The organism is Marinobacter shengliensis (genome assembly GCF_003007715.1).
Lineage (GTDB): Bacteria > Pseudomonadota > Gammaproteobacteria > Pseudomonadales > Oleiphilaceae > Marinobacter > Marinobacter shengliensis.
This window is the reverse complement of sequence record NZ_PXNO01000003.1, coordinates 1-95287: the sequence shown is the minus strand read 5'-3', so window position 1 is coordinate 95287 and position 95287 is coordinate 1. Positions and strand designations below refer to the sequence as shown.

Genomic DNA, 95287 nt, shown 5'->3' with positions numbered 1-95287 from the left:
TGTCTAAAGCAAAGTTTGAGCGTAACAAGCCGCACGTAAACGTGGGCACCATTGGTCACGTTGACCATGGTAAGACCACTCTGACAGCCGCCCTGACTCGTGTATGTCACGAAGTATGGGGTACTGGTGAGAGCCGTGCTTTCGATCAGATCGATAACGCACCGGAAGAGCGTGCGCGTGGTATCACCATCGCGACCTCTCACGTTGAGTACGATTCTCCGACCCGTCACTACGCACACGTAGACTGCCCGGGCCACGCGGATTATGTTAAGAACATGATCACCGGTGCTGCCCAGATGGACGGCGCTATCCTGGTTTGCTCCGCAGCTGACGGCCCCATGCCGCAGACTCGTGAGCACATCCTGCTGTCCCGTCAGGTTGGTGTACCGTTCATCGTTGTGTTCCTGAACAAAGCGGACATGGTAGACGATGAAGAGCTGCTTGAGCTGGTAGAGATGGAAGTTCGTGACCTGCTGAGCCAGTACGACTTCCCGGGTGACGACACTCCGATCATCACCGGTTCTGCGCTGATGGCTCTGGAAGGTAAAGACGACAACGAGATGGGTACTACCGCTGTTAAGAAGCTGGTAGAAGCCCTGGACGACTACATCCCTGAGCCGGAGCGTGCGATTGATCAGCCGTTCCTGATGCCGATCGAGGACGTATTCTCCATCTCTGGTCGTGGTACCGTTGTTACCGGTCGTGTAGAGCGTGGCATCATCAAAGTAGGTGACGAAGTGGAAATCGTGGGTATCCGCGACACCACCAAGACCACCTGTACTGGTGTTGAGATGTTCCGCAAGCTGCTGGACGAAGGTCGTGCCGGTGAGAACGTAGGTGTTCTGCTGCGTGGTACCAAGCGTGACGACGTTGAGCGTGGTCAGGTTCTGTGTGTACCGGGCTCCATCAAGCCGCACACCAAGTTCGAGTGTGAAGTGTACGTACTGTCCAAAGAAGAAGGTGGTCGTCATACTCCGTTCTTCAAGGGCTACCGTCCGCAGTTCTACTTCCGGACTACTGATGTAACCGGTTCTTGTGAACTGCCGGAAGGCGTTGAAATGGTAATGCCGGGTGACAACGTGAAAATGACTGTTACCCTGATCGCTCCGATCGCCATGGAAGATGGTCTGCGCTTCGCGATTCGCGAAGGCGGCCGTACCGTTGGTGCCGGCGTGGTCTCCAAGATCATCGAGTAATCTGCTCGTTTGATCAGGAAAAAGGGGCTGACTGGTTCAGCCCCTTTTTCTGTTTAAGTCGCAAAGTCTGCCTGACCTCCGTCAATATCAATGATGTTGACAGGGTTGGGTATTATGCATACAATGCGGCTCCTTTTTTTGAAGGTCGGCTAACTAGTAGCTGCTACGAGTGGAGTTTGGTGCATCATGCAAAGCCAAAAGATTCGAATCCGGTTGAAGGCGTTTGATTATCGCCTGATCGACCAGTCCACGCAGGAGATCGTCGATACCGCCAAGCGGACCGGCGCTCAGGTGCGTGGTCCTATTCCTCTGCCGACGCGCAAGGAAAAGTACACGGTATTGATCTCTCCGCACGTCAATAAAGACGCGCGTGATCAGTATGAAATTCGTACCCACAAGCGTTTGCTCGACATTGTTGAGCCGACGGAGAAGACAGTGGATGCTCTGATGAAACTGGACCTGGCAGCAGGTGTAGACGTTCAGATCAGCCTCGGCTAATACCGCCCGGTATTAGTCTGTGTAACTGTCACAGGCCATAGAGGGTGCAAGCCCCGTACACTTAAGAGGTGAAACATGGCAATTGGTGTTGTCGGTCGTAAGGCCGGTATGACCCGTATTTTTACGGACGAGGGGCAGGCATTGCCCGTAACGGTAATCGAGGTTGAGCCCAACCGCATTACCCAACTGAAAACTCTCGAAAACGACGGCTACCGCGCTGTGCAGGTAACCGTAGGTTCTCGTCGTGCCTCCCGCGTGAGCAAGGCTGCTGCTGGTCACTTTGCGAAAGCAGGTGTTGAAGCTGGTCGTGGCGTGTGGGAATTTCGTCTGGCTGATGGCGAAGGTGAAGACCTCGCTGCAGGCGGCGAGCTGACAGTCTCTGTGTTTGAAGACGGTCAGGTGGTTGATGCCACTGGTCAGTCCAAAGGTAAGGGCTTCCAGGGTGGTGTCAAGCGCTGGAACTTCTCCATGCAGGACGCTACTCACGGTAACTCCCTGTCTCATCGTGCTCCGGGTTCTATTGGTCAGAACCAGACTCCGGGCAAGGTATTCAAGGGTAAAAAGATGGCCGGTCAGATGGGTAACGCGCAGGTCACTGTGCAGAACCTGAAAATCGTCCGTGTCGATGCCGAGCGCAACCTGCTGCTGGTAAGTGGTGCCGTACCTGGTGCGACTGGCGGCGACGTTGTCATCAAGCCTGCAGTTAAAGCCTGAGGAGCGGTGCGATGGAATTGACAATTACTGGTAGCGGCAAGGGGATTTCTGTTTCCGACGCTGCGTTTGCCAAAGATTTTAATGAAGCACTGGTGCACCAGGTGGTAACTGCCTACATGGCAGCTGGCCGTCAGGGTACCAAGGCTCAGAAAACACGTTCCGAAGTCAGTGGCGGTGGCAAGAAGCCGTGGCGTCAGAAGGGCACCGGTCGCGCTCGTGCGGGCACCATTCGTAGCCCGATCTGGCGTTCAGGCGGCGTAACTTTTGCGGCCAAGCCCCGTGATTTCGAACAGAAAGTTAACCGCAAGATGTATCGTGCGGCTATGTGTTCCATTCTTTCCGAGCTGGTCCGTCAGGAGCGTCTGGTGGTTGTTGACGATATGAACGTTGACAGTCCCAAGACCAAGGCGTTCACCGCCAAGCTGAAGGATCTGGGCGTATCTAACGCTCTGATTCTTTCCGATAGCGTTGAGCAGAACCTGCACCTGGCTTCCCGCAACATTCCTCACGTGGATGTTCGCGACGTGGCAGGTCTGGATCCGGTCAGCCTGGTTGCCTACGAGAACGTTGTGGTAACTGTTCCCGCTCTGAAGAAGATCGAGGAGATGCTGGGATGAATCAGGAACGTATTTATAAGGTCCTGCTGGGGCCGCACGTATCAGAGAAAGCGTCTCTGGCAGCCGAGCGTGGTCAGGTGGTATTCCGTGTAGCACCAGACGCCACCAAGCCGGAGATCAAGAAAGCCGTTGAGCAGCTGTTCAACGTCACCGTCGAAGGTGTTCAGGTTCTGAACCGTAAGGGTAAGCTCAAGCGCACTATCCGCGGGTTCGGCAAGCGTAATGACATTCGTAAGGCTTACGTCAAGCTGGCAGAAGGTCAGGACATCGATTTTCTGGATGTGGAATAAGGTAAAGGGGTCGTAATATGCCGATCGTCAAAACCAAGCCAACATCTGCCGGACGCCGTCACGTTGTAAAACTTTACAACCCGGATCTGCACAAAGGACGTCCTTACGAGCCGTTGGTAGAAACTAAGAGTAAGTCAGGTGGTCGTAACAACGCTGGCCGCATTACTACTCGTCACATTGGTGGTGGCCACAAGCAGCACTACCGTGTAATTGATTTCAAGCGGACCAAAGATGGTATCCCGGCGGTTATTGAACGCCTGGAATATGATCCTAACCGCTCTGCGCACATCGCGCTGCTGAAGTACTCCGATGGCGAGCGTCGCTACATCATCGCTCCCAAAGGTATGAAGGCAGGTGATCCTGTGCGGTCCGGCGTCGACGCGCCGATTAAGGTGGGCTCCACTCTGCCGCTCCGGAACATTCCGGTTGGTTCTGTGATCCACTGCGTCGAACTCAAGCCTGGCAAAGGTGCCCAGCTGGCTCGCTCCGCGGGCGCATCCGTACAGCTGGTAGCTCGGGAAGGGGCTTATGCCACTATCCGCCTGCGTTCAGGTGAAATGCGTAAGGTGCTTGTAGATTGCCGTGCAACGCTGGGTGAAGTGTCCAACAGCGAGCACAGCCTCAAGCAGCTTGGTAAAGCGGGTGCATCACGTTGGCGCGGTAAACGTCCAACAGTACGTGGTGTTGCTATGAACCCAGTTGACCACCCACATGGTGGTGGTGAAGGGCGTACCTCTGGCGGGCGTCACCCGGTTACTCCGTGGGGTGTTCCGACCAAAGGGCATAAGACTCGTAAGAACAAACGTACTGACAAGATGATAGTACGTCGTCGTTCAGCCAAGTAAACGACTACATAGAGGTAAATGCTGTGCCACGTTCTTTGAAGAAAGGTCCTTTTATAGACCTGCATCTGTTGAAGAAGGTCGAGGCAGCTCTGGAAACAAGTGACAAGCGGCCGATCAAAACCTGGTCCCGCCGGTCAACAATCTTTCCGGAGATGGTAGGCCTGACCATTGCAGTCCACAACGGCAAGCAGCACGTGCCGGTTTATGTCACCGAAGATATGGTCGGACATAAACTGGGTGAGTTCGCGGCAACGCGTACTTATCGTGGTCATGCGGCCGACAAGAAAGCTAAACGCTGATTGTGAGGTAATAGAAATGGAAGTAGCAGCCAAGTACAAGGGCGCTCGCCTCTCAGCTCAGAAAGCACGTCTTGTTGCCGACCAGGTACGCGGCAAGGCTGTTGAGGACGCCCTGAACATTCTGACTTTCAGCCCTAAGAAGGCAGCGGTTGTGATCAAGAAAGCTCTTGAATCCGCCATTGCCAACGCTGAGCACAACGAAGGTCTGGACGTAGATGATCTGCGGGTTTCCACTGTCATGGTGGATGAGGGCCCAACGCTCAAGCGAATCAAAGCTCGAGCCAAGGGGCGCGCTGACCGTATTTTCAAGCGCACCTGTCATATCACCGTCAAGGTCGCCGACAAGTAGGAGATGCTCAGATGGGTCATAAAGTAAATCCAACCGGCATGCGCCTGGGTGTGATCAAAGAGCACAACTCAGTGTGGTATGCCGACAAGAAGGACTACGCGAAGAATCTGCTGAATGATATTCAGGTTCGCGAGTTCCTGGACAAGCGTCTGGTTAAGGCGTCTGTCAGCAAGATCGTGATCGAGCGCCCTGCTCAGAACGCCCGGATCACGATCCATACCGCCCGCCCCGGTATTGTTATCGGTAAGAAGGGTGAAGATGTTGACCGTCTGCGTCGCGAAGTCAGCGACATGATGGGTGTGCCTGTGCACATCAACATCGAAGAAGTCCGCAAGCCGGACCTGGATGCCCGCCTGGTAGCGCAAAACGTTGCCGGTCAGCTGGAGCGTCGTGTGATGTTCCGTCGCGCTATGAAGCGTGCGGTTCAGAACGCCATGCGTCAGGGTGCCAAGGGTATCAAGATTCAGGTTGGCGGTCGTCTTGGGGGTGCTGAAATCGCACGTTCCGAGTGGTATCGCGAAGGTCGTGTACCTCTGCACACATTACGTGCAGATATTGATTATGCAACCTATGAAGCGCACACCACTTACGGCGTTATCGGCGTAAAGGTATGGATCTTCAAAGGTGAGATTCTTGGTGGTATGGAGCAGGTCCGTGCTGACAAGAAAGCCTCTGGGAAGAAAGGTTCTAAGTAAAGGGGCACTCTTATGCTGCAACCAAAACGCACCAAATTCCGCAAGGTAATGAAAGGCCGTAACACCGGTCTTGCTCACCGCGCCAACAAGGTGAGCTTCGGTGAATACGGATTGAAAGCGACCAGTCGCGGGCGTATAACTGCGCGCCAGATTGAGGCGGCACGTCGTACTATGACACGTCGTATCAAGCGGGGCGGTAAGATCTGGATCCGGGTTTTCCCGGACAAGCCGATCACCGGTAAGCCGCTTGAAGTACGGATGGGTAAAGGTAAAGGTTCTGTCGAGTATTGGGTGGCTGAAATTCAGCCAGGCCGTATGTTGTATGAGATGGAAGGTGTTTCCGAGGAAATCGCTCGTGAGGCCTTCACTCTTGCAGCGGCCAAACTGCCGGTACAGACCACCTTTGTAACGAGGACGGTGATGTGATGAATGCAACAGAGCTGCGTGAAAAGTCAGTCGAGGAGCTGAACAAAGAGCTGATCGACCTCCTGAAGGAGCAGTTCAACCTGCGCATGCGCAAAGCGACAGGTCAGCTGAATCAGTCTCACCTCCTCGGCAAGGTGAAGCGCGATATCGCTCGCGTTAAAACGGTATTGAATGAAAAGGCAGGACAGTGACATGACCGAAGCTACCCAAACTGCCAGAACTCTGAGCGGCAAGGTCGTGAGCAACAAGATGGATAAGTCCATCGTGGTCCTGGTTGAGCGTCAGGTGAAACATCCTCTGTACGGCAAGTACATGAAGCGCTCGACCAAGATCCATGCGCACGATGAAAGCAATCAGTGCAACATCGGCGACATCGTAACCATTCAGGAAACCCGCCCGGTCTCCAAGACCAAAAGCTGGGCCCTGGTGGAAGTCACCGAACGCGCGTCCAAGGTGTAATTCGCCCGGAGAACAACCATGATTCAGACTCAAACAATGCTTGAAGTCGCGGATAACAGTGGTGCACGTCAGGTTATGTGCATCAAGGTCCTGGGCGGATCTCACCGGCGTTATGCGAGCGTTGGGGATATCATCAAGGTAACCGTTAAGGAAGCCATCCCCCGCGGTAAGGTGAAGAAAGGCCAGGTCCTCAAGGCTGTTGTAGTACGTACCCGTAAGGGTGTGCGTCGTCCGGACGGTTCATTGATCCGTTTTGACGGTAACGCGGCGGTACTTCTGAACAATCAGGACGCTCCCATTGGTACCCGTATCTTCGGACCGGTTACCCGTGAACTGCGTAACGAGAAGTTCATGAAGATTATCTCACTGGCACCCGAAGTACTTTAAAGGACCAGAGGCCGGTTATGAAAAAGATCAAACGAGATGACGAAGTAATCGTCACCACGGGGAAAGACAAAGGCAAACGTGGTAAAGTCCTGAAGGTTCAGGACGACGGCCGTGTGATTGTTTCTGGCATCAATATGATGAAGAAGCACACCAAGCCGAACCCGATGCTCGGCACCCCGGGTGGTATCGTCGAAAAAGAAGCGCCTATCCAGGCTTCCAACGTGGCTATTTTTAATCCGCAGACCGGCAAAGCCGATCGTGTTGGCTTCCAGACCAAGGAAGACGGCAGCAAAGTGCGGATCTTCAAGTCCACGAACGAAGCTGTCGATAACCAGTAAGCGGTGGTGGTTACGATGCTTAACATGAAAGAGCAGTACACTAAGGAAGTGGTACCCGCCCTGCAGAAAGAGTTCGGTTACAAGAACGTTATGCAGGTGCCGCGTATCGAGAAAATCACCCTGAACATGGGTGTTGGCGAAGCGGTTGGTGACAAAAAGCTGATTGAAAACGCTGTGGCGGATCTTGAGCGTCTGGCGGGTCAAAAGGCGGTTGTTACCAAGGCACGCAAATCCGTAGCGGGTTTCAAAATCCGTGAAGGTTGGCCGATTGGCTGTAAGGTGACCCTGCGCGGTGAGCGTATGTGGGATTTCTTTGATCGCCTGGTGCACATTGCGGTTCCCCGCATTCGTGACTTCCGCGGTCTGAACCCGAAATCCTTCGACGGTCGCGGTAACTACAGCATGGGTGTTCGTGAGCAGATCATCTTCCCTGAGATCGAGTACGACAAAGTCGACAAGATCCGCGGGCTGGATATCACCATCACCACCACTGCCGGTACCGACGACGAAGGTCGCGAACTGTTGAAAGCCTTTGGCTTTCCGTTCAAGAAATAAGGAACGAGTGACATGGCGAAGGTTTCAATGAAAAACCGTGAGCTCAAGCGCGAAAAGACTGTGGCTAAATTCGCAGCCAAGCGCGCCGAGCTCAAGGCGATTATCAAAAACCCGAATACCAGCGAAGAAGATCGTTGGAACGCACAAATGAAGCTGCAACAGCTGCCTCGTGATGCGAGTCCCTCACGTCTTCGGAATCGTTGCCAGGTGACTGGTCGTCCCCACGGCGTTCTGCGCAAGTTCGAACTGTCACGGATCAAACTCCGTGAGTACGGCATGCGCGGTGACGTTCCGGGCCTGACCAAGGCAAGCTGGTAAGATAGGTCGCCTGACTTCGGTCAGGTGCCTGTTGGTAAGCGGTGCGGCACGCCGCTGCACAACTAAAAAGATCAGGAGCCTCATACTAATGAGTATGCAAGACACGCTTGCGGATATGTTTACCCGTATCCGTAATGCCCAGATGGCATCGAAAGCTGATGTGACGATGCCGTCTTCAAAAATGAAGGTCTCCGTGGCCCAGGTCCTTAAGGACGAAGGCTACGTAGCAGATTTTTCTGTTTCAGCTGACGCGAAGCCCGAGCTGACCATCACTCTGAAATACTTCGGCGGCAAGCCGGTTATCGAAGAGATCAAGCGGGTCAGCCGTCCGAGTCTGCGCCAGTACAAAGGCGCTGGGGAGCTGCCGAAGGTTTCCGGCGGTCTGGGAGTCGCGATTGTCTCAACGTCCAAGGGCGTTATGACAGACCGCGCCGCACGTGCTGCAGGCGTGGGTGGCGAAGTCATCTGCACCGTATTCTAGGAGATACACATGTCCAGGGTTGCCAATAATCCTGTCGTGCTGCCTTCCGGTGTTGAGGTTAAGCTGAACGGACAGGAAATTAATGTGAAGGGCTCCAAGGGAGCTCTCCAATTCACCATTCACCAAGCGGTTGAAGTGAAGCAGGAAGAGGGTTCTCTTCGCTTTGCGGCCCGCGATGGTGCGAAACAGTCCCGCGCTCTTGCTGGTACTACTCGTGCGCTGGTTAACAACATGGTTACCGGCGTATCCACAGGCTGGGAGCGCAAGCTGCAGCTGACGGGCGTAGGTTATCGTGCGCAGGCGCAAGGTAAGAAGCTCAATCTGACACTGGGTTTTTCTCACCCGGTTGAGTATGAGCTGCCCGAGGGTGTTACCGCTGAAACTCCGTCCAATACGGAAGTTGTGATTCGCGGTATCGACAAGCAACAGGTTGGCCAGGTCGCTGCTGAAATCCGCGCGTTCCGTCCGCCCGAGCCTTATAAGGGCAAGGGTGTTCGTTATGCGGATGAGCAGGTCAGACGCAAAGAAGCCAAGAAGAAATAAGGCGGGACTATGAGCGCGAATAACGAAAGATTGCGTCGCGCACGCAAAGTGCGCATGAAGATCCGTGAACTGGGTACCGACCGTCTGTGCGTTCATCGCACGCCGCGTCATATGTACGCCCAGGTTACGACTGCAGATGGCAGCAAAGTGCTGGCCACTGCCTCCACGTTGGATAAGGAACTGCGCCAGGGTGCAACCGGTAACGTGGACGCTGCCAAGAAGGTCGGTCAGCTGATTGCTGAGCGTGCCAAGGCAGCAGGCATTGAGAAGGTCGCTTTTGACCGCTCAGGTTACCGTTATCACGGTCGTGTACAGGCTCTGGCCGACGCAGCCCGTGAAGCTGGCTTGCAATTCTAAGAGGTGGAGAAGATGAGCGTTAACGAACAGAAGGCGCCTGAGCTCCAGGAAAAGCTGGTTCAGGTCAATCGTGTCGCCAAGGTAGTTAAAGGCGGCCGTATTTTTGCCTTCACCGCACTGACTGTAGTGGGTGATGGCAAAGGACGCGTTGGTTTCGGTCGTGGTAAGGCCCGGGAAGTCCCGGTTGCCATCCAGAAGGCGATGGAAGCTGCTCGCAAGAACATGGTAGACGTGGCCCTTGACGGCACCACCCTGCAGTACGCAGTTCGTGCCCAGCACGGTGGCTCCAAAGTGTTCATGCAGCCTGCATCCGAAGGTACCGGTATTATTGCCGGTGGTGCGATGCGTGCGGTACTGGAAGTGGCTGGCGTACACAACGTACTGTCCAAGTGCTACGGCTCTACCAACCCGGTGAACGTTGTACGTTCTACCATCAAGGGTCTGCAGGCCATGAAGGCGCCTGAAGATATTGCAGCCAAGCGCGGTAAATCCGTCGAAGATATTCTGGGTTGAAGTCATGGCGAACGCAAAAACGATCAAAGTAACTCTGACCCGCAGCCCGATCGGCTGTCAGCCCAAGCACAAGCTGTGTGTGAAAGGCCTGGGTCTTCGTAAAATCGGTCATACCGTTGAAGTGGAAGATACACCTTCTATTCGCGGCATGATCAACCGGGTTAACTACCTGGTACAGGTTGAGGAGAACTAAGATGCGTCTGAACGAACTTGCTCCGGAACCTGGTTCACGTCCTTCCGCCAAGCGTGTTGGTCGTGGTATCGGTAGCGGTCTGGGTAAAACTGGTGGTCGCGGTCATAAAGGTCTGAAATCCCGTTCCGGTGGCTCTGTAGCGCCTGGTTTCGAGGGTGGTCAGCAGCCTTTGGCCCGTCGTCTGCCAAAGTTTGGTTTCACTTCCCGCCAGCAGCGCTATGTTGCCGAAATTCGCCTGAACGAGCTGGCGAAGGTTGAAGGCGACGTGGTCGATCTGGCTGCACTGAAGAAGGCTGACATCATTCGCGAAGAAATTCGCGAAGCCAAGGTTATGCTGTCCGGTGAGCTGGATCGCGCTGTAACCGTTAAAGGGCTACGTGTCACCAAAGGCGCACGCGAGGCAATCATTGCCGCGGGTGGGAAAGTCGAAGACTAAGACGAGTCGAGGACTAAATGGCCAAGACAGCATCATTGCCTGCGGGCGCCGGAAAGGGATTTGCAGAGCTGCGTTCGCGGCTCTGGTTCGTGTTTCTGGCGTTGTTGGTGTACCGGATCGGTGCCCACATTCCCGTTCCAGGCATCAACCCGGACCGGTTGGCGGCACTGTTTGATCAGAACCAGGGAACCATCCTGAGTTTGTTCAACATGTTTTCCGGTGGTGCGCTTGAGCGCATGAGTATCTTCGCACTCGGTATCATGCCGTACATTTCGGCTTCTATTATCATGCAGCTCATGACTGCGGTCAGTCCGCAGCTTGAGCAGCTGAAGAAGGAAGGCGAGGCGGGTCGTCGCAAGATCAGCCAGTATACGCGGTATGGTACGGTTGTCCTGGCCCTGGTTCAGGGCTTTGGTATTTCTGTAGGGTTGGCCTCTCAGGGCGTCACCTTCAACGACAGCTTCAGCTTCCACTTTGTGGCAGTGGTGTCTTTCGTGTGTGGTGCCGTCTTCATGATGTGGCTCGGTGAGCAGATCACCGAGCGTGGCGTTGGCAACGGTATATCACTGCTGATTTTCGCAGGGATTGTCGCCGGCTTGCCGGGCGCCATCGGTCAGACTCTGGAGCAGGCCCGTAACGGTGAAATGAGCCTGCTGGTAGTGCTCGGTATTGGTGTGTTGGCGATCGCGGTGGTTGGCTTCGTGGTGTTCATGGAGCGGGGCCAGCGGCGGTTAACCATCAATTATGCCAAACGGCAGCAGGGCCGCCGGGTGTTTGCCCAGCAGTCCAGTCATTTGCCGCTGAAGGTCAATATGGCCGGTGTTATTCCGCCGATCTTTGCCTCGTCGATTCTGTTGTTCCCGGCCTCCTTGGGCCAGTGGTTCGGGCAGGGTGAGGGCATGGAATGGTTGAGTGACATTTCTCAGGCATTGGCTCCGAGCCAGCCGTTGTATATCATCCTGTTCGCAGCAGCAGTGGTCTTCTTCTGCTTCTTCTATACAGCACTGATGTACAACCCGAAGGAAGTTGCGGATAACCTCAAGCGTTCCGGCGCGTTCATCCCGGGCATTCGCCCAGGAGAGCAGACTGCCAAGTACATCGATGGTGTACTGACCCGTCTGACGTTGTTCGGGGCTATGTATATTGCAGCAGTGTCCTTGTTCCCTCAGTTCCTGATGGTGGCAGGTAATGTACCTTTCTATCTTGGTGGTACCTCACTGCTGATTGTTGTAGTCGTGGTGATGGATTTCATGGCTCAGGTTCAGTCGCACCTGATGTCGCATCAGTATGAATCGCTGATGAAGAAGTCCAATCTCAAGGGCTATGGTCGGAACGGCTGACACAGCCGTTCCCCTTGAAAACTGGAGTCGACAATGAAAGTACGCGCTTCGGTAAAGAAAATTTGCCGTAACTGCAAAGTAATTCGTCGCAATGGCTCGGTTCGAGTCATCTGCACGGAGCCTCGTCACAAGCAGCGCCAGGGCTGATTTCCAAGAAATCGCTCTGACATTGTAAAAGGGGTTCGGAATAGTAGCGCTTGACTCGCGAGCGGGTCAGGCGCTATTATTTCGCGCCCTTTTTGTGGCGGAAAATTCACACAGCAAAGCTTTGAACGCGGAGTAATTTGGATGGCACGTATAGCCGGTGTCAATATACCCGATCACAAACATGCTGTTATCTCGCTCACCTACATCTTTGGTGTTGGCAAGACAACAGCCCAGAAGCTTTGCGATGCAACCGGCGTTAAGCCGGACGTCAAGGTCAAAGACCTGAGCGACGAGCAGCTTGAAGCACTTCGTACCGAAGTGGGCAAGTTCACCGTCGAAGGCGATCTGCGTCGTGAAGTACAGATGAACATCAAGCGTTTGAAGGATCTCGGTTGCTTCCGTGGTCTGCGTCATCGTCATGGACTTCCGGTCCGTGGCCAGCGCACCAAGACCAACGCCCGCACCCGTAAAGGTCCTCGCAAACCTATTCGTAAGTAACAGGTAGGCAAACATGGCAAAGCCAGGTACACGTACCCGTAAAAAGGTGAAAAAGACGGTTGTTGATGGCGTCGCGCACATTCACGCGTCCTTCAACAACACCATCGTGACCATTTCGGACCGTCAGGGCAACGTCCTGTCCTGGGCCACCTCAGGTGGTTCCGGTTTCCGCGGCTCACGTAAGAGTACACCTTTTGCTGCGCAGGTAGCAGCTGAAAGAGCCGGTAATGCGGCTGCTGAATACGGCCTTAAAAACCTGGACGTAGAGGTTAAGGGTCCTGGGCCCGGACGTGAATCTGCAGTTCGCGCGCTGAATGCGTGTGGCTACAAGATCACCAACATCACTGATGTGACGCCGATTCCCCATAACGGCTGTCGTCCGCCCAAGAAGCGCCGCGTCTAACACAGGAGACAGTGAAATATGGCTCGTTATATAGGCCCGAAGTGCAAGCTGTCTCGTCGTGAAGGGACAGATCTTTTTCTGAAGAGCGGCGTACGCGCGCTCGATTCGAAGTGCAACATCGAGACTCCGCCGGGTATGCACGGCGCGCGTCGCGGTCGTCTGTCCGAGTACGGCGTACAGCTTCGTGAAAAACAGAAAGTCCGTCGTATCTACGGCGTACTTGAGAAGCAATTCCGCAACTACTACAAAGAGGCCGCTCGCCTGAAGGGTGCAACCGGTGAAAACCTGCTGCAACTTCTGGAAGGTCGTCTGGATAACGTTGTGTATCGCATGGGCTTTGGTTCTACCCGTGCAGAAGCCCGTCAGCTCGTCTCTCACAAGGCGATCCTGGTGAACGATAAGCCGGTCAACGTGCCGTCCTATCAAGTCAAGCCGGGCGACGTTGTGAGTGTGCGTGAGAAGGCCAAAAACCAGCTGCGCGTTAAAGGTGCACTGGATCTGGCTGGTAGCCGCGCACCGGTAAGCTGGGTAGAGGTTGACGCCAACAAGATGTCCGGCGTTTACAAGTCAGTACCTGAGCGTACTGAACTGCCGGCCGACATCAACGAGAACCTCATCGTCGAGCTTTACTCCAAGTAAAGCCCAGTTAGCAACGATAGCAGATAGGGGCGTCTATGCAGCGTTCAGTACATGAGTTATTGACACCTCGTACCATTGACGTGAAAGAATCCAGCGCCACGCGCGCCAAGGTGACACTGGAGCCGCTTGAGCGCGGTTTCGGTCATACCCTGGGTAGCGCACTGCGTCGCATTCTCTTGTCTTCGATGCCGGGCTGCGCCGTGACTGAAGCACAGATCGACGGTGTCCTGCACGAGTACAGCGCCATTGAGGGTGTCCAGGAGGACGTCATCGAGATTCTTCTGAATCTCAAGGGCGTCGCCGTAAAGATGAACGGCCGTGACGATGCTGAGCTGACGCTCAGCAAGAAGGGCCCGGGTGTAGTGACCGCCGGCGATATCAAGCTGGACCACGATGTGGAAATCGCTAACCCCGAGCACGTGATCTGTCACCTGAGCGAGAACGGCGAAGTCAACATGCGTTTGCGTGTTGCCCGCGGTCGCGGCTATGAGCCGGCTGATCAGCGTGGTCTGGACGAGGATGAAACTCGTGCCATCGGACGTTTGCAGCTTGATGCTACGTTCAGCCCGGTTCGCCGAGTGGCGTATGCCGTCGAAAGCGCACGGGTTGAGCAGCGTACAGATCTGGACAAGCTTGTTATTGATCTGGAGACAAATGGCACCATCGATCCGGAAGAAGCGATTCGCCGGGCGGCCACGATTCTCCAGCAGCAGCTGGCTGTGTTTGTAGATTTCGATCATGAGAAAGAGCCAGAGCGTGTAGAAGAAGAGGAAGAAATCGATCCGATTCTGCTGCGCCCGGTTGATGATCTGGAATTGACTGTGCGTTCAGCTAACTGCTTGAAGGCAGAAAACATTTACTATATCGGCGATCTTATCCAGCGCACCGAAGTGGAGCTGCTGAAGACGCCTAACCTTGGCAAAAAGTCGCTGACCGAGATCAAGGACGTTCTTGCGTCCCGTGGTTTGTCTCTGGGCATGCGTCTTGATAACTGGCCGCCGGCAAGCCTTCGTGGTGATGACCGGGTTCTGGGCGGTTGATCGCCGATTAGTTTAAGGTAAGGAATCAGAGCAATGCGTCATCGTAAGAGTGGTCGTAAGTTCAGCAGGACCAGTGCGCATCGCAAGGCCATGTTCCGTAACATGACTGCGTCACTGGTTGAACATGAGCTGATCAAGACAACGCTGCCGAAAGCCAAAGAGCTTCGTCGTGTAGCTGAGCCGTTGATCACGCTCGCAAAGAATGATTCGGTTGCAAATCGTCGTCTGGCGTTCTCACGCCTGCGTAGCGATGCTGCGGTAGCCAAGCTGTTCAATGAGCTGGGCCCCCGTTATAGCGAGCGTCCGGGTGGTTATCTTCGTATTCTGAAGTGCGGTTTCCGTGCTGGCGACAATGCCCCTATGGCATTCGTTGAGCTGGTTGGCCGTCCTCTGGACATCGAGGCTGAAGAAGTGGACGAAGGCGAAGAGTAAAATCTTCGCTCTAGTTCAAAAAAAAACCGGGTTCCGAAAGGTTCCCGGTTTTTTTTGTGGTGAAAACCTACTTGAGCATAGGCTTCAGATAACGCCCGGTATGGGATGCCGGATTGTCCGCTACCTCCTCCGGTGTTCCCTCAGCAATAATCTGCCCGCCGCCAGAACCACCCTCTGGTCCCAGGTCGACAATCCAGTCAGCCGTTTTGATCACATCCAGGTTGTGTTCGATGACCACGATGGTGTTGCCGTGATCCCTCAGGCGTTCAAGGACGTTCAATAGCTGCTGTATGTCGTAAAAGTGCAAACCCGTGGTGGGTTCGTCGAGGATGTACAGAGTTTTGCCGGTGTCGCGCTTGGACAGTTCCTTGGCCAGTTTTACCCGCTGGGCCTCACCACCCGATAGGGTAACTGCACTCTGTCCAAGACGGATGTAGGACAAGCCCACGTCCATGAGGGTTTGCAGTTTTCTGGCGATAAAGGGTACGGCGTCGAAGAACTCTCGCCCTTCCTCAACGGTCATCTCAAGCACTTCGTTGATGTTCTTGCCCTTGTAGCGGACTTCCAGGGTTTCGCGGTTGTAGCGCTTGCCTTTGCAGATGTCGCAGGGCACGTAGACGTCCGGCAGGAAGTGCATTTCCACTTTAATTACGCCGTCACCCTGGCAGGCTTCACAGCGTCCGCCTTTGACGTTGAAGGAGAATCGGCCGGGCTTGTAGCCGCGAGACCGTGCTTCCTGGGTGCCGGCAAAGAGCTCACGGATGGGGGTGAACAGGCCGGTGTATGTCGCCGGATTCGACCGGGGGGTGCGCCCGATCGGACTTTGATCAATGTCGATAACCTTATCGAGGTGATCCAGGCCCTTGAGGTTTTTATAGGGGGCATGGTTCAGGCTGGTGGCCTTGTTTAGCTTGGCCGCAGCCACCGGGTACAGGGTGCTGTTAATGAGGGTGGATTTACCGGAGCCGGAGACCCCGGTTACGCACGTCATGACCCCCAGTGGCAGCGTTAGCGTGACGTCCTGAAGGTTGTTGCCTGTGGCGCCGGACAGGACCAGGTGTTTGCCGTTGCCCTTGTTGCGGGTTGCTGGCACGGCAATTTCTTTCTCTCCGCTCAGGTATTGGCCAGTCATCGATGCCGGGTTGACGATAATCTCTTCAGGGGTGCCGCGAGCAACGATTTCACCACCGTGTACGCCGGCACCAGGGCCAATATCGATGACATAATCGGCAGCACGGATGGCGTCTTCGTCGTGTTCAACGACAATCACGGTGTTGCCGAGGTCCCGCAGGTGGGTGAGGGTGGCCAGCAGGCGGTCGTTGTCCCGCTGGTGCAGGCCGATGGACGGTTCGTCCAGGATGTACATGACACCCACCAGCCCGGCGCCAATCTGGCTGGCCAGGCGAATCCGCTGTGCCTCACCGCCCGAGAGGGTGTCTGCGCTGCGTTCCAGCGTCAGGTACTCAAGGCCGACATTGACCAGGAACTGTAAGCGTTCCCGCACTTCCTTGAGGATTTTTTCGGCGATTTCACCTTTACGGCCAGGCAGAGTCAGCTCGCTGAAGTAGCGGTGAGCGTCGCCTACCGGCAGGTGAGTGATTTCAGGTAGTGTCCGTTCCTCGATAAAGACATTGCGGGCGCCGCGGCGAAGCCGGGTGCCACCGCAGTCTTTGCAAGGCTGGGTGCTCAGGTTGCGGGCCAGTTCTTCGCGCATGCTTTGGGAGTCTGTCTCCCGGTAGCGGCGTTCCAGGTTCGGGATGATGCCCTCAAAGGGGTGGGCTCTCTCCATGATCTGGCCACGGGAATTGACGTACCGGAAGCTGATGTCTTCATTGCCAGAGCCATAGAGCAGTGCTCGCTGAAACGGTTCTGGCAAGTCTTCCCACGGCGTTTCCAGGTCGATGTCATAATGCTCGGCCACGCTGGTCAGCATCTGGAAGTAATAGACCGCGCGCCGGTCCCAGCCCTTGATCGCGCCGGAGGCCAGCGTGGCTTCCGGATTCTGGATAACTTTTTCGGCATCAAAGAACTGGCGCACTCCCAGACCATCACAGGTGGGGCATGCGCCGGCTGGGTTGTTGAAGGAGAAGAGCTTGGGTTCGAGTTCGCTCAGTGAATACCCGCATTGGGTACAGGCATAGCGTGCCGAGAATGTCTGTTCTTCGCCGTCTCCGGTCATTGGGGCGACCAGCGCGATGCCATCGGCCAACTCAAGGGCGGTTTCGAAACTTTCCGCCAATCGCTGTTCCAGGCCCTCTTTGACCTTGAAGCGGTCTACCACGACATCAATCTGGTGTTTGCGTTTCTTGTCCAGCGCCGGAACATCATCGATGTCATAAACCGTGCCGTCGACCCTAAGGCGGATGAAGCCCTGGCTGCGCATGGTATCAATCACCTGGAGGTGCTCGCCTTTTCGGTCCCTGATCACCGGCGCCAGGATCATCAGTTTGCTGCCTTCAGGCATCGCCAGGATCTGATCGACCATCTGGCTCACGGTCTGGGCCTCCAGCGGCTGACCGTGGTCCGGGCAGCGGGGTTCGCCGGACCGGGCAAAAAGCAGTCGCAGGTAGTCGTAGATTTCAGTGATGGTGCCAACGGTTGAGCGGGGATTATGGGATGTGGACTTCTGTTCAATGGAAATGGCGGGTGACAGGCCTTCGATGTGATCAACATCGGGTTTTTCCATCATCGACAGGAATTGCCGCGCGTAGGTGGACAAAGACTCTACATACCGGCGCTGCCCTTCGGCGTAGAGGGTGTCGAAGGCCAGTGAGGATTTTCCTGAACCTGACAGCCCGGTGATGACAATGAGTTTGTCTCTTGGCATATCCAGGTCGATGTTCTTCAGGTTGTGCGTGCGTGCGCCTTTGATCTGGATATGGTCCATAACACCTCGCTTGGGTAAAACCACCATTATATCGTTTTCGGTAGCCCCCGGCGAAACTGGTGTTGTGCCGCCTGGGGTACGCTGTCTTGGGTAGTCCCTCACCCGGGGCGCATCTGGTACAATGCGCCGCTTGCAGCCATTAGCTGCCTTCCCAATTTTTTCAATCCGGCACGGGTAAGCATGAACGCGCTTGAAAAACGCTCTGTTACGGCTTTGGCCTCGGTGTACGCAATGCGTATGCTTGGCCTGTTCATGGTCATGCCGGTGTTCGTGTTGCTCGGTAGTGATCTGCAGGGCGCAACGCCTGCGCTCATTGGTTTGGCGATTGGGGCCTATGGTCTCAGTCAGGCCCTGTTGCAGATTCCGTTCGGCTTGTTGTCTGACCGGGTTGGCCGCAAGCGGATGATCTATATCGGGCTAGTGCTGTTCGCCGCTGGCAGCCTGCTGGCAGCCTCCACCGACTCCATATACGTTGTGATTGCCGGACGGGTTCTTCAGGGGGCAGGAGCCATTGCCAGCGTGTTAATGGCCTTGTTAAGCGACCTTACCCGCGAGGAGGAGCGCACCAAGGCAATGGCTATGGTGGGCATTTCCATTGGTCTGTCGTTCTCGGTATCACTGGTGGTTGGGCCCCTGCTGGGCTCGGTCTGGGGATTGTCCGGCATTTTCTATGCAACGGCCGCCATGGCCGTGGCGGCCTTGTTCATCGTGGCCAAAGTGGTGCCAACACCCCATGCCCACAGAATCAGCGCGGATACCCATCCCGCGAGGGAGATGGTCGGGCGGGTGCTGCGGGACGGTCGCCTACTGCGGCTGGACTTCGGTATCTTCATCCTCCATTTTGCCCTGACAGCGCTGTTTCTGGTGTTTCCCACCATGCTTCAGGATCAGTTGGGGCTGGCCAGCGTTTCCCATTGGTGGTTCTACCTTACGGTGATGGTGACATCCTTCTTCGCCATGGTGCCGTTTATCATCATTGGTGAGAAAAAGCGGGTGATGAAACCGGTGCTTTGCGGTGCCATCGCCCTGCTTTCGCTGGCAACGGCCGCACTGACCGGTGTGGAGAAGAGTCTCTGGCTGGCCTGGGGCGTACTGTTCTTCTTCTTTATGGCGTTTAACCTTCTGGAAGCGAGCCTGCCCTCATTGATCAGCAAAGAAGCTCCGGCCGCCAGTAAGGGGACCGCTATGGGGGTTTACTCGACGTCGCAGTTTTTTGGTGCGTTTCTCGGCGGTGCCCTGGGCGGTTACTTGCTACAATCTGCCGGCCTGGAAGGGGTTCTCTGGTTAATGGCCGGTGGTTTGGCTGCCTGGTTTCTGGTAGCACTGACGATGCCGGCGCCGAATTACACCACGAGCTTTGTGGTTGAGTTGGAGCAGGTGCTGCCTGCCGGTTTTGATGAGATTGATGAGACATTGCGCCGCCTGCCCGGTGTGCAGGACGTGGTGATTGTGGAAGATGCGGCAACCGCTTACTTAAAAGTGGACCGTCAGCATTTTCATGAAGATCAGCTTGCGCACTTTGAATTTGTGCGGCAGGGTAAAGGTTCTTAAACAAAGGATGCGTGCATGGACCGCACGTGTTCCGGAAAATCGATCAGGAGCAGAAGATGGCACGAGGCATTAACAAGGTAATTCTCATTGGTAATCTGGGCCAGGATCCGGATACCCGCTATACCCCGAATGGCAACGCGGTTGTGAATCTCAACCTGGCTACCGATGAAAGTTACAAGGATCGCCAGACTGGCCAGATGGTACCGAGAACCGAATGGCATCGGGTTGTGCTGTTCGGCAAGGTGGCGGAAGTGGCCGGCCAGTACCTGCGTAAAGGTTCCAAGGTGTATATCGAAGGTCGCCTGCAAACCCGCAAGTGGCAGAATAAAGAAGGGCAGGACGTATACACCACCGAGATTGTGGTAGACATCAACGGCCAGATGCAGATGCTCGACAGCCGCGGTGGCGAAGGTGGCATGAACCAGGGAGCTCCCCAGGGCCGGCCGCAGCAGCAACCCCAATCTCAGTATAATGCTCCGCCCCAGCAGCAGGGTGGCCAGGCGCAGCAGCCGTCCGGGGGTTACAACCCTCAGGGTCAGCAGCAGGCCGGTGGCATGCCGGAACCGATTGATGATTTTGATGACGACATTCCGTTCTGAATGTGATCCAGCTCATCGACAATCAAAAAGCCCGTGCTCTGCGCGGGTTTTTTTGTTAACGAGTTGCAAAATCTCCGTGAAATCAGTCGGTGAAACGTAGAGTTACGTTCACTTTCTCAACTATCATGTAAGCCTGTGTTAAAAGTGCTGATAATTTAAACACCTTGTGCACGCCGGCCGGCAGCAGAGCTGTGGCCACGACCTGGGAATCCATGATCCTGAATCTTGTTACGACTCTACAAAAACTGATCCACCGCAAGCCTTCGGGACAGCCTGTCTGTCTTGAGGTGCGCCCGGATGGCATTGCCTGGGCCAGAGCCGCTGCTTCGCCCGGGCAGTCGCTGGGCTTTGTTGAGTGTGTTTCTGCACAACGGCACGACACGCTCAGCAAGCTGGTGGACGACCAGGGCTGGGCTGGTGTGCCTGCGGTTCTGGTCCTGCCCATTGATCAATATCAGGTGTTTCAAGTTGAGCGTCCGGAGGGTGTTGAGGACAGTGAGCTGGCCGATGCGCTCAAATGGAAGCTCAAGGACTTCCTCGATTTCAGCCCGGCCGACGCCGTGTCGGATGTGTTTGCATTTCCGGAAGACGCGTCCCGTGGGCGTGGCCCGCTGGTGAACGTTGTTGCAGCCCGCAAATCTCTGGTTCGCGAGCTTATTGGTCTGGTAGCGGATGCAGGCCTTGAGCTGGATCGAATCGATATTGCCGAGCTGGCCTTGCGAAATCTGGCGGCCCGCCTGGATCAGTCGAATAGGGGGGTGGCTCTGGTTCATCTTCGTGACCGCTATGGCCAGATGGTCATATGCCAGGGCGATACCCTGTATCTCTCCCGCCGCCTTGAGCTGTCTTATGATGATCTGCGGGACGCCTCCAGCCAGGAGGGTGCTGTGCAATCCCTGGCGCTGGAGATCCAGCGTTCCATGGACTATTTCGAGAGCCAGCTCGGCCAGGTGCCACCGTCGACCATCCAACTGGTGGCCCGGGATTCGGTATTACCGTTGAACTCCATGCTCTCATCTTACATGGCGGCCGGTATCGAGGTGCCTGAGTGGAGCCAGTTTGGCTTGTCTGGCGCGCTTGATAGCCGATGCCTGCCCGCCTGGAGTGCGGCGCTTGGCCTGGGGAGTCAGGCATGATCAGGCAACAGGTGAACCTGTATACCCCGGAACTTCGCCCTACAAGGCAGCGGCTGCATGCCGGTACGGCCGGAGCTTTGGTTGGGATCGTATTGCTGATACTCGTGGCCGTCATGGCTTTTGGCCGCTGGCACAATCAGACGCTGGAGCAGCAGGTAGAGCGGCTGGAACAGCAGAACCGGAATCTGGAAACGGCGGTTGCCACCATGGCCGACCAGGTGCAGGCCAGGCAACCAGATCCTGAGCTGGAAGCCTCGCTGGCGCGGATCACTGAGACAATTGCTCGCAGGCAGCGTCTGCTCGAACGGGTGGAAGGCCTGGCAACCCACAACCACGGTGGTTTTTCCGGGCGGCTTTCGGCCCTGGCGCGCCAGGTTCCTGAGGACCTGTGGCTGACAGCCGTGCGCTTGCAATCGCTTCCCTCGGCCATGCGTTTGGAGGGCAGAACCCGGGCGGCGGAACTGGTGCCCAGCTACCTTGCGCGCCTGGGTGACGAGCCGGTGTTTGTTGGTGAAACCTTTGGCGATTTCCGGTTGCAGCGGCCAGACGACGAAGCTGATCATCAGTGGGTGGAATTTCGTGTTGCAACACAACCGGGAGAGGCGTCGGGGCGATGAGTAAATTGACAGATTCCCTGGCCACCACTGCGCAGTGGTACAACGACCGCCCGATCCGTGAGCGGGTTTTGATCGTCGTGACTGCCTGTGTGCTCATGTTCGTCCTGGGCTGGGAGTTGTTGGTTACCCCAGTGGAAACCCGGCAGCAGCAACTCAATAACCGAGTGCAGGCACTAACGGCTACGCAGAACAGCTTGCTTAGCCAACAGGAAACCCTCAACAGCCAGTTGGCCGGTGACCCTTCGGAGGCATTGCGCCAGCGACTGGCTTCCCGGCAAAGCCGCCTGGAGCGGCTGGATCAGGAAATTACCGAGACTACCGGGCAGCTGATCGCACCGAGGGACATGGTCACGCTGTTACGGGACATGCTCTCAGCTCAACAGGGCTTGCAGTTGGAATCCATGACATTGCGCACGCCAACACCGGTTTATGACGGTGCCCAGCCAGAGGTGGGTAATCGGCAAGCTGCAGAGCCCTTGCTCTATGCCCACGACGTGGAGCTGACCATCCGTGGTGGTTATCTCGATGTGTTGGCGTATCTACAGCGGCTCGAAACCATGGATGAGCGTCTGGGGTGGATACAGCTGGACTATCAGGCCGGTGCCTGGCCCAAGGGTGAAGCGACCATCCGTGTGCGCACCCTGAGCCTTGATGCCGCCTGGCTGGGAGTTTGAGATGGCACATCCTTTGTTCAGATATTTGATGATGACGTTGGTGTCACTTGGGTCGCTCCAGGCCTATGCCTTGCAAGACCCGACCCGACCTCCCGGTGCTGACTCGCAGCCGGTGGTGGCATCGCCGGCCCGGGAGATTCGGCTGGGCTCGATCCTCCTGGGCAAGGAGCGGAGGATTGCCGTCATTGAGGGGGTAGCCCTGACAGAGGGCGACAGCCACGACAACATACGTGTGCGCCGTATCTTCAAGGATCGGGTAGAAGTAACCGATCGCGGCCAACCCAGAACCCTGTATCCGGAACCGCTCCCGCAGGTGCGGAGAACACCATGACAGACAGTCGGACCATGATGACAACACTCAGACCTCTCGCAGCTGCCATGCTCTCACTAACGCTGGTTGCCTGCGCCAATAACCCGCTGATGCGGACGTCTGCCGCCACATCAACAGACGTTGCTGATCAGATTGACCAGGCGCTGGCCGAAGCAGAGCGACAAACCCCTGTCTCGGGCGCCGCAGCCGCTGATCCTGCTCCTGCATCGGCCGCGGATATCAGCAGTCAGTTGCTGCCGCCCCTGTCCAGCGCGCAGGAGCAAGACGAGCGGTTTGATGTGAATGCTCGCGGCGTTCCAGCCTCCAGCTTCTTTGAAGCGCTGGTGGAGGGTACCCGCTATAACGTGGTGGTCCATCCGGGCGTTACGACACCGGTTGATCTGCGCCTGAGCGATGTCACCGTCCCGGAAGTCATGGAGATTGCTGCGGATTTATACGGTCTGGATATCCAGCGTAATGGCCGGCTGTTTCGGGTGGCGGAAGACCGGATACAGACAAGACTTTTCCCCATTGACTACCTGCATTTCAAACGCCGAGGTGGCTCAGAAACCCGTGTCAGTTCGGGCCAGGTCAGCAGCGCCCGGGGCAGTGGCAACGGTGCTTCCAACTCAAACTCCAATTCCAATACCGGTAATGAAACCCGAAACCTGGTGGGCACCACCATCTCGACCGATACCGAGTCTGACTTCTGGCGGGATATTCGCCAGACGGTGGCTATGATCGTGGGTAATGATGGCCAGGTAGTGGTTAACGCTGGCGCGGGCCTGGTGATGGTCCGGGCGGGCGCTGATGATTTGCGGATGGTGGAGGATTACCTGCGCCGGACAGAGCTGATCATGCAGCGTCAGGTTGTTCTGGAAGCGAAAATACTGGAGGTTACTCTGAACGAGGGCTATCAGCAGGGCATCAACTGGGCTGACGTCCAGAGCTCCGCCGGTCGTGCCGATTATTTCACGGCCCAGTCGCTGGCGGGTCAGCCGATCCGCACCCCGGATATTGGCGGGCTGTTCTCCGCCACGGTGAGCGCCGGCGATTTCACTGGTCTGATCCAGCTGTTGGGCCAGCAAGGCAATGTTCAGATTCTTTCCAGCCCGCGCATCTCCACCATCAACAACCAGAAAGCCGTCATCAAGGTAGGTACCGACGAGTTCTTTGTCACCGATATTGATTTCAATGATAACAACTCGGCGGTGACGGCCACTGACAGAACCTCCACCTCGGTGGAGTTGACGCCGTTCTTCTCCGGCATTTCCCTGGACGTTACCCCGCAGATTTCCGACAGCGGCGCGATAACGCTGCACGTGCACCCGTCTGTCAGCGAAGTGAATGACCAGGAAAAGGTCATCACCATTGGTGAGCGGGATGTCACCCTGCCGCTGGCGCGCAGCACGGTACGTGAGACCGACAGCGTGATTCGGGCAGAAAGTGGGCAGATCGTGGTGATCGGTGGTTTGATTCAGGATACCAGTGAAGACACCACCTCGGCCGTACCCTTCTTCAGTGATATTCCGCTGGTGGGGGAATTGTTCAAGCAGCGCCGCTTCGAATCCCGCAAGAGCGAACTCGTCATCCTGATACGGCCCATGGTGGCCAACGCTGGCCAAATGCAGGCGGATGTGCAGGCCAGCCGGGAGCGGATGAACGTGCTCAGAGATCTGCTGAACTCGGCAGAGTCGGTCAAGCCCCAGGCGGAGACGGCCCCCCGCTGATGTACGAAAGCCATTTTGGACTGCAGGAAGCACCGTTCGCATTGACGCCAAACACCCGATATTTCCTCCGGGCGCCCAGTCATGCCGATGCGTTGGAGCTGTTATTGGTGGCGTTGCAGCAACGGGAAGGCTTTATCAAGGTGACTGGCGAGGTGGGCACCGGAAAGACCCTGCTCTGCCGCTTGCTGCTCAACGAACTGGACAAGACCGCCTGCACGGCTTACATACCCAATCCGAACCTGCCGCCGGAGACCCTCTATGAGGCGGTTGCCGAGGAACTGGGTGTCGACGTGGCCGGGTGTAGTAACGGCCACCAGATTCTCAAGGCGCTGAACCAGCGATTGATTGCCCTGGCCATGGAACAAAGCCCGGCGGTACTGGTGATTGATGAAGCCCAGGCCATGCCCGAAGAAACCATTGAGGCTCTGCGGTTGCTGACCAACCTGGAAACCGAAAGCACCCGGTTGTTGCAGATTGTGCTGTTTGGCCAGCCGGAGCTGGATACCATCCTGGCGAAGGACAGCCTGCGCCAGTTGCGCCAGAGAATCACCTTTCAGACCCGATTGCAGCCACTGGGTCAGGAATCCGTGGGCCAGTACCTGCGGCATCGCCTGGCCCGGGCCGGCTATAACGGAGCGGACATTTTTGCCCCGGCAGCATTAAAGGTCATCTGGCGTTCATCCGGCGGTATCCCCCGGCTGGTCAATGTCCTGGCCCATAAGTCCATGCTGGCGGCCTGGGGGCGGGGAGACCGGCAGGTGGCCAGAAAGCACGCTCTGCAAGCCGTGAAAGACACAGAGAGCGCCCGCCCCGTTAGCTGGTTCCGGAGGTGGGGATGAGCTTGTTGAATGATGCCCTGAGGGCAGCAGAGGAACGGCAGAATCCGCCCCGTGTGGCCGGCACTTACACTGGCCAGCCTGTGGCCCGGGATTCGACGGCGTCCGGGACGCCGATTGCCATTGTTTTGATGGTGGCACTGGCGTTGATGGGTGGCGTAGGTGCCTGGTGGATGCTGTCAGGTAGTTCTGAAGAGCAGTCCGTTGTCGCCGATAGCGCCAAGGTTTCGGCAGCCCCGGAATCACAAGAGATCACGGAGACAGCCGCCCTGCCAGAGGTCATCGTCGAACCGGTCCCTGTTGAGCCTGCTTCTGAAACCGAGGTGTCGGCGCCTGATAGTGCATCCATTGCTAAGGTCGTGATGGTAACCGAGCCCACGCCGGAACAAACCGGGCCCGCCAATGTGGAGCCCGCGGCAGACCAGAACGAGCCCGAGGTTATCCAGGTGGCGCAAGCGCAGCCACCTAGCCCTGAGCGGGAGGTGAACACTGCGAATCGTGCGCCGGAAGCATCGGTAAAGCAGCAACGGGAAACGCCGGAAGCCGTCGACCTGCGCACCAGTCGTGAACTGGCCGGGTTGCTGGCAACCGGTCGCAATGGTGAGGCAGAGCGTGCACTGACGGAACTGACCACCCTTCAAACGGCTCCCCGAAGCCGGGAGATCTTTGCTCGGGAGATGCTGGTTCTGGATAGGCCCGGGCGTGCCCTGGAATGGCTTCCGGACTCTGTGACCAACGAACATGCCAGCCTGAGATTGCTGAAAGCCCGCGCCCAACTGGCACTGGGCGATTTGAACCTGGCGATCGCTACGTTGCAGGCCCGGGTGCCCCCGGTGGCTGAACAGGTGGAATATCGCATTACCCTGGCCACCTTGTTGCAGCAGGCCGGCGCAGCCGATGAATCCGCTGGCCACTGGTCGGAGTTAATTGCTCACGATGACAGCCAGGGCGCCTGGTGGCTGGGGCTGGCCATTGCGCTGGAAACCGGTGGGCGCAATCGAAGTGCGCTGCAGGCCTATACCCAGGCTGCGGCCATGCCCGGAATGTCTGCTTCACTGGCGGACTACGCGCGGCAACGCATATCAGTTTTGCAGGCGGAATCATGAGTACGGAACCGAAAAAGAAAATCCGCATAGGCGACCTGCTGGTTCAGAATAATGTCATCACTGAACAGCAGTTGATGACCGCCCTGCGGGAGCAGAAAAGCACCGGACGCAAGCTTGGCCGAACGCTCATCGAGCTGGGCTATGTCGACGAGGACAACCTGCTCAACATCCTGTCCCGCCAGTTGGACGTGCCCTTTGTTCAGCTGCGCCATTACCAGTTCAATAACGAACTCGTGAAGAAACTGCCGGAAGCCATGGCGCGTAGGTTCCGGGCCATTGTGCTGGCGGAACAGGGCGGAGAGCTGCTGGTGGGCATGGCGGACCCGCTGGATATTTTTGCCTACGACGAACTAGTGCGGGTGCTCAAGCAGCCCATCAAACAGGCGGTGGTGCGGGAGAGCGAACTGCTCAACACCCTTGATCTGGTCTACCGCCGCACCGATGAAATAGCCTCCCTGGCGGAAGAGCTGGAAGACGAACTGGGTGATGACGCTTTCGACCTGGCCGACCTGTCCGCCGAATCCGAAAGCGCCGACGCCCCGGTGGTCAAACTGCTGCAGACCCTGTTCGAAGATGCCGTACAGGCCAGAAGCTCGGATATCCATATCGAGCCCGACGAGACCGTCGTGCGCATTCGCCAGCGGGTGGATGGTGTACTGCAAGAACAGGTGATGAAAGAAAAGCGCGTAAATGCAGCGCTTGTTCTGCGCCTGAAGCTGATGGCCGGGCTCAACATTTCCGAGAAGCGCCTGCCCCAGGATGGCCGCTTTAACGTGCGGGTGAAAGGCCGCAGCATTGATGTGCGGGTATCCACCATGCCGGTTCAGTACGGCGAATCGGTGGTAATGCGTTTGCTGGATCAGAGCCAGGGCACTCTGGATCTGGAAAGCACCGGCATGCCGCTACACCTGCTGGACCGCTTCCGCAAACTGATCAAAAAGCCCCATGGCATGATTCTGGTCACCGGCCCCACCGGTAGTGGTAAAACCACCACCCTCTACGGTGCCCTGACCGAACTGAACAAGGCGGAAGTGAAGATCATCACCGCCGAAGACCCGGTGGAATACCGATTGCCGCGCATCACCCAGGTACAGGTAAACCCGAAAATCGGGCTGGAGTTCGCCACGGTGTTGCGCTCCGCCCTGCGGCAAGACCCAGACATCATCCTCGTGGGCGAGATGCGTGACCACGAAACCGTGGAAATCGGCCTGCGCGCCGCCATGACCGGGCACCTGGTGCTGTCGACCCTGCACACCAACGATTCCATCAGCAGTGCCATGCGTTTGATCGACATGGGCGCCGAGCCGTTCCTGGTGGCCAGCTCCCTACTGGGCGTGGTGGCCCAGCGCCTGGTGCGCCGAGTGTGCGATAACTGTAAGGAAACCTACCAGCCTTCTGAGCAGGAACTGGTGTGGCTGCAGTCCTTCGACCTGGACCCACTGGATATCGAGGCCGGCTTCGTGCACGGCCGTGGCTGCTACCAATGCAGTAATACCGGTTACAAGGGCCGGGTGGGCGTGTACGAAATGCTGGAAATGAACGAAGACATGCTGGATGCCCTGCGCAGAAAGGACGTGTCCGACTTTACCCGGGCTGCCCGCAAGAGCCCATTGTTCCGACCGCTTGGCCAGTGCGCTATGAACTATGCCCTGCAGGGCGTGACCTCTTTACAGGAGGTTGCACGGGTGGCGGCCACTACAGAAGGTGCATTGCTGGAAGGTGACGATCTGGCAGCCGACGGCGCCATAGGGGTAGATGACTGATGCAGTTCAGCTACCGGGGTAAAGACAACCGTGGTGTTGTCCAGCAAGGTTCACTGACCGCCGCCAATGTGGATGCGGCGGCCAGTGAACTGATGCGCCGCGGTATTACCCCGCTGGCCATTCAGGAACAGGTGCAAACGCAATCCGGCATGGACCGGGTAAACAACCTGGCCATCTTCCGCAAAAAAGTAACGCTGGATGAACTGATTGTGTTCTGCCGGCAAATGCACGCGCTCACCAAAGCGGGCATCCCGCTGATCCGCACCATGCGCGGGTTGGCGGAAACCTCCCGTTCACCGGTGCTGGCGGAGGTACTGGAAGATATCACCAATCGCCTCGAAGGCGGTAACACCATGGCCACGGCCATGCAGGCGCACCCGAAAGTATTCTCCGACCTGTTCATCGCCATGATCCACGTGGGCGAAAATACGGGCATGCTGGATGACGCGTTCAAGCGCCTGTCGGAAATCCTGGAACTGGAACGGGACACCAAACGCCGGGTAAAACAGGCCCTGCGTTACCCCACCTTTGTGGTGGTGGCCCTGCTGGCGGCCCTGATGGTGGTGAACTTTCTGGTTATTCCCAGGTTTGCCTCGGTGTTCAGCCGCATGGGGGCCGACTTGCCCTTCCTTACCCAGGTCTTGGTCGGCACGTCTAATTTTCTGCTCAATTACTGGTATGTGATGTTGTTTGGTTTCGCCGCTGCCGGTGTGCTCGTGCGCCAGTGGAAGCAGACAGAACAGGGGCGGGAAATCTGGGACCGCTACAAACTGAAGCTCCCGATTATCGGCCCCCTGCTGGAGCTGATTACCCTCAGCCGGTTTGCCCGGAACTTCGCCACCATGTTGAAAGCTGGTATGCCGGTGACCCACGCCTTGACCGTGGTCGCCGATGCCACAGACAACGCCTGGATAGCGCACCACATCAAGGATATGCGCCTGGGCATCGAGCGCGGCGAAAGCCTGCTGCGCACCGCACGCGCCAGCGAAATGTTCACCCCGCTGATTTTGCAGATGATTGCCGTGGGCGAGGAAACCGGCTCGGTGGATGACATGCTCAACAACGTGGCGGATTTCTACGACGAAGACGTGGACTACGGCCTGAAACGGCTGGCGGAATCCATAGAGCCGATTCTGATTGTGGCCATGGGCATCCTGGTACTGATATTGGCGCTGGGCGTGTTCCTGCCCATATGGGACCTGGGAGCCGCCGCCATGGGGCGCGGCTAGTGCGCGAGCCGCTCTGGTCTGCCGCCAGTGGGCTGGCCAACGCCCGGCGCATGCGGCTGTTTGTTGCCCTGCTGGTACTGTTCACCCTCTGGTGGGTGTTACTGGGCAAGTTGGAAGGCGAGCTGCAGCGGGCGGAACAACAGAGCGTGAACATGGTGTTGAGCCAATTACGGGCGGCACTGGTGGTGAAAGGGGCCGAAACCATGCTGAGCCGGCAGGGCAGCCTGGAAGAACTGGAAGGGCGTAACCCCTTCGACTGGCTGGATCACCAATGGCCCATGTACTCGGGCGAATGTAGCGATGGGGAACCGAAGCAAGGTGGCTGGTGCTTTCGTCCCGGACAACAAAATGAAACAGGCGAAGATGGCAAGGGTTGGTTAATTTATAACCCAAAGCAGCCGATAACCATTGAAGGGCGGCTCGCAGAACCCGACGACCCCTTCGCCTGGAGAGTGATAACCGAATTTGCAAACCGCAGCAGGAACAACGTGCGGGTGCAAGCACAGCGGCCAACCGGCCTGAAACTGGCACCGGTGCCGTTGACAGAAACCACAGTGAGCGGGCAGGACGCCAGCCGCTGACGGGATAACACGACAGATCACAGGCAAGAGGCGACGAATGATGCGGTACAACAGCAGGCAAAAACAGAAGGGGTTCACCCTGATCGAGCTGGTGGTGGTGATTGCCATCCTGGCGATACTGGCGGCCTTCGCGCTGCCCAGGTTTGCGCAGCTTTCGGAGCAGGCGCATCAGGCGAGTATCAAGGGTACCGCTGGTGCGTTGAGCGCGGGTGTGTCGCTTGTTAAAGCGCAGTGGACCGTCAACGGGTTGACCACTGCCGTCGCCGCAGTGGAAGGATTTGGCAATGACGACGTCGCCGCTACCGACGATGGTTGGCCCGACCCTGCGGCCAGTGGTGGTTGTGCCGCGCTGTGGAACAGGCTTCTGCAGTCTAACGCTCCCCGTGTAGCTGCTGCAGGTGCTGCGGATAACACCACCGAATACCAGGCAACGGCTCCGTCAGCTGGAGTCTGCAATTACGAGTATCTGCCAGATGGTCAGGAAAGTTTCATTGAGTACAACTCGAATACCGGTGAAGTTATCACCGACATCAACTAAGAAAACTGAGATCCAGGAGAAGTGACTATGATGACGATGCAAAAATTCACACCGAAGCGTGAGCAAGGTTTCACCCTGATCGAACTGGTTATGGTGATTGTGATTCTGGGTATTCTGGCGGCGTTTGCTTTGCCGCGGTTTGCGGATTTGGGCGGGGATGCCCGGGTCAGCACTGTACAGGGGGCAGCAGGCGCAATTCGTTCAGCAAACTCTATCGTCCGCTCTGCCTGTCTTGCTCGCCAAGGGTGTGATCCAGCTGCAGCCACAGGTAATGTCCAGCTTGATGGGGCTAGTGTTGATACCGTGTTCGGATACCCCGCAGCGACCCAGGCCGGTATTTTAGACGCTGCCCAGATTAACGCCGATGACTATACGGTGGTCCCAGGGAATCCAATTATCGTTCGCGCAAATGGTGCGGCGACTCCCGCTAACTGTCAGGTTTCCTTTACCGCAGCAGCAGATGCTGATACTGCGCCGGTCATTACGGTAGACGTAACTGACTGTTAATCGAGCGGGGGGGATGGTTATTGAGGGCAAGCCGTTGCCCTCAGCTTTCATATCAAAAAGTGGTTAACTAACCCGACTTCAATAGGGGTTATGGAGGGGGCATGAGGACCGTGAGTGCTACTTGGGCCTCGGGATTTACCCTGGTGGAATTACTGATGGTCATTATCCTTATCGGCGTACTTTCCGCCTTGGGAGTCGGCCTGTTCGCCAGAAGCTCAGCCTTTGCCCCCTTATTGGCCACCCAACAACTAGCCTCCGCCACGCTGCTTGCCCAACAAGCAGCGCTGGCGGGCAACCCCTCTACTTCTGTAACCATCCGCCAAACCTCGAATGCTTTTGAGTTCGAGGCGGCGGATTCCCTGTTTTCCATCCGCCGTGAGGGCGCCAGTGTGGCGTATCAGGTAGCCGGTCAATCCGGGCTCACTCCGATTCCTGGCGGCGGGTTTACCATCAACTTTGACCGAATGGGGCGCCTGGCGGCACCGTTCAGCGGTCAAAGTCTCCAATTCCAGATCTCAGGAGACAGTGACTTTACCCTGTGTCTGAGCTCCCTTGGCGCCGTGTATCAGGGGCCTTGTTCATGAGGTCTTGCCGGCGCCCCGGTGTTCGCCAGCAGGGCGCGACCTTGGTGGAGCTGGTGATGACCATTGTCATTATCAGTATTGCCATCGCCGGCGTTGTTGGTGCCTTTGCCTTGATCACCGGCCGAAGCGCTGATCCCTTGAATCAGACCCGTGCGGTGGCATTGTCGCAACTCTACATGGACGAAATCCTCTCCAAATCCTTTGCCCATGATTCCCCTGTGGGCGGCGGAGCGGTGGATGCCGGCGACGCGGATTGCAACAACCTTGGGCCGGATGGCGAAACACGGCGTACCTTCAACGATGTGGACGATTATCACACCCTGAATAACGCGCCGCCCGAGAACAGCGAGGAGGAATCGTTATCGGGCTACAACAATTTTCAGGTGTCTATTTCGGTGGCCTGTGCCGGCACCGAAGTGGGCCTGAGCAATCATGAAGCCAAACGCATCGATATTACCGTTACCGATCCCTCCGGGAACACCTACCTGTTCAGCGCCTACCGGGGGAATTTCTGATGCGCCGGCAACAGGGGTTCACCCTGGTCGAGCTGGTGATGGTCATCGTGCTGTTGGGCATTGTGGCCACCATCTCGGTGCAGTTTGTTGCCCTGTCCACTCGTGGTGCGCTGGACGTAAGCGAACGGCAACAGCGCGCGCTGCAAGGCGTGGTGATCAGTGAGCAAATCACCCGGGAGGTGCGCGAAGCGTTTCCCCTGTCCGTTCGCGAGAACGGCGAATGTCTGGAATGGCTGCCGGTAATCGCCGGCACCGGCTATGAATCCCTGACAACAGGCCCAGGCTTTGATGAAGTGAGCATAGTACCCTTCGGCCGAGCAGTCCCCGCCGGTGCCCGGCTGGTGGTGTACGGCTACGGCTCGGCCCAGTCCAATCTCTACGGCACCTCCAATCCTGGGCCGGTTTCACCGGCCATTAATGCGGTCGCGGATAGTGATACAACCATTGAACTGTCCGCCAGTCATCGTTTTCGCGAGCGCTCACCGGAAAAACGCGTTTACGCCATCACTAGCCCGGTCAGTGTCTGTCAGGTTGGGCAATGGCTTTATCGATTCAGCGGGTACTCTCCAGGCTCTACTCAGCCTTCTGCTGCTGCCCTGAACGGAGCCGGTGGAACTCGGGAGGTTATGAGTGCCAACCTGGTCGGCGGTTCGTTCAATCTAAAAGTAACGCCACCCTCGTTGCAACGGGCGGCGGTTGTGAATTTTGAATTTGAGTTGGCAAACCTGAATGGTGACGAGACCACTCGAATGAGCCAGGAGGTGCAAATTCGCAATGTACCCTGAGCAATCGATTCACAATCAGGCCGGTGCCGGTTTGCCGGTCGCACTGTTTGTTATCACCGTGCTGGCGCTGCTGGTCATCGGGATGGCTCAGTTGCAACAAAGTTCCAGCAACGCTGTAAGTCTGCAAATCCAGTCTCAGCGTGCCTTTTTCTCCGCAGAAAGCGGTGCTCAGCTCGCGGTTGCTGACGTCCTCTATGGAGGGCGGTCCTGTCCGGCTTCCTGGGTGCTGAATTTCACCGAGGCATCCCTTTCAAGCTGCTCGGCGTTGCTGGCTTGTTCCGCAGAGGATCCATCCGGGGGTACGGGGGGCAGCGGCGGGGACACGCTCTACACAATCACGAGCAGGGGTGTCTGTGGTTCAGGCGCGGATGCCGCGGAACGAGTCCTGGAGGTTAGAGTACGATGAGGTCCCCCCACTTCTCCTGGGCCATGCTGGCAGTACTCTTCGTGTTGTTCATGGCAGCGCCGCCAGCTTGGGCGGCCCAATGTTCTGATGTGTTCGGTGCTCCCAGTGGTGTCAACAGCAACCTGCAGGCTTCCGGAAATACCTTGGACCTTTCGGGGGTGCCCTGGGCCAACAATCCATGGCCAGTATCAGGCACGACACTGGCCGCCGGAGACTATTATTTCGGTAGTGCGAACCTTGGTAATGGGTACCAATTGAATGTCGCAGACGGTGCCCAGGTAAGGATTTTTATCAATGGTTCGCAAGCCTTTGGGAATAACATTGCAATCAATGCGGGCGGTGATCCGGGCCAGTTGTTATTGGTGACCAGAGGTAGCCTGACCTTGGGGAACAACGCCCAGGTCAATGGGCTACTCTACGCCGCCGGGTCGATCAGCGTTGGCAATAATGCTGTGATCACGGGTGGCCTGGCAGCCGGTGGCGGCATCAGCACCGGCAATACCGGCCCGGTGGCAGACTACAGCGGCATTGAGCAGGGCTTGTTGGCCGGACTGTGTGCCAGACGTGTGGAGCTTTCCGCCAATGGTGACAGTGTTGGACCGGTTGCAGTGGAAGTTGGGAACGCTGTGTCCCTGGCTGTCAGGGGGGAGGGGTGTTCAGACGTTGAGTCTACCTTTAACCAGAGGTGGAATGATCGGTGGTTGGTTAACGGTGTATTGGTCCAGTCATCCACTAGTACACCGACATTATGCGAGCGTTCACCGGTAACTCAAACGGTCACATTTGATCAACCGGGTGATTACATGGTGCGGTTTGAATCTCGCTATCAGAACTGCTTTCTGTTTTTCTGCGGAGGCGAACAGCCGTTTGGCGAGGATGAGATACTGATCAGGGTTACAGACCCAAATGACGGCCTGACCTGTTTTGTCGATGACTTCGACGGCGGAAGCCTATCTGCGGACGATTGGGTTACTTCTGTGGCCAGTGGAAGCTTCACCCCCTCGGTCGTCAACAATCGATTAAGAATGACCCAAGCCGTCAGTAATCAGTCGACAGCAGCGACGCTGCAGCGAGAGATCCCGGGCGCAGACAATCTGGTGATTCTCGAGTTCGACTATTTTGCTTACGGTGGCAGTGGTGCAGACGGGCTGGCGATTGTGTTGTCAGATTCTGCAATAACGCCGCAGCCAGGCAGCTTCGGTGGTTCACTGGGGTATGCCCAGCGAGATAATGGCGACCCCGGGTTTGCAGGCGGTTGGCTCGGGATAGGGCTGGATGAGTTTGGTAACTTCTCCAATCCCACCGAGGGGCGGCAGGGAGGACCTGGTTCCCGTGCAGACGCCGTTGCCATTCGCGGCGCCTATCAGGGCAATTATCGTTACCTGAGAGGCACCAACACGCTTTCGCCGGGCATTGATCAGGCCGGTACTAACCCCACGGCCCAGCGCTATCGAATCACCGTTGATTCCAGGCTGGCGGGCCAGGCCATCGTGTCGGTAGAGCGGGATACTTCCGGAAGTGGTAACAATTTTCAGACGCTGATTGCTCCGTTCAATGCGCTGGCGGAGCCCGGCCAGCCTGCGGTGCCGGAGAATTTCCTGCTCTCCTTGACGGGTTCCACTGGTGGCTCCACCAACATCCATGAGCTTGGAAACATTGAACTGTGCGCCTTAAAGTTGAATCCCGTAGGGCAACAGGTAGACCATTTCGAGATCATTCATGACGGCGTTGCACTGACGTGCCAACCCGAGACAGTACAGATTCGAGCATGCGGCAACGCCGATTGCTCTGAGCTATTTACCGACCCAGTACAGGCGACGCTGGCCCCCGCCAACGGTTGGCAAGGTGGAAACGTGGTGTCGTTGGTAAATGGCTTCGGGGAGGCGACGTTGCAGAACACGTCGCCCGGAACCGTGAGGCTTGATGTTGTTGGCTCAAATCCTTCAACACGCCCCCAGGCCGTGACACTATGCCAGATAGGCGGATCCTTGTCGGCGTCAAATTGCGACCTGCCCTTCTTTGAATCGGGCCTGGCGTTTGACCTTCCCGATCTGATTTCACACCGCCCCTCCGGCCCTGTTCAAGTGCGGGCGGTCCGTCAGGATGATGCCACTCAGCAATGTGTGCCGGCGTTTGCAAACCAAACCAAAGCCGTGGATTTTTGGTCCGACTATGTAGACCCTGGTCCGGGTGGTCGTGAAGTCAGTCGAGAAGTTTCTGTGAATGGAGCGTCGGTCGGCATCGACGCTTCCACACCCGTCGGGATCGAATTGGCATTTGATGATGATGGTATTGCGGAGATCGATTTGGTCTACCCGGACGCAGGGCAGATGCAGCTCAACGCGCTGTATCGGGGCAGCGAAGCAACTGAGGATGCCGGCCTGCTGATGCCTGGCGCGGACAGCTTTGTGAGCGTGCCCGCCGGTTTTTGTGTTTCCACGGCAGTGTCCTGTTCCCAGGGTGATGAGACCTGCCCGCTGTTCCGCAGGGCAGGGGAATCCTTTGACCTGAGCATTACCGCAGCAGGTTGGCAGAGTGACACAGATGTGGATTTCTGTGCTGGTAATCCGGTCACGCCAAACTTCGAACTACCGGGCATTCCTTTACAGGTGGAGTTGGTGGCCCCTGCCGGTGGCGAGACCGGTGTGGTTTCTCCTGGTAGTTACGATCATGCTCGAGCCGTTGATGCGCAAACCACGGTAGCTGTAGATCAGTCCGAAGTGGGTGTATTCCGCTTTCTCACAAGCCCCGCGCCCGGCGCTTATCTGGGGCGGGATCTGCCACAGGGCCGGAGTGCTCCGGTCGGGCGCTTCTATCCTGACCGCTTCCGGGTCACGGTGGACCCAGGCGCCTTTGAAGCGGAGTGCGGGGCAGGGCAGTTCACTTACACGGGACAACTGTTCGGTTGGTTGATGGCGCCCACCGCGCTGCTTGAGCCGTTGTCTGTACAGGGCGGGCGAACCCGAAACTACACGTTCGACGGCTTCAGGCGCCTATCGGTGGCCGGCGTCTCAACACTTGTTCCCATCGAGGACCTTGCTGCAACCGATGCCAATGGCGACCTGATGGCGTTTTCTGTCACTCAGGAGGCGGCCGCACTCAGCGTACAGGAACCCGGACTTATGTTGTTCTCGTTCAACCCGAACGATCAGTTCGAGTATCCGAAGAGCCCGGTCACGCGGGTAGAGGCATTCTTGCCGCAGTTAGAATTTACCGTCACATCGGTTCAGGATACCGACGGCGTTCAGGCGGAGGCGGCCCCCTATGACTTCGAACCGGAGGCCTCTTTTGAGATCCGCTACGGCCGGCTGATCATGGAGAACGTTTACGGCCCGGAAACGGTGGAGGCCTTGTTCATGCCGTTCAGGGTGGAGTCTTTTGAGGGCGGGCGGTTTGTTACCCATGATGCGGACGGTTGCACCACATGGACAACGACCAATATTGATTCGGCCGAAACTCACCATGTGCTGCTGGCGGATTCCGGGGTTTTCGACCAGGGCACAGCCGGGCCATTGCGCCTGGAACCTGTTGGTACCCAGGGCACCGATCTGGTGACCTGGGATGTACCGGAGTGGCTGGAAGACGATTGGAACAACGACGGGGTGCTAACAGACCCTTCCGCTACCGCCACGTTTGGCGTCTACCGGGGCAACGACCGCATCATCTACTGGCGGGAAGTGCCCGCTAACTGAGCCTCCGGCATAATCAATAGATGCGTATGCTGCCGGTCATTCCTGCCTTCTGATGACCGGCTACCGGGCAGATCAGGTCGTTGAACTCTCCGGTTTGTACCGGCACAAACCACCAGTCCGCCTTGTGGCCTGGAAACACCTCAATTTCATGGATGTGCCCTTTGATTTCGGCTGTGCGCTGGCCGTCGGGTGCGTAGGTTTGCGCCTTGCGGGTAAACACCGAGCGTGCCAAGCCCTTGGAGGAAAAATAGTGTGGCTGGGGGCTGTTGTTGGTCAGCACCAGCCGGTAGAGCTTACTAGTCTCAAATTCGAGGTGTGATGGGCTGAATCGCATCTCACCCTCGGTCGTGCCCAGTTCGACTTCCACTACGATGGGCGTTTGTCTGGTCAGGTCGCCTTCACTGTGAGCCTGAAAGGGCAGTGTGATGCCAGCCACCAGTATTGTTATCCAGAATTTCATCGTGTTGTTCTCCTCATCCACTCGTCTCGACAGTATCAGCGGACAAGTCGGGATACCTAGCGTCTTTCCGTAGTACAACCAAAGTTGGGGAAGTGGCGACCAAAGGGCGGTTCAGGCGGGCCTGGCATTGTGTCAGGCTCAGGTTGAATCAGTGCCATTTGCGCGGGATTGGGTGAAGTGATGTCTGAGTGGTTGAGTCCGTTGGTGGAAATGGGTGTGTTGACGCCCGGGTTGGTGGAATTGCTGGGTATTGGCGGGCCTGTGGTGGCGATCTTGTTGGTATTCTCCATGGTTGCCGTCACGTTGATTGTTGGCAAATCCCTGCAGTTGTTTTTGACCACCTGGCAATCCAAAACAAAAGTTTCGGACAGTCTGTCTTTGTGGCGGGACGGCCAAGTGCGTGACGCCCACAGTCTCTTGATGACCTGCCAGCAGCCGGTTCCGGCGTTGGTGGCCAGTGCCATGGCTTCGGTGATGCGCCATGGTGACTCACCACTGGTTCGGGAGGAGCTGGCCCGCCAGGCGTCCCGGCACTTGGCGTCGCTCAAGAGCTATCTGAAGCCGCTGGAAGTCATTGCCACATTAAGCCCATTGCTGGGCCTTCTGGGTACGGTAATGGGGATGATTTTGGCGTTCCAGCAGATGGAAGCAGCGGGTAACCAGGTGGACCCGTCGGTGCTGTCGGGAGGGATCTGGCAGGCCCTGCTGACCACGGCTGCGGGCCTGATTGTGGCCATTCCCGTGGTCATGTTGCACAGCTACCTTGAGCGTAAAACGGACCGCTTGGTGGATGAGATGGAAGATGCGCTGACAGCGGTGTTTACCGGACCCTTGGTTGGCAATACTTCCGGCGCGGTGAATGTGTCTGAGGCGGCGGCTAATCCTCTTAACGCCAGTGATGAGCGGCGGGGCCATGCAGCTTGATCGCCCCGCGGCACCCTCCCGAAAGCTGATTGGTCTGACACCACTGATTGATGTGGTGTTCATTCTGCTGCTGTTTTTCATGGTCACCTCCTCGTTTATCCAGTGGCAAAGTCTCGACTTGATGGTGTCGACAGGCGAGGGCTCAGAGGTCTCCGGTGAGCCACCTTTGATGCTGGGCATGACGCCGGATGGCCGACCAATCCTGCCGGATGAGCCGCTCGTGTTTCTGGATGACAGGCAGCTGAGTGATCTGCTCGCTGGAGGTAACAAGTCCGTGATCCTCATACCCCATCCAGCGAGTTCAATACAACAGGTGGTCTGGTTACTCGATCAGGTAGGGGGATTGGGGGCAGCCAGAGTCTCGGTGAACACTGGGGCGGCAGAATGAAAATCAAACGTGGCAGCGCTCCGGCGGCCAGTAATGACGATCATCTGATACCGCTGATCAACGTGGTCTTTCTGATGCTGATCTTCTTCATGCTGGCCGGTCAGATTCGGGCGTCTGATGGTTTGCCGTTTGTTCCCCCTGCCATGGACTCCGGCGGACCGGAGGTGTCAGCGCAGGCCGAGATTCTGATGACGGAAGGTGGTGAGGTTTTTCTCAATGGCACCCCGGTCCAGCACGACGAGCTCTCGCGGGCATTGGCGGATGGCTGGGGTGTGGATGGAGCGGCGCGCTCCCAATCCCAGGTGCTGGTCAAGATTGATCAGGCGTTAACGGCAGAGCAATGGCAGCCGGTGTTGGCCTGGGTGTCGGAAGCTGGGTTTGAATCGGTGCACCTGTCCACGCGGCGGAGCCCGTGATGGGGTTGAAGCGTCGGTATCTGTTTGCGGGTGCGCTCTGTGCACTGGCGTTTCATGCCGGAGCCTTTCTGATCGTGCAGGGTGTATTGGTGCAACAGCCGGTGCCGGATGTGGCCGCAGATGAAGGGACCGATGGTGTTTTTGTGACGCTGGCGAGAGCTGACATGTCGCCTGCTGAAAGTCCTTCTGACACTGATCCAGAGCCGGTACAGGCCACCCCGAAAGAGGAGCCCCAGAAGAAGCCTGATTCCTTGCAGGCCCCCATGCCCGCGCCGTCGCCAGAAACAAAGCCAGAACCCCTGCCAGAACCAGAGCCCAAGCCACAGCCAACGCCAGAGCCGGAGCCTGTCGAGCCGGTATCGACAACGTCAGAACCCGATATGGATGTAGAGGAGCAGGAGGTGCCTGAAACCAGTGGCGCCGACCCGGCACCCACCGCAGAGCCTAACTTAGCCCCCGTCGAAGATGCCTCGGCAACCCCCGCCACACAGGCAGATACCGGTGGTGTGGTGAACGATGAAGCCCGTTATCTGCAAGCGTTACTGGGCCACCTGAACCGCTATAAACGTTACCCCGATTCTGCCCGCCGCATGCGTCGGGAAGGTGTGGTCGAGGTGACCTTTACGGTTAACCGGCAAGGCCAGGTGGCAGACGCCCGGGTGGTAAAGAGTGCGGGCTTTCGCCCTCTGGATGACGAGGTGCGGGAAATGTTGTCCAGGGCTGTACCGTTACCCGGAGTACCGGCGGATTATGGCCGGCCCGAGTTGACGGTGACCTTGCCCGTCGCCTTTTCCCTGCGGTAACGCCTGGCTTTAACGGGAAAATGTCCCGACCCAAAGTAGGCCTCCTCAGGTTCCATCGTTCAGTTCTCCCGAATCGCTACCCACTCTAAGGTTACCCCAACAGCAATAAAAACCTGTGCTAAGGGGAATACGATGAGTTTGATGTTGAAACCAATAATCCGCGCGGTGCGTTTCGTCGTTCTGGCTTCCGTTCCGGGCATTGTGATGGCCCAGCAGACAAGCGAGGCAGTGTATCTGCCAGCACTGGATGTGCGTAGCCTGGTGCCCACGTCTGTTGAAGGCATGCCGGGTGCCGCGAGTGTGCTGACCCGTGACCAGATCGATGTGTATAAGCCCTACACCCTGCATGATGCCCTGGACTTTGTGCCGGGCGTGCGCACCATTGATGATGATGTCCTCGGCCGGCGCTCCGGTATTGGTGTTCGCGGTGCACCGCCGCGCCGTTCCCGTAAGGTGCTCTTGCTCGAAGACGGCACGCCGATCAACAACAGTGCATACCTCGATTCCGGTGCGCATTACACCCCGCCGCTGGAACGCCTGGAGCGTGTTGAGGTTTACAAGGGCGCCGGGCAGATTGTCCACGGCCCTCTGAACAACCACGGCATCGTCAATTTCCGTAACCTGAAACCTACCCCGGTGCCGGAAACCGTCATCGAAATGGGCGTGGGCAACCAGGACACCATCCAGCAGCATATTCACCATCGCCGCACTGAAGGCGATGTCGGCATGGTGTTCTCCTACACCGGCAAGCGTGCTGACGGAACCTTTGATGTGGAAGAGCATCAGTACGACGATTTCTATACTGGCTTGGAATGGCAGGTTAATGAACGCAACCAGCTGGCGGCGTCTGTGACCTACTTGCGTGAGCGCAGCGATGGTTACGACGAGGCGAACCTTTCTCTGCAGGAGTATCGTGAGGCGCCCCGCAACAAGAGCCGTTTCGATGAGGGGCGCGAAGATAACAACATTTCGGTGAACTACCTGAAGTACGACCTGACCCATAACCTGCAGGTTACGGACGATGTCAGCGTGTCCAGTAAAGTCTTCTTTACAGACCTGGACCGCCCGCGTTTCCAGACTCGCGGCACGGCACCTGCAGACGGCGGCGTGATGGAAGGCCGGGATCGCCGTTATGAGAACCTTGGGCTGGAGAGCCGACTGGAGTGGGCCAACATTGAAGCGCTTGGGCTGACCCATCGTATCCAGACCGGCGTACGCTACGAAAACCATAACTTTGAGGATCGCCGTCCTGTTGGCCTGCCGGGGGAGAAACTGGATGAGGGCAACCGCGGCCGTTTGTTTGCCGTCTCTGGCGAGGATGGCTACACCCGTGACGGGCGCCTGGTGGAATATGATGCCGAGGCGGTTTCCGGATATATCCAGAACAGCATGAGCTTTGGTGACTGGACGGTGACCCCGGGCCTTCGTTATGAAACCTACAACCAATACAAAGACACGGTGTTTCGCCCTGGTAGCAGTGACGAAGGTGTTCGGGAAAAGGATTCCAACGCATTGTTCCTGCCCGGTATAAGTCTGCTTTACACAGGGTTTGCACAGTCAGAGATCTACGCCGGCATTCATCGCGGTTATGCGCCTGCCTCGGCTCGCTCGGATGAGTTTCCGCTCACCCCGGAAACCGGCGTGAATAGCCAGTTGGGTATCCGTACCAGTGCGATCAAAGGTGTCAGCCTGGATGCAGCTGTGTTCCACAATCGCATCAAGGACACGTTGATTCGTGATGATGTGGACGAATTCGGTGATGCGTTGTTTGTAAACGCAGCGGATTCTCGCATTATCGGCGTCGATGTCGGCGCCAGAATCGATTCCTCTGCCTTCTACCTGGCGGATTACAACCTGTTCGCCGAAGCTGCGCTGAACTACACCGATGCCCGCTTCACCACCGGCCCCCTGGACGATAATCACGTGCCAGAAATCCCGACCCTGGCAGGCAGCTTCACCGTTGGGATGGATCACATGGCCGGCTGGCACTTGAGCGCCACTGTCAGCCATCTGGGGTCCTTCTACAGTGATATCGAAAATACCCGTGAGCTGACCTCTGACGGCGAGGCGGGCAAGGTGCCGAGCCGTACCCTGTTCTCGGCACGGGCAAGCTACAAGTTGCCGACCACTACGGATGCAACCTTGTGGGTTCAGGGGCGCAACCTGTCAGACAAGCTGTATATCTCGGATGTGCAGGACGGCATCCGCCCCGGCGCCCCCAGAACCGTGGTTGCTGGCGCAACAGTGAGGTTTTGATATGACCCTCGGTTAGTCATATCGCTTGGCCGGGTTTCTTTCCTTTTCCCGGCATTTTTCTTCCGATGCTCCGGTTGCTCTGCGGCCGGAGCTTTTTTGTGTCAGGGGGGAACAAACGCCCGAGAGGGTTGTGATAATCTTGGCTGGCGAATACTAACAACAAAAGAGTCCGAGATGAAAATTCTGATTGCGGATGATCATGCGGTGGTGCGACAGGGTTATGTCAGCCTGTTATCGATGGCCCTGGAACCCTGTGAAATTATGGAGGCGGCATCTGGGGAGGAAGCCTGCGACTTCAGCAGAAGGCATCAGCCGGATCTGATCATCATGGACGTAGGGTTGCCGGGCATCAGCGGCATAGAAGCGGCTGCCAGAATTCTGGAAGATCAGAAAGACGCGCGTATCCTGTTTTTCAGCATGTACAACGAAGTTCCCATCGTTAAGCGCGCCCTTCAGGTGGGCGCCATGGGTTACATCACCAAGTCCTGCGAGACCGACACCCTGATCAAGGCAGTTCAGCGAGTTGCCGAGGGTGAAATTTTTGTTGAATACGATCTGATCATGAAATCGTCTTTCAATGATCAGGCGTCTGAGTCCTCAAAACTGCAGCAGTTGACGCGCCGCCAGTTTGAAGTGTTTTCTATGCTGGCTCGCGGGTTAAGCAATGATGAAATTGCCCATGCCCTGGCAATCGAAAAGAAAACCGTGGCCAATACGGTGACTGCCATCAAGAGCAGCCTTGGAATCGAGTCGATGGCGAAGCTGGTCTTCTTCGCCATTGATGCGGGGCTGGTTCAAATCTGCATGCAGCCAGCGGCGTCCGTCGCCCAGGATTGACGGCAGCTTAGTCTTCCGCGTCTTCAGCAGAATCGATTTTCAGTTCGTTAATCTTCCGGGTCAGCGTATTCCTGCCCCAGCCAAGCAGCACGGACGCATCCCGGCGGCGCCCGCCGGTGTGCTTCAGGGCCACCTCAATCATAATCTTCTCGAACTCCGGTACGGCGGTGTCCAGGATCGATTTCTTGCCGCGCTTCAGTTCCTGCTCTGCCCAGTTTCTCAGGCCTTCCTGCCAGGTCTGGCCAGTGGCGCTGTGCTCGCTTTCCGCCTGGTGCAACAGCTCAGGCGGCAAGTCATCCACGTGAATCTCTCGCCCGCTTGCCATCACAGTCAGCCAGCGGCAGGTGTTTTCCAGCTGGCGGACGTTGCCGGGCCAGGGCAGGGTGGTCAGGTACTCTTCGGCATCCGGGCGCAACAGCTTCGGCTCCACCGCCAGTTCCTTGGCGGCCCGTTTCAGGAAGTGCTGCATCAGGCGGGGAATATCTTCCCGCCGTTCCGCCAGCTTGGGCAGGTGCACGCGGATAACGTTCAGGCGGTGGAATAAATCTTCCCGGAAGCTACCTGCCTGCACCAGTTTTTCCAGGTCTTGATGAGTGGCGGCGATGATACGCACATCCACTTTAATCGGGGTGGTGCCGCCTACCCGATAGAATTCACCATCGGCCAATACTCGCAGCAGACGGGTCTGGGTGTCGGCTGGCATATCACCGATTTCATCCAGAAACAGGGTGCCGCCGTTTGCTTGCTCAAACCGCCCCTGGCGGGCTGCGCCGGCGCCGGTGAAGGCGCCCTTTTCATGGCCGAACAGTTCAGATTCAATCAAATCCTTGGGGATAGCGGCCATGTTCAGGGCGATGAACGGGTTGCGGGCCCGGGGGCTGTGGTTGTGCAGGGCCTGAGCGACGAGTTCCTTACCGGTGCCGCTTTCTCCGTTGATCAATACCGTGATGTTGGAGTGAGACAGGCGGCCGATGGCCCTGAACACCTCCTGCATGGCCGGAGCTTCACCGATGATCTCGGTATTGCGCTGGGCGCTGTCGGCCTGGGGTTCGCTGGCAGCCCGTTTTTCATGACTGTGGGCCACGGCGCGTTTCACCAGGGCCACGGCATCGTCTACATCAAAGGGCTTGGGCAGGTATTCGAAGGCACCGGTCTGATAACTGGTAACCGCACTTTCCAGGTCCGAATGGGCAGTCATGATGATCACCGGCACATCCGGATGCTTGTCGACAATCTGCGAGAGCAGGGTGATGCCGTCTACTCCGGGCATGCGGATATCGCTGACGATGGCATCGGGTTGCTCGTGTTCCAGCCGCATCATAATGCTTTCGCCACTGTCGAAAACTCGCGGCTGCATACCGGCCTGGTTCAGGGCGCGTTCCAGCACCCAGCGAATGCTTTTGTCGTCGTCGATGATCCAGACGTTTGCCGGTTGGCTCATTGGTTGTCCTCCAGAGGCAGGAAGATAATGAAATCGGTTCTTCCGGGCTCGCTCTCACACTCCACCAGCCCTCGGTGCTGGCCGATGATGCTTTGGGTAATAGAAAGGCCAAGGCCGGTTCCTGAGGCCCGGCCACTGATCATGGGATAAAAGATGTTCTGCAGAAGATCCGCCGGAATACCCGGGCCGTTATCGATGATGTCGGCGCGGCACACCAGCCGGTGACGACGATGGCCTATGGTGAACTGGCGCAGCGCACGGGTACGGAAAGTGATGGTCGGCGGTACATCGGAAGGACTTGCACCTTCGTTCTCGAAGGCCGCCTCCATGGCGTTACGGGCGATGTTCAGGAATGCCTGGATCAGTTGTTCTTTGTCTCCGGGGAACTCGGGAATGCTGGGGTCGTAATCCCGTTTCAGCCGGACGCGGCCCCTGCTTTCGGCTTCCACCAAGGTACGTACCCGCTCCAGAACCTCGTGGATGTTGGTGGGCGCGATTTTCAGTGCCTTGTTGGGGCCGAGCATACGATCGACCAGGCTGCGCAGACGGTCTGCCTCGTCGATGATTACCCGGGTGTATTCGCGTTGGTCTTCGTCGTTCAGTTCCCGGTCAAGCAGTTGAGCTGCGCCACGAATGCCGCCCAATGGGTTCTTGATTTCGTGGGCCATGCCGCGAACCAGGATCCGGGTGGTCTCCTGTTGGGAGATAATGTCTTCTTCGCGGCTGATGCGCATCAGCCGGTCCCGGGGCTGGATCTCGATCAACAGCTCCATGGGTTCAAGGCTGATGGGTGTCACCGAATAGTCCACCGTCAGCCTTGAGCCGCTCAGTAAAGCGAACTCTGCTTCTCGCCGGGTGTAGGATTGGCCATTGCCTGCTGCCGCATACAGGGTTTTCAGAGCGTCCGCAGAATCGAGCAGAACGTCTTTCAGGGGCAGGCCCTGGCTACGGGTCATGCTGGTTTCAAAAAGACTTTCGGCGGCGGGGTTCAGGTAACGGATGGTCAGGTCGTTTCCCAGCACCAGAACGGCCGTGGTCAGGCTGTCCAGAATGCTCTTATAACCGCTTCCCAGCGAGATGGATGGTTGGAACGACATGCTTGGTTTCCGTTTTAAACTCATGGTGGTTACCCCGGTTTTGCAAAAAACGAACCAGTTTTGCCTGCTGAGATACGACGATGGTCTAAGTACGGGCACAGCAGGGCCCGGAGGGCATCCGGGTGCTGTAGGTTGGTGCAGATGGGGAGCTTGTCGCTACAGGCAGCCGGGGTTTTGCCCCTTCGCTGCCCAAAGTATGGCTTTATCGTGGTGCGGTTGCACTAAAGTAGTGCGTAAATATCAGTTAAGGCGCGATGGTCGGTGAATGGTAAAGGTGATTGGCTGGCCGCTTTTTACCTGTATGCCATCGCTATCTACGATGTGAACGCCCGCTTGATGGGTGCCTCGGTCAATATTGCGGACGGTGATGGAGCCTGAGGTGCTTTGGCCAACTGGCTGGCCGTCCAGGGTAACCTCATAGCGATGACCGCGCCGCAGGCTCGGGGTGCTGCGCACTTCAAAGGTGACGTCGCCGTTGCCACTGTGGAAGGCCTGATCGTTCTCAGGGGAGACCAGGGACAGGCTCTCATAGGCTGCGCCTTCGCGCTCCACTTCCTCAAGCAACTGTTCGGTTTCTCTCACCGCGTCAGGCTTTGGCAGTGTGATGGTGGTTACCGGTTTAACCTCGATTTCTTCCCCGCCCTGCATGGGCTCGTCCGAGAAGGTTACATTGCCCTGGGCATCCACATGGCGGTAAACCTCTGCGTGGGCGGATGCGGTGGCCAGCAGTAACAAGCCGGTTGCGAGCGTGAGCGGTGCTTTCATGACAATAACCTGCGGTAGTGAACTGTCTCGATTATCGGCGGCGGGTGCAGGCATTTCAACGCCGGAGGGCGATCCCTTGGTTACATATCGTTAAGGGCGCGGGGTGTTTGGCGGGATTTGAGAAAAACGGCACAAAAAAAGCCCCGCACGGGGCGGGGCTTTCAGGCTTAAATGCCATGCACCTTATTGGTGCATTGCATTAGCAGGAGTAGTAAAGCTGGAACTCAACCGGGTGAGTGGTCATGTTCAGCTTCTCAACTTCACCGCGTTTCAGGTCAATGTAGCCTGCGATCATGTCTTCGGTGAACACGCCGCCACGGGTCAGGAACTCGTGGTCTGCTTCCAGGCAGTCCAGGGCTTCAGACAGTGTTTCTGCAACCTTCGGAATGTTCAGGGCCTCTTCCTTCGGCAGGTCATACAGATCCTTGTCCATAGCATCGCCAGGGTGAATCTTGTTCTGGATGCCGTCCAGGCCGGCCATCATCAGGGCAGCGAAGGCCAGGTATGGGTTGGCGGACGGATCCGGGAAACGCACCTCAATACGACGGGCTTTCGGGCTGTTCACGTAAGGGATGCGGATGGACGCTGAACGGTTACGGGCAGAGTAAGCCAGCATAACCGGCGCTTCGAAGCCTGGAACCAGACGCTTGTAGGAGTTGGTGGAGCTGTTTGTAAAGGCGTTGATAGCCTTGGCGTGCTTGATCACACCGCCGATGTAGTACAGGGCGGTTTCGCTCAGACCCGCATAGCTGTCGCCGGCGAACAGGTTCTTGCCGTCTTTGCTCAGGGACATGTGTACGTGCATGCCAGAGCCGTTGTCACCAACCACCGGCTTGGGCATGAAGGTGGCGGTTTTGCCGTAGGCGTGGGCCACGTTGTGTACGCAGTACTTCAGGATCTGAACTTCGTCAGCCTTGCGGGTCAGGGTATTGGCGCCAACGCCGATTTCACACTGGCCAGCGGTACCCACTTCGTGGTGGTGTACTTCAATTTCCAGACCCATGGATTCCATGGCGGCACACATGGCGCCACGCAGGTCGTGCAGGCTGTCGACCGGTGGAACCGGGAAATAGCCGCCTTTCACGCCTGGGCGGTGGCCGATGTTGTTGCGATCGAAGTCTTCGCCGGAAACCCAGGCAGCTTCTTCAGAGTGAATGTGGTAAGACGCGCCTTGCATGTCCACATTCCATTTAACGGAGTCGAACACGAAGAACTCGGGCTCCGGGCCAAACAGCGCGCCATCGGCGATGCCGGTGGACTTCAGGTATTCTTCGGCACGACGGGCAACAGAGCGGGGATCGCGCTCATAACCCTGCATGGTAGACGGCTCTACAATGTTGCAGGTGATGTTGACAGTGGTTTCTTCGGTGAACGGATCCAGTACGGCGGTCTCGTCGTCCGGCATCAGGATCATGTCGGATTCGTTGATACCTTTCCAGCCAGCAATAGAGGAGCCGTCAAACATTTTGCCGTCAGCAAAGAAATCTTCATCGGCTTCGGTGGCGGGCAGGGTGACGTGCTGCTCTTTTCCGCGGCTGTCGGTGAAGCGCAGGTCAATCCATTTCACTTCGTGTTCTTTGATCAAATCAATCGTCTTGGACATTGTGCATGCTCCGTAGTGATGTCGTGTTCGTTATGCCGGATCGTTCAGCGGGCTGAAGCCCGATCTTTTTCAGGTCAGGGCAGCTTAACAGAAGCTGTTGGCTCTTACCTTTCAATTACGGCTGCACAAGGATAAGCAAGGGGCTTGCCAGTTTTTCGGTTTTGCGCCAGAACAGCGCAGCGGCAAGGCTTTGGGGCGATTCTGGCGCACCGGAGTGCAGCTTACAGGCATTGGTTGCACTGAATGTGTGCACTTTATTGGTGCATTGATTCTTATCCTGCCTGATAACGGTGCATTAGCCGATTGGTTACATATTAGGCACTATTCTTCATATTATCGACATGGACTTTTCTATATACTGCTCGCCGCTAAATTCTGCAGGATACCCGTTGTGATTGATAAGCTTAGAAACGTTGCCATTATTGCCCACGTTGACCACGGTAAAACCACCCTGGTTGACCAATTGTTGCGCCAGTCTGGAACTCTGGACCGTAAAGAGCTCGAAAACGAGCGCGTTATGGACTCTAACGACCAGGAAAAAGAGCGTGGCATCACCATTCTGGCGAAAAATACCGCGCTGAAATGGAAAGACTACGACATCAACATCGTGGACACCCCGGGGCACGCGGATTTTGGTGGCGAAGTTGAGCGAGTCATGAGCATGGTAGACAGTGTGCTGTTGGTGGTGGATTCCATTGATGGCCCGATGCCGCAGACCCGTTTTGTAACCCAGAAGGCGTTTGCCGCTGGCCTGCGCCCGATCGTGGTGGTTAACAAGATTGACCGCCCCGGCGCGCGCCCGGACTGGGTGGTGGATCAGGTATTTGACCTGTTCGATAACCTTGGTGCCACCGACGAGCAGTTGGACTTCCCGATTGTTTACGCCAGTGCCCTGAACGGCATTGCCGGCATGGAGCATGAAAACCTGGACGACAACATGGATGCCGTATTCCAGGCGATTGTCGACCATGTGCCCGCGCCTTCCGTAGATCTGGACGGCCCGTTCCAGATGCAGATTTCCCAGTTGGACTACAACAGCTTCCTGGGCGTGATCGGTATCGGCCGCATTATGCGTGGCAAGGTCAGAACCAACACTCCGGTGGTGGCTGTCGGTGCCGATGGCAAGAAGCGTAATGGTCGTATCCTGAAAATCATGGGCCACTCCGGTCTGCAGCGTGTGGAAGTTGAAGAAGCGCAGGCTGGCGACATTGTGTGCGTGAGTGGTCTGGATCAGCTGTACATCTCTGATACCTTATGCGATCCCGCCAATGTTGAGGCACTGCCGGCGCTGACCGTTGACGAACCCACGGTATCCATGACCTTCCAGGTCAACGATTCACCGTTTGCTGGCAAAGAAGGCAAGTACGTGACCAGCCGTAACATCAAGGAACGTCTGGAAAAAGAACTGCTGCACAACGTGGCGCTACGGGTAGAAGAAGGGGACTCTGCCGACAAGTTCAAGGTCTCCGGCCGGGGTGAGCTGCACCTGTCCGTATTGATCGAGAACATGCGCCGTGAGAACTTCGAGTTGGCCGTGGGCCGCCCGGAGGTTGTGATCAAGGAGATCGATGGCGTCAAGCAAGAGCCTTACGAGAACGTGATCATCGACATTGAAGAGCAGCACCAGGGTTCCATTATGGAACAGATGGGACTGCGCAAGGGCGACATGACCAACATGATCCCGGATGGCAAGGGTCGTATCCGCCTGGAATACACCATTCCCGCCCGTGGCCTGATTGGTTTCCGGAATACCTTCCTGACCATGACATCGGGCACCGGTATTCTGACGTCTACCTTCAGCCACTACGGCCCGATCAAACTGGGTGACGTAACCAGCCGCCAGAATGGTGTGATTGTCTCCATGGCCACGGGCACAGCGCTGACCTACTCGCTGGAAACCCTGCAGAGCCGTGGCAAGCTGTTCCTCGACCCGGGCCAGGAGATCTATGAAGGCCAGCTGTGTGGTATCCACAGCCGCGACAACGACCTGGTGGTTAACCCCACCAAGGGCAAGAAGCTGGACAACATGCGTGCCTCTGGTAAAGACGAAGTGATCGGCCTGGTACCGCCCATCAAGTTCACCCTGGAGCAGGCGCTGGAGTTCATTGATGACGACGAACTGGTAGAGGTAACGCCCAAGTCGATCCGTCTGCGCAAGAAACTGCTGACCGAGAACGAGCGTAAGCGCGCCGGTAAGAAGTAAGATTAGAATTGAATGGCCAGGGACGGCCATTGCTTTCTCCCCTTAAATCTCAGCTAGACTACCGTTATCCCTAAACGGAGTTCGTCATGCTGAGCCTGTATCCTGAAATCCAGCCCTACGCTCGTCACCACCTCGCGGTGGAAGAGCCCCATGAGCTTTACCTGGAAGAGTCCGGCAACCCGGAGGGTATTCCTGTGTTAGTGGTGCATGGGGGGCCAGGTGGTGGCTGTGAGGATAATCACCGGCGATATTTTGATGCTGAACGCTTCCGGATCATTCTGATGGACCAGCGCGGGGCAGGGCGATCCACCCCGCTTGCGGAACTGGAAGGCAATAGCACAGACAAGCTGGTGGAGGACATGGAAACCGTTCGCCAGTTTCTGGGTATTGATCGCTGGCTGCTGTTTGGCGGCAGCTGGGGCTCCACCCTCAGCCTGGTGTATGCTCAGGCTTACCCGGAGCGGGTCTCTGGGTTGGTACTCCGTGGCATTTTTCTGTGCCGGCCCAAAGATATCCAATGGTTCTATCAGGAAGGCGCCAGCCGCGTGTTCCCGGACTACTGGCAGGATTTCGTGTCACCCATCCCCGACGTGGAGCGTGATGATCTGGTGTCGGCCTATTACCGCAGGCTGACCAGCCCCAACGAGCTTGAGCAGATTCAGGCAGCTAAGGCCTGGTCAGTCTGGGAAGGGCGTTGCGCTACCTTGCATCCCAACCCTCGGGTTGTTGAACGCTTCGCTCACCCACATGTTGCGATTGCTTTGGCAAGGATTGAATGCCATTACTTTGTGAACCAGGCGTTTTTAGTGCCAGACCAGATCGTGCGAAATGCTGCGCGGCTTTCCGGAATACCCGGTGTGATCGTCCATGGCCGCTACGATATGGTGTGTCCGCTGGATAACGCCCTGGCGCTCAGTCTGGCCTGGCCAGAAGCAGGCCTACGTATTATCCGCGATGCGGGGCATTCCGCGTCTGAACCTGCCATTGTCGATGCACTGATTCGGGCCGTTGAGGATGTGGTGTCACAATCTGACTCGCCCGCCGGGTGACTGGATTATCTTTTCTTGATCTGAGGGGTTGCGGCCGGTGTTGCGCGCCGATACACTCTCGACGTTTCTGATTTTTAACCCTCGAAGTTGTTGCTCAAGGGATTGAATGAAAGGACTTATCCAGCGAGTATCGGAAGCCAGCGTAACGGTTGACGGCCGGAAAATTGCCAGCATTGGCAAGGGGCTTTTGTTACTGCTGGGCGTTGAAAGGGACGACTCACCGAGTGAGGCAAAGGAGCTGTGCCGAAAAATTCTTTCCTACCGGGTTTTTCCGGACGAGCAAGGCCGTATGAACATTAACGTTCAGGATGCGGGCGGCTCCATCCTTGTTGTTCCCCAGTTTACGCTTGCGGCCGACACCAGTTCAGGCACCCGGGCGGGCTTTTCACTGGCTGCTGCACCGGAGCTGGCTGTTTCGTTGTATCGCGAGTTCCTGATCAGTGCCCGTAACCAAATGGGGTGCGAGCGCGTGGAAGAAGGGGAGTTTGGAGCGGATATGAAAGTCGCGCTTATCAATGACGGGCCAGTCACCTTTTTGCTGGAGGTTGCGCAGAAACGTTAATGCCCCGAAATGTTGCGCGTACCCTCTGTGTGCGCGTTTCTGGTGCCGCAATGTCGGGCATATGATTTGACGAAGATGTTGTGAAACGGCTTGGCATGGTTTAACTGTATGTTTTAGATTGGAAAAACCTGTTCTGGCCTCGAATTTGAGTGATCTGCATATCGGAAAGCTGGCAAACTTTTGGGCATAAAGGGTTGCCTTGCAGGCACCAAAAAGGCTAAAAACCGGTTGTTAAAAATTTGCAAAAATACATTCATTGTATTAAAACAGGGTCATCACTAAGAGCTTTAAGAAAAGCTGTTAAGTGGTTGAGATGTAAGGCTCAGCTTGATGGCTTGAGTCATATAAAAAGAAAAAATGTCGTGTCCCGCAGGATATAAATGGGAGGCGATCAGGAGTCCGGCAAGCGCAGCCCAGGCTGTTTTTGCCAGCAAAAATCGGGATTTAGAACCCGTCGAAAACCTGAGTTAACTCAAAAAGGAAGACGCAACATGAAAAAAACTATCCTTGCTTCTGCTATCGCAGCTGCAACCTTCTCTGGCGCTGCTCTGGCCCAGGAAAGCAACCTGCCGACTATCTACGGTAACATCCAGCTGGCCGTTACCCATGATAACGTCGACGGTGGCGGTTCCGAAGTTGAGCATTTCGACAATGGTTCTACCATTGGCGTTCTGCACAACCACCAGATCGCTCCTGGTATTGAGGGCTTCTTCAAGGCTGAATTCCACTTCAACGCTGATGACAACAACTCCCGTGGATCTGGTATCTACGAGATTGACGAAGCTTACATCGGTGTACGTGGTGAGAACTTTGGTCAGCTGTGGGTAGGTAAAGACGATACTATCTACGAAATCGCCACTACTGAAATCTCAGAGTTCTACGAAGTGGCAAGTCTGAGCCAGGGCATTGAGTACGACACCGGCGAAGGCGACATGGTTCAGTACCTGTCTCCGAACTTCGGCGGCCTGACTATTGGCGCGGCTGTTCAGGTGAACGGTGATGGCGATCCTGCCGTTTCCAAGAAATCTTACCCGTGGCAGCTGGCTGCCATGTACCAGGTAGATGCCCTGGAGCTGGCCTTTGCTGTTGACTCCAACGACGGTGGTCGTGGTGGTGAGAACAACGAAAACACCTACGGTCTGCGTGCCAGCTACAACCTGGACAACCTGCGTCTGACTGGTGAATTCCACACTCGTAAAGACGTTGCCGATACCTTCGGTGTGATGGGTGTCTACACTCTGGGCAAAAACCAGTTCGCGCTGTCTTATGAGCTGAGCCAGTACGACTCCAACTCTTCTGTGGGTGATGTCGATGTCGACACCATCACTCTGCAGGCCCTGCACAACCTGTCTGACAACATGTACGTGTACTTCGAAGGCTACCTCGGTGGCGGTGACGACGGCGTATACGGCGTTGCTGACAAGAGCGAACGCTCTGTTGCAGCCGTTGGTGCAACTTACTACTTCTGATCAGCTAACCAGCTAATCAAGTAGTCTCAAAAGCCGGTGACTCAGGTCACCGGCTTTTGTATTTTAAGGGGTCTGTTATTTGGAAACCATCATGGCTATCGAACTTGAAATCAAACTGACCCTATCAGAATCGGCGCAGGCACAAACCCTGGAGTGGTTGCTTGCGCAGCCTGAGGCCAGGCCTGGTGGCCAAAAACTCCTGGTGAATCGCTACTACGATACGCCGGACGCAGCGCTTAACAGGGCCAGGGCGGCACTTCGTGTGAGGCAATCCGGAGATCGCTTTATCCAGACCCTGAAAACCCAGGGCGAATTTGTAGATGGCGCCCATCGCCGGCAGGAGTGGGAGTGGCCGCTGCCGGGACCCGAGCTGGATCTGTCGCTGCTCGAAAGTACGCCCTTGAAAAAGCAGTTGGATCTTCAACAACTCCAGGTGGCCTTTGAAACCAACTTCAACCGTCAGTTGGTCATGCTGGAAACCGCGGATGCGGTTGTTGAAGTGGCGGTAGACTCCGGCGAGATTGTGGGCGGCGGGCAATCCCGAGCGCTCCACGAAGTGGAGTTCGAGCTGAAATCCGGAAACCCAGCAGCACTGATGTCCTGGGCCCGGATGTTGGCAGATGAAGTGCCAGTGTTTCTGAATCTGGTGAGCAAAGCCGAGCAGGGATACTACCTGGCTGGAATCTATCGGCCGGAACTGGACCAGGCTCCTGGCGAGTTGTCTGTCACGGAGTTTCTCCAACAACTCAGTCTCAGTTGGCTTCTGCAAAAACCGCTAAACTGCCCAGAGCCTGCTCTGCTGAGGGTAAAAAACGCGGCTATACAAGCGGGAGTGCAAGCGCTGTGGGATGAAATCCAGCCAATAACAGGCCAACACGCCGTGCCAGAACTGATAGAAAAAGCGCCCCGTCTTGGAGCGCTTCAGCTGGTCTTGGCAGATGCTTCCGCTAACCGAGCCCCAGCAGGGCCGTAGCCACGCTGAAGTAAATCAGCACACCGCTGACGTCGGCAATGGTGGTAATCAGCGGTGTACTGGCCGTTGCCGGGTCAAACTTCAGCTTGTCCAGCAGGAAAGGCAGCAGCATACCAATGAGGCTGCCCACCATCACCACGGCGATCATGGTAACGGCTACCACAAAGGCAATGTCCGGCCCGGCGCGCATAAAGCCAACCACCATCACTGCAACGGCCATGGTAACGCCAAGGGCGCTGGCTACCAGGGTTTCTTTACCCAGCAATTTGCCCCAGTCGGCGACGGTAACATCACCAGTAGCCATACCCCGTACCATAAGCGTGGCTGACTGAGCCCCGGCATTACCGGCGCTGGCGACCAGAAGCGGCATGAAGAACAGCAAGGCAATGTGTTCGGAAATAATGTCTTCAAAATAGGCAATGCCGGCCCCGGTAAAGATGTTGGCAAACACCAGAATCACCAACCATTGCACCCGCGAGCGGTAGAGCGAGAACGGCGTTGCATCCCTCAGGCCGGTTTCCAGTTTGCCTACCGTGGCGCCTTTGTGGATGTCTTCGGTGGCTTCTTCTTCCGCTACGTCCATGGCGTCATCGTAGGTGACGATGCCCACCAGCCGTTCGTCCTGATCCAGGATTGGCAGTGCCAGCAAGTCGTAGCGTGATATCAGTCGGGCCACTTCTTCCTGGGGGGTGTCGGTGCTGGCGGTCACCAGGCCCGTAGCAATCAGGTCGTCCACCGGCGTGCCAGGCATTGCGGTAATCAGGTTCCGAAGGGAAACTGCACCCACCAGTTTGTGCTGGTCATCGATCACGTACGCCTGGTAGATGGTTTCTTTATCCGGCGCGGTGTTTCGGAGCAGGTTAATCGCCGCGCTGGCGGACATGCCGGTGCTGATCACCGCGTATTCCGAGCTCATCAGGGCGCCGGCGGTGCCTTCCTCAAAGCTTGCCAGGCGCCGAAGGTCTTCCCGTTCTTTGCTGGCGAGGGACTGGAACAGGGTGTGCTGGCGGTTCTCATCCAGCAGGTTGAAGAAGTCGGCCCGTTCGTCCGAGGGCATGGCGGTTACCAGCTCAGCCAGGTCTTGGGTGGGCAACAGCTCGGCGATCAACGTTTGGGTGTTGGGGCCGATATAACCGAATACCTTGGCGCTTTGCTCTGTTGTCAGGGCCCGAAGAAGGCGGATGCCTTCCTCGTTATCCGGGTTTTCTTCAACAAACTCCGCAAGGTCAGCGGCATTGAAGGTGGCGGCTGCTGCCTGAATCTGTGCCTGGTCGTCGGTGGCGATGGCCTCAAAAATGGGCTGGTAGAATTCGGAGTCCAGGTATGACATTCGTTACCTTACTCTTTTGGTGTCACGGTTTCGGACGTCTGCTCGTCGTGATTGTGCAGGTCTCGCCACTGCTTGAGGAATTCCCGATACCGGTCCAGGGCCTCCTCAACCACAGACACGGATGGGGTGTCTGTGGATCGCACCAGCACGATCAGTCCCTTGCCCTCGACCTCTTCATTGGTGGGAGGGTGGCAAATCACTTCATTGTCGTGATCGATATACGCCAGGGCAGTGCCAATGCCGTGGCGCACAAGGGCGCTGACAATGTCTGCCCAGACCAGGTCGTCCAACTCCAGATCATAGCGGTGAGGATGGTCGCGTTCGTAATTGAACATGTCTTCCAGCACCTTCTCGGAACCCGGCGCCACCACGGCACGAACCATGATCTCTGGGTAGGTGCGAACCGGACGGATCGTGGTGCGCACCCCAAGTGTTTTGAAACGGTCGCGATTGTGATCACTCACGCATTCCACGGTGGTTCGACCCCCCAGGTTGGATTCTACCAGTCTGTGGGCGATATCGAAGGTCAGGCTGTCTGAGAATGGATCGGATTCGTCTGCGGCGAGCACAATGATGTGTTTGGCACTGCCGGCATGCACCGCTTTCAGGGCTTCTGGATCGTTGCCCGCGCCATGAAAATGGACCATCCCGCAGTCGGACAGTTCTGCTGGTAATCCGCCCGGGAACTGACGGGTCAGCAGCATGATGGGTACCGTGTGGTACTCGGGTACCGAGCGGATCTGGGAGGCAAAGCGCATAAAGTACTGCTCGCCGCCACTGCGAGGGGTGTTGATGATTACGATGTGATCTTTCATGTTGTAAATCCAGCGTCCGGTCAGGATTCGTTCACGGCGGTAGAACCGGTATTCAATATAGTCGCTGACGATCAACGTCAGCAGCGTGATGGCACTGATAAACATCAGCAGGATGGTGCTCAGGCGGCCAACGGTGGTTTCTGGTGCGAAATCGCCGTAGCCCACGGTAACCAGCGTGGTCATGGTCATCCACGCTGCCTCGAACAGCGTCAGAGGCTCTGCCGCCCAGATAATCAGTATCTGGGTGATGAGCAAGCAGCCCAGTATGACAAAGAGCCGCCGCATACGATTGCGGATCAGGCCGCCCATGGGCAGGTGAGACTGCGTATGTTCGGGATTCAGTGGGCGGCGATTGCGCATCATAGAGTTGGCGTGCCTGTTCAGTCCTTGGCGAGTTCGTTATACAGTACCGGAAATATATCAGAGAGACAGGGGTTTGCGTTATGTCTGAGCCTTGGGGTTCATTGCCAGCGGAACTGGCCAACGATGTGTCAGGTTGTTGGGCTTCGATATTCCCGGACGGGATTCCAGGCTGGTTGACCGATGACGCAGACCTGACGGAAGCCGATATTGCCGAAGCCTTTGCCCGAAGCCTGTTCTTGCGGCAAACCATAGAGCGACATTCTGAGCAGATTCGCTCGGCGGTACAGGCACGGCCACTGCAAGAACCCACCACCGAATCCTGGCTGGCGGAGCGCTGGGCATCTTTCCTGGGCTCGGTGGATTCTGAACCGGCGTTGCACGCCGCACTCAGGCAATTCCGGCGGGAGATCCAGTTCCGGATTATCTGGCGGGACCTCCTTAAATGGGCCGACCTTCAGGAAACCATCGCCGCCACCAGTGCGTTCGCCGATACCTGTATTGATGGCGCGCTGGATTGGCTGTACGAACAGGCTTGTGAAGAGTCCGGCACGCCCTGGGGCAAAGACCCGGTAACCGGTGAGGAAGCTCCCCAGAAAATGGTGGTGCTGGGCATGGGCAAACTCGGCGGCCGTGAACTGAACGTCTCTTCTGATATTGATCTTATCTTCGCCTTCCCGGGCAAGGGCGAAACGCGCGGTGGTCGGCGAGCCCTGGATAACCAGCAGTTCTTTATTCGTCTGGGGCAAAAACTGATCCAGGCGCTGGACCAGATCACCGCCGACGGCTTTGTGTTCCGTGTGGATATGCGCCTGCGCCCCTACGGCCAGAGCGGCGCCCTGGCCCTGAGTTTCGCAGCGCTGGAAACCTACTATCAGGACCAGGGCCGTGACTGGGAACGCTACGCGATGGTGAAAGCCCGGGTAGTGGCGGGCGACCAGCGGGCAGGGGAGGTGCTGATGAGTAGCCTTCGGCCCTTCGTTTACCGGAAGTATATTGATTTCAGTGCCTTTGAGTCGCTGCGCAATATGAAGGCGATGATCAGCCGAGAAGTGCGCCGCAAGGGGCTGGAAAACAACATCAAGCTGGGCAGCGGCGGCATCCGTGAAATCGAGTTTGTGGTGCAGGCGTTTCAGCTGATTCGGGGCGGCCGGGACCGGGAGTTGCAGCAGCGGGAACTGCAGGTGATCCTTAAAGAGCTAGAGGAGCTGGAGCTACTGCCCTCCACCGTGGTTCGGGAGCTTCGGGATGCCTATGTGTTCCTGAGAAACCTGGAACATGCCCTTCAAGGCATGGAAGACAAGCAGACTCAGGAGCTGCCCGACGATACACTTTCTCTGGCTCGGATATCACGGATCATGGGTTACGAGGATTGGTCCGCCTGCCAGAAGGCCCTGACAGAGCATCGTGAGCGTGTGGCCACACATTTTTCCAATATCATTGCCTCGGAGGAAGAGGAGCAGGAGGGCGAAGCCGGCATTGAGGATGGCTGGTTCGAGCTTTGGCTGGCGGAAATGGAAGCGCCTGCTGCCGTGGAGTGGCTCTCTGAGCAGGGGTTCGAGCGCCCTGAAGACAGCGTCCAGAAACTGACGGACTTACGGGACAGCCGCACCGTGCAAACGCTGCAAACCCAGGGTCGCCGGCGCCTGAATGAATTCATGCCGCTGCTGCTAAGTGCCCTGACTGGCGTAGATAATCCCTCAGAAACGCTTGAGCGAGTGCTTCAGCTTGTTGAGGCCATTCTGCGCCGCACCGCGTACATGGTGCTGTTGTTGGAGAACCCCGGCGCCCTGACCCAGCTGGTACGCCTGTGCAGCGACAGCCCCTGGATCGCCAGCTTGCTGGCGGAAACCCCGTTGTTGCTGGACGAATTGCTGAACGCCGAAAGCCTGTACACGCCCCCCGCCAAGGAAGAGTTGCAGGACGACCTGCGCCAGCAAATGCTGCGGATTCCCTATGAAGACCTGGAAGAGCAGATGGAATCGCTGCGGTATTTCAAAAAGGCCCATGTGCTGCGGGTAGCTGCCTCTGAGATCAAAGGCACCCTGCCGTTGATGAAGGTGAGTGATTACCTCACCTGGATAGCCGAGGTGGTGCTGGACCACGTGGTGGATGTGGCGTTCGCAAACCTGGTGAGCCGGCACGGCTATCCGCGCCGGGCTGATGGCTCCGCCTGTGATACCGACTTCGCCATCATTGGTTATGGCAAACTCGGTGGCATCGAATTGGGTTACACCTCAGATCTGGATCTGGTGTTTGTGCACCAGGCAGACCCGGAACTGGCCACCGACGGCGACAAGCCCATCGACAATGCCGTGTTCTATACCCGCCTTGGCCAGCGCATCGTCCACATCCTCAGCACTCAGACCCCGTCCGGCCAGTTGTACGAAGTGGATATGCGTCTGCGCCCTTCGGGCAATTCCGGGTTGCTGGTCAGCACCTTGCAGGCCTTTGAAAAATACCAGCGGAATGATGCCTGGACCTGGGAGCACCAGGCTCTGGCCCGGGCCCGTGGGGTGGCCGGCTGCCCGGATACCCTGAAAGCCTTTGAAGCCATTCGCCATAATATTCTTTGTCAGCCACGAGACAAGCTGGCGCTGCGCAAGGAAGTGGTGGATATGCGGGAAAAAATGCGCGCCAATCTTGGTACGCCCGAGGCCCGGCGGGCAGAGGTGTTCCACATCAAGCACGACAACGGCGGCATTGTTGATATCGAGTTCCTGGTGCAATACCTGATGCTGGCCTGGAGTGCGGAGCACCCTGAGCTGACCCAGTGGAGTGACAACATCCGGCAGATGGAAGAGCTGGGCCGTGCCGGCGTGATGGCGGTGGAAGATACCGAAAAGCTCAGAGAGGTGTTCATAACCCTGAGATCCACCATACACCGGAGGGCCCTGCAGAACCTGAACAGCCAGGTGGAGGGAGAGGCCTTTCACGATGAGCGGGCTTACATACAATCCATGTGGCAAAAAGTGATGCTCGCCGATTAAGCAACATTCAATTCCGGCAGAGAATCCTGCTAGAATGCCGGTTCCCCGAAAACCGCTTTTTTAGGAGCAGAACAGAATGTCGATGGCTGACCGCGATGGCGTTATCTGGCTGGACGGAGAAATGGTTCCCTGGCGTGATGCCAAGACCCACGTCCTCACCCACACCCTGCATTACGGCCTCGGCTGTTTTGAAGGCGTGCGTGCGTACAACACCGCGAACGGCCCGGCGATTTTCCGCCTGAAAGAGCATACCGACCGCCTGTTCCGCTCCGCTCACATCCTGAACATGAAAATGCCGTTCAGCAAGGATGAGATCAACGAAGCCCAGCGTGCTGCGGTTCGTGAGAACAACCTGGACGAAGCCTACCTGCGCCCCATGGCGTTCCTGGGCTCAGAAGGCATGGGCCTGCGTGCCGACAACCTGAAAGTGCACGTGATGGTTGCCGCCTGGAGCTGGCCGTCCTACATGTCTCCGGAAGCCAAAGAGCTGGGCATCAAGGTTCGCACCTCGTCCTACACCCGCCACCACGTGAACATCACCATGTGTAAGGCAAAGGCCAACGGCAACTACATCAACTCCATGCTGGCCCTGAACGAAGCCATCTCCGGCGGTGCCGAAGAAGCCCTGCTGCTGGATAACGAAGGCTACGTGGCTGAAGGCTCAGGCGAGAACATCTTCATCGTGCGTGACGGTGTGCTGCACACGCCGGAGCTGACTTCCTGCCTGGAAGGCATCACCCGTGCCACCATCATCGACTTCGCCAAAGACCTGGGCCTGCAGGTGAAAGAGCGTCGCATCACCCGTGACGAAGTCTACGTCGCCGAAGAAGCCTTCTTCACCGGCACAGCTGCCGAAGTACTGCCAATCCGCGAGCTGGATGGTCGTCAGATTGGTGAAGGCAAGCGTGGGCCGATTACCGAGAAGCTGCAGAGCATGTATTTTGATGCGGTTAAGGGGAAGCTTGCTGCGCATCAGGAGTGGCTGACGGCAGTTCGCTAACCCGGAAATCGTGTTCGATCAATGTAGAAGCCGCCCCAAGTTTCCCGTGGGGCGGCTTTTTTATTAGAGTTGTTGGTGAATGGCCTTGTGAGAGGTTCGGTGGTGGGCTCAGATACGGAAGTACACATAAGTCGCGATGGCATCAACGCACTGGTGGTGCCTGAGTGGGCAGAGCAGTTCGACCCTGATTGGTTTGACCCTGATTATTGGGGTGAGCGCGCGGTACCGGTTTCTTCGGGGGGGCGTGGGAGCGCCTGGTTTATTGAGCGCAGCCCGGACCATTGGGTGCTTCGCCATTACCGTCGGGGAGGATTGGTCGGAAAGCTGATACGTGATCGGTACCTATACGCAGGCGAGGTGCGCGTGCGCGCGTTCGTTGAATTCCGACTGTTAGTCCAGCTCCGTGTTTTGGGGCTTCCTGTTCCTAAGCCCGTGGCTGTTGTGTACCAGCGCAAGGGGGTACTTTACTCCTCGGCCATTATCATCGAACGCTTGCAAGGTGTTCGCCCATTAGGGGATGTTGCTCTGTCCCTGGACGCAACCCGTTGGCGCGAAATCGGGCAAGTGATTCGTCAATTCCATGATGCGGGTGTGTATCACGCGGATTTGAACTGTTTCAACATCCTGGTCGGAGAGACTTCAACCCACCTGATAGACTTTGATAAAGGTGAGCTGCGCTCCCGAACCCCTTATCGGACTTCCTGGAAAGGTAATACGTTAGATCGGTTGAAGCGTTCCCTGAATAAGGCTTATGGCGAAGAGCTGGAGCGTGAATGGCAGTTTTTCCTTGAGGGGTACAACGCCTCCACTAACGTTTTATGGTAGAGCTCAATAGATCCGCCATAGCCTGTTTTTGGTTTACCATTGAATACTGTTGGGCAAGACTTGCCGCCGCCTGACTAGCTCGCTTTCCTGCGTCAGGGTCTGTCAGCATGTTCTGCGCGGCTTTACCCCACTCCTCCAGGTTGTAGCCACTGATTACCTCTGGCACTGAGTGATCCTGCATCAACTCAGCGACGCCGACGTTGTCACTTGCGATTGTAGGCACTCCACAGGCCAGCCCCTCCAGAACTACACGGCCATATTCTTCCAGTAAGGCGGGGAATATGTGCAAATCCAAGGCATGAAACAGTTCGTGGACGTTTGGTACCGGGTCGATAAATCGAATCCGGGACTGCAGGCCGTTTACTGATATCTGGTCGGCAAAACGAGTACTGTTGGATTTCCCCACGACAAGGAATTCAATCGGAAAGGATGTGTTTGCTGCAAGAAATCCGGCGACCTCCAGAAAGAAACGAACGTTTCGTTTGGTAAAGTCTCCGGAGGTGATCAGTCCAACAACCTTGGATGTTTCAGGGAGCTGCAGTTCTCGGCGAGCTTTACACCGGAGTGCTTCTTTGTCAGACACGTTGAACAGACAGGTGTCAACGCCCTGATAGAAAACTCGTAGTTTGTCGTTGGGCACTGAATATCGCTGCTGGAAATCATCGGCCATAAGCTTGGAGTTGGTGATGAGCGCCCGATAATCTCCTGCCGAGATGACGGAGTCATGGAATGCTGCAACATCAAGTTCAGGTGTGCCGCATGTTTCTTCATGCAATCTGACACAGTTGTGCATCACCAGGATGTCATTGCTGTGGCTGTCACCATGACTGAAAAAGAGGTCGTAGGGGTTTGCTCTCAGCCAGTGTTGTACACGCTTATCAAACCAGGTTCGGCGATAGGCCCCTTTGATTGGCCATCGCATGATGCGAACAAAATCCGCTCCACACTCATCCAGGATTTCTCGGTTATACCGTTCAGCTATGATCGTAGTTTCATAGCCCAGGGCCTTGAGGTACTTGCAGTGCTCGATAACGTTCCGAACCGCACCCGTGTGTCTTTGGATTTGCCTGATAGCGATGACGGCTCTCAATGTAGACTCTTCCTGTTAGTGTTACAGATGAACCAGGCTGCGACAGAATAATACAATCCAAAGTTCTGAAGAATTCTCCTCTGATCAAACAGAGTGATGGTAAGTCCAAAGAAGATGAACGATAGAAAAATCACAGCCAGCGTAACACGCAGAATATGGTGGTTCAGATGGCTGCCAGGGCGAGGTGTGGCCAAGTAGAACAAGGGAAGGGTCAGCATCAAAAGTAGAAGAAACAGACCGATCAGGCCGTGAGAGGCAAGCTGATACAGGTATTGATTGTGTGGCTCGGAAGAGAAATCTGACATGAGTGGTTTTAGTTGCCCTTCGGAAATCCGGGTCAGGATTTCCGTTCGGTATCCCGAGAAACCTGAGCCAATAAAAGGGGCCTCGGTGACAACGTTCAGCGCGGCATCCCACATGAGTAGGCGCATTCCCATGGAGGTATACATCTGACCTTCTGAGAACTTATCAATCTCATTCAGGGTTAACTCGTATCGTTCGGATATTGGGTCAACAAATTTGACCGAGACGATGGCAACCGAAGCGACGAGAGCGAGTGTAATGACAAAGTAACGGATTTGGTTTCGGGTAACACTGAACCAGAATCCAATGGCGAGAAGTGCCAGAAACAAAGCAACCAGGCCGCCCCGGGATCCGGACTCCATAAAGGCTATCAGTGCGCCAACACTTCCCATCGCGGCTATCACATACCAGTGACGCTTGCTCTGGGTGAGTAATCCTCCAACGCAGAGTATCAAGGTAATAAGGGCGATATTGCCAAAATGGATGGCATGAACCAGTCCGTCTAACCTGCCCTCGCCGTCGTGCACAATCCAATACGCCAGAAACACCAGACCGCTCAGCGAAAAACTCAGTAACAGATCCTTTGCCCGGAACCGCGCGTGAAACAGGAGTGCGATGACAGGAATGCTGATCAAGAGCAGGGCGTGTCGCTCCACACGGGATTTTGCGAAATCGCTGGGATCAACGAGCCAGTAAATAATGATTGACCACATAAAGAAGAGAAAAGGTGCGGCAACGAATAGCAGGGCCTTTGGTTCAAAGCAAAGTCTCCTGCGAACGTTGGCGCTGATCGCAAATGAGACGATTCCGGCGAGCCCCAAAAGATACCAAAGGGCACTGCCGTATCCATCAACGATGACGCTGAGTGCAGGGAAGGTGCCAATGACGATAAGCAGTAAATATTTGAGGGCGGATGCCAGGCCATGTTGTGCTGGGGTCATTTGATGCCGCCTGACTCACTGCTGCGTCTGTTTTTGTAGAGCTTGACGATGGTCTCCAGCTTGACAGGATGCACATGGACCAAGCGTTTCAGAAACAGGTTTGCCTTCACTGAAGCCGGTGCTTTAGGGAAATCCGGGTCGCAGTAACGGCGATAAATCTCTTGCCACTCCCAGTGTTGCCACTGGGCGCATTGCCCTTTGGTACGTGAGATTCGGGCGGTTCCGAGAAACTTCTGGCAAAGCCCCAAGCCGAGGTCGGCAGGGGAGGCTATTACCAGGTTGTTGGCGAAACACTGTTCGGATATTTCAAGGTTTTCTGGGCTGTTGTCCAGGAGACCATTGATGTAGATCGAGGAGTCAAACTTCTGGAGGGCCCGAACCCAGAAGGCTTGAGTACAATCAGTTGCGAATCCGTCGAATAATACGTTCTCTCTGTCAGTTTCGGAGTCCATGGCATCAGGAAATAGTTCCAAATCCCAAAGCGCTAACAGGTCTTCCGTCAGTCCAAAGTAGAAAAAATCGGATAGATGAAATGGTACGCGGAAGCCCTTCGCATATTGCCGTGTGAATACGTTAGCGACAACAACCCGTTCGTTCAGGAAGCAATGAGATTTACTCCGATTGGGATACTTTTGCTGAAGTTCTATGAAGGAGTTGCCGGTGAGGAAATTGTCGCTCCGAAGCTTTATCGCATAGCGGGTGCTTACCTTTTTTAATCCTTCACGAGTCGACACAATTTGGCGATTGTTATTGAAATACTGAGGATTTCCGTCCGATTTTAGAAATCTTACGTTGGGCCCTGGGTCTTCTGAAATCACCAGCTCGTCATAGTCCAATCCACTCAAGTCTTGGGATGGCCACGTGGAGAGGATAATGCGGCTTCCCGGGAGCTGCGAGCGAACCGATTCGAGACATTTTTTTGTAATCCCTGGCTCCTGGGCTCTGTCCTGGAAAGTTTGGACAGGTCCTTGCACGACAACGGTAATATCTTTGTGGTTAATCATGGTTTTGTATTTGGTCTGGAGGCCGTAAATTCCTGATACTCTGACGGCGTGCCGCAGAAGATAACATCGTCTCTGTTGATCAAATGGTAATAAACATTCTTTCCCTGATTGATGGTCAGATTGTACAGCGGCGCAATATAAAGCTCTCCCTTGGCCCACTGACTTTTGGGCAGTTGGCTGTATGATTCGAAAGCGTCGATAAAATCCTGACAGTTTGAATAGTGATACAGTCCGGTGCTGCAAAGGTCAGAAATGCGGACCTTTTCTGTTGTTCTGCACACCCGTCCATTCTCTGATGGATCGGGTTCAACAAAGGACCAATGGTCTCCTGGTCCTTGGAAGACTTCTAAATACCCGCTTCCTTTTTTACTTTCAGCTGGAAAAGTAAAGTTGGGTCGAAATGTATCAATATTGAAGATCGTCAGGGACTGATCGGTATTCATGGACTGTTTCAGCGCGAGATAAACCGTTTCAGCCTGTCCTCGAGTTTCCTCATCAAGAGTTACGATTTGGTAGCTCTTGATACCCAAGGCTTTAACCCTATCAGTGACGAAATTCAGAGTGTCGTGAACGTCGCGGATTACGAACAGAAATGTCTCAGAGCCAAAATAGTTTTTGAAACTCAGAACGGAATGGTCGAAAAGGGTCCTACCGTGGGCTTCCAGCATGTATTTAGGCTTGTCATAACCTGCCCTGAAAAATCGCGAGCTGAGGCCAGCCATTGGAATTACAATCATTGAGAGTGGCGCTCCATCAAGTCGTAAAGCCTGAAGGCATTGGCAAACAGGGCATTCTGTCGATTAGGATCATCTGCATGCAGCGGCAGCATGGACAAAAAGAGTTGTACCTGCATGGCGTAGAGTTCGGGGGGGGTAATTGAAAACTGTGATCCTAGCATTTCCAGAAAAAGCTGTTGAACGTCGTGGTGCTTCGCTGATTCTGGCAACGCGATCGATATGTTATCACCGCTCAGACTAGTGTTGTGATAGCCCGCGATTATCCAATCATACATTCCCAGAACGGAGTGACTGAGTTTGGCCAAGTCATAGCGAATGTCTCCATAAGCACTGATAGTCCCGTCATGCGTCATTCCTCTTGGGTCAATAACTTTGATTCTATTGGTTCTGAACTCGTAAAGGATGTTGCTGAAGCAAAAGTCGCCGTGGATTAGAGTAGCGCGAGCGTCGTCCTTTGGAAGAATTGCCGCGCTTCCTCGAACGAGATCATTGACTGATAGTCGCAGCCCTTGCCCGCTCGAGCTCTGGGGGCGGAATGTAAACTGACTGTCGGCAGACAAGCCGCGCTCCTCACAAAAGGTTTTCAGCCTGTTTTCCGTTTTGACTGTAAATAGATGCCTCAAATCGGATGAGGGGGCATTCTTTTGGGGTTTTGGATGTGATGCGCAGTTAGCGAGGAAGTTCAGGCATTCTTTGAAGATTTTTTTCCACAAAAGTGCAGGGACATCCGCAAAGACGAAGAGCTCGTTGAGTGCGGTGTGGTGTAGGTATTCGAGCCGGTAGGCCCCGCTTTCTCTGTTTTCCGGTCGGCCAAGATACTGGGGCGTGAAGCGGCGAACCATTGGGGGGAGGCTCTCAAACCAGTTTGCCTCTGCTTCAATCTTGTCACCATGATTGCCAGATTTTTCGATCCAGTCAGGTGTTATCTTGAGGTGGTTAAAGACCCTCTGGGTCGTGTGTGCCGATTTAGATCGGTAATAAGTATTTGCGTGCCCGAAATCCAGCCAGTTAGGTACTTTGCTGGTGCTGAGGCCAACAGCTTTTCGATATCGGCCCAACCCCTCAAGAAAATGCCAGTTGGACTGCGTAATACATCTGATCAATTGTCGCGGGCTGCTAAACCTGAAATATCCGGTGACAACCTCGTGTTCTTGCTGTGCAAGGGTGTTTTGGCTGCTGGTGAGCCAGTTGTCATCATTTTCCGTTACGATTGCCCAGTCGTAGTTGTCTTCAACATTGGCCACTGCAACCAGATCATCCCCGTGAGGCAGTGGATCAACCAGCGTGTCACCGAAGAGCACATGCAGAGGTGTCTCAAGCCCTTGTTCGATCAGGTTCAGCGCTGCAACCAAAGAAGCCCCAAGGCTGAGTCCGTCGGGGAGCGGGATAACAGTGATCTCATTTTGGTCAAGCCATGCCTGATCAAAGTATGAAATCTTGAACGATTCAGGAACGGTAAGAAACACCGACGTGTTGTCTGGTGCGAGGCGCACCTGATGTTGGAAAAGCCGACGGTTGCCCAGAGGCAGGAAGCTGGGAGGCAGTGCTCCGAATTCTGATCGAAGCTCTTGGGTTATATAGGCCGCAGACATTATCAGGAACATCAGTGCTTTTCCTGTTCGATTAGCGCCTCGATTTCTTCCGGAGTCAGCTGGGTAAATTCGGACGGACGTATAGCGCGGTCGTCAATGTAGAAGCCCTCAAAGCCGCACCAAGGTTTGCCTACGTGAATTTCGTCATAAGGCACATCGTGGCGATCCAGCCATTCCGTCACGATCGGTAGCGTGTGTATGTTTATCTTCCCGACGTTACCTTCGAACGTTCTCATATTTCGAGCTGTCTGAATAATTACCTCGTAACCGAGTTCTTTATAAAAACGAAGCCGGTCGATTACGTCCAGGTTTGGTGAAACGTTGCGGTAATCGGATGTATCACCCTTCGTGATGGTCCCGTCGAGATCGACAATCAATTTTTTCATTACAATAGCCTCGAAACTGGTTCACGATTCTTCGGGGCAATTACAGACGCCTTCAGGAGGTGTGAGTAGTTGCTTGAGGTTGTTTATGCGGCAGAAACGGTTGCCCTCGCTCAACTTTTCCACTTCGTCGTTGAGGAGAATGCCAGTGCCTAAGTCTGCGGATTCTGCAGCGGTCATGTCAGAGACTTTGTCACCAACCATCAGGCAAAGTTTTGGTTCCAGCTCAAACTCCTCAATCCCCCTCAATATCATCCCCGGCTTAGGCTTCCTGCAATCGCAATCCCGCTCATCTGCAGGCCCAAAGTCCGGATGGTGGGGGCAATGATAGACCTTGGTGATGGTCACACCCTGTTCCTTGAATCGTTCTACCATCCAGTCTGTTAGCTCCTGGAATTGAGCTTCTGAGTACATGCCGCGGGCAATGCCGGACTGGTTAGTGACGACAATCAGCAGATAACCCTGTTCCTGAAAGTGCCGGCAGGCCTCGAAGATACCATCTACAAACTCGAAATCTTCTTTGCGATACACATAGCCGTGATCCACGTTGATCACGCCATCCCGGTCCAGAAATACGGCTTTGTTGGTCATAGGTTCTGTTCCTGAATACAGCGGTTCAACATGCTGATAACGTGTTCCGTCGTGATGTTCTTCATCAATTCTTCGCCCTTGAGCCTCTGGCCCCAGCGGCTTTGTTCCGGCGTTTCCCCGCGCGTCTGTTTCAGGGCGGGGGTATAGGCGTCTACCACGTAGTTTTGCCAAAGGTAGGGACCGGTACGTTTCGGGTTACTGTGAGCGTAGAGGCCAATAACGGGTATGCCGGCGGCAACGGCCATGTGGGCCGGGCCGGTGTCTGGGGCCAGCACAAGGCTGGCTTCGCCAATCAGGGCGAACAGTTGCTTAAGGTTCGATTGCCCAACGAGGTTATGCAGTGAGTGCCTGGCGTGCGCCTGAATGCTGGCGGCCAATTCCTTTTCATGATCGGCCGGGCCGCCACACAGATACACGGAAAAACCCTGACTGGCGGCGTAGTCAGCCACGGCCGCGTATCGGTCGGGCAGCCAGTTCCGCTCGGCGTTGGAGGCGGCGGGGGCGATGATCAGGTGTCGGCTGGTACCGGGGTCGAGCTGGGCCTTGGCCCAGTCCCGGTCTTCCGCATTAACCGGAATGTTCCAGTCGGGTGCTTCGAGGGGGGTGCCCAGCGATTTCTGGAACTGTCGGAAATTGTCCAGCACGTGGACCTTGTCCGTTGGCTCGATCCGCTCGTTGATAAACAGGCTGTGCAGCTCTTTGCTCTTGGCTTTGTCGTAGCCGATTCGTCGCTTGGCGGAAATGCACAAGCTGGCAAGATTCGCTCTCAGGGCGACTTGCATCAGTAGCAGTGCATCAAATTGTTTGCCCTGGAGCTGGCGCCGAAGGTTGCGGTATGCGGCCAGGCCCTGTTTCTTATCAAACACAACAAAGTTGACGCCGTCCATGCCCGCCATCAGTGCAGCTTCGGCCTTGCCGATTACCCAGGTGATCTCAGCTTCCGGGTAATGTTGCCGGATGGCGTGCACCACTGCAGCGGCGTTGCAGGTGTCGCCGATGGCCGACAGGCGCAGCAGGCAGATGGAGCGTGGCGCAGACAAGTCAGCCTCGAACTTTCTTGATCAGCCCGGTGGTGGAACGGCCTTCAACCGTGGGCAGGATGGCAACCTCGCCGCCGTTTTCCTGAACAAAGTCCGCGCCCACGATGGTGTCGATTGAGTAGTCGCCGCCTTTGGCGAGCACCTGCGGATTCACCCGTTGGATGAGTTGCTCCGGGGTGTCGTTCTCCTCAGTGTTGTCACCGAAGGGAATGACCCAGTCCACGCAGGCCAGGGCGGATAGCACTTCCATCCGGTCTTCCAGCGAGTTTACCGGGCGTTCTTCGCCCTTCAGGCGGCGCACGGAGGCATCGGAGTTCAGCCCGACAACCAGTCTGTCACCGAGCGCCCGGGCCTGGGCCAGGTAGCGCACATGGCCGGCGTGCAGGATGTCGAAGCAACCGTTGGTAAAGACAATCCGTTCGCCCTGTTGTCGGGCGTAATCAATGTGCAGCAGGCTCTGCTCGACACTGGGGTGGTAGCCGCTGGTCTTGGCCGACCACTGGTGGCTGGCGCGGGCAGCCAGTTCCTCCGGGGAAACGGTTGCGGCGCCTAGTTTGGCGACCACAATGCCAGCCGCAAGGTTGGACAGCCAGGCGGCGTCTTTCAGATCAAACCCGGCGCTCAGCAAGGTACCCAGTGTAGCAATCACAGTGTCACCGGCGCCGGTGACATCGCTTACTTCCAGGACTTCCGCCGGGAAATGGTGGTGCTCCGTCGGGGTGATCAGACTCATGCCTTGCTCGCTACGGGTCAGCAGCATGGTATCGATGCCCGCGTCGGCCAGCATGGCGCGGGCCGAGCGCAGCATGGCGTCATCTGAGGAGGCATCTCCGCCGGCGGCCTTGAACTCACTCAGATTTGGGGTAATGACGGTTGCGCCACGATACAGGGAGAAGTCTTTGCTTTTCGGGTCCACCAGCACTTGTTTGCCGGCCTTTCGCGCAGCCTGGATCAAGTCGCCAACACAGGCGAGGGTGCCTTTGGCGTAGTCGCTGATGATGACGGTATTGTATTGCTCAACCAGTTCGCCGTAACGCTGCTTGACGCTTTCGGCCTGGGCGACGGGGAAGGTGTCTTCCATGTCTAGCCGAACCATCTGTTGATGGCGGGAGATAATGCGAGTTTTGGATATCGTGCGTGCGTCGTCCAGTTCCAGGAGCTCGGAATGGACCTTTTCCTTGACCAGAAGATCTTTCAGCAAACGACCGTCTGTGTCGTTGCCGATGATGCCTAGAATGGCGGCCTGGCCATCAAGGTGGGCAATGTTTCTGGCAACGTTGGCGGCACCGCCGGCCCGGTCTTCTGTGTGTGCGACGCGTACCACCGGCACCGGTGCTTCCGGTGAAATGCGGTTGGTGTCACCAATGAAATAGCGGTCGAGCATGACATCGCCAATCACCAGCACAGAGGCGTTCTGAAGCTGGTCCAGCCGGGCCAGATCAAGCATCAGTCAAGGCCTCCGGACAGCACCACCTCATCCATCGCTTCACACAGCCAGTGGCCGATGAACATATGGGCCTCCTGGATGCGGGCGGTTTCGTCACTGTTGATGATGATGGACAGCCTGGCGATGTCTTTTACCTTGCCGCCATCCCGGCCGGTCAGAGCAACGGTTGCGGCGCCCATGTCGTTGGCAGCTTTCAGGGCCCGGTTGATGTTCTCACTATGGCCGGAGGTGGTCAGGCCGATCACCAGATCTTCAGGCTTTCCCAGGCCCAGAACTTGTCGCTCAAATACGGTCTCGAATTCGTAGTCGTTCGGGTGTGCTGTCAGAATGGACGTGTCTGTGGTCAGGGCGATGGAGGCCAGGGGGCCGCGCTCTTTTTTATAGCGGACCATGAACTCGGCCGCCAAATGCTGCGAATCTGCAGCACTGCCGCCGTTGCCCAAGAAAATGATCTTGCCGCCCCGTTTCAGGCTTTGGCGCGTCAGCTCCAACAGTTGCTCGACGGCTTCCTGGTGTTCTTCCATCACTGCAAAGGTTTTGCGGTGCCGTTCCAGGGTGGCGAGGTAACTGCTTTGCTGGGACATGTGAGCCTCCGGTATGAACAATCCCAAAGTCGACCCGGTGCGGCAGCACCAGTTCCAAACGCGAAGTGTACCATGGCCGCAACAGGCGTCCCATATGCTTTTTCACAGACTAACCGCCCGTTAATCCAGTGTTCATCATGGTTCTGGCCGATGGAGACTCGGGCTCTGGTTGTTTTAGGCAGGTACAAAAGAGGTTAGTATTACGGCTGAACACAGCGGCCATCTTCTGGCCTGTCCGCACAGAAATTTCAGGAGCCTTACCATGATTGTCGTCACTGGCGGTGCCGGTTTCATTGGAGCCAACATTATTCACGCCCTTAACTCGCGTGGCGAAACCGATATTTTGGTGGTGGACGATCTGACCGACGGTACCCGTTTCCGGAACCTGGCGGAGCTGGATGTCACGGATTACATGGACAAAGGCGAGTTCCTGGAGCGGGTCAAAGCGAATGACCTGCCGGTGGGTATAAGGGCCATCTTCCACGAGGGGGCCTGTTCAGACACCACCGAGTGGGATGGCAAGTTCATGATGGAGAACAACTACACCTACTCCAAGGTGTTGTTGCACTGGTGCCTTGATCGCAAGGTGCCGTTCCTCTATGCGTCCAGTGCCGCCGTCTACGGAGCCAGTGATGAATTTCGCGAAGAGCGCGAGTGCGAACGACCGCTTAACGTTTACGGTTATTCCAAGTGGCAGTTTGACCAGTACGTGCGCAAGATCCTGCCTTCTGCCCGCAGCCAGGTTGTAGGCTTCCGTTACTTCAACGTGTACGGCCCCAGAGAACAGCATAAGGGCAAGATGGCTTCCGTTGCCTATCACCTGCACGAGCAGATCAAGGCCGGCCAGAACCCCAAGCTGTTCGAGGGGTGGGATGGCTACTCTGATGGTGGTCAACAGCGGGATTTCGTTTACGTGGATGATGTCTGCAAGGTCAACCTCTGGTTCTACGACAACCCCGAACAGTCTGGCATTTTCAACCTGGGTACAGGGCGCGCCCAGTCGTTTCTGGATGTGGCAGAGGCTGTTATCCGCTACCACGGCAAGGGCCGTGTTGAGTTCATTCCCTTCCCGGATGAGCTGAAAGGGCGCTATCAGAGCTTTACCCAGGCCGATATTACCGCTTTGCGTGATGTTGGCTACACCGCTGAGTTTGCTGATGTGGCCAGTGGTGTTAAGAGCTATCTGGCCTGGCTGGACCGATGAAATACCTGGTGGTAGGGCCGTCCTGGGTGGGCGATATGGTCATGGCCCAGGCGCTGTTCATGTCCCTCAAGCAGCAGGACCTGCAAGCAGAAATCGATGTGCTGGCTCCCGGGTGGTCGCTCCCGATCATCGCCCGTATGCCTGAGGTCAATACAGGCATTGCGGCACCCTGGAAAAGTGGCGAGCTGGCCCTGAAGGCTCAGTGGCGACTGGCCAGAACGCTGAAAGGGTATGATAAAGCCATTGTCCTGCCACGTTCGTTCAAGTCCTCTTTGATCCCTTTCTTTGCAGGCATTCCCGAGCGAGTGGGTTTCAGTGGGGAAGGGCGCTCGATTCTACTGACCGATGCCCGGCGCAGACACCCGACTCGAGACGGCTCTACCATTACCGACAAAACCGTTTGGCGCTACATGGGGCTTGGGGCCAGCAAGGCGGATTACGAAACCTATCGGTTTGATGTGCCACAACCGTCACTGACGATTAACAAGACTAACCTGAACGACGTGATGGGCAAACTGGGCCTGGACCCGGAACGCCCCGCCATTGCCATCTGCCCCGGTGCGGAGTTTGGCCCGGCAAAGCAGTGGCCTCTTGAAAACCACCGGGCGCTCGCTGAAAAACTGGTGCAGCAGGGCTTTCAGGTCTGGGTTATGGGCGGTCCGAAAGATGTGGAGCCGGGTGAGCAGATTGCCAATGGTCAGGAGGGCGTGTTCAATCTTTGTGGCAAAACCCGCCTGGAAGATACCGTGGACCTGTTCAGTCATTGCCGCAAAGTGGTCAGTCACGATTCCGGCTTGATGCACGTGGCGGCTGCCTCCGGTGCTGATGTGGTTGCCATCTACGGTTCCACCAGCCCGGATTTCACGCCTCCGCTGACGGATAAGGCGACGATTGTCCGGCATCCGGTGGAGTGTAGTCCCTGCTTTGAGCGCACCTGCCGTTTTGGCCATTACAACTGCTTGACCGGTATTTCCGTGCAGCGGGTTCTGGAGGCGTGCCAGTGAAACTCAGCGCGGTACTGATTACCAAAAACGCAGGGCCTGAGTTTGCCAAATGCCTGGAGAGTCTGGCTTTTGCCGATGAGATTGTAGTGCTGGACTCTGGTTCGACGGACGATACGCTGGCCGTCGCCGAGCAATTCGGGGCGCGCATTTTCCAATCGGACGACTGGCCAGGCTTTGGTCCGCAGCGTCAGAGGGCCCAAAGCCACGCGCAGGGCGAGTGGTTGTTCTGGATCGATACCGACGAAGTGGTCACCCCGGAACTGGCCTCCTCCATTCAGCGCGCCATCGAACAGGCTCCGGCGAAGAAGGTGTTTCAGGTAATGCGGTTGTCGTGGTTTTTTGGCCGTTTCATCCGGCACTCTGGCTGGTATCCCGACAAAGTGGTCCGGTTGTACCGCCGTGAAGAATTCGGTTATGACGATGCGCTGGTGCATGAAAAGGTACACTGCCCAGGCGCCAGCGTGGAGACATTGGGCGGGGATCTACTGCACTATACCGCGACCAATTTCCCTGATTACATGGCGAAATCCGTCCGTTATGCAGAGGATTGGGCCGAGGGGCGGGCCCGCCGTGGCAAGAAAGCCTCACTGTTTTCCGCCTGCACCCACAGTTTAGGCGCATTTGTCCGGAAGTATCTGCTTCAAAGGGGTTTTCTGGACGGCCGGCATGGGTTTTTGCTGGCCGTCACCACCGCCATTTATGCCTTCAACAAATACGCAGCACTCTGGATTAAAACTCGCCGTTGACGGTTTCGCTCAGCACCTTCAAAAGGGCTTCAGACGAATGCTGTACGTGAAAGTGCGAGGCGATTCTATCTCGAGCGCTTTGGCCCATATTTGCGCATAGTTCTGGGGATTCATGCAGCCGCTGAATGCCTGCAGCAATTTCTTCAGCGCTACCGGGCGTTACGCGTATGCCGGAAACGCCATCTTCAATGAGCTCCGCACTTCCTCCGGTATCGCTGACGATTGGTGCAACGCCATAGGCCATAGCTTCAATCACCGTTTTTGGAAGCCCCTCGCGTTTGGTCGAAGCCAGCACGGATACCTGGCAGGACGCAATGATGGCTGGCGCGTCTTTTCTGTATCCAGTCAGGTGAATTCTGTCGGCCATCGGGCTGGCCTGGATTAGAGCCTGAACCGCTGGATTGTCCATTCCCCGGCCCACGAGCAATAGGTGGATGTTGCTGTCCGCGGGTAAAAGGTGTGTGGCTTTCAGCAGAATTGGCAGTCCTTTTCTGGGGCGGATATTTGCCACCGACCCAACCACAAAGGCGCCATCCGGTACGCCGAATTGTTTGAGGTCTACCGGAGTATCCTGGTACCAGTCGAGATCGTGGCCTTTATAGACCGTACAAACTTTGTCTTTGTTGCCCCAGACGTGCTTTTGTAGGTCATCGCGGGTTGCTTTGGAAACGCAGATAATTCGATCCACCCGTGGGCTTAAGTGGGTCAGGTAGCCACTTGGGTCCCAGCGGCTGATATTGCCGGTTTGGCCTCGATAGGTCATAACTTTGACTGGCAGGCCGATTGCCGCAAGGTTGGTGTTAGCGATGGCTTTGTTGTTAAAGCAGTACACGGCGTCAAACTTGCCTTCGATCAGGAGGTGACGAATTCGACGAATGGCTTCAGGCTCTATTTTCTTTCGGGGATGGAAACCGTGTACCTTGATGCCGTTTTCTTCAAATCGGGAGCGGTACTCCGCATCCGGTTGTGTCATCAGCTCAACTTCGACACCCAATTTTGCCAGCCCGATCAGCATTTCGGCTTCTGGCCGAACAGAGTTCCAGGTATCTACATAGGAGCTGATTACAAGTAGCTTCACAGTGTTATGTCCTTTTCATGGTCGATCTCTTACACTGCCGCCATTAAAACATCGACGGGGCCGAGTTGGTATGCACATTTGCCACGTAAATCTGGCCGGAGGTTTTTCCGGTGGTGAGCGACAGACCGTAAACCTGATTCGGGAGCTGGCGAAGCGTGGCATTCAGCAATCGCTGGTGGCCCGGCCGGGGAGTCGTCTATGGGCTGAGCTGGAAAGCATCCAATCGCTCGGTAGGCGAGAGACTGCACATTTTCTGCTGGGCCACGGCAAGGGGGATTGGGACCTCGTTCATTGCCACGACGGTAAATCAGTCTACTGGGCCTGGATCGAGTCCCGCCTGCGTAGAACGCCTTACGTCGTCACACGGCGAGTCGATAATCCCATCGGAACCGGGCGCCTGACGTCTGCGGCCTATGGCGGAGCCGCGACCGTCGTCTGCCTGAGTTCGGCCATTGAATCAGTTGTACAACAGCGACTGGGCCGCGTGGACACTGTCATCATTCCCTCGAGTTTCTCAGGCTTTCCCGCCGCACCAGACGCCGTCGAAGCTATCCGGCAGCAGTATCCCGCCAAACGCCTGGTTGGCCAAGTGGGGCGCCTCCTGAAGCACAAGGGTTATCACATCACGATTGAGGCAGCGCGTTTGCTGGGCAGCCTCAGGCCAGACGTGCAGTTCATTTTCCTGGGAGAAGGGCCAGATGAACAGTGGCTCAAGTCCCAGGCACAGGGTTTGCCCAACGTCAGTTTTCTGGGGCATAAAGATAACGTCGGGGATTGGTTGGCAGCTCTGGATGTCTTCGCGTTCCCCTCACTCTCCGAGGGGCTTGGCTCAACGATTCTTGAGGCCATGCAACATCATGTGCCGGTGGTTGGGGCCAAAGCCGGAGGCATTCCTGATCTGATCTCCGATAAAGCGAATGGTCTTCTGGTATCTCCGGGTGACCCGGAGGCTTTGGCTTCGGCGATTCAGTTTATCCTCGATAACCCAGAGCAGGCCGCCGCTTTCGCAGACGCTGCCCAGGCTGGATTAACAGCGTTCAGCCCTGCATCGGTAGCGGAGCGTTACCTGGGACTCTACTCCGCAACCTTGCAATCCTAAGGGAGTTCCTGGCAGCCGGGCGGTTAGTCGCAAATCTGCCCGGGCTTATAAGGATTCGGGTTCCCCGGCGGCCGGTGCCGCATACGTTTGTACTCCCACTGGTACTGTTCAGGGGCCATTCGCACCACCTTTTCCACGGATTGATTCAAGGCGGTGGCGCCGGCCACTGTATCATCGGCACCAATGCCAGGTTCCGCCGGAGTGACCAGAATCTTGAAGCCTTCGCCGTTGGGCAGGCGCTCGGCGTAGGTCACCAGAACATTGGCCCCGGTTTTCTGTACCAACTTGCCGACCAGGGTCATGGTCATCACGTCCATGCCAAAAAAGGGCGCGTAGGCGTTGGTTTTGCCCCGGGGAGATTGGTCGGGAAGAATGCCGGCTACGCCGCCTTCCTTCAAAATACCCATCAGGCGCATCAGGCCTTTACGGTCGCCGCGCACCAGTTCGGAGCCCAGGCGCCCCCTCACCCGAATCATGTAATCTTCGAATTCCTTGATGTGCGGAGGGCTGTATAGTGCGGCCATTTTATACCGGGAGGAGAAAAACAGGCCGGCCAGCTCCCAGTTGCCAAGGTGGGGCGCTAGCAAGATCAATCCTTTGCCGGTCGCCAGGGCCTCATCAACCAGCTCCAGGCCTTCCGTTTCCTTGATCAACCCGAGGCACTTATCGACGGGCCACTCCCACATCAGCGGGATCTCCAGGGCCGTCATGCCGGTATGGGCCAGCGAATCTCTGGAAAGGTCCCTGCGCTGCTCTTCGGTGAGTTCCGGCAGGCAGATGTCCAGATTGATGTCGGTGATCTTCTTTGGCCTGCCGCCCAGTTTCCAGGCCAGGAGCCCCAGCCATTTGCCGATGAACTGTGCGGCTCCCAGGGGTAAATAGCTAACCATCCGCAACAGGCCGGCAATCAGGTAATACTTGAATTTGCTCATGATCTGCCGTACCGGTCCTCGAATCGTACAATATCGTCTTCGCCCAGATAGGATCCGGACTGCACTTCAATCAGTTCCAGATCAATAACGCCGGGGTTTTCAAGGCAATGGATCTGGCCGACCGGTATGTAAGTGGACTGGTTTTCGGTCACCAGGTACGACTCCTCGCCATTGGTTACCTTTGCGGTGCCGCTGACGACAATCCAGTGTTCTGCCCGGTGGTGGTGCATCTGGACAGACAGCTTGGCGCCGGGCTTCACGGTGATGCGTTTCACCTGGTAGCGGTGGCCATTATCGATGGAATCATATACACCCCAGGGCCGGTAGACTTCCCGGTGATTCATGTGCTCGTGTCGACCATCATTCTTGATGCGTTCAACCACCTTTTTGACATCCTGGACCTGATCTTTATGGGCGACCAGCAAGGCGTCTTTGGTTTCAATGATCACCAGATCTTTCACGCCAACCGTGGCCACAAGGCGGCTGTCTGCCCGGACCAGAGTGCTCCCTGTGTTATGGGCAATGACATCACCGCTGAATGCGTTTCCGCAGCTGTCTTTCTCGGAAACTTCCCACAAGGCGGACCAGGAGCCGATATCGCTCCAGCCGGCATCGAGCGCTACCACGGCGGCGTTATCGGTCTTTTCCATCACGGCGTAATCGATGGAATCTTCCGGGCACTCGGCGAATACGCTTTCATTCACGCGAGTGAAGTGCAGGTCCTCGCTGGCGTCGTCCAGCGCTGCCTGGCAGATGGCGAGAATGTCCGGGCGGTGTTTCTGCAGTTCCTGAAGGTAGGTGCGGGCGCCGAACAGGAACATGCCACTGTTCCAGAGGTAATCACCGGATGCGAGGTATTCTTCCGCGGTAGTCTGGTCGGGCTTCTCTACAAACCGGCTGACACTGAAACTGTCGGCGGCCAATTTCGGGCCTTGCTGGATGTAGCCGTAACCGGTTTCCGCATGGCCGGGTACTATGCCGAAGGTCACCAGCTTATCCTCCTGAGCCAGAGGAATGGCCTTCTGGATGCCGCTCTGGAACGCAGCGATGTCTTTGATCAAGTGGTCTGCGGCCAGAACCAGCATCAGCGGGTTCTGATTTTCATCGATGTTCTTGACCAGTTGCAGGGCTGCCAGAGCGATGGCCGGTGCCGTGTTGCGCCCACAGGGCTCCAGAATAATTCGGGCATCTTTGTAGCCCGCCTGGCGCATTTGCTCAGCCGCCAGAAAACGGTGGTCTTCATTGCAGATCAGGAGTGGATCGGCGGATTCCATCCCATCCAGCCGGGCCACGGTCAGCTGCAGCATGGATAGATGTTGGTCCGTCAGTTTCAGGAACTGCTTGGGGTTCAGTTGCCTGGATAACGGCCAAAGGCGAGAGCCGGTGCCTCCGGCCATAATGACGGGGTGAATCATGTGTTTGCTCCACGCGTAGCTTTCGGTCAGCATTGTCCTTTTCTGATGGCTGAATATTATCACAGGTGCGCTAACTCGGCAGTGTTTGGGGCCGAGCAGGGTCCAGTTTGCGGGTGTTTATGATGAAACTGCCGTTATCGGTTTACTACATCACGTTGAATGAAGAGCAGAGGCTGCCGGAATCTCTTGAGAAGGTGAAGGACTGGGCTGATGAAATCATCGTTGTTGATTCGGGTAGTACAGACCGAACCTGTGAACTAGCAGAGGCCGCGGGCGCCCGGGTGGTTTATCGGGAATGGGAAGGCTTTGCGAGCCAGAAGGCCTATGCCGCCAGCCTGTGTGCGAACGACTGGGTACTTGATCTGGATGCTGATGAAGTGCTTTCCGATACCCTGGTACGAAACATCAAGCAGCTGTTTTCCAAGCCGATCTCTCCGGATATCGCTGGTTATCGTATGCGTTGGGTTTTGTCGTCCCCTAACCCGAGGCACCCTTTTCGGCACGACAAGTCCAAGAAGATCCTGCGGCTCTACAATCGGAAACGGGCTGCGATCCATGCGGAAAAACACAGTAACGATGATCGGCCTAGAGTGCATACAGGTAGTGTGTTGGAGCTCAAAGGCGATGTCTTGCACAGGACATTGATTTCTCTGGAGCAGATGGAGAGAAAGTACATTCAACTGTCCAGTGAGCAGGCCCGGTTCCTCTATGAGAAGGGCAGGCGAATTTCGACCCCGCGTTTGATGGTCGAATTTCCTTTTAAGTTTTTGAAGTATTACCTGATCCACCGTCAGGTATTGAATGGCTGGTTCGGGTTCAGTGTTTCAGTAGTGGCCGCAAACCGTAATTTCATGCGGTTGGCGAAGGCAAGGGAATTGCAGATGCTCGAGAGAATCAGTCGTTCCGGTGGCGAGGAGCAGTAAGACGCTCTCACAGGTGCTATTCGGCTTGATACACTCTGACGGTTGCCTCTGCCATGCCCCTGAGCGTGAGATGTGTCTGCGCATAGTCGAATGCGGATTGCTCAGATTCTTGAAGACCATCCAGGTTGTTCAGTGCGCTGGCGATGACGTCGGCGATAGCCTGCGCGGAAATATCCCTGGCGAGCGCGTTCTCGGGAAGCAGGTCGACACTGCCGGAAACCGGGGTTGAGACCACCGGCAGTCCGGCCATCAAGGCTTCGATCAAAACGTAAGGAAACCCCTCCCGCCTTGAGCTGAGAACCATCAAGTCTGCATTGGACAATGCCGATGCCAGCGTTGTTTGGTGTCCTGCCATCTTCACCGAGTGTCTCAGGCTTTCATCGCCAATCAGCCGATGCAGGTTTCTGGCTTCAGAGCCGTCACCAAAGATGGTGAGGTGTGCCGTCGGAAAGCGGTCATGGATCATGCTCCATGCCTGGATTAGCATGTCGAACCCCTTTACTGGCTCCAGCCTCCCGGCAGCAATGACGTTCGTTGTTTGGGGGAGTGGATAGTTGCCGGGGGGCGATTCCGGGGTTTCCTTCCGGATTCCATTGTAAATCAGATGACGGGACCGGTGACTAAGGCCCTCGTAGATCGACCCGCTGACGGCAATGACTTTGTCCAGCAGAAGGAAAGGGCGAAGGTTTGATTTGCTTCCGTGAATCGTCCCTACGGTTTGCCAGGTCTGACGAGGCAACCTGCCGAGTATGACGGCGGCTTTATTGCCGTGGGCATGAGCAATATCGGGCGAAACCCGCTTCAATATCCGGGAAACACACCAACGAAGCCAGGGGTTGTTTCGGCTCAGCTTCATCGGGCACGGATGAAACTCGGGGAATGGGAAGTGCGAGCGGTAGTCAGGATGGGCGATTATGTGCACCTCATGCCCGAGGCTCGTGAGGGCTTCCGCCAGGTCCGCCACATGTTTTTCCATGCCACCCCAGGCACTACCAGGCGTTGCGAGTATCAGGGCGACCTTCAATCGGGCCTCCCGTTCAGGGCCTGTTGGTATACCCGAAGCGTCGCCTCCGTCTGCGCCCGCAACAAAAACCGCTCCGGCAACTCAATCTCCGGCCGGGGCTTATCCAGCAATCCCAGCACAGCACTGGCGAATGCCCCGGTATCATCCGGCGTCACCAGTCCGTCCCGAAAGCATGCCTGCAGCGTTTCCGCCGCACCGCCCCGGTTGTAGGCCACCACTGGCGTGCCGGACGCCAGGGCTTCGGTCACCGTGCGTCCGAAGGGTTCTGGCTTGGTGGACATGTGGCAAACCACATCAGCGAACAGATACAGGTTGGTCATGTCGTTGCGCTGGCCGAGGAATGTGACTTTATCGGTCAGGCCTAGCCGGCTGCGCTCTCTTTCCAGCTCCTGCAGGAATCGTTCTTTTCCCGGTTCGGCCCCGCCCACGATGATGCCGTGACAGTCCAGCCGCTGGCGGACAATGCGGGCCATGGCTTCAAGGTAGTCCAGTTGGCCTTTCCAGCGGGAAATGCGGCCGGGCATCATAATGATTTTCTTGCCGGCCAGTTGGGGGAAGCGGGACAGGAGGATGTCCAGCCACTGGTCGTTGATGGCGCGGTTGCGGAAGGCGTCGATGTCGACGCCGCGCTGGATCACCGTCAGCTTGTCTTCCGCTACCTCGAAATTCTTCAACACGTAATCCCGCACGCAATTGGAGACGGCAATGATCTGGTGCGCCCTGGTCATGATGGCGCTGTAGGGATTAACGGAATACATGCCGTGAAAGGTCGAGACAACGGCGGGCTGTTGGTCGGCAGGCAGGGTCTTCAGGGCCAGATGGATAATCCAGGCGGGCATGCGGGAGCGGACATGAACAATGTCAGGCCGCAGCTCCTGCAACAGCTTGCGCATGGGCAGAATCTGCCCGAAAGACGCGGGCGTTTTCCGGTGGATGGGCATGTGGATGTGGGTTGAGCCCTGGCCGCGCACTTGCTCTGCCATGGGCCCACCGTTGGAGACCACAAAAGACTCATGGCCACGCTTGACCAGCTCGGCGGCGAATTCCACCGTGCCTCTTTCCACACCACCGCTATAGAGCGCAGGAAGAGCCTGGAGAATCTTCATTGCCTGGCCTCCTTTCCTGATTGTTGAAAAGCAGCCAAATAGTTACCCGCCACCCATCGGGCAGCCCGGTCGGCTTCCCAGAGTCGTTCATGCCTTTCTGCCTGTTCGGCCATCACGCTGGCATGGTCTGCCCAGTGGGCAATCAGCCCCCGCTCTGTCAGGCGTTTTACCCCGTTCGCCACGCGGCTGTTGGCACGCGCATTCAAACTCAGCAGGCCGGTGGGCACGCCGGAAGTGGCGGCTTCGCACACCATGGAAATGCTGTCCGGCGTTACCCAGACCGCGCGGGAAGCAGCGAGCTGGTGGCTGAGCCAGTCGTCGTGGGTACGGGTGTGATGCACTACGGAGATTTTCGGGCTCTGCAATTCGGCCAGTCGCTCGCTGGTCGTTTCCGGCGTGCGCCGGGAATCGGTGATGGTCCAGCGCCATTGAGGGTAGCGCGCAATAAGGTCACTGACCTGGTTCAGAATGGCATCGTCGTCCCAATCGAAATGTTCCGAACGTCCACCCACCAGGATCAGGGCTTCCGGTTTGCTGGTTAGCCGGGCGAGGGGTGTGATGGTGTTGATCACGCCTTCGGTGTGCAGGATGTTGTTAGCAGGCTTTACCTCGTCATGGGCCGGGATAATCGCGCCATCTACCCAGCCCAGTGGGAAGGCCGGTTTCATCAGTACGAGGGTTTTGGCCTTGCCCAGGCGCCGAAGTGCCAGTAATAAACGATGAGTACCGGTGCCTGCGGCCACAATCAGGTCCGGTTTGGGCAGTGCTGTATCCATAGCTGGGGCCACACCCAGCAGGGCCCGCCACAGAGGTACCGGGTATTCTTCGGCACTGATCCAGTAGAGCGCCGCGCCGGTCAGCACCCGCAGGCGATTGCCCAGCCCCTTGAGTTGGTTTTTGTGGCCGGGCTTGTTGTCTGTCAGCAGCCAGACAACCGGTGCTTGCGAGTGATTGCTCACGGGTTATTCCTTGCGCTTGCGCCCGTAAAAGCCGGGGTCGTCGCGGTCGGGGCGGGTTTTAAAGCGCCGGTGCATCCACAGGTATTGGTCTGGCGCTTTGCGGATTTCCTGCTCAATAACGGCGTTGGTTCGGGTTGCATCGTCCAGGTCGTCACCGCTTGGGAAGTTCTCAAGGGCGGGGTGGAAATAGATGTCATAGCCGGGCTTGTCATCGCGGCGAAAATGGCTGAAGGGCACGACTTTACAGCCGCTGCGTTCGGCAATTCGCGAGGTGGCTGTGATGGTGCCGGCGGGAATGCCGAAGAAGGGGGCGAACACGATGTCCTTGCGGCCGTAGTCCTGATCTGTCGCGTACCACACGGCGCGATTTTTCTTGAGGCTCCTGAACAGGCCGCGCAGGTCGCGGGCACCTAGTACGTTGCCATAGCGCCGGCCCCGGGCCCTGGTCATTACGGCATTCATCAACGGATTGTTGTGATCACGCTGCATAACGTCAGCTTCTATGTATTCGGTGACCAGGCTGCCACCCAGGTCGAGCGTGCTGTAATGGCCGCCCAATAGCAGCACACCCTTGCCGGCTTCCAGCGCTTTCTCGAAATGCTCGATGCCGTGGATGCGGGTCATGCCGGTCAGCTTGGCCGGGTCCCGGAACCAGGCAATGCCCAGTTCCATCAGACCAATACCATTGGCGATAAAGGCATTACGTACCAGGGCCGCCTGTTGCTGTTCATTCAACTCCGGAAAGCACAGGCGAATGTTGACCTCGGTGATGTGCCGGCGGCTCTTGGCCAGTTTCCATGCGAGTAAGCCCGCGATTTTACCCAGCCACCATTGAAACCGGATGGGCAGTTGCGCCACCAGCCACATCACGCTAACGCCCAGCCAGGTTGGCCACCAGCGGGGATGACGGTAAGCTGAGTAGTCGGTATTTCTCGGAAGTTTGCGGTACTTCTTTTTCAAAATCGTGAATCCTGCATCGACAAACGTTTAACCCGGGGGCAAGATGCAACCCCTCGACATTTTTCGCCCTATGATAACGCACTGTTTTGCCGGGAGTCCTGCGTGTTCCAGTTTATCTATTCCCTGCTGATTCGCCTGGCTCTGCCGTTTATTCTCATCCGGCTTTGGTGGCAAGGCCGCAAGGCGCCGGCGCTCAGGCAAGACTGGCAGCATCGCCTGGGCCACGTGCCTTCCATACCCGGGCCTGTAATCTGGGTGCATGCGGTCTCCGTGGGCGAGACCATCGCCGCCGGCCCCATGGTGCGTCGACTGTTGGCGCGCAATCTCGGTGCCACCATTCTGATGACCGCCATGACCGACACCGGCCTTGCCCAGGCCCGGAAAATGTTTGGTAACAGGGTAACCTATGCCTACGCGCCATACGACACACCGGGCGCCATCCGTCGATTTCTGCGGCGGGTCAATCCCCGCATTCTGGTCATCATGGAAACCGAGATCTGGCCCAATATGATCAGCCAGTGCCGCCGCAAAAACGTGCCGGTGTTTCTGATCAACGCCCGTCTGTCGGAGCGCTCTGCCAGGGGCTACGAGCGGGTCAGGGGGCTGGCGGCGCCGATCATGAAAAGCATCACCTGGGTGGCGGCCCAGGCAGAACCGGATGCAGAACGCTTTCGTCGAATTGGGGTTGCCGCAAGCCACGTTGAGGTGACGGGCAGTGTGAAGTTCGATGTAGACATCCCGGAGGATGTCCGGCTTGCCTCTGAACGTTTTCGTACCACGCTTGGCCCCCGTCCGGTCTGGATCGCCGGCAGCACACACAGTGGCGAGGATGAACAGCTGCTTCAGGCTCACCGATTGGTGCTTGCGGGACACTCTGATGCCCTGTTGATTATTGTTCCGCGCCACCCGGAACGCTTTGACGCCGTGGCGGTCATGGCACAGGAGCTGGGCTTTCAGGTTGCACGGCGATCTCAGGCGCAGAGTGCTGGGGGCGCGCAGGTTTATCTGGCCGATACCATGGGCGAGCTGATGATGCTCTACGGCGCCAGCGACCTTGCCTTTGTGGGAGGTTCACTGATCGAACGGGGCGGTCACAATCCGCTGGAGCCGGCAGCCTGGGGTATCCCGGTGTTTTCCGGGCCTCATGTGTTCAATTTCGAGACCATCTACGAACGGTTGCTGGCAGACCAGGGTGTGCAGTTGGTTCAGGGGGCAGACGATCTGGCTCGGGCGATCAATCTATTGTTTGCCAACCCGGCGGAACGCAAAGCCTATGGGGAGCGAGCACTGGCGGTGGTTAACAAAAACCGGGGCGCATTAGACAGAGTGGTTGAGGGGATAATAGAAAGGCTGTGATTCCGGGGCAGTCGCCACCGGAATCACACGGACGACGGTGCCATTACTGCGTGGGGTCGTCCAGGGTCAGATCTTCTTCTGCCAGAGCTTCGATGCCCCTGGCGCTGGCGCTGAGCCAGTTGTTCAGTTCAATCAGGTCTTGCGGGCTCAGAGTGCCTGCCGCCTGTTTCAGCTGTAACGTGTTAATCACGTAATCGTAACGGGCATTGGCATAATCCCGCAGGGCCACGTAATACGCCCGCTCGGCATCCAGCACTTCCACAATGTTCCGGGTTCCCACATCGTAACCGGCACGGGTCGCGTCCAGCGCACTGCGGCGGGAGATGATGGTCTGTTCCAGGGCTGAGGCGGTTTCAACGTTATTATTTACGGTCAGGTACAGGCTGCGGGTGTTAACCCGAACATCCCGGCGCGTTGTGTTCAGGTCTTCCTGCGCGGCGGTAACCAGTGAGCGCTGCTGGCGCACGCCGGCTTGTGTGCCGCCACCCATGTAGAGGGGAACGTTCAGCTCAAGGCCAATAACGCCTTGTGTGCCTTCCTGCTGGGTATTCTTGGCGCCATCCAGTTCAGACTTGCCATAAGACGCAAACAGGTCAAGCGTAGGCAGGTGGCCGGATTTCGCGACCTTCAGGTTGGCCTCGTTGGCATTCAACTGATAAAGCGCAGACTGAATAACCCAGTTCTGCTCAAGTGCGGTGTTTTCCCAGGCAGAAGGATCCATCGGCTCCGGTCGGCCAAGCGGGAAGTTCTCGCGCAGGTTTTCCAGATCCTCTGCGTATTCGCCAGTCAAACGCGCCAGTTGTTCACGGGCAACGTTGAGCTGGTTTTCAGCGGCGATGCGCTGACTTTTACTGTCATCGTAACTGGCGCGGGCCTCATAGACCTCGGTGATGGCAATCAGGCCGACATCAAAGCGTTCCTGAGCCTGCTCGTACTGCCGCTGGATGGCTGCTTCGGTGGCGCGTGCGGTTGTCACCGTATCCTGGGCACGCAGCACGTTGAAGTAAGCGGTGGCGACGTCCAGAATCAGCTGCTGTTGGGCCAGGTTGTACTGAGCCTGGGCGGCTTCGGTCTGGAACTGACTGGCATCGTAGCGGAACCAGCTGTCGGCACGAAACACCGGTTGGCTCAGCCGAACGCCGTAGTTCAGGGCCTTATAGCTGTCTCCCGGGCCATTCTTGGCGTCGAAATCGGTGTGGTTGGCCTCAGCAAACGCGCCGACTTGCGGCAGAAGTGTGCTCCTGCTGACATCGCTGGCCGCCTGTTGCGCCTGGAATTGTGCCAGCGCGGAGGCAATGCCCGAATCGTATGATAGCGCCTTCTCGTAGGTTTCCATCAAATCCAGAGAAAAGGCAGGCTGGGCTGCGAGCAGGGTGATCAATCCTGGAAGTAAACGTTTCTTCATTGTTTCTCCTGACATGCTATCTCCGGGCATCCGTGATCGGGATACGGGAATCGGAAGGCCATCGCGCAGAGTGATAGAGCTGCCCTGATAGTGACCCAAAGGTATTGGTTGACCATTATGGACAATAATCAGTCCGGCCTCTACACTTGCATAGCTCAACCATTTTGTGAGCAAAACAAAATACTTATCGCGTCTTGACGGGGTGCCGAATTGCCAGAACATGGTGATCGGCTGAGATTGCAACGCAGAACCCGCGACCTGATCCGGATAATACCGGCGTAGGAATTAAGACCATATGAACCGCGTCAACATGCCTTTGGTGGCATCTTGTCGTAACTCCGTCATACGCGACCCGACACCATCAGCCTCAACGGGAGCAGATCATGACGGACTTGCCAGCTTACCTCAGCGACTCCGCGAAAGTGGACTCCGCAGCAATCAAACCATTACCAAGCTCACGAAAAATATACGTGCAGGGTAGCCGACCCGATCTGCGCGTGCCTATGCGGGAAATTACTGTGGGAGACACCCCCACGGAAATGGGCGGCGAAAAGAACCCGCCGGTCGTTGTGTACGACACTTCCGGGCCTTACACCGACCCTGAGGCCTCCATCGACCTGAGAAAAGGCCTGCCCCCGGTTCGCGCCAACTGGATTGCCGAGAGGGGCGATGTGGAGCAGCTGGATGGCTACACCTCCGAATTCACCCGCCGGCGCATGAAAGACCCCCAGCTCGACCCGTTGCGCTTTATGGATGAGCGTAAACCTCTGCGAGCGAAGCCGGGTAAAAACGTGTCCCAGATGCATTACGCCCGCCAGGGCATCATCACCCCGGAGATGGAATACATCGCCATCCGGGAGAACATGAAATTGCAGGAAGCCCGCGAAAATGGTCTGCTGGCGGACCAGCACCCAGGCCAGTCTTTCGGTGCCAATCTGCCACCAGAGATCACCCCCGAGTTTGTTCGCGACGAAGTGGCTCGTGGCCGCGCCATCATTCCCGCCAACATCAACCACCCGGAAACCGAGCCGATGATCATCGGCCGTAACTTTCTGGTGAAGATCAACGGCAACATCGGCAACTCGGCGGTCACCTCGTCCATCGAAGACGAAGTCGAAAAACTGACCTGGGGTATCCGCTGGGGTTCCGACACGGTGATGGATCTGTCCACCGGCAAGAACATCCACGAAACCCGCGAGTGGATTATCCGCAACTCGCCGGTTCCCATCGGCACCGTGCCCATTTACCAGGCCCTGGAGAAAGTGGGCGGCGTGGCTGAAGACCTGACCTGGGAAATCTTCCGCGACACGCTGATCGAACAGGCTGAGCAGGGCGTCGACTACTTCACCATCCACGCCGGCGTGCGGCTCCATCACGTGCCGCTGACCGCGAAACGTACCACCGGCATCGTGTCCCGTGGCGGCTCCATCATGGCCAAATGGTGCCTGGCTCACCACAAAGAGAGCTTCCTGTACGAGCACTTCGAAGACATTTGCGAGATCATGAAGGCCTACGATGTGTCCTTCAGCCTCGGCGACGGACTGCGCCCCGGTTCTATCGCGGATGCCAACGACGCCGCCCAGTTCGGCGAACTGGAAACCCTGGGCGAGCTCACCAAAATTGCCTGGAAGCACGACGTCCAGTGCATGATCGAAGGCCCCGGCCATGTACCCATGCACCTGATCAAAGAGAACATGGACAAGCAGCTGGAATGCTGCGACGAAGCGCCGTTCTACACCCTCGGCCCACTGACCACGGATATTGCTCCAGGCTACGACCACATCACTTCCGGAATTGGTGCGGCCATGATTGGCTGGTTCGGCTGCGCCATGCTCTGCTACGTTACCCCGAAGGAGCACCTGGGGCTGCCGAACAAGGATGATGTAAAAACCGGCATCATCACCTACAAAATCGCCGCCCACGCGGCCGATCTGGCCAAGGGCCATCCGGGGGCCCAGATCCGCGATAATGCCTTGTCCAAGGCCCGTTTTGAGTTCCGCTGGGAAGACCAGTTCAACCTCGGCCTGGACCCGGACACCGCCCGCGCTTTCCACGATGAGACCCTGCCCAAGGAATCGGCGAAGGTGGCCCACTTCTGCTCCATGTGTGGGCCGAAGTTCTGTTCCATGAAGATCTCGCAGGAAGTAAGGGATTACGCGGCAGAGCAGGGCATCGACGAGGTATCGGCGATTGATGCCGGCATGCAGGCCAAATCGCGGGAGTTCGTGGAGTCTGGCTCCAAGCTTTACGACAAGGTTTGAGTTGGGGTTCGTGATCGCCTAGCCTTCTGGCTGGGTGCTTAGAACCGGGGTGGTGGCCTTGTTCAGAAAGCGACTCGAGACGTCCCTGTGCGTCTCGGGCTCCGCCATCCCTGGCTCCGCACGTTTCTGAACAAGGCCACCACCCCGGCTCTTACTGGCCTTTGCAGTAATCGCTTTACTCATACCCTATGCATTCGTTCTGAGCGGATTGCACAATGTTGGACTGGGCGTGTCGGGTAGGGCCTCCAAAAACTGTGCGGAGCCAGGGATGGCGGAGCCCAAGCGCCCCAGGGATGGGCCGAAGGAGCGTGTTTTTGGAGGCCCTACCCGACACGCCCACCTCCCAAGCTCAGCAGGCTGTGGGCAGAACCGTAATCCAAAGCCAGCCGTAAGACACTTGCACCCAAGCAACCCCAAAGGCTATCGTTCCAAGCCGAACACCAAACCGGAAACACGAATGCCGAAACCGTTCCAGTTCAACGCCAGCGACGTCACCGTCGAAAAACGCGAAACCGTTTTCCAGGGCTTCTTCCGCATGGACAAGCTCTGGCTGGCTCACCCGCGCTTTGACGGCCGCGACATGCCCACCTTCACCCGCGAACTTTTCGTTCGGGGCGACGCCACCTGCGTGCTCCCCTACGACCCGAAACGGGACGAAGTCGTGCTGCTGGAACAGTTTCGCCTCGGCGCTCTGGGCCGTAACCAGTCGCCCTGGTTGCTGGAGCTCGTGGCCGGCATGAATGAAGACGGCGAAAGCCCGGAAGACGTGGCCCAGCGGGAAGGGCAGGAAGAGGCAGGGTTGAGCTTTAGCCGACTTGATAAAATCTGCGATTACCTGGTGTCTCCGGGTGGCACCACCGAAATGATTCACCTTTATTGCGGACAGGTCAGTACGGCCGAAGCTGGCGGTGTTTTCGGTATGGAGCACGAACACGAAGATATTCTCAGCCACGTGGTCAGCGCTGAAGAGTGCTTCGCCATGATTGCCGATGGCCGTATCAACAACGCTGCCGCCATCATCGCTATCCAATGGCTGCAGCTTAACCGGGACAGGCTGCGCCGGGAGTGGCGGGCATGACCGAGTGGGTAAAACGGCCTAAGCCGTATGTGCCGGATCTGCGTCAGTTGGGTGCGCTGTGTGATGGCAACTACCAGCGCCTGCGCAAGCTGCGCCACTTGGAGGCCGATGGCAAGCCCGTGTGCGAATTTGAGCTGCACCGGGAAAACCAGTACCTGGGCAGGGTGCGCATAGAAGTGCTGCAAACCGCCAGGTTCACGGAAACCCTGTTGCTTGAGCAGGTTCACAACAGTGGCCGTTGGCTCAACAATCCGCAAATGACGGTGCGGGTCTACCATGACGCGCTCATGGCTGAGGTGATCAGTTGCTACCGGCAGCGCCAGATTGCGCCGGTAAACGACTACCCGAACCGGTTCATGCATCACCCGGATGAGAAAGTTCAGGTTAATGGGTTTCTGGCCGATTGGCTGGATTACTGCCTGCGGTTTGGACACCTGCCTATGGAGCACGCCGCCTGGTCTGCGGGCGAAGGCTGCGACTGAATTCGTTGTCTCTGTCATGAACTGCGCCACAGTGCGCTGAAAGTCTGACTTGCTCCCGGCTTTGCCTGTGCCATAGTTGTCAAAAACTGCAAAATCTTTGTGGTGGCGGGCCAGAATGTGACCTACCTACCATTTAAAACTGATAAAACGGAACGCAGCCGTCGTACACTTGTCTGAAATATCAAACGGTTGCACTCAAGACAACAGGCCCTGAATGACCACTGCGCATACTGCTCGCCCCCTGAAGGTATTGCAGCTGACCGACCCGCACCTGATGGCGTCGGCAGATGGCGCGTTGCTTGGGGTCAATACCCGTGACAGCCTGGCGGCTGTGATTGATGAAGTATTGCGCAACCATGGCCAGCCGGATCTGATCCTCGCGACCGGTGATCTTACTCAGGATGCGTCATCTGAGGCCTATCGGTATTTTGGCGAGCAGTTGAAAGCGTTTAACTGTCCTTCGCTCTGGATCGCCGGCAATCATGACGATTCCGACTTGTTGTCGTCCATAGCAGCGGAGTTTCAGGCGGAGCAAAAACGGGTCGTGCAGGGAGGCTGGCATTTTGTGATGTTGGACTCTTCCGTGCACGGCAAGGTGTTCGGTGAGCTTTCGCCGCCGGAGCTTGCTTTCCTGGACGAGTCGCTGTCGCAGCACCCGGAGTTACCCACCATGGTGTGCCTGCACCATCACCCGGTGGACATTGGCTCCGACTGGATGGAAAAAATCGGCCTGAAGAACCGCGATGCTTTCTGGCAGGTGATCGACAGGCACCCCCAAGTGAAAGTCGTGCTCTGGGGACATATTCACCAGGATCTCCAACAGCAGCGCAATAGCGTGCAGCTGCTTGCCACGCCTTCCACTTGCATCCAGTTCGCCACTGGCTCCAGTAAATTTGCCGTAGAGCCGCTGGCGCCTGGATACCGTTGGTTTGAGCTTGAGCCTTCCGGGCAGTACTCCACGGAAGTATGCCGGGCGAATGAGTTCGAGTTTGATCTGGACGAGAAGAGCACCGGTTACTAGCCGATCAATATGTCCCTATATATTCCCAATGGCCGGCCTGTTCGCCGGCTTGTGAATATATAGGGACAGCACCTGTCCGAGTGTCAGGCCCGCAACGCCTGGGCCGCTGCCACCATCGTCTCCAGCGCTGGCGTCACTTCCTCCCATTTACGGGTTTTCAAACCGCAGTCCGGGTTGATCCACAATCGTTCTGCCGGGATGCGTTCTGCCGCCAGGGTCATCAGATTGATGATGTGTTGCTTGTCCGGAATGTTGGGGGAGTGAATATCGTACACGCCTGGGCCAATGTCATTCGGGTATTCAAAGTTCCGGAAAGCATCCAGCAACTCCATGTCCGACCGTGAGGTCTCGATGGTGATCACGTCGGCATCCATGTGGGCGATGGCCTCGATGATGTCGTTGAACTCCGAATAACACATGTGGGTGTGAATCTGGGTGCTGTCATCCACGCCATTGGCGGCGATGCGGAAGCTGTTAATCGCCCAGTCCAGGTACGTTGCCCAGTCTGACTGGCGCAGGGGCAAGCCTTCCCGCAACGCGGCTTCGTCGATCTGGATGATGTTCACGCCAGCCTTTTCCAGGTCCCGTACCTCTTCACGAATGGCCAGGGCCAGTTGCAGGCAGGAGTCTTTCCTTGGCTGATCGTCCCGCACGAAGGACCAGTTCAGAATCGTCACCGGGCCGGTCAGCATGCCTTTTACCGGCTTGTCGGTGAGGGATTGGGCAAAACGAATCCAGTCCACCGTCATCGCTGCTGGCCGGCGGATGTCTCCAAACAGGATGGGTGGTTTTACACAGCGGGAGCCGTAGGATTGCACCCAGCCGAAGCGGGTAAAGGCATAGCCTTCCAGCTGCTCACCGAAGTATTCCACCATGTCGTTGCGCTCTGGCTCACCATGAACCAGCACATCCAGTCCCAGCTTTTCCTGCTCTTCGATGCATCGGGCGATTTCTGCCTGCATCTGCTCGGTATAGGCTTGCCCGGTCAGTTCGCCTTTACGGAATTGCAACCTTGCCTGGCGGATCTCCGGCGTTTGCGGGAAAGAACCGATGGTGGTGGTCGGGAACGCCGGGAGGTTCAGGATCTGACGCTGCCTGGCAATTCGCTGGGGATAGGGGCTTTGGCGGTTGCCCAGTTCCTGCGTCACTGCGGTGATGGCACGGCGAACCTCCGGGTTGATAACACGGTCGGATTTCCGGCGGCTGTCAATGGCCCGCTGGTTTGCGGCCAGCTCTGCGCGAACACTGGCGTGGCCTTCGTTCAGGGACTTCGCCAGCGTGCTCAGCTCATCAAGTTTCTGCACAGCAAAGGCCAGCCAGCTGCGGATTTCAGTATCCAGCTCCTGCTCACGATCCAGGTCTACCGGCACATGCAGCAGCGAGCAGGACGGCGCCAGCCACAGGCGGTCGGCCAATTTCTCACTCAGCGGCTCCAGCCATTCTAGGATGCTGTTCAGGTCGGATTTCCAGATGTTACGGCCGTTGATGACACCAAGGGAAAGCACCTTGTGGCTGGGCAGCCAATCTGCCACGCGGCTGACTTCAGCAGGGGCGCTCACAGCATCGATGTGCAGCCCGGCCACCGGCAATTCGCAAGCCAGTTGCAGGTTATCCCGGAGCTCTCCGAAATAGGTAGCCAGCAGCAGCTTCGGGCGATTGGCCTTTAACTGGTGATAGGCCAGGTTGAACGCATAGCGCCAGTTGGCGTCCAAATCGGTCACCAGGGCCGGTTCATCAATCTGCACCCATTCGGCACCGGCATCGGCCAGGGCTTCCAGTAGCTGCGAGTAGACTGGCAGCAGGCGCTCCAGCAAATCCAGGCGATGACTGCCATCCGAGGTTTTGCCTAACCACAGGTAAGTAACGGGCCCGATGATCACGGGCTTGGCATTAACGCCCTGTTTCTGTGCTTCAGCCAATTGGGCCAGAAGGCGTTCGGGATTCAGCTCGAACTGGGTGTTGGCATGAAGCTCCGGCACGATGTAGTGGTAGTTGGTATCGAACCATTTGGTCATTTCGCCAGCGACGGTGGCGCAGCAGGGGCTGTCGTTGGCACCCCGGCCCCGGGCGGCACGGAAGTAGGCGTCCAGTTCCGAGCCTTCGTTGTCTTTGGCCCGTGCTGGCAGGTTGCCGAGGGTGACGGACATATCCAATACCTGGTCGTAAAGTGAGAACTCACCTACCGGTACATAGTCCAGCCCGGCTTGCTGCTGCCAGTGGCGCCGGCGCAGGTCGGCGGCCGTGATGGCTAATTCTTGCTCGGTCTGCCGGCCAGCCCAGTAGGCTTCCAGTGCGAATTTCAGCTCCCTCTGGCCGCCAATGCGGGGGAAGCCCAGGTTGTGAGTGATTGCCATGATTGAATCCTTGAATTCCGTGGTTTGTTAAAGGCCTTCAAGATTAGGTGGGTGATGGCATGAATAAAAATGGTATTATTTCACCTATTCATGAGAATAATTCACGGTTTGGCCATGATTGAACGACATCACCTGGAGATATTGCGAGCGGTGGAGCGCCATGGCTCGTTGACGGCGGCAGCGGAACAGTTGCACCTGACTCAATCCGCGCTGTCCCATGCGGTTCGCAAGTTGGAGCAGCAGCTGGACACGCCGGTCTGGCTGAGGGAAGGGCGCCAATTGCGGTTTACCCAGGCGGGCAGTCAGCTGTTGGGATTGGCGAACCGCCTGTTGCCCCAGTTTGAACATGCGGAAATGCAGGTTCGACAGATTGCCAGGGGCCAACGCGGGAGCCTGCGTGTGGGAATGGAGTGCCATCCTTGCTATCAATGGCTTCTGAAGGTAGTGGGTCCTTACTTGCAGTATTGGCCGGATGTGGATGTGGATGTAAAGCAAGAGTTCCAGTTCGGTGGTATGGGGGCGCTTTTCGGCCATGACATCGATCTTCTGGTAACGCCAGATCCGCTGCACAAGCCGGGAGTATGTTTTGAGTCGGTGTTCGACTACGAGCAGGTGTTGGTGGTGCCTGAAGGTCACTCGCTGGCGGACAAGGCGTGGGTAGAGCCCCACCAATTGGAGAAAGAAACCCTGATTACCTACCCGGTGGCGGTGGAGCGGCTGGATATTTTTACCCGGTTTTTCCTGCCGGCCCACTGCACGCCCGCCCGGCACAAGACCATCGAAACCACTGATATCATGTTGCAGATGGTGGCTGCGGGCCGGGGAGTGAGTGCGTTGCCGCGCTGGCTGGTGGATGAGTACGCCAGAAACCTGCCAATTACTGCGCTGAAGCTGGGTAAAGAGGGTATGCCCAAACAGATTTTTCTGGGCTTCCGGGAGCGGGATGAGTCGGTGGATTATCTTTCCGAGTTTGTGAAGTTGGCGCGTGAGGTTCGCTGGGGCTAGGATCTTCGGTTAAACTGCGCGAAAAATTTCAACAGGACACACAAAATCATGAGCGATATTCCTGCAGATCTGAAATACATCGAAACTCATCAGTGGGTTCGGGTGGATGCCGATGGCACAGCCACCGTGGGGATTACCGATTTTGCCCAGGAGCAGTTGGGTGATGTGGTTTACATTGGTGTTCCGGAGGTTGGCGCTACGGTGAATGGTGGCGAGGAGGCTGGTGTGGCTGAGTCGGTTAAGTCTGCTTCGGATGTGTTCAGTCCGGTGACTGGCGAGGTTATCGAGATTAATGAGAAGCTCGAGGACGAGCCGGAGATTGTGAACGAAGATCCTTATGGCGATGGCTGGATGTTCAAGGTGAAGCTGGCGGACCTTGGTGAGCTGGACGGCCTTATGGATGCTGCAGCTTACGGTGACCACGTCGCTGCTGCCGAGTAATTTTTGCAGTGGTGCAAGTCGCGGTTCCGGGGGCGCTTCCCGAAACACGCTGTGAATACGTCCCTGTACGCTCTGCTCCGCCATCCATGGCTCCGCAAGGTT

Annotated in this window: 101 protein-coding genes and 1 riboswitch; of the genes, 74 read left to right on the top strand and 27 right to left on the bottom strand. The window is 56.7% G+C overall.

Annotated features, from left to right (window positions below; genetic code table 11):
• The 29 genes from tuf to rplQ form a co-directional block, all read left to right on the top strand.
• Positions 1–1196, top strand: a 1196-nt coding sequence (gene tuf, locus C7H10_RS01140) for an elongation factor Tu (RefSeq protein WP_244178156.1), incomplete at its 5' end; no start/stop codon positions are given.
• Positions 1197–1382: 186 nt separating this feature from the next.
• Positions 1383–1694, top strand: coding sequence for a 30S ribosomal protein S10 (rpsJ, locus tag C7H10_RS01135; protein WP_004580743.1), 312 nt, complete (start codon positions 1383–1385; stop codon positions 1692–1694).
• Between the two features lie 75 nt (positions 1695–1769).
• Positions 1770–2408, top strand: coding sequence for a 50S ribosomal protein L3 (rplC, locus tag C7H10_RS01130; protein WP_058089994.1), 639 nt, complete (start codon positions 1770–1772; stop codon positions 2406–2408).
• Between the two features lie 11 nt (positions 2409–2419).
• Positions 2420–3025, top strand: a complete 606-nt coding sequence (gene rplD, locus C7H10_RS01125; protein WP_061333569.1) for a 50S ribosomal protein L4 — start codon at positions 2420–2422, stop codon at positions 3023–3025.
• A complete protein-coding gene (gene rplW / locus C7H10_RS01120) occupies positions 3022–3315 on the top strand; it encodes a 50S ribosomal protein L23 (protein ID WP_008174862.1) in 294 nt (97 codons plus the stop codon). The genes rplD and rplW overlap by 4 nt, the downstream gene beginning before the upstream one ends.
• A gap of 17 nt (positions 3316–3332) precedes the next feature.
• Positions 3333–4160 (top strand): 50S ribosomal protein L2, encoded by an 828-nt coding sequence (gene rplB / locus C7H10_RS01115; RefSeq protein WP_058089996.1) that lies wholly within the window; start codon positions 3333–3335, stop codon positions 4158–4160.
• Positions 4161–4183: 23 nt separating this feature from the next.
• A complete protein-coding gene (gene rpsS / locus C7H10_RS01110) occupies positions 4184–4459 on the top strand; it encodes a 30S ribosomal protein S19 (RefSeq protein WP_061333570.1) in 276 nt (91 codons plus the stop codon).
• Between the two features lie 16 nt (positions 4460–4475).
• Positions 4476–4808 (top strand): 50S ribosomal protein L22, encoded by a 333-nt coding sequence (rplV, locus tag C7H10_RS01105; RefSeq protein WP_008940674.1) that lies wholly within the window; start codon positions 4476–4478, stop codon positions 4806–4808.
• An 11-nt stretch (positions 4809–4819) separates the two neighbouring features.
• Positions 4820–5503, top strand: a complete 684-nt coding sequence (rpsC, locus tag C7H10_RS01100; protein WP_058089998.1) for a 30S ribosomal protein S3 — start codon at positions 4820–4822, stop codon at positions 5501–5503.
• 12 nt (positions 5504–5515) lie between these two features.
• Positions 5516–5929, top strand: coding sequence for a 50S ribosomal protein L16 (rplP, locus tag C7H10_RS01095; protein ID WP_044387654.1), 414 nt, complete (start codon positions 5516–5518; stop codon positions 5927–5929).
• Positions 5929–6120, top strand: a complete 192-nt coding sequence (rpmC, locus tag C7H10_RS01090) for a 50S ribosomal protein L29 (RefSeq protein ID WP_058089999.1) — start codon at positions 5929–5931, stop codon at positions 6118–6120. Before rplP ends, rpmC begins: the two co-directional genes overlap by 1 nt.
• Position 6121: 1 nt before the next feature.
• Positions 6122–6388: a 30S ribosomal protein S17 gene (rpsQ, locus tag C7H10_RS01085; RefSeq protein WP_044387650.1), complete on the top strand. Its 267-nt coding sequence runs from the start codon at positions 6122–6124 to the stop codon at positions 6386–6388.
• 18 nt (positions 6389–6406) lie between these two features.
• Positions 6407–6775, top strand: a complete 369-nt coding sequence (rplN, locus tag C7H10_RS01080) for a 50S ribosomal protein L14 (RefSeq protein ID WP_007154005.1) — start codon at positions 6407–6409, stop codon at positions 6773–6775.
• Positions 6776–6792: 17 nt separating this feature from the next.
• Positions 6793–7113 (top strand): 50S ribosomal protein L24, encoded by a 321-nt coding sequence (gene rplX, locus C7H10_RS01075; protein WP_061333571.1) that lies wholly within the window; start codon positions 6793–6795, stop codon positions 7111–7113.
• Positions 7114–7128: 15 nt separating this feature from the next.
• Positions 7129–7668 (top strand): 50S ribosomal protein L5, encoded by a 540-nt coding sequence (gene rplE / locus C7H10_RS01070; protein WP_058090001.1) that lies wholly within the window; start codon positions 7129–7131, stop codon positions 7666–7668.
• A gap of 12 nt (positions 7669–7680) precedes the next feature.
• On the top strand, positions 7681–7986 hold the full coding sequence (gene rpsN / locus C7H10_RS01065; protein WP_058090002.1) for a 30S ribosomal protein S14: 306 nt from the start codon (positions 7681–7683) through the stop codon (positions 7984–7986).
• 88 nt (positions 7987–8074) lie between these two features.
• A complete protein-coding gene (gene rpsH, locus C7H10_RS01060; RefSeq protein WP_058090003.1) occupies positions 8075–8467 on the top strand; it encodes a 30S ribosomal protein S8 in 393 nt (130 codons plus the stop codon).
• A gap of 9 nt (positions 8468–8476) precedes the next feature.
• On the top strand, positions 8477–9010 hold the full coding sequence (gene rplF, locus C7H10_RS01055; protein ID WP_058090004.1) for a 50S ribosomal protein L6: 534 nt from the start codon (positions 8477–8479) through the stop codon (positions 9008–9010).
• Between the two features lie 9 nt (positions 9011–9019).
• A complete protein-coding gene (gene rplR / locus C7H10_RS01050; protein ID WP_011784258.1) occupies positions 9020–9367 on the top strand; it encodes a 50S ribosomal protein L18 in 348 nt (115 codons plus the stop codon).
• A 12-nt stretch (positions 9368–9379) separates the two neighbouring features.
• Positions 9380–9880, top strand: a complete 501-nt coding sequence (gene rpsE / locus C7H10_RS01045; protein ID WP_058090005.1) for a 30S ribosomal protein S5 — start codon at positions 9380–9382, stop codon at positions 9878–9880.
• Between the two features lie 4 nt (positions 9881–9884).
• Positions 9885–10073: a 50S ribosomal protein L30 gene (rpmD, locus tag C7H10_RS01040; protein ID WP_007153997.1), complete on the top strand. Its 189-nt coding sequence runs from the start codon at positions 9885–9887 to the stop codon at positions 10071–10073.
• A gap of 1 nt (position 10074) precedes the next feature.
• Positions 10075–10509 (top strand): 50S ribosomal protein L15, encoded by a 435-nt coding sequence (rplO, locus tag C7H10_RS01035; protein WP_022989795.1) that lies wholly within the window; start codon positions 10075–10077, stop codon positions 10507–10509.
• 17 nt (positions 10510–10526) lie between these two features.
• On the top strand, positions 10527–11849 hold the full coding sequence (secY, locus tag C7H10_RS01030; protein WP_058090006.1) for a preprotein translocase subunit SecY: 1323 nt from the start codon (positions 10527–10529) through the stop codon (positions 11847–11849).
• 33 nt (positions 11850–11882) lie between these two features.
• The gene (rpmJ, locus tag C7H10_RS01025; RefSeq protein ID WP_004580765.1) at positions 11883–11996 is read left to right on the top strand and encodes a 50S ribosomal protein L36; all 114 of its coding nucleotides are present in this window, start codon (positions 11883–11885) and stop codon (positions 11994–11996) included.
• A gap of 141 nt (positions 11997–12137) precedes the next feature.
• The gene (gene rpsM / locus C7H10_RS01020; RefSeq protein WP_029655315.1) at positions 12138–12494 is read left to right on the top strand and encodes a 30S ribosomal protein S13; all 357 of its coding nucleotides are present in this window, start codon (positions 12138–12140) and stop codon (positions 12492–12494) included.
• A 13-nt stretch (positions 12495–12507) separates the two neighbouring features.
• A complete protein-coding gene (gene rpsK, locus C7H10_RS01015) occupies positions 12508–12897 on the top strand; it encodes a 30S ribosomal protein S11 (protein WP_007153992.1) in 390 nt (129 codons plus the stop codon).
• 18 nt (positions 12898–12915) lie between these two features.
• Positions 12916–13536: a 30S ribosomal protein S4 gene (gene rpsD / locus C7H10_RS01010; protein WP_058090007.1), complete on the top strand. Its 621-nt coding sequence runs from the start codon at positions 12916–12918 to the stop codon at positions 13534–13536.
• A 35-nt stretch (positions 13537–13571) separates the two neighbouring features.
• On the top strand, positions 13572–14576 hold the full coding sequence (locus C7H10_RS01005) for a DNA-directed RNA polymerase subunit alpha (RefSeq protein ID WP_008174911.1): 1005 nt from the start codon (positions 13572–13574) through the stop codon (positions 14574–14576).
• Positions 14577–14609: 33 nt separating this feature from the next.
• Positions 14610–15008 carry a 50S ribosomal protein L17 gene (gene rplQ / locus C7H10_RS01000; protein WP_058090008.1) on the top strand — a complete coding sequence of 133 codons (399 nt, stop codon included), beginning with the start codon at positions 14610–14612 and terminating at the stop codon, positions 15006–15008.
• A gap of 67 nt (positions 15009–15075) precedes the next feature.
• Here rplQ and uvrA read toward each other — a convergent pair whose 3' ends face one another.
• Positions 15076–17895, bottom strand: a complete 2820-nt coding sequence (uvrA, locus tag C7H10_RS00995; RefSeq protein ID WP_106693335.1) for an excinuclease ABC subunit UvrA — start codon at positions 17893–17895, stop codon at positions 15076–15078.
• A 180-nt stretch (positions 17896–18075) separates the two neighbouring features.
• Between uvrA and C7H10_RS00990 the strand changes: the two genes are divergently transcribed.
• From C7H10_RS00990 to C7H10_RS00900, 19 genes are all read left to right on the top strand, one after another.
• Positions 18076–19446, top strand: coding sequence for an MFS transporter (locus tag C7H10_RS00990; protein WP_106693334.1), 1371 nt, complete (start codon positions 18076–18078; stop codon positions 19444–19446).
• A 56-nt stretch (positions 19447–19502) separates the two neighbouring features.
• A complete protein-coding gene (gene ssb, locus C7H10_RS00985) occupies positions 19503–20045 on the top strand; it encodes a single-stranded DNA-binding protein (RefSeq protein ID WP_061333574.1) in 543 nt (180 codons plus the stop codon).
• A 191-nt stretch (positions 20046–20236) separates the two neighbouring features.
• Positions 20237–21181: a type IV pilus biogenesis protein PilM gene (locus C7H10_RS00980; RefSeq protein WP_228263931.1), complete on the top strand. Its 945-nt coding sequence runs from the start codon at positions 20237–20239 to the stop codon at positions 21179–21181.
• Positions 21178–21798, top strand: coding sequence for a PilN domain-containing protein (locus tag C7H10_RS00975; protein ID WP_244178155.1), 621 nt, complete (start codon positions 21178–21180; stop codon positions 21796–21798). The genes C7H10_RS00980 and C7H10_RS00975 overlap by 4 nt, the downstream gene beginning before the upstream one ends.
• Positions 21795–22472 (top strand): type II secretion system protein GspM, encoded by a 678-nt coding sequence (gspM, locus tag C7H10_RS00970; protein WP_106693333.1) that lies wholly within the window; start codon positions 21795–21797, stop codon positions 22470–22472. Before C7H10_RS00975 ends, gspM begins: the two co-directional genes overlap by 4 nt.
• A gap of 1 nt (position 22473) precedes the next feature.
• Entirely contained in the window at positions 22474–22803 is a 330-nt protein-coding gene (locus C7H10_RS00965) for a hypothetical protein (protein WP_106693347.1), read from the top strand.
• Positions 22800–24512 carry a pilus (MSHA type) biogenesis protein MshL gene (gene mshL, locus C7H10_RS00960; protein WP_244178154.1) on the top strand — a complete coding sequence of 571 codons (1713 nt, stop codon included), beginning with the start codon at positions 22800–22802 and terminating at the stop codon, positions 24510–24512. The genes C7H10_RS00965 and mshL overlap by 4 nt, the downstream gene beginning before the upstream one ends.
• Positions 24512–25351, top strand: a complete 840-nt coding sequence (locus tag C7H10_RS00955; protein WP_061333578.1) for an ExeA family protein — start codon at positions 24512–24514, stop codon at positions 25349–25351. The genes mshL and C7H10_RS00955 overlap by 1 nt, the downstream gene beginning before the upstream one ends.
• Positions 25348–26454, top strand: a complete 1107-nt coding sequence (locus C7H10_RS00950) for an MSHA biogenesis protein MshN (RefSeq protein ID WP_106693331.1) — start codon at positions 25348–25350, stop codon at positions 26452–26454. The genes C7H10_RS00955 and C7H10_RS00950 overlap by 4 nt, the downstream gene beginning before the upstream one ends.
• A complete protein-coding gene (locus tag C7H10_RS00945; RefSeq protein ID WP_106693330.1) occupies positions 26451–28217 on the top strand; it encodes a GspE/PulE family protein in 1767 nt (588 codons plus the stop codon). Before C7H10_RS00950 ends, C7H10_RS00945 begins: the two co-directional genes overlap by 4 nt.
• The gene (locus C7H10_RS00940) at positions 28217–29446 is read left to right on the top strand and encodes a type II secretion system F family protein (RefSeq protein ID WP_058090017.1); all 1230 of its coding nucleotides are present in this window, start codon (positions 28217–28219) and stop codon (positions 29444–29446) included. Before C7H10_RS00945 ends, C7H10_RS00940 begins: the two co-directional genes overlap by 1 nt.
• Positions 29446–30027 carry a hypothetical protein gene (locus C7H10_RS00935; protein WP_244178153.1) on the top strand — a complete coding sequence of 194 codons (582 nt, stop codon included), beginning with the start codon at positions 29446–29448 and terminating at the stop codon, positions 30025–30027. Before C7H10_RS00940 ends, C7H10_RS00935 begins: the two co-directional genes overlap by 1 nt.
• Positions 30028–30064: 37 nt before the next feature.
• Positions 30065–30565, top strand: a complete 501-nt coding sequence (locus tag C7H10_RS00930; protein ID WP_106693329.1) for a prepilin-type N-terminal cleavage/methylation domain-containing protein — start codon at positions 30065–30067, stop codon at positions 30563–30565.
• Between the two features lie 27 nt (positions 30566–30592).
• Positions 30593–31072 (top strand): type II secretion system protein, encoded by a 480-nt coding sequence (locus C7H10_RS19395; protein WP_279629197.1) that lies wholly within the window; start codon positions 30593–30595, stop codon positions 31070–31072.
• 101 nt (positions 31073–31173) lie between these two features.
• Positions 31174–31656: a type IV pilin protein gene (locus tag C7H10_RS00920; protein ID WP_106693327.1), complete on the top strand. Its 483-nt coding sequence runs from the start codon at positions 31174–31176 to the stop codon at positions 31654–31656.
• Positions 31653–32171 carry a type IV pilus modification PilV family protein gene (locus C7H10_RS00915; RefSeq protein ID WP_061333584.1) on the top strand — a complete coding sequence of 173 codons (519 nt, stop codon included), beginning with the start codon at positions 31653–31655 and terminating at the stop codon, positions 32169–32171. Before C7H10_RS00920 ends, C7H10_RS00915 begins: the two co-directional genes overlap by 4 nt.
• Entirely contained in the window at positions 32171–32956 is a 786-nt protein-coding gene (locus C7H10_RS00910) for a PulJ/GspJ family protein (protein WP_106693326.1), read from the top strand. Before C7H10_RS00915 ends, C7H10_RS00910 begins: the two co-directional genes overlap by 1 nt.
• Positions 32946–33362, top strand: a complete 417-nt coding sequence (locus C7H10_RS00905; RefSeq protein WP_106693325.1) for a hypothetical protein — start codon at positions 32946–32948, stop codon at positions 33360–33362. Before C7H10_RS00910 ends, C7H10_RS00905 begins: the two co-directional genes overlap by 11 nt.
• A complete protein-coding gene (locus C7H10_RS00900) occupies positions 33359–37054 on the top strand; it encodes a DUF6701 domain-containing protein (RefSeq protein ID WP_106693323.1) in 3696 nt (1231 codons plus the stop codon). The genes C7H10_RS00905 and C7H10_RS00900 overlap by 4 nt, the downstream gene beginning before the upstream one ends.
• Positions 37055–37067: 13 nt before the next feature.
• Here the strand turns inward: C7H10_RS00900 and C7H10_RS00895 are convergent, their stop codons facing one another.
• Entirely contained in the window at positions 37068–37514 is a 447-nt protein-coding gene (locus tag C7H10_RS00895; RefSeq protein WP_106693322.1) for a cupredoxin domain-containing protein, read from the bottom strand.
• A 180-nt stretch (positions 37515–37694) separates the two neighbouring features.
• Between C7H10_RS00895 and C7H10_RS00890 the strand changes: the two genes are divergently transcribed.
• From C7H10_RS00890 to C7H10_RS00865, 6 genes are all read left to right on the top strand, one after another.
• Complete coding sequence (locus C7H10_RS00890) at positions 37695–38438, top strand: MotA/TolQ/ExbB proton channel family protein (RefSeq protein WP_208622788.1); 744 nt, start codon at positions 37695–37697, stop codon at positions 38436–38438.
• A complete protein-coding gene (locus C7H10_RS00885) occupies positions 38428–38826 on the top strand; it encodes an ExbD/TolR family protein (protein WP_106693321.1) in 399 nt (132 codons plus the stop codon). Before C7H10_RS00890 ends, C7H10_RS00885 begins: the two co-directional genes overlap by 11 nt.
• Entirely contained in the window at positions 38823–39242 is a 420-nt protein-coding gene (locus C7H10_RS00880) for an ExbD/TolR family protein (RefSeq protein ID WP_106693319.1), read from the top strand. Before C7H10_RS00885 ends, C7H10_RS00880 begins: the two co-directional genes overlap by 4 nt.
• Positions 39242–40045, top strand: coding sequence for an energy transducer TonB (locus C7H10_RS00875; RefSeq protein WP_106693318.1), 804 nt, complete (start codon positions 39242–39244; stop codon positions 40043–40045). Before C7H10_RS00880 ends, C7H10_RS00875 begins: the two co-directional genes overlap by 1 nt.
• A gap of 132 nt (positions 40046–40177) precedes the next feature.
• Positions 40178–42301: a TonB-dependent receptor family protein gene (locus C7H10_RS00870; protein WP_106693317.1), complete on the top strand. Its 2124-nt coding sequence runs from the start codon at positions 40178–40180 to the stop codon at positions 42299–42301.
• A 174-nt stretch (positions 42302–42475) separates the two neighbouring features.
• Positions 42476–43138, top strand: coding sequence for a response regulator transcription factor (locus C7H10_RS00865; protein WP_106693316.1), 663 nt, complete (start codon positions 42476–42478; stop codon positions 43136–43138).
• A gap of 7 nt (positions 43139–43145) precedes the next feature.
• Here the strand turns inward: C7H10_RS00865 and ntrC are convergent, their stop codons facing one another.
• From ntrC to glnA, 4 genes are all read right to left on the bottom strand, one after another.
• Positions 43146–44579, bottom strand: coding sequence for a nitrogen regulation protein NR(I) (gene ntrC, locus C7H10_RS00860; RefSeq protein WP_106693314.1), 1434 nt, complete (start codon positions 44577–44579; stop codon positions 43146–43148).
• Entirely contained in the window at positions 44576–45676 is a 1101-nt protein-coding gene (glnL, locus tag C7H10_RS00855; RefSeq protein WP_106693312.1) for a nitrogen regulation protein NR(II), read from the bottom strand. The genes ntrC and glnL overlap by 4 nt, the downstream gene beginning before the upstream one ends.
• Positions 45677–45916: 240 nt before the next feature.
• Positions 45917–46441 carry a DUF4124 domain-containing protein gene (locus C7H10_RS00850; RefSeq protein ID WP_106693310.1) on the bottom strand — a complete coding sequence of 175 codons (525 nt, stop codon included), beginning with the start codon at positions 46439–46441 and terminating at the stop codon, positions 45917–45919.
• A gap of 199 nt (positions 46442–46640) precedes the next feature.
• The gene (gene glnA, locus C7H10_RS00845) at positions 46641–48044 is read right to left on the bottom strand and encodes a glutamate--ammonia ligase (RefSeq protein WP_106693309.1); all 1404 of its coding nucleotides are present in this window, start codon (positions 48042–48044) and stop codon (positions 46641–46643) included.
• Between the two features lie 391 nt (positions 48045–48435).
• On the opposite strand from glnA, the gene typA reads away from it, so the two are divergent.
• From typA to C7H10_RS00820, 5 genes are all read left to right on the top strand, one after another.
• On the top strand, positions 48436–50247 hold the full coding sequence (gene typA, locus C7H10_RS00840; protein ID WP_072678372.1) for a translational GTPase TypA: 1812 nt from the start codon (positions 48436–48438) through the stop codon (positions 50245–50247).
• Positions 50248–50333: 86 nt separating this feature from the next.
• Positions 50334–51296 carry a prolyl aminopeptidase gene (pip, locus tag C7H10_RS00835; protein WP_106693307.1) on the top strand — a complete coding sequence of 321 codons (963 nt, stop codon included), beginning with the start codon at positions 50334–50336 and terminating at the stop codon, positions 51294–51296.
• 106 nt (positions 51297–51402) lie between these two features.
• Positions 51403–51858: a D-aminoacyl-tRNA deacylase gene (dtd, locus tag C7H10_RS00830; protein ID WP_106693306.1), complete on the top strand. Its 456-nt coding sequence runs from the start codon at positions 51403–51405 to the stop codon at positions 51856–51858.
• Positions 51859–52349: 491 nt separating this feature from the next.
• On the top strand, positions 52350–53327 hold the full coding sequence (locus C7H10_RS00825) for a porin (protein WP_106693304.1): 978 nt from the start codon (positions 52350–52352) through the stop codon (positions 53325–53327).
• A 91-nt stretch (positions 53328–53418) separates the two neighbouring features.
• Positions 53419–54300, top strand: coding sequence for a CYTH domain-containing protein (locus C7H10_RS00820; protein WP_106693340.1), 882 nt, complete (start codon positions 53419–53421; stop codon positions 54298–54300).
• On the opposite strand, the gene mgtE is transcribed toward C7H10_RS00820, so the two are convergent.
• Both mgtE and C7H10_RS00810 read right to left on the bottom strand, forming a co-directional pair.
• Complete coding sequence (mgtE, locus tag C7H10_RS00815) at positions 54275–55630, bottom strand: magnesium transporter (protein WP_106693303.1); 1356 nt, start codon at positions 55628–55630, stop codon at positions 54275–54277. The two genes, C7H10_RS00820 and mgtE, sit on opposite strands and share 26 nt — an antisense overlap.
• Positions 55631–55638: 8 nt before the next feature.
• Positions 55639–56808: a potassium channel family protein gene (locus C7H10_RS00810; protein WP_106693302.1), complete on the bottom strand. Its 1170-nt coding sequence runs from the start codon at positions 56806–56808 to the stop codon at positions 55639–55641.
• Positions 56809–56888: 80 nt separating this feature from the next.
• Here C7H10_RS00810 and glnE point away from each other — a divergent pair, with 80 nt between their 5' ends.
• From glnE to C7H10_RS00795, 3 genes are all read left to right on the top strand, one after another.
• Complete coding sequence (glnE, locus tag C7H10_RS00805; RefSeq protein WP_106693301.1) at positions 56889–59795, top strand: bifunctional [glutamate--ammonia ligase]-adenylyl-L-tyrosine phosphorylase/[glutamate--ammonia-ligase] adenylyltransferase; 2907 nt, start codon at positions 56889–56891, stop codon at positions 59793–59795.
• Between the two features lie 76 nt (positions 59796–59871).
• Positions 59872–60795 carry a branched-chain amino acid transaminase gene (locus C7H10_RS00800; protein WP_072678366.1) on the top strand — a complete coding sequence of 308 codons (924 nt, stop codon included), beginning with the start codon at positions 59872–59874 and terminating at the stop codon, positions 60793–60795.
• 75 nt (positions 60796–60870) lie between these two features.
• Positions 60871–61620, top strand: coding sequence for a 3-deoxy-D-manno-octulosonic acid kinase (locus C7H10_RS00795; protein WP_244178152.1), 750 nt, complete (start codon positions 60871–60873; stop codon positions 61618–61620).
• On the opposite strand, the gene C7H10_RS00790 is transcribed toward C7H10_RS00795, so the two are convergent.
• The 10 genes from C7H10_RS00790 to C7H10_RS00745 are packed head-to-tail and all read right to left on the bottom strand — an operon-like array spanning position 61604 to position 71332.
• Entirely contained in the window at positions 61604–62710 is a 1107-nt protein-coding gene (locus C7H10_RS00790; protein ID WP_106693300.1) for a glycosyltransferase family 4 protein, read from the bottom strand. The genes C7H10_RS00795 and C7H10_RS00790 overlap by 17 nt on opposite strands.
• A complete protein-coding gene (locus C7H10_RS00785; protein ID WP_106693299.1) occupies positions 62707–63954 on the bottom strand; it encodes an O-antigen ligase family protein in 1248 nt (415 codons plus the stop codon). Before C7H10_RS00785 ends, C7H10_RS00790 begins: the two co-directional genes overlap by 4 nt.
• Positions 63951–64958: a WavE lipopolysaccharide synthesis family protein gene (locus tag C7H10_RS00780; RefSeq protein WP_106693297.1), complete on the bottom strand. Its 1008-nt coding sequence runs from the start codon at positions 64956–64958 to the stop codon at positions 63951–63953. The genes C7H10_RS00785 and C7H10_RS00780 overlap by 4 nt, the downstream gene beginning before the upstream one ends.
• Entirely contained in the window at positions 64955–65695 is a 741-nt protein-coding gene (locus C7H10_RS00775; protein WP_106693296.1) for a glycosyltransferase family 2 protein, read from the bottom strand. The genes C7H10_RS00780 and C7H10_RS00775 overlap by 4 nt, the downstream gene beginning before the upstream one ends.
• Positions 65692–67299, bottom strand: a complete 1608-nt coding sequence (locus tag C7H10_RS00770) for a phosphotransferase family protein (RefSeq protein ID WP_106693295.1) — start codon at positions 67297–67299, stop codon at positions 65692–65694. The genes C7H10_RS00775 and C7H10_RS00770 overlap by 4 nt, the downstream gene beginning before the upstream one ends.
• Complete coding sequence (locus C7H10_RS00765; protein ID WP_106693293.1) at positions 67299–67673, bottom strand: HAD family hydrolase; 375 nt, start codon at positions 67671–67673, stop codon at positions 67299–67301. Before C7H10_RS00765 ends, C7H10_RS00770 begins: the two co-directional genes overlap by 1 nt.
• A 21-nt stretch (positions 67674–67694) precedes the next feature.
• Positions 67695–68261: a D-glycero-beta-D-manno-heptose 1,7-bisphosphate 7-phosphatase gene (gene gmhB, locus C7H10_RS00760; protein ID WP_106693292.1), complete on the bottom strand. Its 567-nt coding sequence runs from the start codon at positions 68259–68261 to the stop codon at positions 67695–67697.
• The gene (locus C7H10_RS00755) at positions 68258–69301 is read right to left on the bottom strand and encodes a glycosyltransferase family 9 protein (RefSeq protein ID WP_106693291.1); all 1044 of its coding nucleotides are present in this window, start codon (positions 69299–69301) and stop codon (positions 68258–68260) included. Before C7H10_RS00755 ends, gmhB begins: the two co-directional genes overlap by 4 nt.
• Before the next feature lies 1 nt (position 69302).
• A complete protein-coding gene (gene hldE / locus C7H10_RS00750; RefSeq protein ID WP_425269103.1) occupies positions 69303–70751 on the bottom strand; it encodes a bifunctional D-glycero-beta-D-manno-heptose-7-phosphate kinase/D-glycero-beta-D-manno-heptose 1-phosphate adenylyltransferase HldE in 1449 nt (482 codons plus the stop codon).
• Positions 70748–71332, bottom strand: coding sequence for a D-sedoheptulose-7-phosphate isomerase (locus C7H10_RS00745; protein ID WP_106693288.1), 585 nt, complete (start codon positions 71330–71332; stop codon positions 70748–70750). Before C7H10_RS00745 ends, hldE begins: the two co-directional genes overlap by 4 nt.
• A 262-nt stretch (positions 71333–71594) precedes the next feature.
• Here C7H10_RS00745 and rfaD point away from each other — a divergent pair, with 262 nt between their 5' ends.
• Genes rfaD through C7H10_RS00730 form a run of 3 tightly spaced genes read left to right on the top strand, consistent with a single transcriptional unit; the run spans position 71595 to position 74286 of the window.
• Positions 71595–72536 carry an ADP-glyceromanno-heptose 6-epimerase gene (gene rfaD, locus C7H10_RS00740; protein ID WP_106693287.1) on the top strand — a complete coding sequence of 314 codons (942 nt, stop codon included), beginning with the start codon at positions 71595–71597 and terminating at the stop codon, positions 72534–72536.
• Positions 72533–73540: a lipopolysaccharide heptosyltransferase II gene (waaF, locus tag C7H10_RS00735; RefSeq protein WP_072678358.1), complete on the top strand. Its 1008-nt coding sequence runs from the start codon at positions 72533–72535 to the stop codon at positions 73538–73540. Before rfaD ends, waaF begins: the two co-directional genes overlap by 4 nt.
• The gene (locus C7H10_RS00730) at positions 73537–74286 is read left to right on the top strand and encodes a glycosyltransferase family 2 protein (protein WP_106693285.1); all 750 of its coding nucleotides are present in this window, start codon (positions 73537–73539) and stop codon (positions 74284–74286) included. Before waaF ends, C7H10_RS00730 begins: the two co-directional genes overlap by 4 nt.
• Here C7H10_RS00730 and C7H10_RS00725 read toward each other — a convergent pair.
• On the bottom strand, positions 74270–75364 hold the full coding sequence (locus C7H10_RS00725) for a glycosyltransferase family 4 protein (protein WP_106693284.1): 1095 nt from the start codon (positions 75362–75364) through the stop codon (positions 74270–74272). The genes C7H10_RS00730 and C7H10_RS00725 overlap by 17 nt on opposite strands.
• Positions 75365–75434: 70 nt before the next feature.
• Between C7H10_RS00725 and C7H10_RS00720 the strand changes: the two genes are divergently transcribed.
• Positions 75435–76463: a glycosyltransferase family 4 protein gene (locus C7H10_RS00720; protein ID WP_106693282.1), complete on the top strand. Its 1029-nt coding sequence runs from the start codon at positions 75435–75437 to the stop codon at positions 76461–76463.
• Positions 76464–76486: 23 nt separating this feature from the next.
• Here C7H10_RS00720 and C7H10_RS00715 read toward each other — a convergent pair whose 3' ends face one another.
• Positions 76487–77395 carry a lysophospholipid acyltransferase family protein gene (locus C7H10_RS00715; RefSeq protein ID WP_106693281.1) on the bottom strand — a complete coding sequence of 303 codons (909 nt, stop codon included), beginning with the start codon at positions 77393–77395 and terminating at the stop codon, positions 76487–76489.
• The gene (locus tag C7H10_RS00710; RefSeq protein WP_106693337.1) at positions 77392–78810 is read right to left on the bottom strand and encodes a mannose-1-phosphate guanylyltransferase/mannose-6-phosphate isomerase; all 1419 of its coding nucleotides are present in this window, start codon (positions 78808–78810) and stop codon (positions 77392–77394) included. The genes C7H10_RS00715 and C7H10_RS00710 overlap by 4 nt, the downstream gene beginning before the upstream one ends.
• Positions 78811–78932: 122 nt before the next feature.
• On the opposite strand from C7H10_RS00710, the gene C7H10_RS00705 reads away from it, so the two are divergent.
• A complete protein-coding gene (locus C7H10_RS00705) occupies positions 78933–79733 on the top strand; it encodes a glycosyltransferase family 2 protein (RefSeq protein ID WP_106693280.1) in 801 nt (266 codons plus the stop codon).
• A 16-nt stretch (positions 79734–79749) separates the two neighbouring features.
• Here the strand turns inward: C7H10_RS00705 and C7H10_RS00700 are convergent, their stop codons facing one another.
• Genes C7H10_RS00700 through lpxL form a run of 4 tightly spaced genes read right to left on the bottom strand, consistent with a single transcriptional unit; the run spans position 79750 to position 83782 of the window.
• Positions 79750–80757, bottom strand: a complete 1008-nt coding sequence (locus C7H10_RS00700; RefSeq protein ID WP_106693278.1) for a glycosyltransferase — start codon at positions 80755–80757, stop codon at positions 79750–79752.
• Positions 80754–81863, bottom strand: coding sequence for a glycosyltransferase family 4 protein (locus tag C7H10_RS00695; RefSeq protein ID WP_106693277.1), 1110 nt, complete (start codon positions 81861–81863; stop codon positions 80754–80756). The genes C7H10_RS00700 and C7H10_RS00695 overlap by 4 nt, the downstream gene beginning before the upstream one ends.
• Positions 81860–82822: a mitochondrial fission ELM1 family protein gene (locus tag C7H10_RS00690; protein WP_106693276.1), complete on the bottom strand. Its 963-nt coding sequence runs from the start codon at positions 82820–82822 to the stop codon at positions 81860–81862. Before C7H10_RS00690 ends, C7H10_RS00695 begins: the two co-directional genes overlap by 4 nt.
• Positions 82823–82825: 3 nt before the next feature.
• Positions 82826–83782: an LpxL/LpxP family Kdo(2)-lipid IV(A) lauroyl/palmitoleoyl acyltransferase gene (gene lpxL, locus C7H10_RS00685; RefSeq protein WP_106693275.1), complete on the bottom strand. Its 957-nt coding sequence runs from the start codon at positions 83780–83782 to the stop codon at positions 82826–82828.
• 102 nt (positions 83783–83884) lie between these two features.
• Between lpxL and waaA the strand changes: the two genes are divergently transcribed.
• A complete protein-coding gene (gene waaA / locus C7H10_RS00680) occupies positions 83885–85138 on the top strand; it encodes a lipid IV(A) 3-deoxy-D-manno-octulosonic acid transferase (RefSeq protein ID WP_061332409.1) in 1254 nt (417 codons plus the stop codon).
• A 43-nt stretch (positions 85139–85181) separates the two neighbouring features.
• On the opposite strand, the gene C7H10_RS00675 is transcribed toward waaA, so the two are convergent.
• The gene (locus tag C7H10_RS00675; RefSeq protein WP_106693273.1) at positions 85182–86543 is read right to left on the bottom strand and encodes a TolC family outer membrane protein; all 1362 of its coding nucleotides are present in this window, start codon (positions 86541–86543) and stop codon (positions 85182–85184) included.
• 188 nt (positions 86544–86731) lie between these two features.
• Positions 86732–86845: riboswitch (TPP riboswitch) on the top strand.
• Positions 86846–86926: 81 nt separating this feature from the next.
• Between C7H10_RS00675 and thiC the strand changes: the two genes are divergently transcribed.
• The 4 genes from thiC to cpdA all read left to right on the top strand — a co-directional run bounded on the left by thiC (position 86927) and on the right by cpdA (position 91385).
• Positions 86927–88804, top strand: a complete 1878-nt coding sequence (gene thiC, locus C7H10_RS00670; protein ID WP_106693272.1) for a phosphomethylpyrimidine synthase ThiC — start codon at positions 86927–86929, stop codon at positions 88802–88804.
• Positions 88805–89261: 457 nt separating this feature from the next.
• Positions 89262–89882, top strand: a complete 621-nt coding sequence (locus C7H10_RS00665) for an NUDIX domain-containing protein (RefSeq protein ID WP_106693271.1) — start codon at positions 89262–89264, stop codon at positions 89880–89882.
• On the top strand, positions 89879–90364 hold the full coding sequence (locus C7H10_RS00660) for a DUF1249 domain-containing protein (protein WP_106693269.1): 486 nt from the start codon (positions 89879–89881) through the stop codon (positions 90362–90364). Before C7H10_RS00665 ends, C7H10_RS00660 begins: the two co-directional genes overlap by 4 nt.
• Positions 90365–90578: 214 nt before the next feature.
• Positions 90579–91385: a 3',5'-cyclic-AMP phosphodiesterase gene (gene cpdA, locus C7H10_RS00655; RefSeq protein ID WP_106693268.1), complete on the top strand. Its 807-nt coding sequence runs from the start codon at positions 90579–90581 to the stop codon at positions 91383–91385.
• Positions 91386–91468: 83 nt separating this feature from the next.
• Here the strand turns inward: cpdA and metE are convergent, their stop codons facing one another.
• Complete coding sequence (gene metE / locus C7H10_RS00650; RefSeq protein ID WP_106693267.1) at positions 91469–93739, bottom strand: 5-methyltetrahydropteroyltriglutamate--homocysteine S-methyltransferase; 2271 nt, start codon at positions 93737–93739, stop codon at positions 91469–91471.
• A 114-nt stretch (positions 93740–93853) separates the two neighbouring features.
• On the opposite strand from metE, the gene C7H10_RS00645 reads away from it, so the two are divergent.
• Together C7H10_RS00645 and gcvH are read left to right on the top strand one after the other, a co-directional pair.
• Complete coding sequence (locus tag C7H10_RS00645) at positions 93854–94744, top strand: LysR family transcriptional regulator (RefSeq protein WP_106693266.1); 891 nt, start codon at positions 93854–93856, stop codon at positions 94742–94744.
• 48 nt (positions 94745–94792) lie between these two features.
• Complete coding sequence (gene gcvH / locus C7H10_RS00640) at positions 94793–95185, top strand: glycine cleavage system protein GcvH (RefSeq protein WP_106693265.1); 393 nt, start codon at positions 94793–94795, stop codon at positions 95183–95185.
• Positions 95186–95287 lie beyond the last annotated feature (102 nt).

Excerpts from the sequence above, each read along its gene's own strand:
- C7H10_RS00900 (WP_106693323.1), top strand. The coding sequence starts at position 33,359 with ATGAGGTCCCCCCACTTCTCCTGGGCCATGCTGGCAGTACTCTTCGTG.
- rplC (WP_058089994.1), top strand. The coding sequence starts at position 1,770 with ATGGCAATTGGTGTTGTCGGTCGTAAGGCCGGTATGACCCGTATTTTT.
- mshL (WP_244178154.1), top strand. The coding sequence starts at position 22,800 with ATGACAGACAGTCGGACCATGATGACAACACTCAGACCTCTCGCAGCT.
- rpsJ (WP_004580743.1), top strand. The coding sequence starts at position 1,383 with ATGCAAAGCCAAAAGATTCGAATCCGGTTGAAGGCGTTTGATTATCGC.
- gmhB (WP_106693292.1), bottom strand. The coding sequence starts at position 68,261 with ATGACCAACAAAGCCGTATTTCTGGACCGGGATGGCGTGATCAACGTG.
- C7H10_RS01005 (WP_008174911.1), top strand. The coding sequence starts at position 13,572 with ATGCAGCGTTCAGTACATGAGTTATTGACACCTCGTACCATTGACGTG.
- C7H10_RS00910 (WP_106693326.1), top strand. The coding sequence starts at position 32,171 with ATGCGCCGGCAACAGGGGTTCACCCTGGTCGAGCTGGTGATGGTCATC.
- rplQ (WP_058090008.1), top strand. The coding sequence starts at position 14,610 with ATGCGTCATCGTAAGAGTGGTCGTAAGTTCAGCAGGACCAGTGCGCAT.
- rpsN (WP_058090002.1), top strand. The coding sequence starts at position 7,681 with ATGGCGAAGGTTTCAATGAAAAACCGTGAGCTCAAGCGCGAAAAGACT.
- rplE (WP_058090001.1), top strand. The coding sequence starts at position 7,129 with ATGCTTAACATGAAAGAGCAGTACACTAAGGAAGTGGTACCCGCCCTG.
- C7H10_RS00990 (WP_106693334.1), top strand. The coding sequence starts at position 18,076 with ATGAACGCGCTTGAAAAACGCTCTGTTACGGCTTTGGCCTCGGTGTAC.
- C7H10_RS00955 (WP_061333578.1), top strand. The coding sequence starts at position 24,512 with ATGTACGAAAGCCATTTTGGACTGCAGGAAGCACCGTTCGCATTGACG.
- glnL (WP_106693312.1), bottom strand. The coding sequence starts at position 45,676 with ATGTCGTTCCAACCATCCATCTCGCTGGGAAGCGGTTATAAGAGCATT.
- C7H10_RS00945 (WP_106693330.1), top strand. The coding sequence starts at position 26,451 with ATGAGTACGGAACCGAAAAAGAAAATCCGCATAGGCGACCTGCTGGTT.
- C7H10_RS00885 (WP_106693321.1), top strand. The coding sequence starts at position 38,428 with ATGCAGCTTGATCGCCCCGCGGCACCCTCCCGAAAGCTGATTGGTCTG.
- C7H10_RS00745 (WP_106693288.1), bottom strand. The coding sequence starts at position 71,332 with ATGTCCCAGCAAAGCAGTTACCTCGCCACCCTGGAACGGCACCGCAAA.
- C7H10_RS00825 (WP_106693304.1), top strand. The coding sequence starts at position 52,350 with ATGAAAAAAACTATCCTTGCTTCTGCTATCGCAGCTGCAACCTTCTCT.
- rpmC (WP_058089999.1), top strand. The coding sequence starts at position 5,929 with ATGAATGCAACAGAGCTGCGTGAAAAGTCAGTCGAGGAGCTGAACAAA.
- C7H10_RS00950 (WP_106693331.1), top strand. The coding sequence starts at position 25,348 with ATGAGCTTGTTGAATGATGCCCTGAGGGCAGCAGAGGAACGGCAGAAT.
- glnA (WP_106693309.1), bottom strand. The coding sequence starts at position 48,044 with ATGTCCAAGACGATTGATTTGATCAAAGAACACGAAGTGAAATGGATT.
- C7H10_RS00880 (WP_106693319.1), top strand. The coding sequence starts at position 38,823 with ATGAAAATCAAACGTGGCAGCGCTCCGGCGGCCAGTAATGACGATCAT.
- rpsC (WP_058089998.1), top strand. The coding sequence starts at position 4,820 with ATGGGTCATAAAGTAAATCCAACCGGCATGCGCCTGGGTGTGATCAAA.
- C7H10_RS00930 (WP_106693329.1), top strand. The coding sequence starts at position 30,065 with ATGATGCGGTACAACAGCAGGCAAAAACAGAAGGGGTTCACCCTGATC.
- cpdA (WP_106693268.1), top strand. The coding sequence starts at position 90,579 with ATGACCACTGCGCATACTGCTCGCCCCCTGAAGGTATTGCAGCTGACC.
- rplB (WP_058089996.1), top strand. The coding sequence starts at position 3,333 with ATGCCGATCGTCAAAACCAAGCCAACATCTGCCGGACGCCGTCACGTT.
- C7H10_RS00975 (WP_244178155.1), top strand. The coding sequence starts at position 21,178 with ATGATCAGGCAACAGGTGAACCTGTATACCCCGGAACTTCGCCCTACA.
- C7H10_RS00870 (WP_106693317.1), top strand. The coding sequence starts at position 40,178 with ATGAGTTTGATGTTGAAACCAATAATCCGCGCGGTGCGTTTCGTCGTT.
- C7H10_RS00905 (WP_106693325.1), top strand. The coding sequence starts at position 32,946 with ATGTACCCTGAGCAATCGATTCACAATCAGGCCGGTGCCGGTTTGCCG.
- C7H10_RS00675 (WP_106693273.1), bottom strand. The coding sequence starts at position 86,543 with ATGAAGAAACGTTTACTTCCAGGATTGATCACCCTGCTCGCAGCCCAG.
- gspM (WP_106693333.1), top strand. The coding sequence starts at position 21,795 with ATGAGTAAATTGACAGATTCCCTGGCCACCACTGCGCAGTGGTACAAC.
- waaF (WP_072678358.1), top strand. The coding sequence starts at position 72,533 with ATGAAATACCTGGTGGTAGGGCCGTCCTGGGTGGGCGATATGGTCATG.
- rpsH (WP_058090003.1), top strand. The coding sequence starts at position 8,075 with ATGAGTATGCAAGACACGCTTGCGGATATGTTTACCCGTATCCGTAAT.
- C7H10_RS00965 (WP_106693347.1), top strand. The coding sequence starts at position 22,474 with ATGGCACATCCTTTGTTCAGATATTTGATGATGACGTTGGTGTCACTT.
- C7H10_RS00850 (WP_106693310.1), bottom strand. The coding sequence starts at position 46,441 with ATGAAAGCACCGCTCACGCTCGCAACCGGCTTGTTACTGCTGGCCACC.
- C7H10_RS00705 (WP_106693280.1), top strand. The coding sequence starts at position 78,933 with ATGAAACTGCCGTTATCGGTTTACTACATCACGTTGAATGAAGAGCAG.
- C7H10_RS00665 (WP_106693271.1), top strand. The coding sequence starts at position 89,262 with ATGCCGAAACCGTTCCAGTTCAACGCCAGCGACGTCACCGTCGAAAAA.
- rpsK (WP_007153992.1), top strand. The coding sequence starts at position 12,508 with ATGGCAAAGCCAGGTACACGTACCCGTAAAAAGGTGAAAAAGACGGTT.
- C7H10_RS00715 (WP_106693281.1), bottom strand. The coding sequence starts at position 77,395 with ATGAGCAAATTCAAGTATTACCTGATTGCCGGCCTGTTGCGGATGGTT.
- C7H10_RS00895 (WP_106693322.1), bottom strand. The coding sequence starts at position 37,514 with ATGAAATTCTGGATAACAATACTGGTGGCTGGCATCACACTGCCCTTT.
- rpsQ (WP_044387650.1), top strand. The coding sequence starts at position 6,122 with ATGACCGAAGCTACCCAAACTGCCAGAACTCTGAGCGGCAAGGTCGTG.
- rplD (WP_061333569.1), top strand. The coding sequence starts at position 2,420 with ATGGAATTGACAATTACTGGTAGCGGCAAGGGGATTTCTGTTTCCGAC.
- C7H10_RS00780 (WP_106693297.1), bottom strand. The coding sequence starts at position 64,958 with ATGATTAACCACAAAGATATTACCGTTGTCGTGCAAGGACCTGTCCAA.
- C7H10_RS00695 (WP_106693277.1), bottom strand. The coding sequence starts at position 81,863 with ATGAAGATTCTCCAGGCTCTTCCTGCGCTCTATAGCGGTGGTGTGGAA.
- uvrA (WP_106693335.1), bottom strand. The coding sequence starts at position 17,895 with ATGGACCATATCCAGATCAAAGGCGCACGCACGCACAACCTGAAGAAC.
- C7H10_RS00765 (WP_106693293.1), bottom strand. The coding sequence starts at position 67,673 with ATGAAAAAATTGATTGTCGATCTCGACGGGACCATCACGAAGGGTGAT.
- rplP (WP_044387654.1), top strand. The coding sequence starts at position 5,516 with ATGCTGCAACCAAAACGCACCAAATTCCGCAAGGTAATGAAAGGCCGT.
- rpmJ (WP_004580765.1), top strand. The coding sequence starts at position 11,883 with ATGAAAGTACGCGCTTCGGTAAAGAAAATTTGCCGTAACTGCAAAGTA.
- ntrC (WP_106693314.1), bottom strand. The coding sequence starts at position 44,579 with ATGAGCCAACCGGCAAACGTCTGGATCATCGACGACGACAAAAGCATT.
- rplX (WP_061333571.1), top strand. The coding sequence starts at position 6,793 with ATGAAAAAGATCAAACGAGATGACGAAGTAATCGTCACCACGGGGAAA.
- metE (WP_106693267.1), bottom strand. The coding sequence starts at position 93,739 with ATGGCAATCACTCACAACCTGGGCTTCCCCCGCATTGGCGGCCAGAGG.
- rpsD (WP_058090007.1), top strand. The coding sequence starts at position 12,916 with ATGGCTCGTTATATAGGCCCGAAGTGCAAGCTGTCTCGTCGTGAAGGG.
- C7H10_RS00770 (WP_106693295.1), bottom strand. The coding sequence starts at position 67,299 with ATGTTCCTGATAATGTCTGCGGCCTATATAACCCAAGAGCTTCGATCA.
- C7H10_RS00660 (WP_106693269.1), top strand. The coding sequence starts at position 89,879 with ATGACCGAGTGGGTAAAACGGCCTAAGCCGTATGTGCCGGATCTGCGT.
- pip (WP_106693307.1), top strand. The coding sequence starts at position 50,334 with ATGCTGAGCCTGTATCCTGAAATCCAGCCCTACGCTCGTCACCACCTC.
- rpsM (WP_029655315.1), top strand. The coding sequence starts at position 12,138 with ATGGCACGTATAGCCGGTGTCAATATACCCGATCACAAACATGCTGTT.
- secY (WP_058090006.1), top strand. The coding sequence starts at position 10,527 with ATGGCCAAGACAGCATCATTGCCTGCGGGCGCCGGAAAGGGATTTGCA.
- mgtE (WP_106693303.1), bottom strand. The coding sequence starts at position 55,630 with ATGTCATACCTGGACTCCGAATTCTACCAGCCCATTTTTGAGGCCATC.
- rplN (WP_007154005.1), top strand. The coding sequence starts at position 6,407 with ATGATTCAGACTCAAACAATGCTTGAAGTCGCGGATAACAGTGGTGCA.
- glnE (WP_106693301.1), top strand. The coding sequence starts at position 56,889 with ATGTCTGAGCCTTGGGGTTCATTGCCAGCGGAACTGGCCAACGATGTG.
- rplV (WP_008940674.1), top strand. The coding sequence starts at position 4,476 with ATGGAAGTAGCAGCCAAGTACAAGGGCGCTCGCCTCTCAGCTCAGAAA.
- C7H10_RS00645 (WP_106693266.1), top strand. The coding sequence starts at position 93,854 with ATGATTGAACGACATCACCTGGAGATATTGCGAGCGGTGGAGCGCCAT.
- rfaD (WP_106693287.1), top strand. The coding sequence starts at position 71,595 with ATGATTGTCGTCACTGGCGGTGCCGGTTTCATTGGAGCCAACATTATT.
- thiC (WP_106693272.1), top strand. The coding sequence starts at position 86,927 with ATGACGGACTTGCCAGCTTACCTCAGCGACTCCGCGAAAGTGGACTCC.
- C7H10_RS00820 (WP_106693340.1), top strand. The coding sequence starts at position 53,419 with ATGGCTATCGAACTTGAAATCAAACTGACCCTATCAGAATCGGCGCAG.
- ssb (WP_061333574.1), top strand. The coding sequence starts at position 19,503 with ATGGCACGAGGCATTAACAAGGTAATTCTCATTGGTAATCTGGGCCAG.
- C7H10_RS00720 (WP_106693282.1), top strand. The coding sequence starts at position 75,435 with ATGCACATTTGCCACGTAAATCTGGCCGGAGGTTTTTCCGGTGGTGAG.
- dtd (WP_106693306.1), top strand. The coding sequence starts at position 51,403 with ATGAAAGGACTTATCCAGCGAGTATCGGAAGCCAGCGTAACGGTTGAC.
- C7H10_RS00920 (WP_106693327.1), top strand. The coding sequence starts at position 31,174 with ATGAGGACCGTGAGTGCTACTTGGGCCTCGGGATTTACCCTGGTGGAA.
- C7H10_RS19395 (WP_279629197.1), top strand. The coding sequence starts at position 30,593 with ATGATGACGATGCAAAAATTCACACCGAAGCGTGAGCAAGGTTTCACC.
- C7H10_RS00710 (WP_106693337.1), bottom strand. The coding sequence starts at position 78,810 with ATGATTCACCCCGTCATTATGGCCGGAGGCACCGGCTCTCGCCTTTGG.
- rpmD (WP_007153997.1), top strand. The coding sequence starts at position 9,885 with ATGGCGAACGCAAAAACGATCAAAGTAACTCTGACCCGCAGCCCGATC.
- rpsE (WP_058090005.1), top strand. The coding sequence starts at position 9,380 with ATGAGCGTTAACGAACAGAAGGCGCCTGAGCTCCAGGAAAAGCTGGTT.
- C7H10_RS00800 (WP_072678366.1), top strand. The coding sequence starts at position 59,872 with ATGTCGATGGCTGACCGCGATGGCGTTATCTGGCTGGACGGAGAAATG.
- C7H10_RS00940 (WP_058090017.1), top strand. The coding sequence starts at position 28,217 with ATGCAGTTCAGCTACCGGGGTAAAGACAACCGTGGTGTTGTCCAGCAA.
- rplF (WP_058090004.1), top strand. The coding sequence starts at position 8,477 with ATGTCCAGGGTTGCCAATAATCCTGTCGTGCTGCCTTCCGGTGTTGAG.
- C7H10_RS00915 (WP_061333584.1), top strand. The coding sequence starts at position 31,653 with ATGAGGTCTTGCCGGCGCCCCGGTGTTCGCCAGCAGGGCGCGACCTTG.
- C7H10_RS00775 (WP_106693296.1), bottom strand. The coding sequence starts at position 65,695 with ATGATTGTAATTCCAATGGCTGGCCTCAGCTCGCGATTTTTCAGGGCA.
- gcvH (WP_106693265.1), top strand. The coding sequence starts at position 94,793 with ATGAGCGATATTCCTGCAGATCTGAAATACATCGAAACTCATCAGTGG.
- C7H10_RS00865 (WP_106693316.1), top strand. The coding sequence starts at position 42,476 with ATGAAAATTCTGATTGCGGATGATCATGCGGTGGTGCGACAGGGTTAT.
- C7H10_RS00810 (WP_106693302.1), bottom strand. The coding sequence starts at position 56,808 with ATGATGCGCAATCGCCGCCCACTGAATCCCGAACATACGCAGTCTCAC.
- C7H10_RS00785 (WP_106693299.1), bottom strand. The coding sequence starts at position 63,954 with ATGACCCCAGCACAACATGGCCTGGCATCCGCCCTCAAATATTTACTG.
- rplW (WP_008174862.1), top strand. The coding sequence starts at position 3,022 with ATGAATCAGGAACGTATTTATAAGGTCCTGCTGGGGCCGCACGTATCA.
- rplR (WP_011784258.1), top strand. The coding sequence starts at position 9,020 with ATGAGCGCGAATAACGAAAGATTGCGTCGCGCACGCAAAGTGCGCATG.
- C7H10_RS00890 (WP_208622788.1), top strand. The coding sequence starts at position 37,695 with ATGTCTGAGTGGTTGAGTCCGTTGGTGGAAATGGGTGTGTTGACGCCC.
- C7H10_RS00875 (WP_106693318.1), top strand. The coding sequence starts at position 39,242 with ATGGGGTTGAAGCGTCGGTATCTGTTTGCGGGTGCGCTCTGTGCACTG.
- rplO (WP_022989795.1), top strand. The coding sequence starts at position 10,075 with ATGCGTCTGAACGAACTTGCTCCGGAACCTGGTTCACGTCCTTCCGCC.